The organism is Mesorhizobium sp. M0898 (assembly GCF_040319695.1).
In the GTDB taxonomy this organism is placed as follows: domain Bacteria; phylum Pseudomonadota; class Alphaproteobacteria; order Rhizobiales; family Rhizobiaceae; genus Mesorhizobium.
The window spans coordinates 111,317-225,597 of sequence record NZ_JAMYOE010000003.1 but is presented as its reverse complement, the minus strand read 5'-3'; the positions used below and the strand labels follow the sequence as shown (position 1 = coordinate 225,597).

General features: G+C 62.9%; 101 protein-coding genes, 1 tRNA gene and 1 pseudogene (2 of these 103 running past the window's edge). 54 read left to right on the top strand and 49 right to left on the bottom strand.

The features are described from left to right. The 3 genes from NKH90_RS06325 to NKH90_RS06315 all read right to left on the bottom strand — a co-directional run. Window positions 1-988, bottom strand: the 5' portion of a protein-coding gene (locus NKH90_RS06325) for an aminodeoxychorismate synthase component I (protein ID WP_352539351.1). Its footprint begins 164 nt before the window's first position; 988 of the gene's 1,152 nt are visible here — the first part of the coding sequence; its start codon is at window positions 986-988; its stop codon lies beyond the left edge, outside the window. Window positions 989-1,144: 156 nt separating this feature from the next. After that, window positions 1,145-1,933, bottom strand: coding sequence for a helix-hairpin-helix domain-containing protein (locus tag NKH90_RS06320; protein WP_352818135.1), 789 nt, complete (start codon window positions 1,931-1,933; stop codon window positions 1,145-1,147). 390 nt (window positions 1,934-2,323) lie between these two features. Further along, the gene (locus tag NKH90_RS06315) at window positions 2,324-4,159 is read right to left on the bottom strand and encodes a M3 family oligoendopeptidase (protein WP_352818132.1); all 1,836 of its coding nucleotides are present in this window, start codon (window positions 4,157-4,159) and stop codon (window positions 2,324-2,326) included. A 152-nt stretch (window positions 4,160-4,311) separates the two neighbouring features. Between NKH90_RS06315 and NKH90_RS06310 the strand changes: the two genes are divergently transcribed. From NKH90_RS06310 to NKH90_RS06300, 3 genes are all read left to right on the top strand, one after another. Continuing rightward, complete coding sequence (locus tag NKH90_RS06310; RefSeq protein WP_352818129.1) at window positions 4,312-5,889, top strand: sigma-54-dependent transcriptional regulator; 1,578 nt, start codon at window positions 4,312-4,314, stop codon at window positions 5,887-5,889. A 359-nt stretch (window positions 5,890-6,248) separates the two neighbouring features. Further along, window positions 6,249-8,105 carry a peptidoglycan L,D-endopeptidase MepK gene (mepK, locus tag NKH90_RS06305; protein ID WP_352818125.1) on the top strand — a complete coding sequence of 619 codons (1,857 nt, stop codon included), beginning with the start codon at window positions 6,249-6,251 and terminating at the stop codon, window positions 8,103-8,105. Between the two features lie 105 nt (window positions 8,106-8,210). Further along, window positions 8,211-8,284 (top strand) — tRNA-Gln (locus NKH90_RS06300). A 51-nt stretch (window positions 8,285-8,335) separates the two neighbouring features. Here NKH90_RS06300 and NKH90_RS06295 read toward each other — a convergent pair. Further along, the gene (locus NKH90_RS06295) at window positions 8,336-8,974 is read right to left on the bottom strand and encodes a 2-dehydro-3-deoxy-phosphogluconate aldolase (protein WP_352818122.1); all 639 of its coding nucleotides are present in this window, start codon (window positions 8,972-8,974) and stop codon (window positions 8,336-8,338) included. Here NKH90_RS06295 and NKH90_RS06290 point away from each other — a divergent pair. Both NKH90_RS06290 and trhO read left to right on the top strand, forming a co-directional pair. After that, the gene (locus NKH90_RS06290) at window positions 8,964-9,125 is read left to right on the top strand and encodes a hypothetical protein (protein WP_352588071.1); all 162 of its coding nucleotides are present in this window, start codon (window positions 8,964-8,966) and stop codon (window positions 9,123-9,125) included. The two genes, NKH90_RS06295 and NKH90_RS06290, sit on opposite strands and share 11 nt — an antisense overlap. An 18-nt stretch (window positions 9,126-9,143) precedes the next feature. Continuing rightward, on the top strand, window positions 9,144-10,064 hold the full coding sequence (trhO, locus tag NKH90_RS06285; protein WP_352818119.1) for an oxygen-dependent tRNA uridine(34) hydroxylase TrhO: 921 nt from the start codon (window positions 9,144-9,146) through the stop codon (window positions 10,062-10,064). A gap of 17 nt (window positions 10,065-10,081) precedes the next feature. Here trhO and NKH90_RS06280 read toward each other — a convergent pair whose 3' ends face one another. Next, window positions 10,082-10,447: a YybH family protein gene (locus tag NKH90_RS06280; RefSeq protein ID WP_352818116.1), complete on the bottom strand. Its 366-nt coding sequence runs from the start codon at window positions 10,445-10,447 to the stop codon at window positions 10,082-10,084. A gap of 277 nt (window positions 10,448-10,724) precedes the next feature. Here NKH90_RS06280 and NKH90_RS06275 point away from each other — a divergent pair, with 277 nt between their 5' ends. Together NKH90_RS06275 and NKH90_RS06270 are read left to right on the top strand one after the other, a co-directional pair. Next, entirely contained in the window at window positions 10,725-11,471 is a 747-nt protein-coding gene (locus tag NKH90_RS06275) for a tellurite resistance TerB family protein (RefSeq protein WP_352488764.1), read from the top strand. Window positions 11,472-11,692: 221 nt separating this feature from the next. Beyond that, window positions 11,693-12,448, top strand: coding sequence for an SDR family oxidoreductase (locus NKH90_RS06270; protein ID WP_352818114.1), 756 nt, complete (start codon window positions 11,693-11,695; stop codon window positions 12,446-12,448). 23 nt (window positions 12,449-12,471) lie between these two features. On the opposite strand, the gene NKH90_RS06265 is transcribed toward NKH90_RS06270, so the two are convergent. Next, window positions 12,472-12,852: a YciI family protein gene (locus tag NKH90_RS06265; RefSeq protein ID WP_254816974.1), complete on the bottom strand. Its 381-nt coding sequence runs from the start codon at window positions 12,850-12,852 to the stop codon at window positions 12,472-12,474. 22 nt (window positions 12,853-12,874) lie between these two features. Then, on the bottom strand, window positions 12,875-14,059 hold the full coding sequence (locus NKH90_RS06260; RefSeq protein ID WP_352568120.1) for a pyridoxal phosphate-dependent aminotransferase: 1,185 nt from the start codon (window positions 14,057-14,059) through the stop codon (window positions 12,875-12,877). Window positions 14,060-14,142: 83 nt separating this feature from the next. Here NKH90_RS06260 and NKH90_RS06255 point away from each other — a divergent pair, with 83 nt between their 5' ends. From NKH90_RS06255 to denD, 4 genes are all read left to right on the top strand, one after another. Further along, a complete protein-coding gene (locus tag NKH90_RS06255; RefSeq protein ID WP_352818111.1) occupies window positions 14,143-14,865 on the top strand; it encodes a GNAT family N-acetyltransferase in 723 nt (240 codons plus the stop codon). A gap of 76 nt (window positions 14,866-14,941) precedes the next feature. Beyond that, on the top strand, window positions 14,942-15,925 hold the full coding sequence (locus NKH90_RS06250) for a cation diffusion facilitator family transporter (protein ID WP_352818108.1): 984 nt from the start codon (window positions 14,942-14,944) through the stop codon (window positions 15,923-15,925). 62 nt (window positions 15,926-15,987) lie between these two features. Continuing rightward, window positions 15,988-16,194: a hypothetical protein gene (locus NKH90_RS06245; RefSeq protein WP_352448198.1), complete on the top strand. Its 207-nt coding sequence runs from the start codon at window positions 15,988-15,990 to the stop codon at window positions 16,192-16,194. A gap of 1 nt (window position 16,195) precedes the next feature. After that, window positions 16,196-17,173, top strand: a complete 978-nt coding sequence (gene denD, locus NKH90_RS06240) for a D-erythronate dehydrogenase (RefSeq protein WP_352818105.1) — start codon at window positions 16,196-16,198, stop codon at window positions 17,171-17,173. Between the two features lie 25 nt (window positions 17,174-17,198). Here the strand turns inward: denD and NKH90_RS06235 are convergent, their stop codons facing one another. The 4 genes from NKH90_RS06235 to NKH90_RS06220 all read right to left on the bottom strand — a co-directional run bounded on the left by NKH90_RS06235 (window position 17,199) and on the right by NKH90_RS06220 (window position 21,196). Next, the gene (locus NKH90_RS06235; RefSeq protein ID WP_352818445.1) at window positions 17,199-18,344 is read right to left on the bottom strand and encodes a nickel/cobalt transporter; all 1,146 of its coding nucleotides are present in this window, start codon (window positions 18,342-18,344) and stop codon (window positions 17,199-17,201) included. Next, window positions 18,341-19,009 carry a DUF1007 family protein gene (locus tag NKH90_RS06230; protein WP_352469555.1) on the bottom strand — a complete coding sequence of 223 codons (669 nt, stop codon included), beginning with the start codon at window positions 19,007-19,009 and terminating at the stop codon, window positions 18,341-18,343. The genes NKH90_RS06235 and NKH90_RS06230 overlap by 4 nt, the downstream gene beginning before the upstream one ends. Before the next feature lie 86 nt (window positions 19,010-19,095). Continuing rightward, a complete protein-coding gene (locus NKH90_RS06225; RefSeq protein WP_352469556.1) occupies window positions 19,096-19,995 on the bottom strand; it encodes a LysR family transcriptional regulator in 900 nt (299 codons plus the stop codon). A gap of 1 nt (window position 19,996) precedes the next feature. Next, window positions 19,997-21,196 (bottom strand): amidase, encoded by a 1,200-nt coding sequence (locus NKH90_RS06220; protein WP_352612859.1) that lies wholly within the window; start codon window positions 21,194-21,196, stop codon window positions 19,997-19,999. Between the two features lie 562 nt (window positions 21,197-21,758). Here NKH90_RS06220 and odc2 point away from each other — a divergent pair. After that, complete coding sequence (gene odc2, locus NKH90_RS06215) at window positions 21,759-22,892, top strand: ornithine/lysine decarboxylase (protein ID WP_352469558.1); 1,134 nt, start codon at window positions 21,759-21,761, stop codon at window positions 22,890-22,892. Window positions 22,893-23,100: 208 nt separating this feature from the next. Continuing rightward, window positions 23,101-23,703: a GNAT family N-acetyltransferase gene (locus NKH90_RS06210; protein ID WP_352767309.1), complete on the top strand. Its 603-nt coding sequence runs from the start codon at window positions 23,101-23,103 to the stop codon at window positions 23,701-23,703. A 208-nt stretch (window positions 23,704-23,911) separates the two neighbouring features. Here NKH90_RS06210 and NKH90_RS06205 read toward each other — a convergent pair whose 3' ends face one another. Further along, window positions 23,912-24,196: an SCP2 sterol-binding domain-containing protein gene (locus NKH90_RS06205; protein ID WP_352448193.1), complete on the bottom strand. Its 285-nt coding sequence runs from the start codon at window positions 24,194-24,196 to the stop codon at window positions 23,912-23,914. Between the two features lie 200 nt (window positions 24,197-24,396). Between NKH90_RS06205 and NKH90_RS06200 the strand changes: the two are divergent. Then, a pseudogene (locus tag NKH90_RS06200) lies at window positions 24,397-24,594 on the top strand (chloride channel protein); the annotation flags it as partial. A 57-nt stretch (window positions 24,595-24,651) separates the two neighbouring features. Here NKH90_RS06200 and NKH90_RS06195 read toward each other — a convergent pair. Beyond that, window positions 24,652-25,662, bottom strand: a complete 1,011-nt coding sequence (locus NKH90_RS06195; protein ID WP_352818099.1) for a nucleoside recognition domain-containing protein — start codon at window positions 25,660-25,662, stop codon at window positions 24,652-24,654. A 118-nt stretch (window positions 25,663-25,780) separates the two neighbouring features. On the opposite strand from NKH90_RS06195, the gene NKH90_RS06190 reads away from it, so the two are divergent. Then, complete coding sequence (locus tag NKH90_RS06190) at window positions 25,781-26,233, top strand: Lrp/AsnC family transcriptional regulator (RefSeq protein ID WP_352818097.1); 453 nt, start codon at window positions 25,781-25,783, stop codon at window positions 26,231-26,233. Between the two features lie 85 nt (window positions 26,234-26,318). Here the strand turns inward: NKH90_RS06190 and NKH90_RS06185 are convergent, their stop codons facing one another. The 6 genes from NKH90_RS06185 to NKH90_RS06160 form a co-directional block, all read right to left on the bottom strand. Further along, the gene (locus tag NKH90_RS06185) at window positions 26,319-26,564 is read right to left on the bottom strand and encodes a MoaD/ThiS family protein (RefSeq protein WP_023675441.1); all 246 of its coding nucleotides are present in this window, start codon (window positions 26,562-26,564) and stop codon (window positions 26,319-26,321) included. Then, window positions 26,564-28,828: a xanthine dehydrogenase family protein molybdopterin-binding subunit gene (locus NKH90_RS06180; RefSeq protein ID WP_352818442.1), complete on the bottom strand. Its 2,265-nt coding sequence runs from the start codon at window positions 28,826-28,828 to the stop codon at window positions 26,564-26,566. The genes NKH90_RS06185 and NKH90_RS06180 overlap by 1 nt, the downstream gene beginning before the upstream one ends. Window positions 28,829-28,830: 2 nt before the next feature. Beyond that, window positions 28,831-29,307 (bottom strand): (2Fe-2S)-binding protein, encoded by a 477-nt coding sequence (locus tag NKH90_RS06175; RefSeq protein ID WP_352539334.1) that lies wholly within the window; start codon window positions 29,305-29,307, stop codon window positions 28,831-28,833. Continuing rightward, a complete protein-coding gene (locus tag NKH90_RS06170) occupies window positions 29,307-30,167 on the bottom strand; it encodes an FAD binding domain-containing protein (RefSeq protein WP_352539333.1) in 861 nt (286 codons plus the stop codon). Before NKH90_RS06170 ends, NKH90_RS06175 begins: the two co-directional genes overlap by 1 nt. A gap of 137 nt (window positions 30,168-30,304) precedes the next feature. Further along, the gene (locus tag NKH90_RS06165) at window positions 30,305-31,948 is read right to left on the bottom strand and encodes an MFS transporter (RefSeq protein WP_352818094.1); all 1,644 of its coding nucleotides are present in this window, start codon (window positions 31,946-31,948) and stop codon (window positions 30,305-30,307) included. Between the two features lie 237 nt (window positions 31,949-32,185). Next, on the bottom strand, window positions 32,186-33,217 hold the full coding sequence (locus tag NKH90_RS06160; RefSeq protein ID WP_352621714.1) for a histone deacetylase family protein: 1,032 nt from the start codon (window positions 33,215-33,217) through the stop codon (window positions 32,186-32,188). A 141-nt stretch (window positions 33,218-33,358) separates the two neighbouring features. On the opposite strand from NKH90_RS06160, the gene NKH90_RS06155 reads away from it, so the two are divergent. The 15 genes from NKH90_RS06155 to amaB all read left to right on the top strand — a co-directional run bounded on the left by NKH90_RS06155 (window position 33,359) and on the right by amaB (window position 56,038). Beyond that, window positions 33,359-35,026: an amidohydrolase gene (locus NKH90_RS06155; RefSeq protein WP_352818092.1), complete on the top strand. Its 1,668-nt coding sequence runs from the start codon at window positions 33,359-33,361 to the stop codon at window positions 35,024-35,026. Window positions 35,027-35,165: 139 nt separating this feature from the next. Further along, window positions 35,166-36,260 carry an ABC transporter ATP-binding protein gene (locus NKH90_RS06150; protein WP_352469565.1) on the top strand — a complete coding sequence of 365 codons (1,095 nt, stop codon included), beginning with the start codon at window positions 35,166-35,168 and terminating at the stop codon, window positions 36,258-36,260. After that, complete coding sequence (locus NKH90_RS06145) at window positions 36,260-37,180, top strand: ABC transporter permease (protein WP_352767162.1); 921 nt, start codon at window positions 36,260-36,262, stop codon at window positions 37,178-37,180. The genes NKH90_RS06150 and NKH90_RS06145 overlap by 1 nt, the downstream gene beginning before the upstream one ends. Next, the gene (locus tag NKH90_RS06140; protein WP_352469567.1) at window positions 37,173-37,973 is read left to right on the top strand and encodes an ABC transporter permease; all 801 of its coding nucleotides are present in this window, start codon (window positions 37,173-37,175) and stop codon (window positions 37,971-37,973) included. The genes NKH90_RS06145 and NKH90_RS06140 overlap by 8 nt, the downstream gene beginning before the upstream one ends. 23 nt (window positions 37,974-37,996) lie before the next feature. Continuing rightward, entirely contained in the window at window positions 37,997-39,031 is a 1,035-nt protein-coding gene (locus NKH90_RS06135; RefSeq protein ID WP_352539328.1) for an ABC transporter substrate-binding protein, read from the top strand. Between the two features lie 150 nt (window positions 39,032-39,181). After that, entirely contained in the window at window positions 39,182-40,363 is a 1,182-nt protein-coding gene (locus tag NKH90_RS06130) for a serine hydrolase domain-containing protein (RefSeq protein WP_352818088.1), read from the top strand. A 119-nt stretch (window positions 40,364-40,482) separates the two neighbouring features. Then, window positions 40,483-42,795 carry a Tex family protein gene (locus tag NKH90_RS06125; protein ID WP_352818085.1) on the top strand — a complete coding sequence of 771 codons (2,313 nt, stop codon included), beginning with the start codon at window positions 40,483-40,485 and terminating at the stop codon, window positions 42,793-42,795. Between the two features lie 240 nt (window positions 42,796-43,035). Continuing rightward, window positions 43,036-44,241, top strand: a complete 1,206-nt coding sequence (locus NKH90_RS06120; protein ID WP_352577767.1) for an acyl-CoA dehydrogenase — start codon at window positions 43,036-43,038, stop codon at window positions 44,239-44,241. Between the two features lie 449 nt (window positions 44,242-44,690). Further along, window positions 44,691-48,062 (top strand): transglutaminase family protein, encoded by a 3,372-nt coding sequence (locus NKH90_RS06115; protein ID WP_352818082.1) that lies wholly within the window; start codon window positions 44,691-44,693, stop codon window positions 48,060-48,062. 6 nt (window positions 48,063-48,068) lie between these two features. Continuing rightward, entirely contained in the window at window positions 48,069-50,480 is a 2,412-nt protein-coding gene (locus NKH90_RS06110; protein ID WP_352818079.1) for a circularly permuted type 2 ATP-grasp protein, read from the top strand. A 7-nt stretch (window positions 50,481-50,487) separates the two neighbouring features. Then, window positions 50,488-51,372 (top strand): transglutaminase family protein, encoded by an 885-nt coding sequence (locus NKH90_RS06105; RefSeq protein WP_352448166.1) that lies wholly within the window; start codon window positions 50,488-50,490, stop codon window positions 51,370-51,372. 118 nt (window positions 51,373-51,490) lie between these two features. Further along, window positions 51,491-52,612, top strand: coding sequence for a DNA topoisomerase IB (locus NKH90_RS06100; RefSeq protein ID WP_352818076.1), 1,122 nt, complete (start codon window positions 51,491-51,493; stop codon window positions 52,610-52,612). An 82-nt stretch (window positions 52,613-52,694) separates the two neighbouring features. Next, entirely contained in the window at window positions 52,695-53,069 is a 375-nt protein-coding gene (locus NKH90_RS06095; RefSeq protein WP_254817007.1) for a YciI family protein, read from the top strand. Beyond that, complete coding sequence (locus NKH90_RS06090) at window positions 53,066-54,340, top strand: RNA polymerase sigma factor (RefSeq protein WP_352448164.1); 1,275 nt, start codon at window positions 53,066-53,068, stop codon at window positions 54,338-54,340. The genes NKH90_RS06095 and NKH90_RS06090 overlap by 4 nt, the downstream gene beginning before the upstream one ends. Before the next feature lie 183 nt (window positions 54,341-54,523). After that, window positions 54,524-56,038 (top strand): L-piperidine-6-carboxylate dehydrogenase, encoded by a 1,515-nt coding sequence (gene amaB, locus NKH90_RS06085; RefSeq protein WP_352818073.1) that lies wholly within the window; start codon window positions 54,524-54,526, stop codon window positions 56,036-56,038. A 59-nt stretch (window positions 56,039-56,097) separates the two neighbouring features. Here amaB and NKH90_RS06080 read toward each other — a convergent pair whose 3' ends face one another. After that, window positions 56,098-56,961: a hypothetical protein gene (locus tag NKH90_RS06080; protein ID WP_352818070.1), complete on the bottom strand. Its 864-nt coding sequence runs from the start codon at window positions 56,959-56,961 to the stop codon at window positions 56,098-56,100. A 718-nt stretch (window positions 56,962-57,679) separates the two neighbouring features. Between NKH90_RS06080 and NKH90_RS06075 the strand changes: the two genes are divergently transcribed. After that, entirely contained in the window at window positions 57,680-58,492 is an 813-nt protein-coding gene (locus NKH90_RS06075) for a nucleotidyltransferase family protein (RefSeq protein ID WP_352539322.1), read from the top strand. Further along, entirely contained in the window at window positions 58,485-59,237 is a 753-nt protein-coding gene (locus NKH90_RS06070) for a metallophosphoesterase family protein (protein WP_352469581.1), read from the top strand. The genes NKH90_RS06075 and NKH90_RS06070 overlap by 8 nt, the downstream gene beginning before the upstream one ends. 320 nt (window positions 59,238-59,557) lie before the next feature. On the opposite strand, the gene NKH90_RS06065 is transcribed toward NKH90_RS06070, so the two are convergent. Both NKH90_RS06065 and NKH90_RS06060 read right to left on the bottom strand, forming a co-directional pair. Continuing rightward, window positions 59,558-61,171, bottom strand: a complete 1,614-nt coding sequence (locus NKH90_RS06065) for a DHA2 family efflux MFS transporter permease subunit (RefSeq protein ID WP_352818067.1) — start codon at window positions 61,169-61,171, stop codon at window positions 59,558-59,560. Beyond that, window positions 61,168-62,301 carry an HlyD family secretion protein gene (locus NKH90_RS06060; protein WP_352767173.1) on the bottom strand — a complete coding sequence of 378 codons (1,134 nt, stop codon included), beginning with the start codon at window positions 62,299-62,301 and terminating at the stop codon, window positions 61,168-61,170. Before NKH90_RS06060 ends, NKH90_RS06065 begins: the two co-directional genes overlap by 4 nt. Before the next feature lie 310 nt (window positions 62,302-62,611). Between NKH90_RS06060 and NKH90_RS06055 the strand changes: the two genes are divergently transcribed. After that, entirely contained in the window at window positions 62,612-63,043 is a 432-nt protein-coding gene (locus NKH90_RS06055) for a hypothetical protein (RefSeq protein ID WP_023675469.1), read from the top strand. 286 nt (window positions 63,044-63,329) lie between these two features. Here NKH90_RS06055 and NKH90_RS06050 read toward each other — a convergent pair whose 3' ends face one another. From NKH90_RS06050 to NKH90_RS06040, 3 genes are all read right to left on the bottom strand, one after another. Continuing rightward, a complete protein-coding gene (locus NKH90_RS06050) occupies window positions 63,330-64,520 on the bottom strand; it encodes an NADH-quinone oxidoreductase subunit D (protein WP_352818064.1) in 1,191 nt (396 codons plus the stop codon). Between the two features lie 66 nt (window positions 64,521-64,586). Further along, a complete protein-coding gene (locus NKH90_RS06045; RefSeq protein ID WP_352818061.1) occupies window positions 64,587-65,012 on the bottom strand; it encodes a hypothetical protein in 426 nt (141 codons plus the stop codon). Window positions 65,013-65,159: 147 nt separating this feature from the next. Continuing rightward, window positions 65,160-65,834, bottom strand: a complete 675-nt coding sequence (locus NKH90_RS06040; RefSeq protein WP_352818058.1) for a DUF2161 domain-containing phosphodiesterase — start codon at window positions 65,832-65,834, stop codon at window positions 65,160-65,162. Between the two features lie 340 nt (window positions 65,835-66,174). On the opposite strand from NKH90_RS06040, the gene NKH90_RS06035 reads away from it, so the two are divergent. The 7 genes from NKH90_RS06035 to apnL all read left to right on the top strand — a co-directional run bounded on the left by NKH90_RS06035 (window position 66,175) and on the right by apnL (window position 74,518). Then, entirely contained in the window at window positions 66,175-67,002 is an 828-nt protein-coding gene (locus NKH90_RS06035; protein WP_352818055.1) for a phosphogluconate dehydrogenase C-terminal domain-containing protein, read from the top strand. Window positions 67,003-67,267: 265 nt separating this feature from the next. Next, window positions 67,268-68,209: a D-ribose ABC transporter substrate-binding protein gene (locus tag NKH90_RS06030; RefSeq protein WP_352469588.1), complete on the top strand. Its 942-nt coding sequence runs from the start codon at window positions 67,268-67,270 to the stop codon at window positions 68,207-68,209. Between the two features lie 113 nt (window positions 68,210-68,322). Continuing rightward, a complete protein-coding gene (locus NKH90_RS06025; protein WP_352539317.1) occupies window positions 68,323-68,976 on the top strand; it encodes a DUF2291 family protein in 654 nt (217 codons plus the stop codon). After that, complete coding sequence (locus NKH90_RS06020) at window positions 68,973-70,517, top strand: sugar ABC transporter ATP-binding protein (RefSeq protein WP_352469590.1); 1,545 nt, start codon at window positions 68,973-68,975, stop codon at window positions 70,515-70,517. The genes NKH90_RS06025 and NKH90_RS06020 overlap by 4 nt, the downstream gene beginning before the upstream one ends. Beyond that, window positions 70,514-71,578 (top strand): ABC transporter permease, encoded by a 1,065-nt coding sequence (locus NKH90_RS06015; RefSeq protein ID WP_023675478.1) that lies wholly within the window; start codon window positions 70,514-70,516, stop codon window positions 71,576-71,578. Before NKH90_RS06020 ends, NKH90_RS06015 begins: the two co-directional genes overlap by 4 nt. A gap of 1 nt (window position 71,579) precedes the next feature. Next, complete coding sequence (locus NKH90_RS06010) at window positions 71,580-72,614, top strand: Gfo/Idh/MocA family protein (protein WP_352682593.1); 1,035 nt, start codon at window positions 71,580-71,582, stop codon at window positions 72,612-72,614. Then, window positions 72,611-74,518 (top strand): D-apionate lactonase, encoded by a 1,908-nt coding sequence (apnL, locus tag NKH90_RS06005; protein ID WP_352818047.1) that lies wholly within the window; start codon window positions 72,611-72,613, stop codon window positions 74,516-74,518. The genes NKH90_RS06010 and apnL overlap by 4 nt, the downstream gene beginning before the upstream one ends. Before the next feature lie 76 nt (window positions 74,519-74,594). Here the strand turns inward: apnL and NKH90_RS06000 are convergent, their stop codons facing one another. Continuing rightward, a complete protein-coding gene (locus NKH90_RS06000) occupies window positions 74,595-75,563 on the bottom strand; it encodes a GlxA family transcriptional regulator (RefSeq protein ID WP_352469593.1) in 969 nt (322 codons plus the stop codon). Window positions 75,564-75,867: 304 nt separating this feature from the next. Then, on the bottom strand, window positions 75,868-76,581 hold the full coding sequence (locus NKH90_RS05995) for a transcriptional regulator NanR (RefSeq protein ID WP_292663135.1): 714 nt from the start codon (window positions 76,579-76,581) through the stop codon (window positions 75,868-75,870). Window positions 76,582-76,762: 181 nt separating this feature from the next. Here NKH90_RS05995 and oiaX point away from each other — a divergent pair, with 181 nt between their 5' ends. Continuing rightward, entirely contained in the window at window positions 76,763-78,025 is a 1,263-nt protein-coding gene (oiaX, locus tag NKH90_RS05990; RefSeq protein ID WP_352818045.1) for a 3-oxo-isoapionate-4-phosphate decarboxylase OiaX, read from the top strand. A gap of 4 nt (window positions 78,026-78,029) precedes the next feature. After that, window positions 78,030-79,364 carry a four-carbon acid sugar kinase family protein gene (locus NKH90_RS05985; RefSeq protein ID WP_352818043.1) on the top strand — a complete coding sequence of 445 codons (1,335 nt, stop codon included), beginning with the start codon at window positions 78,030-78,032 and terminating at the stop codon, window positions 79,362-79,364. A gap of 113 nt (window positions 79,365-79,477) precedes the next feature. Here the strand turns inward: NKH90_RS05985 and NKH90_RS05980 are convergent, their stop codons facing one another. Continuing rightward, entirely contained in the window at window positions 79,478-79,975 is a 498-nt protein-coding gene (locus tag NKH90_RS05980; protein ID WP_352741965.1) for a hypothetical protein, read from the bottom strand. Window positions 79,976-80,257: 282 nt separating this feature from the next. On the opposite strand from NKH90_RS05980, the gene NKH90_RS05975 reads away from it, so the two are divergent. The 3 genes from NKH90_RS05975 (at window position 80,258) to NKH90_RS05965 (ending at window position 84,037) form a co-directional block, all read left to right on the top strand. Further along, the gene (locus NKH90_RS05975; RefSeq protein WP_352818039.1) at window positions 80,258-81,775 is read left to right on the top strand and encodes a S10 family peptidase; all 1,518 of its coding nucleotides are present in this window, start codon (window positions 80,258-80,260) and stop codon (window positions 81,773-81,775) included. A 361-nt stretch (window positions 81,776-82,136) separates the two neighbouring features. After that, window positions 82,137-83,366: a sensor histidine kinase gene (locus NKH90_RS05970; protein ID WP_352448142.1), complete on the top strand. Its 1,230-nt coding sequence runs from the start codon at window positions 82,137-82,139 to the stop codon at window positions 83,364-83,366. Beyond that, window positions 83,363-84,037 (top strand): LuxR C-terminal-related transcriptional regulator, encoded by a 675-nt coding sequence (locus NKH90_RS05965; protein WP_352448141.1) that lies wholly within the window; start codon window positions 83,363-83,365, stop codon window positions 84,035-84,037. Before NKH90_RS05970 ends, NKH90_RS05965 begins: the two co-directional genes overlap by 4 nt. Before the next feature lie 39 nt (window positions 84,038-84,076). Here NKH90_RS05965 and NKH90_RS05960 read toward each other — a convergent pair whose 3' ends face one another. Further along, window positions 84,077-84,718: a hypothetical protein gene (locus NKH90_RS05960; protein ID WP_352818035.1), complete on the bottom strand. Its 642-nt coding sequence runs from the start codon at window positions 84,716-84,718 to the stop codon at window positions 84,077-84,079. A gap of 706 nt (window positions 84,719-85,424) precedes the next feature. Here NKH90_RS05960 and NKH90_RS05955 point away from each other — a divergent pair. The 5 genes from NKH90_RS05955 (at window position 85,425) to NKH90_RS05935 (ending at window position 90,862) form a co-directional block, all read left to right on the top strand. Further along, window positions 85,425-86,429 (top strand): LacI family DNA-binding transcriptional regulator, encoded by a 1,005-nt coding sequence (locus NKH90_RS05955; RefSeq protein WP_352818032.1) that lies wholly within the window; start codon window positions 85,425-85,427, stop codon window positions 86,427-86,429. A 73-nt stretch (window positions 86,430-86,502) separates the two neighbouring features. Beyond that, window positions 86,503-87,858, top strand: a complete 1,356-nt coding sequence (locus NKH90_RS05950; RefSeq protein ID WP_352818029.1) for an ABC transporter substrate-binding protein — start codon at window positions 86,503-86,505, stop codon at window positions 87,856-87,858. Between the two features lie 12 nt (window positions 87,859-87,870). Beyond that, window positions 87,871-88,806 carry a carbohydrate ABC transporter permease gene (locus NKH90_RS05945; RefSeq protein ID WP_352767192.1) on the top strand — a complete coding sequence of 312 codons (936 nt, stop codon included), beginning with the start codon at window positions 87,871-87,873 and terminating at the stop codon, window positions 88,804-88,806. Beyond that, a complete protein-coding gene (locus tag NKH90_RS05940) occupies window positions 88,799-89,641 on the top strand; it encodes a carbohydrate ABC transporter permease (protein ID WP_352682611.1) in 843 nt (280 codons plus the stop codon). Before NKH90_RS05945 ends, NKH90_RS05940 begins: the two co-directional genes overlap by 8 nt. A gap of 24 nt (window positions 89,642-89,665) precedes the next feature. Continuing rightward, complete coding sequence (locus NKH90_RS05935) at window positions 89,666-90,862, top strand: glycoside hydrolase family 172 protein (RefSeq protein ID WP_352448135.1); 1,197 nt, start codon at window positions 89,666-89,668, stop codon at window positions 90,860-90,862. 76 nt (window positions 90,863-90,938) lie between these two features. Here the strand turns inward: NKH90_RS05935 and NKH90_RS05930 are convergent, their stop codons facing one another. Beyond that, window positions 90,939-91,364, bottom strand: a complete 426-nt coding sequence (locus tag NKH90_RS05930; protein ID WP_352469607.1) for a VOC family protein — start codon at window positions 91,362-91,364, stop codon at window positions 90,939-90,941. Between the two features lie 410 nt (window positions 91,365-91,774). On the opposite strand from NKH90_RS05930, the gene NKH90_RS05925 reads away from it, so the two are divergent. Both NKH90_RS05925 and NKH90_RS05920 read left to right on the top strand, forming a co-directional pair. Further along, window positions 91,775-91,924, top strand: a complete 150-nt coding sequence (locus NKH90_RS05925; RefSeq protein WP_352818026.1) for a hypothetical protein — start codon at window positions 91,775-91,777, stop codon at window positions 91,922-91,924. Window positions 91,925-92,044: 120 nt separating this feature from the next. After that, complete coding sequence (locus NKH90_RS05920) at window positions 92,045-92,485, top strand: DUF2267 domain-containing protein (protein WP_352448133.1); 441 nt, start codon at window positions 92,045-92,047, stop codon at window positions 92,483-92,485. 12 nt (window positions 92,486-92,497) lie between these two features. On the opposite strand, the gene NKH90_RS05915 is transcribed toward NKH90_RS05920, so the two are convergent. The 12 genes from NKH90_RS05915 to NKH90_RS05860 form a co-directional block, all read right to left on the bottom strand. After that, window positions 92,498-93,493, bottom strand: coding sequence for a LacI family DNA-binding transcriptional regulator (locus tag NKH90_RS05915; RefSeq protein WP_352539305.1), 996 nt, complete (start codon window positions 93,491-93,493; stop codon window positions 92,498-92,500). A gap of 68 nt (window positions 93,494-93,561) precedes the next feature. Further along, window positions 93,562-94,896: a sulfatase family protein gene (locus tag NKH90_RS05910; RefSeq protein ID WP_352539304.1), complete on the bottom strand. Its 1,335-nt coding sequence runs from the start codon at window positions 94,894-94,896 to the stop codon at window positions 93,562-93,564. 22 nt (window positions 94,897-94,918) lie between these two features. Continuing rightward, window positions 94,919-95,734: a carbohydrate ABC transporter permease gene (locus NKH90_RS05905; RefSeq protein WP_352818022.1), complete on the bottom strand. Its 816-nt coding sequence runs from the start codon at window positions 95,732-95,734 to the stop codon at window positions 94,919-94,921. A 7-nt stretch (window positions 95,735-95,741) separates the two neighbouring features. After that, window positions 95,742-96,695 carry a carbohydrate ABC transporter permease gene (locus NKH90_RS05900; RefSeq protein WP_352818019.1) on the bottom strand — a complete coding sequence of 318 codons (954 nt, stop codon included), beginning with the start codon at window positions 96,693-96,695 and terminating at the stop codon, window positions 95,742-95,744. Window positions 96,696-96,698: 3 nt separating this feature from the next. After that, window positions 96,699-97,946 (bottom strand): ABC transporter substrate-binding protein, encoded by a 1,248-nt coding sequence (locus NKH90_RS05895; protein WP_352539302.1) that lies wholly within the window; start codon window positions 97,944-97,946, stop codon window positions 96,699-96,701. A 188-nt stretch (window positions 97,947-98,134) separates the two neighbouring features. Beyond that, complete coding sequence (locus NKH90_RS05890) at window positions 98,135-98,947, bottom strand: SDR family NAD(P)-dependent oxidoreductase (protein ID WP_352818015.1); 813 nt, start codon at window positions 98,945-98,947, stop codon at window positions 98,135-98,137. Continuing rightward, window positions 98,944-99,945 (bottom strand): sugar phosphate isomerase/epimerase family protein, encoded by a 1,002-nt coding sequence (locus NKH90_RS05885; protein ID WP_352818012.1) that lies wholly within the window; start codon window positions 99,943-99,945, stop codon window positions 98,944-98,946. Before NKH90_RS05885 ends, NKH90_RS05890 begins: the two co-directional genes overlap by 4 nt. A 37-nt stretch (window positions 99,946-99,982) precedes the next feature. Then, window positions 99,983-100,756: an SDR family NAD(P)-dependent oxidoreductase gene (locus tag NKH90_RS05880; RefSeq protein WP_352814241.1), complete on the bottom strand. Its 774-nt coding sequence runs from the start codon at window positions 100,754-100,756 to the stop codon at window positions 99,983-99,985. A 4-nt stretch (window positions 100,757-100,760) separates the two neighbouring features. Further along, on the bottom strand, window positions 100,761-101,858 hold the full coding sequence (locus NKH90_RS05875; RefSeq protein ID WP_023675506.1) for an ABC transporter ATP-binding protein: 1,098 nt from the start codon (window positions 101,856-101,858) through the stop codon (window positions 100,761-100,763). 10 nt (window positions 101,859-101,868) lie between these two features. Continuing rightward, window positions 101,869-102,771 (bottom strand): carbohydrate ABC transporter permease, encoded by a 903-nt coding sequence (locus NKH90_RS05870; RefSeq protein WP_292660005.1) that lies wholly within the window; start codon window positions 102,769-102,771, stop codon window positions 101,869-101,871. Then, window positions 102,764-103,702 (bottom strand): carbohydrate ABC transporter permease, encoded by a 939-nt coding sequence (locus NKH90_RS05865; RefSeq protein ID WP_352466746.1) that lies wholly within the window; start codon window positions 103,700-103,702, stop codon window positions 102,764-102,766. The genes NKH90_RS05870 and NKH90_RS05865 overlap by 8 nt, the downstream gene beginning before the upstream one ends. 57 nt (window positions 103,703-103,759) lie before the next feature. Beyond that, window positions 103,760-105,025 carry an ABC transporter substrate-binding protein gene (locus NKH90_RS05860; protein ID WP_352539298.1) on the bottom strand — a complete coding sequence of 422 codons (1,266 nt, stop codon included), beginning with the start codon at window positions 105,023-105,025 and terminating at the stop codon, window positions 103,760-103,762. A 143-nt stretch (window positions 105,026-105,168) separates the two neighbouring features. On the opposite strand from NKH90_RS05860, the gene NKH90_RS05855 reads away from it, so the two are divergent. Further along, a complete protein-coding gene (locus NKH90_RS05855) occupies window positions 105,169-106,365 on the top strand; it encodes an ROK family transcriptional regulator (RefSeq protein WP_352539296.1) in 1,197 nt (398 codons plus the stop codon). A gap of 68 nt (window positions 106,366-106,433) precedes the next feature. Here the strand turns inward: NKH90_RS05855 and NKH90_RS05850 are convergent, their stop codons facing one another. Beyond that, the gene (locus NKH90_RS05850) at window positions 106,434-107,393 is read right to left on the bottom strand and encodes a DMT family transporter (RefSeq protein ID WP_352818438.1); all 960 of its coding nucleotides are present in this window, start codon (window positions 107,391-107,393) and stop codon (window positions 106,434-106,436) included. A gap of 399 nt (window positions 107,394-107,792) precedes the next feature. Between NKH90_RS05850 and NKH90_RS05845 the strand changes: the two genes are divergently transcribed. Then, window positions 107,793-109,124 (top strand): PQQ-dependent sugar dehydrogenase, encoded by a 1,332-nt coding sequence (locus NKH90_RS05845; protein ID WP_352818006.1) that lies wholly within the window; start codon window positions 107,793-107,795, stop codon window positions 109,122-109,124. A gap of 104 nt (window positions 109,125-109,228) precedes the next feature. Here NKH90_RS05845 and NKH90_RS05840 read toward each other — a convergent pair whose 3' ends face one another. From NKH90_RS05840 to NKH90_RS05815, 6 genes are all read right to left on the bottom strand, one after another. After that, window positions 109,229-110,737 carry an aldehyde dehydrogenase family protein gene (locus NKH90_RS05840; RefSeq protein WP_352767556.1) on the bottom strand — a complete coding sequence of 503 codons (1,509 nt, stop codon included), beginning with the start codon at window positions 110,735-110,737 and terminating at the stop codon, window positions 109,229-109,231. 161 nt (window positions 110,738-110,898) lie between these two features. After that, the gene (locus tag NKH90_RS05835; protein WP_352767554.1) at window positions 110,899-111,243 is read right to left on the bottom strand and encodes a cupin domain-containing protein; all 345 of its coding nucleotides are present in this window, start codon (window positions 111,241-111,243) and stop codon (window positions 110,899-110,901) included. A gap of 23 nt (window positions 111,244-111,266) precedes the next feature. Next, window positions 111,267-111,614 (bottom strand): cupin domain-containing protein, encoded by a 348-nt coding sequence (locus tag NKH90_RS05830; protein WP_352767552.1) that lies wholly within the window; start codon window positions 111,612-111,614, stop codon window positions 111,267-111,269. Continuing rightward, on the bottom strand, window positions 111,611-112,885 hold the full coding sequence (locus NKH90_RS05825) for a glycosyltransferase (protein ID WP_352818003.1): 1,275 nt from the start codon (window positions 112,883-112,885) through the stop codon (window positions 111,611-111,613). Before NKH90_RS05825 ends, NKH90_RS05830 begins: the two co-directional genes overlap by 4 nt. A gap of 17 nt (window positions 112,886-112,902) precedes the next feature. Beyond that, window positions 112,903-113,976, bottom strand: coding sequence for an ABC transporter ATP-binding protein (locus tag NKH90_RS05820; RefSeq protein ID WP_352818000.1), 1,074 nt, complete (start codon window positions 113,974-113,976; stop codon window positions 112,903-112,905). Next, window positions 113,973-114,281, bottom strand: the final stretch of a protein-coding gene (locus NKH90_RS05815; protein WP_352454154.1) for an ABC transporter permease. Its footprint extends 486 nt past the window's final position; only the last 309 of its 795 coding nucleotides appear in the window; its start codon lies beyond the right edge, outside the window — the gene reads right to left on this strand; the stop codon is at window positions 113,973-113,975. The genes NKH90_RS05820 and NKH90_RS05815 overlap by 4 nt, the downstream gene beginning before the upstream one ends.

The window sequence follows — 114,281 nt, the reverse complement described above, 5'->3', positions numbered from 1 at the left end:
TCCGGCCGCCGGGCGCGATCCAGCCTATGGCGCCGCAATAGACATCGCGCGGGCCACTTTCCAGCTCGCGCAGGATCTCCATGGCGCGGATCTTCGGTGCGCCGGTAATCGAGCCGCAGGGGAACAGCGCGGCGAAAATCTGATGGATGGCGAGGCCGGGCAAGAGTTTCGCCCGCACGCGGCTCACCATCTGGTGGACGGTCGGGTAGCTCTCGATGCGGAAAAGCTCCGGCACATCGAGCGTGCCAACCTCGCTGATCAGTGAGATGTCGTTGCGCAGGAGATCGACGATCATCCGGTTCTCGGCCTGGTTCTTCTCGTCGTTGCGCAAGAACGCTTTCAGGCGATCGTCCTCGGCTTTTGTTGCGCCGCGCGGCGCGGTGCCCTTCATCGGATGCGTCTCGATCATGCCTTCCGCGTCCACCTCGAAGAACAGTTCGGGCGAACGCGACAAGACGATCGGATCGCCGAGCGCGACCAGCGCCCCATACTTCACCGGCTGGCGTTCGGTCAGCGCGTTGAAGGCGACCAGCGGGTCGCCCGACCACTGCGCATGGACCGGAAAGGTCAGATTGCCCTGGTAGCAGTCGCCCTTGCGGATGTGGTCATGCAGCCTGGCAAAGCGTTTGGCGTAGTCGTCCGAAGACCAGGCTGCCTTGGCGTCGAAGATTGGGCCGTTGCTGGCCGGCGGATCGCCTGGCGCGACCGTCTGCTCGACCGGCGCATCGAACACGCCGAGGCAAAAAAGCGGGGCGCGGCGGCCGGCCGGCAGCAGCGGAACGAGCTTGGGTTCGAGCAGGTAACCGGCCTCGTAGGAGAAATAACCGGCCAGCCATTTGCCGCCGTCATGTGCAGCCTGCGCGGCTTCCAGCGCCGGTAAAAAATCCGCCTCGCCATGCGCTGCGATTATCTCGGCCGGCCGGTCGAAAACGAGCTGCCGCGCGGTCTCGTCGTTCCTGAAAATTGCAAAGGGCAGGGGCAGGGACATAAGGCTCGGATGCTGCGGTCACCAGCGATCGATCTATATGGGGGCTCGACCGTGCGCAATCGAGGGAACGGCGTCCCAAGACGCAAAGGCGCGGCGGCAAAAACAAAAGCGGCGCCAGAGGGCGCCGCCTTGTTCCAGATGCCGCCTTGCGATGGATCAGGTGTTGCTGGCTTCTCCCGCGGTCGGGAAGCGGCGCGCAAATTCCTTTTCGTCGCCGGCGGCAAGCAGTTTCGCCTGCTCGATCCAGCGTTCACGTTCGATGCGGCCGTCGAAATTCAACGTCGCCTCGATCCGCTTGACATCGTCGGGCGTCCAGGCGGCGATCTGGGCATAGGTCGTGACCCCAAGCCCTTTGAGCAGCCGCTCGTTGGTCGGGCCGATGCCGATCAGGCGACGCAGATCGTTGGCGTTGCCTGGGGCAGTGGCTGTTGCCTTGCCGGTCGCGGCTTTCTTTGCAGATGGCGCAGCCTTGCTTGCCGCCGGCGCGGTCGTCGGCGCGGCGCTCGCTTTCGATGCAGGCGGTTTCGGCGTTGCCGTTTTCGCGGCATTTGCGCGTGGCGCGGTTGCGGCCTTCGCCGTTGCAGATTTCTTCGGCGCCGGTTTGGCCGGTGCGGATGTCGAAATCAGCGTTGACGGCGCCTGCATCGCCGCCTTGGTCGCACCGGCCTTGGCGGCTGGCGCCTTAGCTGTTGCCGCCTTCGCGGTTGGCGCCTGGGTGGTTTTCGCCTCGCCCAGCCGGCGTTCGAGATCGGCGCGGGCGCGGCCGCATGCATCCAACTCACCGGTCAGACGGTCGCTATCGGCCCGCAATCTGTCGCGTTCGCTGCGCGTGCGGTCTAGATCGCCGCGCAAACTGTCGAGTTCGCCACGCAGGCGTCCCCAAATGAACCAGCCAACCAACACACCTACCAGGAACGCCAGGAGCATGTAGAAAAAAGTGCCCATTGTCTTTCTCTCTCCAGTCCGATCCGTCCGCCCTGGCCTGTAGAGCCATGACCTCGGCGAAGGACCATTCGATGGTGGTTCCGCAATTTGCAGAACAGCCGGCTTCGATCGAGCTGTCGGCGACCGGTTTGCCCCTGGCCAACAACCGTTGTCGCATCCGCCGACACGCCATGGCCGGTCGGGATTTTCCGACCGGATCCATTCGTGCCCGGCTGAGCTTGAGGGCGGACGCTATCATACAGCTTACGGGAATCTAACGGAAAACTTCCATGGAAAGTTATTTAAGAACAAATAACCAAGACAAGAATAGACCATCGCCAATATGCGTTGCTGCTAAACTGTTCTGGAAAACCCGGTCATCCGGTGTTGCGCATCGCCCAGTGTTGCGCATCACTTGTCCAGTGTTTCCAGCTCGTCGATCAGTCCGCTGATCACGCCAAGCCCGATCTGCCAGAAGGCAGGGTCGGCCGCGTCGAGGCCGAACGGCGCTAGAAGCTCGGAATGATGCTTGGTGCCGCCGGCGCGCAGCATGGCAAAATATTTCTCCTGAAAGCCGCGCTCGGCGTTCTGGTAGACCGCGTAGAGCGAGTTCACCAGGCAATCGCCGAATGCGTAGGCATAGACGTAGAAAGGCGAGTGGATGAAGTGCGGGATATAGGTCCAGAAAACCTCGTACCCTTCGCGCAGCTTGATCGCCGGCCCGAGGCTTTCCGCCTGCACTTCCAACCAGAACTGGCCGAGCTTGTCGGAGGTCAGTTCGCCGCTCCTGCGCTCGGCATGCACCTTACGCTCGAACTCGTAGAAGGCGATCTGGCGCACGACCGTGTTGATCATGTCCTCGACCTTCTGGGCGAGCATGGCCTTGCGTTCGCGCTTGTCGGTGGTCTGCTCGAGCAGCGAGCGGAAGGTCAGCATTTCGCCAAACACCGATGCGGTTTCGGCCAGCGTCAGCGGCGTGGATGCCATCAGGGCGCCCTGGTCGCCGGCCAGCACCTGGTGCACGCCGTGGCCGAGTTCGTGCGCCAGCGTCATCACATCGCGCGGCTTGCCCATGTAGTTGAGCAGCACATAGGGATGCGCCGAAGGCACGGTCGGATGGGCGAAGGCGCCAGGCGACTTGCCGGGTCTCACCGGTGCATCGATCCAGTTGCGGTCGAAGAAAGTTCTGGCGATCTCCGCCATGTCGGGCGAAAAGCGCTGGTAGGCGGAAAGCACGGTGTTCTTGGCCTCGTCCCAGCCGATGACCGCCTGTGGGGTCTCGGGCAATGGCGCATTGCGGTCCCAGTGGTTCATCACCTCCATGCCGAGCCAGCGCGCCTTCATCGCGTAATAGCGATGCGACAGGCGTGGATAGGCGTCGCGAACCGCGGCGGCGAGCGCATCCACCACGCTGCGTTCGACGCGATTGGCGAGATGGCGGGAATCGGCACTGTCCTCGAAGCCGCGCCAGCGGTCGGAGATCTCCTTGTCCTTGGCCAGCGTGTTGGTGACCAGCGTAAAGACGCGCAAATTCTTGCGGAAGGTCGTGGCCAGCGCCTCGGACGCCCGGCGGCGCACCTCGCTGTCTGCGTCCTGGAGGCGATTGAGCGCCGGCTCCAGCGTCAGCTCCTCGCCGTCGACGTCGAAGCGCAAATCGGTCATCGTCTCGTCGAACAGGCGGTTCCAGGCCCCGCGCCCGGTGATCGATTTTTCATGGAAGAGCTGCTCTATGCGGTCTTCGAGCTGATAGGGCTTATCCTTGCGCAGATCGAGCACCCAGGGCCGGTAATGGGCGAAGGCCGGATCGGCGGCGAGTGCGATTTCGATCGCACCATCGTCGATGAGATTCAGCTCGAGCGCGAAAAACAGCAGGTGCGCGCTGGCATCGGTCATCTTTTCCTGGATGTCGCCATAGAGCTTGGCGCGCTGCGGATCCGACGTGTTGCCGGCATAGACAAGCCCGGCATAGGAGACGATGCGGCCGATCAGCTCCTCCAGCACTTCATAGACCTGAAGCGCCTCGCCAAGCCTGCCGGCGCCGCCACGCCCGGCCTCGGCGGCGAGCGTGCCTTTCCAACGGCTCTCGAAGGCGATGGCATCGGCGGCGGCCTTGGCGATGTCGCGCTTCAACTCGGGCGCCTCCATGCCCGAATAGAGATCGGCTAGATTCCATTCCGGCAGGTCGCCAAGCTCCGCCACGCCCTGACCGGGCGCCGCCGCCAGCTTTCGAGCAAAAACCATGCGCATTGCCGATCCTTCCAGACACAAAAATTCGAGGAAACGAGAAGCCGGTCAAATCCTAAGGAATTCATTCACCGGGTTTTTTGAAAGCTTATTTAGAACCCTGTGCCAAGATGATCCATAGGGCGCATTCTCGGGCGGGCACGGTCGGATCAGTCATGGCAGCTTCCATACTCATAGTCGATGACGATCCCGTGCAGCGCAGGCTGCTCGAGGCGGCGGTGACGAAATTCGGCCACACCGCGATCGTCGCCGATGGCGGCGAGGCCGGTCTCGATCTCGTCGACGGACCCAATGCGCGCGACGTGTCGGTGATCATCCTCGACCTGATGATGCCGGGCCTCGATGGCATCGGCGTGCTGAAGGCGATGCGCGAGCGCGGCATCCACATTCCCGTCATCGTGCAGACCGCGCAGGGCGGCATCGAAACCGTCGTTTCGGCAATGCGTCACGGCGCCTTCGATTTCGTCGTCAAGCCGGCCTCTCCCGACAGGCTGCAGGCGTCGATCGGCAACGCCCTCAAGGTCGAAGCGCTCGAAGGCGAAGTGAAGCGCTCGTCACGGCAGCGCGGCGGCCATCTGACGTTCAAGGACATGATCACCCACAGTCCGGCGATGGATCGGGTGATCCGGCTCGGCCGCAAGGCGGCGGCGTCCAACATTCCGATCCTGATCGAAGGTGAATCCGGCGTCGGCAAGGAACTGGTGGCGCGCGCCGTCCAGGGCAGCGGCGACCGCCGCTCGAAACCCTTCGTCACCGTCAATTGCGGCGCCATCCCAGACAATCTGGTCGAATCGATCCTGTTCGGGCACGAGAAGGGCTCGTTCACCGGCGCCACCGAAAAACATACCGGCAAGTTCGTCGAAGCGCACACCGGCACGCTGTTCCTTGACGAAATCGGCGACCTGCCGCTCGACGTGCAGGTCAAGCTGTTGCGCGCCGTACAGGACGGCGAGGTCGATCCGGTTGGCGGGCGCTCGGCCGTCAGGGTCGACATCAGGCTGATCTCGGCAACCCATCGCAACCTGCTGCAGCAGGTCAAGGACGGCAAGTTCCGCGAGGACCTGTTCTACCGGCTGAACGTCTATCCGATCTTCGTGCCGCCATTGCGCGACCGTCGCGACGACATCCCCTATCTGGTCGAGCACTTCATGGAGAAGGTGGCGCCCGCCGATCCGCGCCACCGCCTGCGAGGCATCTCGGCTGCGGCGCTTGCCATGCTGCAGGCCTATGACTGGCCGGGCAACATAAGGCAGCTCGAAAACGCCGTCTTCCGGGCCTCGGTGCTCGCCGACGGCGACATGCTGACCGAAGAAGAATTCCCGCAGATCCGGGCGCAAGTCGAGGGCACGGTCAATCTCGATTCGGGTATCGCCTTGCCAGCTCCAGGGTGGCCAGCTTCAGGGGGGCCAACTCCAGGGTGGCCAGCTTCCGGAGTGGGTTCGGGCAGCCAGCCGCGCGACAACATATCGGCCGCTGGCGGCATCGCAGCCGCCGACGCCGATGCACCAGCCAAGCCTCGTTTCGGCACGCTGCGGGCGCTCGACGAGCGCGGCAATGTGCGTGCGCTGGCCGACGTCGAACTCGAAATGATCAAGCTCGCCATCGATCACTATAACGGCCAGATGAGCGAAGTCGCCCGCCGCCTCGGCATCGGCCGGTCGACGCTCTACCGCAAGCTCAAGGAATACGGCATCGACCCGGAAACCGGCCGCGTCGAACGGCTCGCTTCCTGAGTCACAGGGCCAAGCCGGTTCTCATCCGGACATCATTCCACGCAACTGCGCCTCGAAATGATGTGTTCGCCACAGTGTTCACGTATTAAGGCGGACGGTAACAGATCGTGTTTCGAGCTGGCGCCAAAACATGATCTAAACCAGCGGTTTACCAAGATATCCTGCGCAATATTTTTGGCGGGATATCGCCACCGTGTTACCGCATTTCGGCTTCAATAAGCGATGATTAACCATTAGGATCGATATTCGGATGCACACACCACGCATCCGTTTGGTCAAATCCGGGGACAAAACGGCAGCCTGCAAGGCCTTTTGATTTGAACAGAATCGAACGACACGAAAACGGGCGGCATTATCACATGAGCGTCTGGCCGAGATGGCTGGCAGCGGTGATTGTTGCCGTCGGGTTCCTTGCAGCGGCGGCAACCGGCGCCAGCGCCGAGACACGTTCGCTGAAGCTCTATCATCTCCACACGCATGAAAAGGCGGAGATTGTCTACAAGCGCAACGGCCGCTACGACCAGGCGGGCTTGCGAAAGATCAACATCATCCTGCGCGACTGGCGTCGCAACGAGCCGACTAAGATGGATCCGCGCCTGCTGGACCTGGTCTGGGAGGCCTATCGGGAGAGCGGCGCCACCGACTACATACAGGTCGTCTGCGGCTATCGTTCGCCGGCCACGAATTCGATGCTGCGCAGCCGCAGCAGGGGCGTCGCCGAAAAAAGCCAGCACATGCTCGGCAGGGCGATGGATTTCTATATTCCCGGCGTGCCGCTGAAGAAGCTGCGCGACGTCGGCCTCAGGATGCAGGGCGGCGGCGTCGGCTACTACCCCAGCTCCGGCTCGCCCTTCGTGCATATGGATGTCGGCAATGTGCGCCACTGGCCCGGCATCAGCCGCCAGGAACTGGCGCGCGTGTTCCCCAACGGCAAGACGCTGCATGTGCCGAGCGACGGCAAGCCGCTGCCTGGTTATCAACAGGCGCTCGCCTCCTACAAGGCCCGCAAGGGCGCCGGCGCACCGGCCATCGAACTGGCCAGCGCAAGCGGCGGCGGCAAAAAATCCCGCGGGTTCCTGGCAGCCTTGTTCGGCGGTGGCGACGACGAGGCGGACGACAGCGCCGACGTGGCGATGGCCGAGCCGGCGCCAAAGCCCCGTAACGTGAAGCCGGCGCCGTCCGCCAAGAGCAGCAACCTGCCTGGCATTGCCATCGTCGCGCCTCAGGATGCCAAGCGCGCCGAGATTCCGGAAGTCGCCGATGCTCCGGCGCCTGCGCCTGAACCGGAGGATGACACGCCGGAGACGATCATCGCGGCATTGCCGGCGCGCAGCATTCCGCTGCCGGATTTTGCTCCGCGCCCGAAGACGGACGTCGGCGCCCAGCCGCCTGAGAACGTTCCGTTCGGCGTGGCGGATGCGGCTGGATCGACTGAACAGGCGGTGGCGACCGCGCAAGCGCCGGCAAGCGTGGCGCCGGCAAATGTTCCGTTCGGCATAGCAGACCCGTCTGCTGCGGCCGGCCCGGTGCAGGTCGCGGCAAACAACGTTCCCGTGCCGAGCTGGCGGCCCGATCATTCGCTGCCGGCCGATCTTTCGCCTGCTAGTCTTGCGCCGCAGGACAAGCAAGTGTTGCTGGCGCTGGCGAGTGCGGCCGAGCGGAGCAACACCGCCACCGACGCATTCTCGGTGTTGCCGTCGGCGCGGCCCGACAGTTCCCAGCCCGACGAGGTCAAGGCCGTTCTGGAAAGGGTCAGCGCGACCGACGAATACAAGGTCGCGTCGCTTTCCGAGCAAGCATCGGTGTTCGAGGAACCGGCGGCGAGCGACGACGGGGCATCGAGCGACGGGGCATCGCCGCGCGAGGCCATCGTTGCCCGCCCGGCAGGTTCCGATCCGGCGGCCGTCATCGGAGCGGGCGTGAAGACCACACGCAAGGAACCCAGGGCCACCGCCCGCGACCTGAAGCCCGGCCCCAAGCCGGTGGTGGTCGCCGCCGCGCCGCAGGCCGCCCGGTGGGCGCTGCACAGCGGTGAGTATGTCGCAACCGTTTCAGATGCGACAACGGCGCCGCGCTACGCCTACGACTTCGTCCGTACGGCACCGAGCGAGGTCTATACGATAGGCTTCCAGCCGGGCAACGAGATGGCCGACGCAAACCGGTTTACCGGCAAAGCCGTCAAGTTCATGTCGGTTGCCCGCTTCAAGACCGAGTAGGCCGCGCTGGGCAAATATCGTAAAGGCTGCGCTGGCACCCCGCGCGGCATCCACCGCCGGCACTGGCTTCCTTCATCCAGGGATGCTAACCACTGGTCGGCATTCTCCCGCTTCGTCTAATGGTAGGACAGCGCCCTTTGAAGGCGTGAATCGTGGTTCGAGCCCATGAGCGGGAACCAGCCGGCGAACCGGATCGGCCAGATCGGCGGCGGCTTTTGATGCAGAAGACGTTATCGCCCGAGCTTGCTCGCAGCGCGTGCCAAGGCTTCGATCTCGTCCCATTTGCCGGCCTTGACCAGCTCGTCCGGCGCCACCCAGGAACCGCCGACGCAGATGACGTTGGGCAGGCTGAGGTAGTCGGCGGCGTTCTTGCCGGTGATACCGCCGGTCGGGCAGAATTTCACGTCGGCAAGCGGCGAGGCGAAAGCCTTAAGCGAGGCGATGCCGCCCGACTGTTCGGCCGGGAAGAATTTCAGAAAGCGCAGGCCGGCTTCGCGGGCGGCCATGACCTCTCCCGGCGTAATGGCGCCGGGCAGCAACGGCACATCGCTGTCCTTGGCTGCCGCGAGAAGCTCGCGGGTGATGCCGGGGCTGACGATGAACTTCGAACCGGCGGCCGCCGCCTCGCCGAACTGCCGGGCGTCCAGTATGGTGCCGGCGCCGACGACGGCGTCTTCAACCTCGCCCGCCACCCGGCGGATCGCCTCCAGCGCGTCGGCGGTGCGCAGCGTGATCTCGATCGCCGCCAGGCCACCGCTGGCCAGCGCCCGGGCCAGCGGCACCGCGTCGGCGGGATTGGCGATCTTCAGCACCGGTATGACCGGCTGGCCGTTGAGGAGCGACAGGAGCTTTTCGGTCGTGCTGGGCATTCGTCGTCTCTCCTCTGTTGATCAAGTCGACCGGTTAGCAGAAGGCGGTTTTTCTGTCCACGAAACGCGGCGTGTCGCGATGTCACGCGTGGTGTTCGAAACCTTCCGCGATCAGACCGCTCCCGGCTCTGCCTTGATCCGGCTGTCGTGAGCGTTTAGTGGCTTGGTGATGACACTGTCCAGCCAAGCCTTCCGCGTTGCCGCGCTTTACCGCTTCGCCCGGCTCGACACCTTCGAGGCGCTGCGCGCGCCGCTCGCCGCCTTCTGCTGTGCGCGCGGCATCAAAGGCACGCTGCTGTTGGCGCGTGAGGGCATCAACGGCACGGTCGCCGGCAGTGAAACGGCAATCGCCGCGCTCATCGATCATCTCGAATCCATCGACGGTCTCGCCGGCCTCGAGATCAAATACAGCAGCGCCGCAACGATGCCGTTCCACCGCATGAAGGTGCGGTTGAAGCGCGAGATCGTCACCATGGGCGTGGACAATATCGATCCGGCGGCAGGTGCAGGCACCTATGTTGCGCCGGCCGACTGGAATGCACTGATCTCGGATACGGGTACCATCGTCATCGACACGCGCAACGCCTACGAGGTGTCGCTCGGCACCTTCAAGGGCGCTGTCGATCCCGCCACCAGCAGCTTCCGCGAATTCCCGGCCTGGGTCGAGCAGCATCGGCACGAGCTCGACGGGCGCAAGGTCGCCATGTTCTGCACCGGCGGCATACGCTGCGAGAAGGCGACGGCCTATGTGAAGTCGCTCGGTTTGAAGGATGTGTTCCACCTCAAGGGCGGCATTCTGAAATATCTCGAGGACGTGCCCGCCGAACAGAGCCTGTGGCAAGGCGAATGCTTCGTCTTCGACGAGCGCGTTTCGGTATCGCACGGGCTGGTCGAAGGCGAGGCCGAACTCTGCCGCGCCTGTCGGCATCCGCTAGCCGCAGAAGATCGGCTGTCGCCGAGATATGCCACCGGCGTTTCATGCCCGCATTGCTTCGATGCCCGCTCGGACGAAGATCGCGCCCGCTACGCCGAGCGCCAGCACCAGGTCGAGCTGGCGCAAGCACGCGGCGACCGCCACATCGGAAGTTAGCTTCACGTTAAGCAACTTCACGTCAAGCAACAGCAAAACGATCGATGACCCACAGCCGTGTCCCGTCGCTCTGCCGGCGCTGCGACCTCGGTGGTGATGGTGCCGTCGGGAAGCCGGGTCGAGGTGAGCGCCAGGTCGCCATTGATGATAGCCGGGCGCTGATCTCCGGACTGAAATTTTCGGCCGGTCGCGGTGATCTCCGCGAACAGCCCCCGGATGGCTTCGCGGCCGAACGTCAGCTGTCCGCCACCGATGTCGATGACTGCATGCGGCTCAAAAAGCGCGGCCATGGCGTCAATGTCTCCGACCCATTGCCGTGAAATCAACAGGCGCTCCAGTTCCTGGGGGTCGCGTGCCGGCTGGCGGTCTGTCTCATCGGTCATGCCAGGCTCCTCTCAAGCGACATGCCGAGACATTACTCGAAGTCGAAGCTGGTTTCGACACGTCCGATGTCCACAGCGCCGCGCGTTTTTTGACGCGGATGGAGGCTGCAGCACTATAATTTCCGCGTGAAATCCCAGCAGATGTCGGTGCAACGTCATGCGTGGCAGCGGGCAAAAGGATGCACCGCGTCATTGTAATGTCAAACTGCGGGACCTAGGTCTTCGACGTGCAAACCCTGCCCGCGCGCCTTTGGCCGGGCCAATTCTGGAGGCATTGATGTTCGATCCCAAGAAGCTCCTCGACGATCTGCTCGGCTCGCAAGTTCCCGGCACCGGATCAACCGTCCGCGACAAGGCCGGGCAGGCGGTGCAGATGGCCAAGGACAATCCGCTTGCCGCCGGTGCGCTGGCTGCGGTGCTGCTCGGAACCGGCCCCGGCCGCCAGGTCACCGGTGCGGCGGTGAAGCTTGGTGGGTTGGCTGCGATCGGTGGCCTCGCCTACAAGGCCTACCAGAACTACAAGAACGGCAACGCGCCGGCCGAGACGCAAGCTGCAGGCGAACCGGAATTGCTGCCGCCGCCGGCCGATACCGCCTTCCATCCGTCGCAAGCGCCGCAGGGCGAAGACGAATTCACGCTGACGCTGGTCAGGGCGATGATCTCGGCGGCGAAGGCCGACGGTCACGTCGATGACGAAGAGCGGCAGAAGATCGCCGGCAAGCTCAGCCTCGCCGGCGTCGGCGCCGAAGCGGAGAAATTCCTGATGTCGGAACTGGAGGCGCCGCTCGATCTGGATGTGCTGATCGCCGGGGCCAAGACCGATGCGCAAAAGCTGGAACTCTACACCGCCTCGCGTCTTGCCATCGATCCGGACACGCGGGCCGAACGCGGCTATCTCGACCTGCTTGCCGGCCGTCTCGGCTTGCCGGATGCGCTGGTCGACCATGTCGAGGCGACGGTGACGGCGGCGAAGGTGCCGGCAGCGGGCAGCACGGCCAAGCCGGTCGCAGGCTCGCGCTGGTAGCTCGAAGAGGAAGCCTCGGAGCTCGGCGCCGTTGGCGTTAGCTTCTCGTTAATCCGGTGAGCGCATGATTTCAGTCAGTCGGATCGGTTTTCCTCCTCCCATGCCCGGTTCGGATCAGGGGCGGTCGCCAACGGCCGCCCTTTTTGTGAGCACAGGCTTTGGGCCGGCTTGCCATGGTTCCCGTCATTTGCGATGCCTCATCCCTTTCAGGGAGTACAGCCATGACCGACTATAAAACCGCCATCGTCACCGGCGCCGGCACGGGCATCGGCAAAAGCGTCGCCACAGTGCTGCTCAAGGCCGGCTGGAATACGGTCTTCTGCGGTCGCCGCAAGCCGGTGCTGGAGGATGCGATCGCCGCGGCCGGGCGGACGCAGGCCAAGGCATTGGCCTTCGCCTGCGACATCAGCAAGGCCGATCAGGTCGACGATCTGTTCGAGACGGTGGCGGCGGCTTTCGGGCGCGTCGACCTGCTCTTCAACAATGCCGGCACGAGCTACAAATCGACGTTGATCGACGACATCCCGGTCGAAGTGTGGAACGACATCGTCGGGGTCAATCTCACCGGCTCGTTCCTGTGTGCTCGCGCCGCGTTCGGCGCCATGCGCAGGCAGCAGCCGATGGGCGGCCGCATCATCAACAACGGCTCGGTATCGGCCTATGCGCCACGGCCAGGCTCGGTGCCCTATACGGCGACCAAGCACGCCATCACCGGGCTGACCAGGACGCTGGCGCTGGACGGCAGGCCCTTCGACATTGCTTGCGGCCAGATCGACATCGGCAACGCGCTGACCGACATGGCGCAGGCGATGACGGTCGGCGTGCCGCAAGCCAACGGCACCATTGCCGCCGAAGCGGTGATGGATGTCGAGCGCGTCGCCGATGCGGTCCTCCATATGGCCAGCCTGCCGCTCGACGCCAACGTGCTGTTCATGACCGTGATGGCGACGAAGATGCCGTTTGTCGGGCGAGGCTAAATTAATCTCAACCCGGTCCTAAATCAGGGCCGGGTGACCGGAAGCGGCACGCCGGGTAAATATAGCGAAATCGGGCGGATTTCGTAGACGGCGGTCGGATTGACGCGGCGAAGGTCGCGCGCAATGTCGATGGCGGCGTCACGGTTGGCGCAGTCGACGACATAGAGCCCCAGCAATTGTTCCTTGGTCTCGGCGAAGGGGCCGTCGATAACCATTCCGGTGCCTGGCCCGCGCAAGGTGCAGGCGTCTTGTGTCGCGCCGAGCCGGGCCGCCGGCCCAAGGGTGCCTTGCCGGTAGAGCCGATCGTTGATCTGGAGAAGATCGGTCATCAGCGCCGCATCCTGCTCAGGCGTCAGTGCCGTAATCGCTTCTTCCTCGTGATAGGCAAGAATGGCATAGAACATCTGGCTTCTCCTTTCGTCGTCCTCACTTCGCCAGGAACGCCTCGATCCGCTCCAGCGCGCGCAGGATGTTCTCTTCGGAATTGGCGTAGGACAGCCTGACATAGCCTTCGCCGAGAATGCCGAAATCGGGGCCGCCGATCAGCGCCACGCCGGCATCCTCGAGCAGCGCCGAGGCGAGCTTCTTGGCCTTCCAGCCGGTCTTGGAAACATTGGGGAAGGCATAGAAGGCGCCTTTCGGCGTAATGCAGGAAACGCCGGGCAAGGCATTCAACCCTTCGACCACGACCTTCCTGCGGCGGTCGAAGGCGCGCATCATCTTGTCGACATCGTCCTGCGGGCCGTCGATGGCGGCAATGCCGGCATACTGGCTCGGCGCGTTGACGCAGGACCAGCAATTGACCGCCAGCTTGCGCACCTTGTCATAGAGATGCGCGCCCTTGTCGCCGTTCGGCCAGATCGACCAGCCCATGCGCCAGCCGGTCATCGCCCAGGTCTTCGACCAGCCGTTGAGCACGATCAGCCGATCACGGATTTCGGGGAAGGCGAGCAGCGAACAGTGCGTCTCGCCGTCATAGGTCATCACGTCGTAGATCTCGTCGGAGAGGATGGCGACGTCCGGGTGCGCTTCCAGCCCCTTGACCAGCTTCTCGATCTCGGCGCGCGGCGTGACGCCGCCGGTCGGGTTGGCGGGCGAGTTGAGGATCAGCAGCCTGGTCTTCGGCGTGATCAGCGCCAGTGTCTCCGCGGCCGAAAAGGCAAAGCCGTTCTCCTCGCGCATCGGCACCGGGATGGGGGCAGCACCGGTGAACTCGATCATCGAGCGGTAGATCGGAAAGCCGGGATCAGGATAGAGGATTTCGGCGCCCGGCTCGCCGAACATCAGGATCGCCGCGAACATGGTCGGCTTGCCGCCGGGCAGGATCATCACCGCTTCCGGCGAGACTTCGACGCCGGTGGTGGCCAGCGTGCGGCGTACCACCGCTTCGCGCGTCGCCAGCAGGCCGTTGGCCGGCGTATAGCCGTGATGGCCGTCGCGCAGCGCCTTGATCGCTGCCTCGACGATGTGCTGCGGCGTCTTGAAGTCGGGCTGGCCGATGCCGAGATTGACAATGTCGCGGCCCTGATGGGCAAGTGCCGTGGCACGCGCCAGCACTGCGAACGCATTTTCCTCGCCGAGGCGGTCGAAGGCCGAAATCGTGTGGAGCATTTTTCCTGTCCGTGTGGTTCTTTCAGCGAGCGTGCGTTTTTGTGAGCGTCCGCCCGCAAAAGTCAAACGGATTGGAGTTTTCTGTGTCGGAAAATCTCAAGAATTGGCAACCGCGCCCGCGGCCCGAACGCAAGGTGCTGGAGGGGCGAACTGTCAGGCTGGAGCCGCTCAACGCCGAAAAGCACGGCGACGGCCTGTTTGAGGCCTCGTCGGTGGCCGATGCCGGCGGCCGCTTCGCCTGGCTGCCAGACTACCCGCCGGAGAGCCGTGCCGCCTTCCAGCCGTGGCTGGACAAGGCAGAAGCCAGCGAAGACCCGCTGTTCTTCACGGTCATCGACAAGGCCAGCGGCAAGGTTGCCGGGCGCCAGACGCTGATGCGCATCGACGCCGCCTACGGCGTCATCGAGATCGGCAACATCTATTGGGGCCCGTTGATCTCGCGAAAGCCGGCGGCGACGGAAGCGCAGTTCCTGTTCATGAAGTATGTCTTCGACGAGCTTGGCTACCGCCGCTACGAATGGAAATGCAACAATCGCAACGAGCCGTCGAAGCGCGCGGCGGAACGTTTCGGCTTCAAGTTCGAGGGCATTTTCCGTCAGCATCTTGTGGTCAAGGGCGAAAACCGCGATACCGCGTGGTATTCGATCATCGACAGGGAATGGCCAGATCTGCGCAGAGCCTATGAAGCGTGGCTCGATCCGGCCAATTTCGACAGCGATGGCCAGCAGAAGCGGCGGCTCGAGGATTTCGCGCCGGGTTCGGCGCCTGACCATGCTCCCGAAAAGTGGTATCCGGTTTTCGGATAGGATTATGGTCAAACGAGAAGACAGAGCCTCCATCCCGAGTCTGCCGGGATAGATCAGGCTCTAGCAGGGGCTATAGATGGCGCATACCCACGACCACGCTGCGCAGGGCCACGACCACAGCCATGGCGCAGGTCATGTGCACGGCTCGACCGACAAGAAGCGCGTGCTGATCGCTGCCTGCCTGACCGCCGGCTTCATGGTCGCGGAGACGCTGGGCGCCATCTTCACCGGTTCACTGGCGCTGCTGGCGGATGCCGGCCACATGCTTGCCGATTGCGTCGCGCTCGGCCTTGCCTGGTATGCCTTTCACCTTGCGAGCCGGCCGGCGACCGTGCGCCTCACCTACGGCTTCGGCCGGGTCAAGACGCTGGTCGCCTACACCAACGGCATCGCCATCTTCGCCATCGCGCTGTGGATCGTCTACGAGGCTTGGGGCCGCTTGCAAGCGCCGGCTCCGGTGCTCGGCGGGCCGATGCTGGTCGTCGCGATCGCCGGCCTGCTGGTCAATCTCGGCTCGTTCTACGTGCTGCACGGCGGCGACCGCGGCAGCCTGAACATGCGCGGCGCCATCCTGCATGTGCTCGGCGACCTGCTCGGCTCGGCCGCGGCGATCGTGGCGGCGCTGGTGATCCTGGCGACGGGCTGGACGCCCATCGATCCGATCCTGTCGGTGCTTGTCGCGCTGCTGATCCTGTCCACGGCCTGGTCGCTGATGCGCGAAGCCGCCCACGTCCTGCTCGAAGGCGTGCCGGCAAGCCTCGACCGCGACCTGATCGCCAGGGACATCGAAGGCTCGATCAAGGGCGTGCGCGAGGTGCATCACATGCATGTCTGGTCGCTCGACGGCTCCAGCAACATGGCGACGTTGCATGCCTGCCTCAATGACGGCGTCGACGCGCATATGGCGGTAAGCGCGATCAAGAAGCGGCTTGCGGCGGAACATGGCATAGCCCATGCCACGGTCGAACCGGAATTCGGCCGATGTGCCGACAGCCATGAGCATGATGACGAGCACGATCACGCGCATGATGCGGCACCGCACCGCGGCCATTATCACTGACTTCGGGAGTTCTGGGCATTGGCAACGATCGACATGAACTCTCGCCACCCTGGCGCCGCGTAATGGACCGCGACACCCGCAATGCGGCGATCGGCGCCGCCTGGGTTTTGCTGCTGTTCGGCATCGCAGCCTATTATCTTCCAACAGTGATGCTGGCGGTCGGCAAGGTCTCGACGGTGCTTGCCGGTGTCGTCGCGGCGATCTTCATGGTGGCAATCTTCGTCGTGTTCTGGCTGCGTAGCCGCAGCCAGCGCAAAAAGGGAAAGTGACATGCGCATTCTGATTACCGGCGCGGCAGGCATGGTCGGCCGCAAACTCATCGCCAGGTTGGCCAAGGACGGGACGCTCGGCGGCCGCAAGATCGCCGCGCTCGACCTTCACGATATCGTGCCGCCGCAAGCGCCGGTGCTCGAAGGTGTCAGCATTACCCTCCACACCGGCGACCTTGTCGCACCGGGAGCGACCGCAAATCTGGTCGCGCCGCGCCCCGACGTGATCTTCCATCTCGCCGGCGTGGTGTCGGGTGAGGCGGAGGCTAATTTCGATCTCGGCTATCGCGTCAATCTCGACGGCACAAGGGCGCTGTTCGATGCCATCCGCTTGGCCGCCTATACGCCACGCGTCGTCTTCACCTCGTCGATCGCCGTGTTCGGCGCACCGTTTCCCGACATCATTCCGGACGAGTTCCACCCGACGCCGCTGACCTCCTACGGCACGCAGAAGCTGATCGGCGAGGCGCTGCTTGCCGACTATACGCGCCGCGGTTTCTTCGACGGCATCGGCATCAGGCTGCCGACCATCTGCGTCAGGCCGGGAAAGCCGAACAAGGCGGCCTCAGGGTTCTTCTCCGGTATCATCCGCGAGCCGCTGAGCGGCCATGAAGCGATCCTGCCGGTGCCGCGCTCAGTCGTCCACACACACGCCAGCCCGCGTTCGGCGGTGAATTTCCTGATCCATGCGGCTCAGATCGACGGCAGTGCCGTCGGCCCGCGCCGCAACCTGACGATGCCGGGCGTCGCCGTCACCGTCGGCGAACAGATCGAAGCGCTGGAACGTGTCGCCGGCGCCAAGGCGGTGAAACTGATCCGCGAGGAGCCCGACGAGACGATCTGGGCGATCGTCAAGGGCTGGCCGACGCGCTTCGAGGCGCGGCGCTCGAGGGAGCTTGGCTTTGCCGCCGAAACGAGCTTCGACGAGATCATCCGCGTCCATATCGAGGACGAGTTGGGAGGCAATATCCCTAGTTAAAGCGCCCCGATCGGACGCAACGAGGTCAGGCGCCAGTCAGGCTGGCCGAAAGCAGCAGCAGGCCGAACAGGAAGACGAAGGCGGCGCCGCCGATCTCGACGAAGGAATGGATACGGTTGCCCATGCGGCCGTCGCCGGCGAAATACACCGCCCAGTTCTTGGCGGTCACCGCAAGCGTCGCCAGGGCCGAGACGGTGATTGCGGTGCCGAGCGCCATGGCCAGCACCGAAAGGATGCCGCCGAACCACAGCCCATTCAGCAAGGCGAAGCTCAGCACGATCAGCGCGCCGGAACAGGGGCGGATGCCGACGGCGGCCACCGCCGACCAGGCCGTGCGCCAATCGAAGCGATCACCGGAAAGCAGCGCCGGGTCGGGGGCATGCGAGTGCCCGCAGGTCTCGCAGACCTCGCCCGCCGCATGGCTGTGGTGATCGTGCGCAGCATGGGGGTGGTCGTGGGCGCCGTGGTCATGCGCATGATCGTGGTGGTCATGCGCATCAAGCGCGTGGGAATGTGCCGCATGGGCATGCGCGGAATGTGAATGGCCGGCATGTGAATGGCCGGCATGGGCAGCCGAGAGGCTGTAGCCCGGATTTGCGCCGAACAGGCGAAGGATGGCCGGGCCGGCCTTGCGCCACAGCAGCCAGGCGCCGAACAGAGTGACGAAGACATAGCTCATGATTTCAAGGAACCATGCGGCGTCTGTCATCGAGACGGCAGTGCCGCGCAGCAAGAAATAGGCGACCAGCATCACCACGATCGCGGTCAGCGCCTGCAGCAGGGCCGAGACGAAGGACAGCATGATGCCGCGCCGGAGCGCCACTTCATTGGCCACCATGTAGGAAGAGATCACCGCCTTGCCGTGACCGGGGCCGGCGGCGTGGAAAATGCCATAGGCAAAGGACAGGCCGATGAGCAGCCACAACTTGCTGCCGTCCTGGCGCATCGCCTTCATCGCGCCGGCAAGCGCATGATAGAATTCCTGCTGGCGCAGATTGATCCACATCAGGATGTGGGCGAACGGGCCGGTGGCGGTTGGAGCCATGCCGTCATTGGTGCCGATGCCGAGTGAACTCTGGGCGTGGGCGGAGCCGAGAAAGTGCGTCATCACAAGGGCGGCGGCCAGAAGACCGAATGCCAAACGCAGGGACGGTTTGGTCACTGGATCTATCCTTCCGGCTGACAGGTCAGTTCAAGCTTGGTGGCGAAGATCTTGCTCATGTCGGTGCCTGTCGGATCGTTGAAGAAGGCCTCGGTCAGGGTCTTCTGGTTCTGGGCGATCGCCTCGTCCGGGTTCGGGCGGACAACCTTGCTGGTGCAGGTCGGCGGCAACCCATCGACCTGCAGATTGGCATCCTCGGTGAAATCGATCGCGGTGTAGAAGGTCGGGTCGTAGACGCCGATATCTATCTTGCCGCTCAGTTTGATCGGTACCTTCGGTTCAGATTCAAACAGGATGATCAACTGGTCATTGTCGAAATTGGCCATCAAATGCGGCGGCGGGGTCATTGCCACGTCCTTGCCGTCGACGGTGACGAGCTGGAAATAGTTGAATTCGGCAAGCGAGGCATGGACGGTGTCGGCGACATCCTTCAGCTCCTTGTCGTCGAGTTTCAGGTCGGAATTCTTGTCGAACTCCATCATCACCGTGCTCGAAAACAAATCGTCGAAGCGCCAGACATGGCGCAATGCCTTCACAGTTTGGTGATCCGGGCCGAGGACCACTTCGAGGCGGGCTTCGGCGAAGACGTGGGGATGCACCTCAGCCGGTCCGACGGCGGCAAATGTCGCGGTCAAGGCCGAAGCCAGCATGATTGCTTGCCGTTTCAGGTGCATTCTCGGTCGCGATTCAATCGGCTTCGGTGAATTGCCGACAGTTACCAGAAAGCGGGCGAAAATGGGACCGCAACGCGGCTGAAAGCTCATGCGTTGTCCAGCGTCTTGAACCACTGCACCAGGAAGTCGACGAAAACGCGAACTTTTGCAGGCAGATAGCGCCGGTGCGGATAGACGGCAAAAATGCCGCCGCCGGGCAGAATGCGGTCATCCAGCGCAGTCAGCAGCTTGCCGCTTTCGATGTCGGGCGCGGCGATGAAATCCGGCAGGACGGAAAATCCCAATCCAGCCACGGCAGCGGCCCTTGCCGCCATCGGGCTGTTGACCTCGATCGGGCCGGAAACCGAAACGCTCACCGTATCGCCGCTGTCGCCTTTGAACGGCCAGTTGGTGAGCCAGCGCCCATTGGTGTCGATGATGCAAGGCACGCGGGCAAGGTCTTGCGGCCTGACCGGCATGCCGTGCCTGGCGATCAGTTCAGGAGACGCGCAAAGCCGTACCGAAAATGGCGCCAGACGCCTGGCGATCAACGAGGAATTTTCCAGCCGCGAAATGCGCACCGCCAGATCGAAGCCCTCCTCGACCAGATCGACGAAACGGTCGTCGAGATGGATGTCGAGCACGATGTCGGGGTGCTGCTTGGCGAAGTCGATCAGCGACTGGCCGATCGGCGCGTCGGCAAAGGTGCGCGGCGCCGACAGCTTGATCCTGCCGCGCACGTCGCCGGAGGATTCGCGCACCGCATCGGCAAGGCTGTCGACCTCGCGCACGATCTCCGAGGCGCGCCGGTAATAGGTGTGGCCGGCCTCGGTCAGGGAAAACTGCCTGGTGGTGCGGTTGAGCAGCAGCGCGCCGAGCTCGTCCTCCAGCTCGCGCACATATTTCGACAATAGCGCCTTCGAGCGGCCGATCTTGCGCGCCGCCGCCGAAAATCCTTCGGCCTCGACCACGTCGATGAAGGCGCGCATGCGGGTCAGCGTATCCATGTCATGCGCCTCCTTGGTGGGCCGAAAGGATGCGGGCGGCCAGCGCAATCAACTGCCGGTCGCTGTTCTTCGGACCGAGCAGCGAAAGGCCGAACGGCGCCCCGCCGGTCTTTCCGAGCGGCAGCGTGATTTGCGGAAAGCCGGACAGGCCGGAAAGGCAGAGCAGTCTCAGCGCCCGCTCGCGATAGGTCTGCAAATCGTCGAATGACGCGGCCTTGAGCGGCGCGGCACCAGGAGCGGTCGGAAGCACAAGAACGCCGTCGTCGCCAAGCAGGCCGGCCAGTTCGAGGCGAAACGAAACGCGACGTTCCGTTTCACATTGCGCGGTTGCCGCGTCGATTGTCGCGCCGTGCTCGAAACGCTCCTTGACACCGGGTCCCAGCATGCGGTCGCCGCCGGCGATCCAGGCGCCGTGACTTTGCCAGGCTTCATAGCCTTGCAGCTTGCGGAAGCACCAATAGAGATCGTCGGTCGAATGCGACAGCGGGCCGACGCTGCGCGGTGCGCCCAGCACCGAAGCGACACTGCGGAGCATGGCGCGATATTCGTCGGCCTCGTGCGGGCCGAGCACGAGGCCGTCCAGCGCAGCGAGAGTGACGGGGCGTCTCAGTTCATGGGAATGCGGATCGTCGCCGAGCAGCACCGTGCCGACCTTTTCGTAGATGACGATGTCGCTTGCGAACCAACCGAATGTGTCCAGCGAAGGCGCCAGCGGCATGGTGCCGTCGAGCGGGATGCGGCCATGCGTCGTCCTGAGGCCGATCAGGCCGCAGAAGCTTGCCGGCGCTCGGATCGAGCCGCCGGTGTCCGATCCGGTTGCAATGTCGGCCAGCCCGCCGGCGACTGCCGCGGCAGAACCGGAGGACGAGCCGCCGGTGACGCGGTCGGGTGCTGCCGGGTTGACGGGCGACGGGAAATGCGCGTTCAGCCCGAACAGGGAAAATGCGAGTTCGTCGGTCTGCGTCTTGCCGACGAAGCGGGCGCCCGAATCAAGCAGCGCCTGGACGGCCGGCGCGGTCGCCATGGCCGGCGAGGCTTCGCGGTATTTCTGCGGATTGCCGCAACCGGTGCGGTAGCCGGCGACGTCGAAGATATCCTTGACGGCCAGCCGCAAGCCGGCAAGCGGGCCGGATTGCGCATTGGTAACAGGGACTTGATCAAGATCGAGAAAAGCGTTCAGCGGGCCGCGAGTGCCTGTCATGCGTTCGATATCCGGATGTGCTTGCCGCAGCATTTTTCTTCTGGTTGCCGCAGCATTGTTCGATGCCACAAATTTTACAACCTGCCATACGATTTTTATTGATTGTGAAATCTTTCGATCTTATATCGCGCTTGCCCAAAGTCGCACGTGCCTGTGGGTGTCCGCCGATCCTCGAATGGTGAGGGTAATCGGTAAGGTAACTGGAGCCAACCCCTCCAGTCGGTTTAGCGGCCAACCGCCAACCGAGGACACCTTGAAGCAACGACGGTGCGGGCCTTTCTGGTGTTCTGCCGGTCGTCCAAAGACCGGGGTTACTGAAGAGGCACACCTTCATTGCCGGCAGTGCGGACGGGTCTCCCATCCAAGCCAAGGCAGACAAAGCGAACCGAGGCCGGGCAAGGCCAAGGTTCACCGCCGCGAGACGGCGCTTCATGGTTCCGGGGTCTCCACCGGCTGGTTCCATGGATTTCCGTCCCGCCTTTGTCCACCGCGTGTTCGCGAGGCCGAGAGCCCGCGTCCGCAAGCCTTTGTGCGCGCCGCAAGGCGCTGATGGAGAGACCCGATGGCTACCCAGCGCATCCTTGACTTTCTCGCCACCCGACGTCCGAACGGCCCGTGCCTCGTCGTCGACCTCGATGTCGTGCGCGACAATTTCCGTGCTTTCGAGAAGGCGCTTCCCGATTCCAAGATCTACTATGCGGTGAAAGCAAATCCGGCGCCGGAAATCCTGCGCCTGCTTGCTGCGATGGGCTCGTCCTTCGACACCGCTTCCGTTGCCGAAGTCGAGATGGCGATGGACGCCGGTGCGCCGGCGGACCGCATCTCCTTCGGCAACACCATCAAGAAGGAGCGCGACATCCAGCGCGCCTACCAGCTCGGCATCAAGCTGTTTGCGGTGGACTGCGTCGAAGAGGTCGAGAAGATCGCCCGCGTCGCTCCCGGCGCCCGCGTGTTCTGCCGCGTCCTGACCGACGGCGAGGGCGCCGAATGGCCGCTGTCGCGCAAGTTCGGCTGTGTGCCGGCGATGGCGGTCGACGTGCTGCGCCATGCCAGGGCGCTCGGCCTCGACGCCCATGGCGTGTCGTTCCATGTCGGCTCGCAGCAGACCGACCTGACCGCCTGGGACCGTGCGCTCAGCGACGCCAAGAAGGTGTTCGCGACGCTCGCCGACGAAGGCATCGTGCTGAAGATGGTCAATATGGGCGGCGGCTTCCCGACCCGCTATCTCAGGGACGTGCCGGTGGCGCAGGCCTATGGCCAGGCGATCTTCTCGGCGCTCAGGAAGCATTTCGGCAACGCCATCCCCGAGACGATCATCGAGCCGGGCCGCGGCATGGTCGGCAATGCCGGGGTGATCAAATCGGAGGTCGTGCTGATCTCGAAGAAGGCCGACAACGACAATGTGCGCTGGGTGTTCCTCGACATCGGCAAGTTCGGCGGTCTCGCCGAGACGATGGACGAGGCGATCCGCTACCCGATCGTCACCGCGCATGACGGCAGCGAGACCGCGCCTTGCGTGCTCGCCGGCCCGACCTGCGATTCGGCCGACGTGATGTACGAAAAGACGCCGTACCCGCTGCCCTTGTCGCTGACCATCGGCGACGAGGTGCTGATCGAGGGCACCGGCGCCTACACGACGACCTATGCATCGGTCGCCTTCAACGGCTTCGAGCCTCTCCGATCCTACGTGATCTGAGGGCTCGCAAGAGCTGCTCAGATCATCCCCGGTGGGCGCCTGTCGCCCGCCCGGGCTCGCCTGTGGAACAATCCGCTTGTGAAGGATCGCGGAAATGAACATTGCAGATCTCATCGTTGAAGGCGTGGGAATCTCCCCTCTCGAGGGGGAGATGGCCGCGAAGCGGCCGGAGGGGGTCGGTTCGACTGGACTCGGCCTACTGCCGCAGATGGAGGCCGGCGCTTCACGCGCGACAACCCCCTCTGTCGCCTTCGGCGACATCTCCCCCTCGAGGGGGGAGATTGCGGTCGTCGCCGAAACCGCCGCCGACGTTGGCGCTCGCGAGGCTTTGCTCGATCGCGCCATGGGGCCGAAGCGCCGGAAGAAGTCGTCGGAAAAGCTGCGGCGCGGCCGCCGGCCTTCGGAGGGCCTGGCCTTTGTCGCGCGCGACGCGTCGGGCACTGTTGCCGGCACGGTGCGGCTGTGGGACGTGGTGCTGGGCGAGGGCGGCAAGGCAGCGCTGCTGCTCGGCCCGCTTGCCGTCGACCCGGCGCTGAAAAATGCCGGCATCGGCTCGGCGCTGATGCGCCATGCGGTCACTGAGGCCGAGCGGCTTGGCCATGCGGCGATCCTGCTGGTCGGCGACGCGCCCTATTACAAGCGCTTCGGTTTTTCGGCCGCAAAGACCGGCTCGCTGGCCATGCCGGGGCCTTACGAGCGGCACCGCCTGCTGGCGCGGGAACTGGTTGTCGGCGCGCTCGACGGCGCGCAAGGCACGCTGAAGGCGGCCGGGCGCAAGCTGAAGGCACAGCGGCTGCCGCTCGCTGCCTAGAGGGGGCGTGATGCTCAGAGGACCGAGCCGGAGTGGGAGGGCGGTTTCGCCTCCATTGCCCGTTCCGGACGCCGGCGCTGCCCCTCACCTGCCTGCCGGCATCGACGTTGCGGCCAGCCCCTTCTCCCCGTCACTATACGGGGAGAAGTGCCCGGCAGGGCGATGAGGGGCGGCGCCGAGGTCGACCATTGGCGCTTTGCTTGGCCGATCAGCCGATCAGCTGGCTGAGCGCCATGGCGACGCTCATGTCGCCTTCGACCTTTATCTTGCCGGACATGAAGGCCATGGTCGGGTTGAGGTCGCCTGATATCAGCGAGTCCAGATCGTCGAGCGACAGCTTTATGGTGCAATCAGCCGGCGCATCGGTAGTCGAGACATCGGCGCCGTCGATGACGATGACGCCGTCGCTGCCGGTGTCGAATTTCACCGAGCGATCGAACCCGGCACTCGCCACGCGCGACCTGATGTTGTCGGCAATCTCCTGAACGCTCATGGCGGTTCTCCTCGTCTGCTTGCGTTTGTCGCGCGCCGGCGCTTCGACCTGGCCGAAGCCGCTTGCCTGGTTTTACAGCCACGGCCGCCGGCGCATATAGCTTCGGGTTGACGTTTACGTCAACGCAGTTCCCCGAGGTGAAGATGGGCTTTATCGCCGCAGCATCACGCGGGCATGGTTGCCGGTGCTGTCCTTCGCCAAAGGATGCGGTGCTGGTGCCGAGCATGAACGTGCAATCGGCGGCCGAGACCTTCCAGCGCGCCGGCGCCGAGGAATTGGCGGTGGTCGAGGATTTCACCGATCGCAAGGTGATCGGGCTGCTGACCGAAGGCCACCTGATGCGGCGCTATGCCGAGGAACTCGACAAGGCGCGGCGGGATCTGTCGGGCGAGGGGTAGCCGCGTCCTGTCCCGATAGCGATGCGACACACATGTCGGCTGCTGCGTAAGGTGGGCTCACGTCAACGGCCCGCTAATCGCCGGCTCCGAAATCCGATTGCGCGAACTGTCTTCTTCCTTGTGGAAGAGTGTCTTGAAGAAAAAAGCGTCGGGAACCGCCTTGATTACTTTTGCGATCACGGCGGTCGCGAGCACGGCAAACGCTAGGCGACCGAGAAGCACGCTCATAACATCAGCGCCAAGCGTGACGACGACCAACGTATCCTCAATGAGGCTATGGGCAAAACCCATGAACACGCAGGCAAGGAATATCTGACGCGGCTCCGCGCTAGGCGTGCGCGCCTCGCGGATCAGCAGTCCTGCGCCATAGGAAATCCCGAGAAACAGGCCGACAGCGGCGAAAGGTACCGTCTGCTTTTCGATGCCGGCGAGCCGAAAGAGCGGTGCAAGCCCTCTGTTCATCCAATCCAAAATGCCCGACATCTTTAGAAGCTCGATCACCCAGCTCAGCGCAAGCAGAACAACGAGCATGATGCCCAGGGTTTTGAGCGTACCCAGGAAAAAGCCGCCCCAGTCGGTGCTTTCATTCGTCGGCATCCACGCCGGCTTCACCGGTCCTGACAGCCATCCGGTCACGGCGAATATCTGATGCAGAAGGACAGCAAAGACCAAACCCCCGCCAATACGAAGCGCCGTGGTGACTAGGAAGCTCGGTCCGGCCCTCTGAATGATCCGTTGCTCGATCGGAATGGCATGTGCAAACAGCAAGAGAGCCGAAAGAACCGTCATGTCGGCAGTGCTGAGCGCCGAAACCGGAACCAAGGTGAATACGATCACAAGCGCGCCCCAGATCCCGACCAGCAATCCCGTCAGCCAGGCAAAGGCGAGTTCAGGTGGCAACCCCACCTGCAACATGAGCGGGGAGAAGAACGGAGAAATCGCCTGGATGACGCCAAGGTCCTGCAGCAGCCGTGTGGCAATCGCAACCGGAACGATCACGCGAACCAGTTCCCAATAGATTTCAAGCGTCTCCAATGTCTTGCGATAGAAGGCGGCGCAAATTGCCATCATGCTGCTCCATCATTCCTGGAGCCGTCTGAGTAGCGTGAGACGCTTCGCATTTGTGGTCAAAGTTTGCGATTCCATGCAATAAAATTGCAACGCACCGACGATGAGCGCGACCAACATGGACAAGATCGACAGAAGGCTTCTCAACCTGCTCCAGGATGATGCCTCACGAACTAACGCCAAATTGGCGGGGTTAGTCGGGCTTTCCCCTTCGAGCTGCCTGCGCCGCATACGACGACTGAAGAAAAGCGGTGTCATCAGCCGCGTTGTCGCGCTTCTCGCACCGGCAAAGGCTGGCCGGGGCTTGAAGGCGATCGTCACCGTCGAACTGGAGCGTCATGGTGAGCAGTATATGCGGGACTTTCTCGAGTTGGCCGCCCAGGAACCGGCCGTCACTCAGGCCCACAGTGTAAGCGGCGAAACCGACGCCGTCCTCATGCTCCGCTTGACGGATATGGAAGAGTTCGATGCACTGTGCGAGCGACTGTTCCGAGACCGAAGCAACGTCGCGCGATACCACACGATGTTCGTGATCCGAACGGCCAAAGAAGTGACCGCAATTCCACTGTAGATGTTAGGTTGCGATAGACCTGCTAGGCCGCGAATTCATAAACGAGCATTGGCCGCACGGAGCGCGGCTTGAGCTCGAGCCCAAATCATCCCCCGGCAAGGCGCGGCAGCAGGAAAATCTCCGCACCTTCCGGCAGTTCCTTCGACCAGGTGTCGCGATAGATCGTCCCGTCGATGGCGACGGCGATGCCGCGATCGATGTAGGGCTCGAGGCCGGGATACTGCTCAGCCAGTTTCCTGAACAGCTCCCGAATATCCTTCGCCTCGATCTCGACCTTGCTCTTGCCTCCGGCGATCGCGCCGAGCGATCCCCAGAGCGTCACTTCGACCATCAGCCCTCCCGTTCCGCCTCGATCGCCGCCAGGATGCGCGGCGGCGACATCGGGATATGCGTCATGCGCACGCCCGCGGCGTTCGAGACGGCATTGGCGATCGCCGCCAGCGGCGGCACGATCGAGGTCTCGCCGACGCCACGCACCCCGTAGGGATGGTTGGGATTGGGGATCTCGAGAATCTGTGTGTCGATCATCGGCAGGTCCGAGCAGACCGGGATCCGGTAATCGAGGAAGCCAGGGTTCTGCAGCCGCCCGTCCTTGCCGTAGATATACTCCTCGTTGAGCGCCCAGCCGATGCCTTGCGCGGCACCCCCCTGGTATTGCCCCTCGACATAGGTCGGATGCACCGCCTTGCCGGCGTCCTGAACGACGGTGTAGCGCAGCACCCTGGTGGAGCCGGTCTCGGGATCCACCTCGATATCGCAGATATGGGTGGCGAAGGAGACGCCGGCGCCGTCGGCGACGAGCTCACTGTGGCCTGCGATCGGTCCCCCCGTCTTCCCTGACGCGGCTGCGATCTCCTTCAGCGACAATGCTGCAAGGTTGCCGTATTTCTCGCCCTTGGCAATCGCGTGACCTTTTTCCCAGACCACGTCGTCGACGGGTATGTCCCACATCTGTGCGGCGCGTTCTCGCAGGATCTTGATGGCGTTGCGGGCGGCCGAGATCGTCGCCATGGAGGAGGAGAAGGTGCCGCGGCTGCCGTCCGTCATGTCGTTGTAGCCGAGGCTGGAGGTATCGGCGACCACCGCCTTGACCTGCTCATAGGGGATGCCGAGCTCCTCCGCCGCGACCAGCGAAAGCGACGCGCGGGAACCACCCACATCGACCGTGCCGACGGCAAGCGAGACCGAGCCGTCCATGCCGATGTTGAGGTCGGTGCAGGTCTGGCCACCGAAATTGAACCAGAAGCCGCAGGCCATTCCGCGGCCCTGGTTCTTGCCGAGCGGCGCCTTCATGTGCGGATGGTTCTTCACCGCCTCCAGCGTCGGCCCGATGCCGATCGGGCCGTATACCGGTCCATAGGACGATCTGGTGCCTTCCTGCGCCGCGTTCCTGATCCGGAACTCGACCGGGTCCATGCCGATCTCCTTGGCCAGCTCGTCGACCGCACTTTCCACCGCAAACGCCGCCATCGGAGCCGACGGCGCGCGATAGGCCGCGGTCTTGGGCCGGTTGACCAGCACTTCGTAGCCGACCGTCCTGACGTTCTCGAGCTTGTAGCAGGCAAAGGCCGTCATGGCGCCGATCTCGGCCCACGTGCCGGCATAGGGGCCGCAGCTATAGCGCAGCGTCGCCTCGGCCGCCGTGATCGTGCCGTCCTTGCGGGCGCCGATCCGAACGTCGATCGAGGTGGCGCTGGTCGGGCCGGAGGCGCGGAACACCTCGTCGCGCGTCATGACCAGCTTGACCGGCCGCCCGGCCTTGCGTGACAGCGCCAGTGCCACCGGCTCGGCCCAGACATGGGTCTTGCCGCCGAAACCGCCGCCGATCTCCGAGGAGGTGACGCGCAGCTTCGAGGCTTCCATGCCAAGCAGTTGGGCGCAGTGTTGGCGGTAGACAAAATGGCCTTGCGTACAGACCCACAGGTCGGCGGTGCCGTCGGAGCTGACATTGGCCACGCAGGCATGCGGCTCGATATAACCCTGGTGCGTCTGCTCGGTCTTGAAGGAGCGTTCGACAACGAAGTCGGCCTGGCCGAAACCTACATGGATGTCGCCATGGCCGTACTGGGTGCGCTTGGTGACATTGGAAGGCTTGAGGGGCTTTTGCTCGAGGCCCTCGGTGAAGATGGCGTCGTTGACCAGAGGTGCGGAGTGCTTCATCGCCTCGTCGACGTCGGTGACATGCGGCAGCACCTCGTAGTCGACCTCGATCAGCTTCAGTGCCTGCCTCGCCGTGCGGGCATCGACCGCAGCCACCGCGGCCACGGCATGGCCGTCATAGAGCGCTTTCTTGCGCGCCATGCAGTTGTCGAGGATGTCGTACATGGCGGCATCGCCGTCGGTGAGGTCGGGCAGGTCGGCCGCGGTGATCACGGCCTTGACGCCGGCGAGCTTCTCCGCCTTCGACGTGTCGATCTTCCTGATCGTGGCATGCGCATGGGGGCTTCTGAGAACGCGCCCGACCAGTTGCCCGGCCATGTTGAAGTCGGCGCCATAGCGTGCGCGGCCCGTCACCTTGTCGACGCCGTCGGGACGGATGGGACGCGTGCCGACAGAGGTGAAATTGCGTCCGGAGTAACGCGGATCGAAATTCATCGTCATGCTCCCTTCATCACGCTGGCCGCGTCCTGAACGGCACGCACGATCTTGTCATAGCCGGTGCAGCGGCAGAGGTTCCCGGCGAGGCCGAAGCGGATCTCCTCCTCGGTCGGATCGGGGTTCTTGGCCAAAAGGTCCTTCGCCGCTATCAAAAAGCCCGGCGTGCAGACGCCGCATTGAAGTGCGGCGTGCTCCAGGAATTTCTGCTGCAGCGGATGCAGCCTGTCGCCATGCGCCATGCCCTCGATGGTTTCGACGTGCCGGCCCTCGGCTTCCGCGCCGAGCACCAGGCACGAGCACACCAGCCGATCGTCGAGGATGATGCTGCAGGCCCCGCAGTCGCCGGTGCCGCAGCCTTCCTTGGCGCCCGTCAGCCCCAGGCGATCGCGCAGGACATCAAGCAGCGTCTCGTCCGGCTGGCAAAGGAACTCGACATTGTCGCCGTTGATTGTCGTTGATACTGCCACACCAGCCATCATTTGCCTCCTGCGCGTGCATAGGCGGTCGTGGCGGCCCGCTTGGCCAGCACACCCGCGACTTTCCGTCTGAATTCGATGGTGCCGCGCTTGTCGTCGATCGGGCGGCAGGCACCCGAGCAGACCTTGGCGAGCCTCTCCAGCGTGGCTTCGTCCAGCTTGGAGCCGATGAGAACCTCGGCGGCCTCCTCGACCAGAATCACCGTCGGCGCCACGGCGCCCAACGCCAGACGGGCGGATTTGACGCGACCTTGCTCATCGAGCGTCAAGTTCACGCCGGCGCTTACCACCGCTATGTCCATCTCCGTGCGCGGAATGAAACGCAGATAGGCATCGCCCGAACGCGGCAGACGGCTGTCGAGCAGGATTGCCTCGATGATCTCGCCCTTGGCCAGCGACGTCTTGCCCGGCCCAGTCGGCACCGCTTGCACGGCAATCGTGCGCCTGGTTCCCGGGCCGACGACCACAGCCTTGGCGCCAGCGGCGACCAGCGCCGGCACGCTGTCGGCGGCCGGCGAGGCGTTGCACAGATTGCCGACGATGGTGCAGCGTCCCTGCACCTGCTTCGAGCCGATCAGCTTGGCCGCTTCGACGACGCCGGGCCATGCCTTCTGCAGGGCCGTGTTCTCGCCCAGCACGGCGCAGGGGACCGCCGCGCCGATGCTGAAGCCCTCGGCTGTTTCCCTGATCTCGCCAAGCCCGTCGATCGCCTTGATGTCGACGATCAGGTCGGGTTCGATAAAGCCGCCTTTCATTCGCACCAAGAGGTCGCTGCCTCCGGCGAGGATGGCGGCCGTGCCGGCTGAACCGGCCAACAGGCCGGCGGCGTCTTCAATTGAAAGCGGACGTATGTAACGCATCGTCTCCCCTTAGTGGTCATAGTCACACCAACTGATATAACCGTCTCTCCACAATGGCCATCCTGTTCGTGCATTCGCGGATTGGGCCAGGCGCCGCAATCTCATTTTGCTCGTCCAACTGGACGCACCGCCAGCCACTAATGCTCGATCGGCCCCTTCGGCATGACCAGCGCGGTGCCTGCTGTCGTCGGGCGCTCGATCATGCGGCGGACGCGCGGTGGCTCGTTGCCGCTGTGCAGCGCCCTTATGCGCTCGCCGATGACGGCGTCGGCGTAGGTGGCGCGCCGATTGTGGCGGATATATTCGACCCAGGTCGGCGTGTGGTAGTGCTCGATCCATATCGACGGATTTTCGAGATCGCGCGCCAAGGTCCAGTTGCGGGCGCCGTCACGTCGGCGGATGCGGCCGCGCTCGGCCATGGTGGCGAGGAATTCCGGTACGTCCTCGTTGCGGATGACATATTCGATCATGATGGCGATGGGACCGCTGCGCGGCTTGAGATCAAGCGCCAGATGCGGCTCCTGGAAGCGGTTGAGCGGGTCGAGGTTGAGCACCGCCTGCTGCGGCAGCGGCAGCAGCAGGCCGATGGCGCCTCCCGCCAGCATGGCGACGCTGGCCGCCATCAGGGCGGCTTCGGCGCCATGCGCGTCGGCAACGACGCCCCAGACCCAGCTGCCGAGCGCGATGCCGCCGAAGGTCGCGGTCTGGTAGACCGAAAGCACGCGGCCGACCACCCAGCGCGGCGTCGACATCTGCACCGTGACGTTGAAATGCGAAAGCGCGGTCACCCAGCAGGCGCCGCCGAGCAGCAGGCCGAGCGACGTCTGCCAGGCATGATTGCTGACGGCGGCGTTGAAGGCGCAGACGGCGAAGCCGGCGAATGCCATGCGCACCATGGTTTCGCTGGACAGCCGCTGCCGCAGCCTGACGCTGATCAGCGCGCCGCCGACGGCACCGATGCCGAAGGCGCCGAGCATGATGCCGTAGCTCAAGGCATCGCCCTTGACGACGTCGCGCGCGACCAGCGGCAGCAATGCCAGGACCGCGCCGGCGCTGAAGCCGAAAGCCGAGCTCCTGACCAGCACCTTGCCGATATTGGGCGACATGGCGACGTAGCGCAGGCCGGCGCCCATTGCGGCGCCTAGCGTCTCGCGCGGCAAGGTCGATGCCGGCAGTTCCGGCTTCCAGCGGGCCAGCACGACGATGAGGCCGACATAGCTCAGCGTGTTGACGGCGAAGGCCGCGGCGGCACCTGCCGCGGCAACGATGATACCACCGATCGCCGGGCCGACGCTGCGCGTCAGGTTGAAACCCATCGAGTTGAGCGCGATGGCCGCCGGCACCTTGGTGCGAGGCACCATGTCGCCGACCGAAGCCTGCCAGGACGGGCTGTTGAGCGCGGTGCCGCTGTCGATCAGGAAGGTGAAGGCGAGCAGCGTCCACGGCGTCATCAGGTCGAGATAGGTGAAGACGGTCAGAAGAGCCGAGACGACGAGCATGAAGATCTGCGCGATCAGCATGATTTTGCGCCGGTTGAAGCTGTCGGCGATGGCGCCGGCCAGCAGCGCGAAGAGCATGATCGGCAAGGTGGTCGAGGCCTGGACCAATGCCACCTGATAGGACGAGGTGGCGATCGTCGTCATCATCCAGGCGGCGCCAACGCCCTGGATGAGGCCGCCGAAATTGGAGACGAGGCTGGCGGACCATACCGCCCGGAAGATGCCGTGCCGGAACGGCGCCAGCGCCGAGGCGCTTTCGCTTTCCGGTGTGTCGTCGTTCATAAATGCTTTCCCGGGCTCAAATGCGTTTGTTCTTCCGATCAATCGGCCCCGCAAGCCGTGGGTTCAAAAAATAGAACATCATTTCGCAAAGGGCGAACGCATTCTGGAAAAACATCATGGTCCAACAACAGGATAGCGGGCGGGTCAGCGCGTGCCGCTGCAGGCTGAACGATCGGTCAGGCAGGCGGTACCGCGTGCCGAGCGCTGCCATGTGATTGGCAGGCACCGGCGGCACTTCTAGCGGTCTTCGAAGCCGGTCAGCACGCCGACGGCGTTGATGCCGATCTCCTCGACGGCGTAGCCGCCTTCCATGACGAACAGCGTCGGCAGGCCGAGCCTGGCGATGCGGCGGCCGATCCTGGGATAGTCGGGGGTCTTCAGCTTGAACTGGCTGATCGGGTCCTTCTCGAAAGTGTCGACGCCGAGTGAAACCACGACGACGTCAGGAGCATAAGCCGAAAGCCTCGTGCAAGCGTCCTCGAGTGAGGCGTTCCACACGTCCCAGCCGGTGCCGAAGGGCATCGGGTAATTGTCGTTGAAGCCTTCGCCGTCGCCCTCGCCGCGTTCGTCGGCATGGCCGAGGAAGAACGGATATTCGGTCATCGGATCGCCATGCAGGTTCAGCACCTGAACGTCACCGCGGCGATAGAATATCTCCTGGGTGCCGTTGCCGTGGTGATAATCGACGTCGAGGATCGAAACGCGCCCAGCGCCATGGTCGCGGAACCATTGCGCGGCGACGGCGGCGTTGTTGATGAAGCAATAGCCGCCCATGAAGGCCGCCCCTGCATGGTGCCCTGGCGGGCGGCACAGCGCGAAGGCGGAAGGCTCACCGGCCTTGACCAGCGCGGCGGCGGTCAGCGCGACGTCATAGGACGACTTGATCGCATCCCATGTGCCTTTGACGAACGTCGCGCCACCGTCGAAGGAGTAGAAGCCGAGCAGCGCATCGATGCCTTTCGGGCGCACGTCGCCGCGAAGGCCGCGCGTCGGCCAGGTGAAGGGAATGGCCGAACCGCTGCGGCCCGATGCTTCCCAGAGCGGCCACACGGTCGGCAGGAAATCGATGTAGTCGCTGGCATGCACCTTCCTGGCGGCGGCGAGGTCGTGGCTTTCCGGCGGCAGGATCGGACCGAGCTTCTCGCTCTCCACCCGCGCCCTGATGAACTCGGCGCGCGAGGGCTTCTCGAAAGCCGGCACGATGGCGCCGGCGATCAGTTCGACATTGCCGGCATGACCGGCATGGAGAGGCGAAAAAACAGTCTTCATGAAATTGTTCCGTGGTGAGACGCCGCGACCCTAACCGTCCTGCACTGCCCTTCACAAGGCGCTGGGCCAACCAGCCATGGCTTGCTGGCCCGGCAGCCGGTCGTCTAGCCTGTCGCGGCCGCAACGAAACCGCAGGTAATCATGAATTCAAATGCCGACCTGATCGTCACCAATGCCCGCGTGCTGACCATGGATGAAGGCAATCCGATGGCCGAGGCGGTGGCGATAAAGGACGGCAACATCCTGGCGGTTGGCGATCGCCGGATGATCGAGGCGCTGAAAGGGCCGGCCACGAAGATCATCGATGCGCAAGGCGGGTCGGTGGTGCCGGGCTTCATCGAAGCGCACATGCATCTTTTCGGCGGCGCGGCCGAACTCGACAATCTGCACCTTCAGGGCGTGCATGGCTTCGATGCGCTGAGCGACGCGATACGCGCCTACGCTGCGGCACGGCCGAACGCCAAATTGCTGCTTGGGGCCGGCGTCGACTATACCATCCTTTCCAAGGAAGAGCCGGTCACCCGCCATCATCTCGACCGCATCATCGCCGACCGGCCGTTCGCCATGTCGGCTTCCGATCACCACACGATGTGGGCCAACACCAAGGCGCTGAAGCTGGCCGGCATCCTGCACGGCAAGCAACTCGGCCCCGGCAACGAGATCGTCATGGGCGCCGACGGCCTCGCGGCCGGCGAATTGCGTGAGGGCGAGGCGTTTGGGCCGATCCTCGAGCTTTCCGGGCAGAACCGCGTGCGGCTCGGCCTTGCGACAGGCGGCGAGCCCGAACCGTACCCTTCCGCAGCCGAAGTCGCGGCCGATCGCGACCTGATGCATCGCGGTCTGGAATGGTGCGCCCGCCACGGCATCACCTCGATCCAGAACATGGACGGCAATCTCTACCAGCTCGAACTGCTTGCCGGTTTGGAGCAGGAAGGGCGGCTGCTCTGCCGCACCAAGATACCTTTTCATTTCAAGAACTTCATGACGCTCGACAAGCTGGAAAAGGCATCGAGCATGGCCAACTCCTATCGATCGGAATGGCTGTCGTCCGGCATGGTCAAGATGTTTTACGACGGCGTGCTTGAAGGCTGGACTGCGGTCATGGTCGACGACTATGCCGACCGGCCGGGCTGGCGCGGTGAGCCGCTGTTCACGCCAGAGCATTTCGCCGAGGTGGCAGTGGAGGCCGACCGGCGCGGCCTGCAGATCGCCGTGCATTCGATAGGCGACGGCGCTGTGCGCGCGGTCCTCGACGGTTACGAGGCGGCGCGGCGGAAGAACGGCAGGCGCGACAGCCGGCACCGGGTCGAGCACATCGAGGTCACCACTGCCGCCGACGTGCCGCGCTTTGCCGAACTCGGCGTCATCGCCTCGATGCAGCCGCCGCACCCGCCCGGCGCCATGGACTTCCCGCTGGAGCCGACGCTCTCGCGCATCGGCCGCGAAAGATGGCCGCTCAGCTATGCCTGGCGGACGCTGAAGCAGGCGGGCGCGCATGTCGTTTTCGCTTCCGACTGGCCGGTGTCGCGGGTCGACCCGATCCTGGGCATTCAGGCGGCGGTGCTGCGCAAACCTTGGGCAGAGGGCGATCCCGACCAGAGCTTCTCGCTGCTGGAAGCGCTTGCGGGCTATACGGTCGAAGGCGCCTATGCCGAATTCATGGAACACCGTAAGGGCCGGCTGAAACCAGGCTATCTGGCCGATCTGGTGGTGCTGTCGGCCGATATCGAGGCAACTGAACCGGCTTCCTTGCACAAGGTGCGTCCGGTCAGCACCATCTGCGGCGGCAAGATCACTTACCGGGGTTGATGATGGCGCTGACTATGGCATGGGGCTTGCGTTCTGAACCGAGATCCAGATGCATGGTTGCCAAGCCGACCGGCATATGCTGACAATCGAATGGGAACTGGATCCGCCATCAAGAGCGGACATGAAAATGGGGTAATGCGTGCCGGATCAACCGGGTAAGAGTGCAATCGAGGTCCGCAGCGTCCGCAAGGTGTTCGGTACCGGAGACGCACAAGTCGCCGCTCTCGACACGGTTTCGGTGTCGATCCGCGAGAACGAGTTCTTCACGCTGCTGGGGCCGTCGGGCTGCGGAAAGACGACGCTGCTCAGGCTGATCGCCGGCTTCGATTTTCCCAGCGAAGGCGAAATCCTGCTGCACGGCCACGACATCGCGCCGCTGCCGCCGTTCAAGCGGCCGGTCAACACCGTCTTCCAGTCCTATGCGCTGTTCCCGCACATGACAGTGGCCGAGAATATCGGCTTCGGCCTGGAGATGCTGGGCAAGCCGAAAGCCGAAATCAAGGCACGCGTCGCCGAGATGCTGAAGCTGGTCAAGATGGAGGCGCTGAGCGGCCGCCGCACCAGCCAGATCTCCGGCGGCCAGCAGCAGCGCGTCGCACTGGCCCGCGCGCTGGCGCCGCAGCCGAAAGTGCTGTTGCTCGACGAGCCGCTGTCGGCACTCGACTACAAGCTGCGCAAGGAAATGCAGATCGAACTGAAACGGCTGCAGCACCAGACCGGCATCACCTTCATCTTCGTCACCCATGACCAGGAAGAAGCGCTGACCATGTCCGACCGCATCGCCGTGATGTCGGCCGGCAAGATCCTGCAGGTCGGCACGCCCTGGGACATCTATGACAAGCCGGCCGAGCGCTTCGTCGCTGACTTCATCGGCGAAACCAATTTCCTGACCGCGGCCATCACCGGCATCGGCAACGGCAAGGCGCGCGCGACACTAAAATCCGGCGCGACGATCGACGCGACGGTGGCTGAGGGCTTCCAGCCGAAGGAGAATGCGACGCTGGTGGTCAGGCCGGAACACGCCAAGCTGACCGGCGGCAAGGGCGATCTTTCCGGAACCGTCGAAAACATCGTCTATTTCGGCACCGACACGCATATTCATGTCCAACTGGACAGCGGCGAAGCCTTCACCGTGCGCCAGCAGAACACGCGCAGCGCAGGCTGCGGTTTCGAGCGGGGCGACAAGGTCGGCGTCTCGATCGGCAACGACGCCGCGCAAGTGCTGAGGGATTGATGACGAGCGCGGAAGAAGTCGCCAAGGCGGCCGAACGGCGCGACATCCGCGACCGCTGGCTGCTGTCGGCGCCGGCCCTGCTGATCATCTTCCTTGCAGCAACCGGTCCCTTGCTGATCGTGCTGGTTTATTCGTTTTTGACGCCCGGCCCTTATGGCGACGTGAAGTGGCAATTCTCGCCCGAGGCCTGGACATCGGTGTTCATGGAACGCGACATCTTCGACGACACGCTTTCCATTGCTGCCGCCCATGTCACTATCTTCTGGCGCTCGATCAAGCTTGCCATCGTGACCACGATCGCTACTTTGGCGCTTGGTTTTCCTACTGCCTATTTCATGGCGACGCGCAGCGAGAAGACGCGCGATCTCTGGCTGTTCCTGATCACCATACCGTTCTGGACCAACTTGCTGATCCGCACCTTCGCCGTGCTGCAGATCATCCGCAACGAGGGGTTGATTAACACGGTGCTGCTCAAGCTCGGCATCATTTCGGCGCCGATCCAGATATTGTTCACCGATACGGCGATCCTGATCGGCATGGCCTATGTCTATCTGCCGCTGATGGTGCTGCCGATCTACGCCAGCATGGAAAAACTCGATTTCCGGCTGGTCGAAGCCGGCTACGATCTTTATGCGACACGCTTCCAGGTGCTCAGGCGTATCATTTTCCCGCTGGTCAAGCCGGGCGTCATCGCCGGCTCCATCCTGGTGTTCATTCCGGCGCTCGGCGCCTATGTCACACCGGTCCTATTGGGCGGCGGTAAGACCATGATGCTTTCCAACCTGATCGAGCTGCAGTTCGGGCAAGGCCGCAACTGGCCGCTCGGCTCGGCGCTGTCGATCGCCGTCATGGTCATCGTCATGGTGGCGCTGCTCGCCTATGTGCGTAACACCGGCCGGTCGGAGATGCGTCATGGCTAGCAGCTTCGCAATCAAGCATCAGCCGGGATTCACCGCGATCGCCGCGACCTGCTTCGTCGTGCTCTATCTGCCCATCGTCGTGCTGGTCGTCTATGCCTTCAACGCCGCGACCTCGACGTCGGAATGGGGCGGCTTCTCGCTCAAATGGTTCCAGTCGGCGTGGCAGAACACGCAAGTCATCGACGCCACCGTGCGCTCCTTCCAGATCGGCGCCATCGCGGCGATCCTGGCCACGATCTTCGCCACCATGGCGGCGCTCGCCACCACGCGCACGCCGCCCTATCCCGGCCTGACCTTCAAATATGCCGCCATCAACCAACCTCTGATGGTGCCGGAGATCGTCACCGGCGTGGCGCTGCTGATCTTTTTCTCGCGCATCAAGATATTCACCGGCTATTCCGGACTCGGCTACCTAATCGCGGCGCATACGGCCTTTTGCATTCCGTTCGCCTACCTGCCGATCCGGGCGCGGCTGGAGAACATGGACCTGACGCTGGAACGGGCCGCCGCCGATCTCTATGCGACGCCGTGGAAGACGTTCCGCCGCATCACCCTGCCGCTGCTTTGGCCCGGCATCCTGGCCGGATTGATGCTGGCCTTCGTAATCTCGCTCGACGATGTCGTCATCACCGAGTTCGTGAAATCGGGCGGCCAGGACACGCTGCCGACCTACATGCTTGGCCAGATACGTCGAGGGATAACGCCGGAGATCAACGCGATATCGACCGTGTTCCTGCTCTTGTCGGTCGCCATCGTGACGTTGTTTTTCTTCATCAGCAGGAAACGGGACTGAAAATCGAAAATGGGAGCTAAAACATGAACTGGAAGACATCAGCGACCGCCGTCGGGTTGGCGCTGCTCGCCTCGACAAGCGGCGCTTTCGCGGACGGCGTTTTGAACATCTACAATTGGGGCAACTACACCAGCCCCGACGTGATCAAGAAGTTCGAGCAGAAATACAACATCAAGGTGACCATCACCGATTACGATTCGAACGATACGGCGCTGGCCAAGGTTCGCCAGGGCGGCACCGGCTTCGACATCGCGGTGCCTTCGCAAACCTTCGTGCCGATCTGGATCAAGGAAGGCCTCGTTCAGGAGACCGATCCCGGCAAGATGGAGAACTTCAAGAACGTGGCGCCGGAATGGGCCAATCCCGATTTCGATCCGGGCCGCAAATATTCCGTGCCATGGGCCTGGGGCACGGTGGGCATCGTGGTGAACACCGATGTCTACAAGGGGCCGTCGGACAGTTGGGGCATCATCTTCAACACGCCCGACGAACTGAAGGGCAAGGTCAACGTCGTGCCGGAAATGAACGACGTCATGTTCGCGGCGACCAAATATGTCGGCGCCGCGCAATGCGCCAGCGATAAGGAAACGCTGAAGAAGGTGCGTGACACTCTGGTTGCTGCCAAGCCGAACTGGATCGCGATGGAATACAATACCATCGAGAAAATGGGCGCCGGAGATTTCAAGGCGACCAGCGACTGGAACGGCTCAGCCCTGCGCCAGCGGCTGGCGAACCCCAAGATCCACTATTTCTATCCCAAGGAAGGTTTTGGCCTCTGGAGCGACAATGTCATGGTCCTGAAGGAAGCCAAGAATGTCGAGAACGCCAAGCTGTTCCAGAACTTCATCATGGATCCGGAAAACGCCGCCGGCCTATCCGCCTTCCACCGCTACGCCAACGGCATTGCCGGTTCCGACAAGTACATGCCGGCCGATATGAAGGATGCGCCGGAAGTCATCATCCCGGAAGACGTCAAGGCGCATGGCGAGCTGCAAAAATTGTGTTCCGAGGACGTGCAGGCAATCTACAGCAAGATCTGGACCGAACTGCAGAAGTGACCGCATCGTGATGGACCCGGCGGCAGGCGCCCGCCGGGTCCGTTTTGTCCGCATTTTTTTAACGTCGCCTATCGGTGGCGACACTGAAAGCCGTGCACGCCATCGCCGCGGCGCTCGCCTAGAACGCCAAAGACCCGCAAGGAAGCGCCCATGGCCGGCAAGACCGCGTTCGAGACCAGGTATGGCTTTGCCCGCAAGGAGGTGCTGCTCGGCAATTGGCGGGAAAGCCCGTTCAGCCGGTGGTCGTTCCAGAATGTCGGCGAGCTGGTGCCGAGCGCTGCCGTGGCGGCGCAGCCGGGCAGCAGCGAGGCGCCGGCGCAGGATTTCGGCGGGCTACTTGGCGAAAAAGTCGCTCTTGCAGGCGGCGCGGAGACTGTCGCGGCGTTTCTCGCGCGCTCCGATACCGACGCGCTGACGATCATGAAACGCGGCAAATTCGTCGGCGACTGGTTCGCGCGGCATATGGAGTTTGGGGCGCGCCACATCGTCTTTTCGATCAGCAAGTCGCTGACCGCCATTGTTGCCGGCATATTGGAAGGCGAGGGGATTTTCGATCCGCAGGCACCGGTAAGCCGCTATCTGCCCGAAGCCGCCGACTCGGCCTATGGCGATGCGCGTGTGCGGCACGTGCTCGACATGAGTGTCAGCCTCGATTTCGAAGAGGCCTATCTCGATCCGGAAAGCGCCTTCGCCCGCTACCGCCGCGCCATGCTGTGGAATCCAGGCGGGGGCATCGAGAGCCTGGCCACTTTCCTCATGACGCTGCAGGGTCTGGCCGAGCCGCATGGCCGGACGTTCCGCTACCGTTCGCCCAATTCCGACCTGCTCGGCATCCTGCTCGAACGTGCGTCTGGCCGGCGTTTCGCCGATCTGATGCGCGAAAAATTATGGGAGCCTCTCGGCGCCGTCAGCGACGCCTCGGTGACAGTCGACATGGAAGGCACGGCGCGCACCGCTGGCGGCATTTCGGTGACGCCGCGCGACCTTGCACGCGTCGGCGAGATGATGCGGCAAGGCGGCGTGGCCAATGGCCGCCGCGTCGTCCCGGAAGCCTGGATGCGTGACACGACCGAAACTGGCGGTGACGCCGAGGCCTGGCGGCGCGGCACGATGGCGTTCCTGTTTCAGCGTGGCCGCTATCGCAACAAATGGTACCAGACGGGCGCGGCAAGCGGCGCCTTCTGCGGCATCGGCATCCACGGCCAGTGGCTTTACGTCAATCCGAAGGCCGAAATGGTAATCGCAAAGATGTCGTCGCAGCCGGTACCGGTCGACGATCCGCTCGATCTGGATATGATTTCTTTCTTCGAGGCGCTGAGCCGGATGGTCTGATCCATCCAGACGCCCCGACCTTTCCTGTGGACCTCTCGCCGGGTTGAAAATGGCGCAGTTGGCGCGGCAGTGCTCTGCGCCTATGGTCGCTGCTCGTTTCGACTAGCGACAGGTACGACATGGCAGCCGACATCAAGCGCATCGCAACCATCATAGCCGCCGAGATCGCCGCGCGGCCCGAACAGGCTGCGGCGGCGATCGGCTTGCTCGACGACGGCGCGACCGTGCCGTTCGTGGCGCGCTACCGCAAGGAGGTCACCGGCGGCCTCGACGACACGCAGCTGCGCGATCTCGCCGAGCGGCTGGCCTATCTGCGCGAACTCGACGCGCGCCGTGACACCATCCTTGGTTCGATCCGCGAGCAGGGCAAGCTGACCGAGGAGCTCGAGGCAAAGATCGCTGCGGCCGGCACCAAGGCCGAACTCGAAGACATCTATCTGCCTTACAAGCCGAAGCGGCGGACCAAGGCCGAGATCGCACGCGAGCGCGGGCTCGGGCCTCTGGCGGAAGCTATTCTCGCCGACCGTACGGCTGTACCCGCCGAGCTGGCGCTGGCCTACATCAGCGAAGACGTCGTCGATACCAAGGCGGCGCTCGAGGGTGCGCGCGATATCCTGTCCGAACAGTTCGCCGAGAATGCCGACCTGGTCGGCAGATTGCGGACCTACATGAAGGAACGCGCCTTTCTGCGCTCGCGCGTCGTCGACGGCAAGCAGGAGGCCGGCGCGAAATTTTCCGACTATTTCGACCATGTCGAGCGCTGGGCCAACGTGCCGAGCCATCGCGCGCTGGCCATGTTGCGCGGCCGCAACGAGGAGGTTCTGTCGCTCGACATCGAAGTCGATGCCGATGACGCCTCTCCGGTGAAACCGGTTGAGCGGATGATTGCCGACGCCTACGCCATCGGCCGCCAGTTGCCGGGAGACCGCTGGCTGATGGAGGTCGCCGGCTGGACCTGGCGCATAAAGCTGTCGCTGCACCTGACGCTCGATCTGATGCGCGATCTGCGCGAGCGGGCCGAAGAAGGAGCCATCCATGTCTTCGCCCGCAATCTCAAGGATTTGCTGCTTGCCGCCCCTGCCGGCTCACGGCCGACGATGGGGCTCGATCCGGGCATTCGCACCGGCGTCAAGGTGGCGGTGGTGGACGGCACCGGCAAGCTGCTGGCGACGACAACGGTCTATCCGTTCCCGCCGAAGAACGACGTGCGCGGCACGCAGGCCGAACTGGCCAAGCTCATCCGGCTGCACAAGGTCGAGCTGATCTCGATCGGCAACGGCACCGGCAGCCGCGAGACCGAAAGGCTGGTGGCCGACATGCTGGCTGACATGCCTGCCGGGTCCGGGCCGAAGCCGCTCAAGGTGATCGTCAGCGAGGCCGGCGCCTCGGTCTATTCCGCCTCGGCAACGGCGGCGGCGGAATTTCCCGGCCTCGACGTGTCGCTGCGCGGGGCGGTGTCCATCGCGCGGCGCCTGCAGGATCCGCTCGCCGAATTGGTCAAGATCGAGCCCAAGTCGATCGGCGTCGGCCAGTATCAGCACGACGTCGATCAGTACCGCCTCGGCCGCTCGCTGGAAGCCGTGGTCGAGGATGCGGTCAACGCCGTCGGCGTCGATCTCAACACGGTCTCAGTGCCGCTTCTGGCGCGGGTTTCGGGTCTCGGCGCATCGCTGGCCGAGGCGATCGTTGCGCATCGCGATGCCTCCGGCCCGTTCGCCAGCCGTCGCGAACTGTTGAAGGTCTCCCGCCTTGGACCCCGCGCGTTCGAGCAATGCGCCGGCTTCCTGCGCATTCCAAACGGCACCGAACCGCTCGATGCGTCAGCGGTGCATCCGGAAGCCTATGGCGTGGCCAAGAAGATCGTTGCGGCCTGCGGGCGCGACGTCCGCTCGCTGATGGGCGACAGCGCCGCACTCAAGGCGCTCGATCCGTGCGTCTTCGTCGATGAGCGCTTCGGCCTGCCGACGGTGCGCGACATCCTGGCGGAGCTGGAAAAGCCCGGCCGCGATCCGCGCCCCGGCTTCAAGACCGCGACCTTTGCCGACGGCATCGACGACATCAAGGATCTGAAGCCCGGCATGCAGCTTGAAGGCACCGTCACCAATGTCGCGGCCTTCGGCGCCTTCGTCGATATCGGCGTGCACCAGGACGGACTGGTGCACGTCTCGCAACTGGCCGATCGGTTCATCAAGGACGCGCATGAGGTGGTCAAGGCCGGCGACGTGGTCAAGGTGCGTGTCGTCGACGTCGATATCAAGCGCAAGCGCATCGGTCTGTCGATGCGCAAGGATGGTGACGGTGGCGCACCGAAGCCGCGCGACAATGGCAGCAGGCCGGTGCCGCGCGCGCCCGCGCCCCAACGCCAGCCGGAGCGGCCGGTGCAGCAGGGCGCGTTCGGCGCCGCTTTGGCCGATGCGTTGAAGCGGAAGTAATTTCGCGAGCCGGGCTGCGCCGCCAGGTCAGACGGCGGCGCTCGACATTGATGATCCATCACCAATGCTCATGGATCGGCGAAGCTATTTCGTTTGATTTTTTCAGGACGGGAGCCGATAAGCCGCGCGTTTCAAGATTTCTGTTTCGATGCATGTCGTTATCCCAAGCTGCGGAACACCCTCGGGTCAGGCCCGCGGCAAGCTTTGGGCGACATGGATGAGTTTGGGAGACCGAGAGCCATGGCCGCCGACAAGAACGCATTCGTCTGGGATGATCCTTTCCTGATCGAGGACCAGCTTTCGGAGGACGAGCGCATGGTGCGCGATGGCGCCGCGGCGTTTGCCGCCGACAAGCTCGCTCCTAAGATCGAGGAAGCCTATCTCGAGGAGAAGACCGACGCCGGGATCTTCCGCGAAATGGGCGAGGCCGGTCTGCTCGGCATCACCATCCCCGAGGAATATGGCGGGCTCGGCGCCAACTACGTCACCTACGGGCTGGTCGCGCGGGAAGTGGAGCGGATCGACTCGGGCTATCGCTCGATGATGAGCGTGCAGTCGTCGCTGGTAATGTATCCGATCCACGCCTATGGCTCGGAAGAACAGCGCAAGAAATACCTGCCGAAGCTGGCGTCGGGCGAATGGATCGGCTGCTTTGGCCTGACCGAACCTGACGCCGGTTCCGACCCGGGCGGCATGAAAACGCGGGCCGAAAAGACCGCGAGCGGCTACAGGATCTCCGGCTCGAAGATGTGGATTTCCAACGCGCCGATCGCCGACGTGTTCGTCGTCTGGGCAAAGTTGTCCGACGAAAGTGGGGGCGCGCATGACAACCAGATTCGCGGCTTTGTCCTGGAAAAGGGCATGAACGGGCTATCGGCGCCGAAGATCGGCGGCAAGCTGTCGCTGCGAGCCTCGATTACCGGCGAAGTGGTGATGGAAGGCGTCGAGGTCGGCGAGGACGCGTTGCTGCCCAATGTCTCGGGTCTCAAGGGACCGTTCGGCTGCCTCAACCGGGCGCGCTACGGAATTTCCTGGGGTGCCATGGGCGCGGCGGAAGATTGCTGGCACCGCGCCCGCCAGTATGGCCTCGACCGCAAGCAGTTCGGCAAGCCGCTGGCCGGCACGCAGCTTTTCCAGAAGAAGCTCGCCGACATGCAGACCGAGATCGCGCTCGGCCTGCAGGGCAGCCTGCGCGTCGGGCGGCTGATGGATGAAGGCAAGATGGCGCCGGAGATGATCTCGCTCGTCAAGCGCAACAATTGCGGCAAGGCGCTCGACATCGCCCGCCAGGCCCGCGACATGCATGGCGGCAATGGCATCCAGATCGGCTACCACGTCATGCGCCACGCCCAGAACCTGGAAACCGTCAACACCTATGAGGGCACGCATGACGTGCATGCGCTGATCCTCGGACGGGCGCAGACCGGGTTGCAGGCATTCTTTTAGCATTGGCAGGTGTCCTCCGCTGCCAGGGCGCCACTGCCTGGCATCTCCCCTCGGCAAGGCGGGAGATCGGCAATTTTCGCCAACGGCGCCACATTTTGTTCTTGCTTTGTGCCGGCAGCTGTGCTACTAATTTGGGTGTGGTACTAATTCGCACCGACGACCCGCTCACCGAGGCGGGTTTTTCTTTTCAGCTCTTTTCGACCAAGCATCGCGCGTGCTGCTGACATCAATGTCGGCGGGAAGCGCCCGGTGCTGACCCGCCGGACTTCGGCTCTGCAGCGTTGCAACGTGTTGCCGCCACACTGCGGAATCCCGGGGTCGGCGCTCCGTTTCGTGAGCTATGAAAGCTGCTTGATTTAGGTGCAGCGCAACATCTCTGCTTGGAGAATGGTCAGCATTCGTGTCAGGGTTCAGCGAACTCCTTTTGAAACGCCGACTTCAGGGGCACCATGGCAATTCTGGCAGCCGTCTATCACCTGACCCATTACAAATACGACCGGCCGGTCGTATTAGGCCCGCAAGTCATAAGGTTGCAGCCTGCGCCGCATTCCCGCACCAAGGTGCTCAGCCATTCGCTGAAGGTCGGGCCGGCAAATCACTTCGTCAATCTGCAGCAGGACCCCTACGGCAATTTCCTGGCCCGCTTCGTCTTTCCCGAGCCGGTGACGGAACTGAAGATCGAGGTCGATCTCGTTGCCGACATGACGGTCTACAATCCGTTCGATTTCTTCGTCGAACCGTTGGCCGAGACGTTTCCATTCGAATACCCCGAAGAGATCCGGGACGATCTGACCATCTACCGAACGCCGGAACCGGCGGGGCCGCTGTTGGAGGCATTCCTGAAAACCATCGCGCGCCACCCGACCAACACCGTCAATTTTGTCGTCGACCTCAATGCGCGGCTGCAGCGCGAGATCGCGTATATCGTGCGCATGGAAACCGGCGTCTTCTCGCCCGAGGAAACGCTGGCCGCCGGCAAGGGGTCGTGCCGGGATTCGAGCTGGCTCCTGGTGCAGATACTGAGGAACCTCGGCATCGCTGCGCGCTTCGTCTCCGGCTATCTGATCCAGCTGAAGCCCGACCTCGTCGCTCTTGACGGGCCGCCCGGCACGGCGACCGATTTCACTGACCTCCATGCCTGGTGCGAGGTGTATCTGCCGGGCGCCGGCTGGATCGGCTTCGACCCGACCTCCGGCCTGCTCACCGGCGAAAGCCATGTGCCGCTCGCGGCAACGCCGCATTTCCGCAATGCCGCGCCGATTTCCGGCATGGCGAGCTTCGCCAATGTCGAGTTCGGTTTCGACATGCGGGTCGACCGCATCGCCGAGCATCCGCGCATCACCAAGCCGTTCTCCGACGAGAGCTGGCAGGCGCTCGACGCGCTGGGCGTCGAGGTCGATGCAGCACTCCAGGCCGGCGACGTGCGGCTGACCATGGGCGGCGAGCCGACCTTTGTCTCGATCGACGATTTCGAGGCGGCCGAGTGGAACACGGCAGCCGTCGGGCCGACCAAGCGGGAAAAGGCCGATGCCCTGATCCGCCGGTTGCGCGAGCGCTTCGCGCCGGGCGGCTTCCTGCATTACGGACAGGGCAAATGGTATCCCGGCGAAAGCCTGCCGCGCTGGACCTTCTCGCTCTACTGGCGCACCGACGGCGAGCCGGTGTGGAGCGACCCGTCGCTGATCGCACATGAAAGGAGCGAGGCGGATGTCGGACCGAAGCAGGCCGAAAGCCTGCTGACGGCGATTGCCGACGAACTCGGCATCGACAAGACGATGGTCAGCGAAGCCTATGAGGATCCCGCCGAATGGCTGCTCAAGGAAGGCAAGCTGCCGGACAACGTCGATCCTTCCAATTCGAAGCTGGAGGACCCCGAGGAGCGCAGCCGCATGGCGCGGGTGTTCGAACGCGGGCTGACCAAGCCGTCGGGCTATGTGCTGCCTGTCCAGCGCTGGAACAGCCAGGCGTCCGGACCGCGCTGGCGCTCAGAGAAGTGGAAGACACGGCGCGGCCGGCTGTTCCTGGTGCCCGGCGATTCGCCGGTCGGCTACCGCCTGCCGCTTGGTACGCTGCCGTATGTGCCGCCGGCACAGTTTCCCTACATCGTGCCCGTCGATCCATCGCTGCCGCGCGGATCGTTGCCGGCGCGTGAGGCGATCTTGCCCGGTTCTGTTTCTTCGCCGGCTGCGGCCGAACTGGAAGGCGCCGACGAAATGGCGCGACGCCAGCAGGCCGTTTCCTTCACGGCCGCCACCGGCCAGCAGGACCGTGTCGAACAGGAGATCAGCGAGATCGGCGGCGCCGTGCGCACGGCGCTTTCGGTCGAGCCGCGCGACGGACGGCTTTGCGTTTTCATGCCGCCGGTTGAAGCGCTGGAGGACTATCTCGAACTAGTCGCGGCGGCGGAGAACGCTGCCAGGGCGATCGGACTGCCTGTGCATATCGAGGGCTATGGCCCGCCGCACGATCCGCGCCTCAACGTCATCCGTGTCGCACCCGATCCCGGCGTCATCGAGGTCAACATCCACCCCGCCGCGAATTGGCAGGATTGCGTGGCGACGACCACGGCGATCTACGAAGAGGCGCGGCAGACGCGGCTTGGCGCCGACAAGTTCATGATCGACGGCCGCCACACCGGCACCGGCGGCGGCAACCATGTCGTCGTCGGCGGCGCAACGCCCAATGACAGTCCGTTCCTGCGCCGCCCCGACCTGTTGAAGAGCCTGGTGCTGCAATGGCAGCGACATCCGTCGCTGTCCTACCTTTTCTCCGGCCTGTTCATCGGCCCTACCAGCCAGGCGCCGCGCTTCGACGAGGCGCGCCACGATACGCTCTACGAACTCGAAATCGCGATGGCGCAGGTGCCACATCCGAACAAGGGCGCGGCACCCCTGCCGTGGCTGGTCGACCGGCTGTTCCGCAACCTTCTGACCGACGTGACGGGCAATACCCATCGCTCGGAAATCTGCATCGACAAATTGTTTTCGCCGGACGGGCCGACCGGCCGGCTCGGGCTGGTCGAATTCCGCGGCTTCGAGATGCCGCCCAACGCGCGCATGAGCCTGGCGCAGCAATTGCTGGTGCGCGCCATCATCGCCCGGGCCTGGAAGAACCCGCTCGACGGCCGCTTCGTGCGCTGGGGCACTTCGCTGCACGACCGTTTCATGCTGCCGCATTATGTATGGGCGGATTTTCTCGATGTGCTGGACGACCTCAAGCTGAACGGCTTTGCATTCCGTCCGGAATGGTTCGATGCCCAGCTCGAATTCCGCTTCCCGTTCTGCGGCGAGGTCCAGCATGCCGGCGTCAAGCTGGAGCTCAGGCAGGCGCTCGAGCCGTGGCACGTGATGGGCGAGCAAGGCGCGATCGGCGGCACCGTACGCTTTGTCGATTCCTCCGTCGAAAGGCTGCAGGTGAAGACCGAGGGGCTCAACCCGGAGCGTCACGCCGTCGTCTGCAACGGCCGCGTCGTGCCGATGAAGGTGACCGACAACCGCGAGATCGCGGTGGCCGGCGTGCGCTTCAAGGCCTGGCAGCCGGCGTCGGGCCTGCATCCGGCGCTGCCGGTCAACACCCCGCTGGTCTTCGACATCTATGATCGCTGGTCGGGCCGCGCGGTCGGCGGCTGCGTCTACCATGTCGCGCATCCCGGCGGGCGCAGCTATGACACCTTCCCGGTCAATGGCAACGAAGCGGAGGCGCGGCGGCTCGCTCGCTTCGAGCCGCGTGGCCATACGCCGTCCAGCTATGTGCTGCGCAACGAAGAAGCCTCTGAAGATTTCCCGATGACCCTTGACCTTCGGCGGCCGCAAAGACTCTGATCAGCCATGGCGAAGGGGAATCACAAAAGGCTGCGCAGCAAGCCGCAGACCCACAGTCTGCTGGAGCACTACCAGCCGATCGACGGCGTCGTCGACGAGATGGTCGATGCGTCGGGCAATCCGCGGCCGGCCTGGCGGCACTTCATCGAGGCGCTGGAGGACCTGGGGCCGGAAAAGCTTGCCCAGCGCTTCGCCCGCGCCGACCAGTACCTGCGCGACGCCGGCGTCTACTACCGCGTCTATGACAAGGCCGGCGCCAACGAGCGGGAATGGCCGCTGGCGCATGTGCCGCTGCTGATCGAGGAGCAGGAATGGGCTGACATCAGCGCCGGCCTGGTCCAGCGCGCCGATCTGTTCGAGGAGACCATCGCCGACATTTACGGGCCGAACCGGCTGGTCGAGAAAGGCATTCTGCCGGCCGGATTGATCGCGGCCAGCCCGGAATATTTGCGGCCGGTCGTCGGCACCAGGCCGGCCAGCGGCCATTTCCTGCATTTCTGCGCCTTCGAGCTCGGTCGTGGCCCGGACGGCCGCTGGTGGGTGCTTGGCGACCGCACACAGGCGCCGTCGGGCGCCGGCTTTGCGCTGGAAAACCGCGTCGCCACCACAAGGGCGCTGTCCGACATCTACGGCGAAATGCATGTGCACCGCCTGGCCGGCTTCTTCCGTCGCTTCCGCGACGCGCTGATCGGCATGGCCAAGCAAGCCGGCGGCCGTGTCGCCATACTGACGCCGGGACCGCTGAACGAAACCTATTACGAACATGCCTATATCGCCCGCTATCTCGGCATCATGCTGCTCGAGGGCGAGGACCTGACCGTCTCCGGCGGCAGGCTGATGGTGCGCACGGTTTCGGGGCTGATGCCGGTGAGCGTCTTGTGGCGGCGGCTCGACGCCGCCTTCGCCGATCCGCTTGAATTGCGGCCGGACTCGCAGATCGGCACGCCGGGGCTGGTCGAGGCGGTTCGGCAAGGGGCGGTTTCGGCCGTCAATGCACTGGGCTCCGGCCTGATGGAGACGCGCGCGCTGCTCGCCTTCCTGCCCAAGATTTCGCGCGCCCTGCGCAACGAGGAACTGCTGCTGCCGACGGTCGCGACATGGTGGTGCGGGCAGGAGACGGAGCGTGAACATGTGCTCGCCAACATCGATAGCATGGTGATCGGCCCGGCGCTGTCGACGCGGCTTGCCTTCGAGGACGACGGCTCGACCAAGCTCGGGTCAGCGCTGTCGGTCGAGGAACGGGCCGAGCTCGTCGCCAGGATCGAACGGGACGGCGGCGACTTCGTCGGCCAGGAAGCGGTGACGCTGTCGACCACGCCTGTCTATGTCGGCGGCTGGCTGGAGCCGCGGCCGGCAAGCCTGCGCGTCTATCTGGCGCGGACGCCGGAAGGCTGGACGGTGATGCCGGGCGGCTTTGCCCGTGTCGGCTTTTCGCTCGACCCGACGGCCATCGCCATGCAGCGCGGCGGCCAGGCGGCGGATGTCTGGGTGGTCAGCGACAGGCCGGTCGAGCGCGAGACGCTGCTGCCGCAGGAGCACGACAGCTTCACCCGAACCCTGCCGGGCAGTCTGCCCAGCCGCGCGGCTGAGAACCTGACATGGCTCGGCCGCTATATCGAGCGATCGGAAGACACGGTGCGCATCCTGCGCGCCTACCATGTGCGGCTGGCCGAGACATCCGATCCCGAGATGCCGCTGCTCGCCGATATCAGCGACTATCTCGCGCCGTTCGGCATCGACGTCGAAACGGCAATCCCATTGGGGCTCATCGGCACGCTGGACAGCGCCGTTTACAGCGCCGGGCAGATCCGCGACCGCTTCTCGCCCGATGGCTGGCTGGCATTGAAGGATCTGTCGAAGACCATCCATCAATTTGCCGCGACAGTGGCGCCGGGCGACGACGCGACAAGGGCAATGACGGTCATCCTGCGCAAGCTGGCCGGGTTTTCCGGCCTGCTGCACGAGAACATGTACCGCTTTGCCGGCTGGCGTTTCCTGGAAATCGGCCGCAGGCTCGAACGCGGCATCCAGATAGCCCGCACGCTCGCCCGGCTGACCAGAGCCCAGGCGCCGGAAGGTGCGCTCGACATGATGCTGGAGATCGGCGACAGCGTCATGACCCACCGTCGGCAGTATCCGGTGCAGGCGGGGCGGCGCACGGTGGTCGACCTTTTGGCGCTCGATCCGCTCAACCCGCGCTCAATCCTTTTCCAGCTCGAACGGCTGAAAGCCGAAATCGCGCTGCTGCCCGCTGTCGGCGCTGAAGGCCATATGTCGCCGGCGGCCAAGGAAATCCTGCAGCTCAACACGTCGATCGCCATCAAGGAGCCCTCGGACATGACGGCCAAGGCCCTCGGCGATCTCGCCAATGAAATCGGCGGGCTCTACAACAGCCTCGCCAAAGCCTATTTCGGGTAGAGACAGCATGCTCTACGACATCAGGCTTCACCTGCGTTACGACTATGATGCGGCGGCCGGCGGCGGCCGCCATCAGGTGCGCGTGCTGCCGCCGACCATCCCTGGCGTGCAGCGCGTCATTGCCGCTTCACTGTCTTTTGTGCCGGCGCCCAGCGAACGTTCCGACTTTTCCGACTTTTTCGGCAACAGTGTCACCTCGATCGCCTTTCGTGACGCGCATGATGCGCTCGACATCAGGATGAGCGCGCGTGTTTCAGTGTCGCGGCCCGAACCCGGGCTCGACGTATCGCCGGACATACGCCGGCTGAGGGAAGAACTCGGCGCAGTGCACTCGCTGGCGCCGGCTTCGCCGCATCACTTTCTGGCCGCCAGCGATCATGCCGGCATCGACGCGGCAATCACTGCCTATGCGAAAGGCAGTGCCGGCAGTTCGACAGTCGGCACGGCCATGGCTCTGTGCAACCGCATTCACCGCGATTTCACCTATGACGGCGAGGCGACCACCGTGCAGACGCGGGCCAGCGACGCCTTTGGCCTGAAGCGCGGCGTCTGCCAGGATTTTTCCCACATCATGATCGCCGGCCTGCGCGGCCTCGGTATTCCCGCGGGCTATGTCAGCGGGTTCCTGCGCACCATCCCGCCGCGCGGGAAGCCGCGGCTCGAAGGTGCCGACGCCATGCACGCCTGGGTCAAGGTGTGGTGCGGGCGCGATGCCGGCTGGCAGGAATTCGATCCGACCAATGGCATGCGGGCAAGCAACGACCATATCACGGTCGGCTACGGCCGCGATTACTCCGATGTGGCGCCGATCGTCGGCGTGCTGAAAACCACCGGCGGGCAGGTCGGCGAGCAGGCGGTCGACGTCATTCCGGTCGTGCTCGAAAAGGCGTGACGACGCACGTCTTCGTTGCACGGCGACGTCGATAGGCTGTTCTGGAACCAAGAGATCAAGAGGCGTTGGAACCCGCAGCCGGCAAGCGGCTTATCTACGGAAATTCCGTGGAGAGGACATGCTGGACAAATCCGGGTCGTCGTCTGGCCAATCGGCTGTGAGGAAAGCTGCACCAAAAAACGCGGTGCCGCACAACGGAGCGCTGGAGAACGGCGCGCAAGCCTCGGCCGTTCGGGCCTCGCTCAACTATGTCACCGACACTGAACCCGGTATTCGCCGGCTGCGTTCGGGCAAGGGGTTCTCGTACAAAGGACCCGACGGGCGGATTGTCGACGGGGAGGCGCTGGCACGCATCAAGGCGCTCGCCATTCCACCGGCCTGGACGGATGTGTGGATCTCGCCGGATGCCGACGGTCACATCCAGGCGACCGGTCGGGACCAGCGCGGCCGCAAACAATACCGCTATCACCCGCACTGGGCGGAGGAGCGTGACGGCGTCAAATATTCGAGCCTGATCGCCTTCGCCGAAAGCCTGCCCGAACTGCGGCGGCAGATCGACGTCGATTTGCGCCGTCACGGCCTGCCGCTGGAACGCGTCGTTGCGGCTATCGTCTGGCTGCTCGACAACACGATGATCCGTGTCGGCAATGCCGCCTATGCCCGCGACAACAAGAGTTTTGGGCTGACCACGCTGCGTGACCGCCATGTCGACATCAAGGGCTCGAGCCTGCGTTTTGCCTTCATCGGTAAATCCGGCAAGGAATGGAGATTGAAGCTTGTCGATCGCCGGATTGCCAAGGTCGTGCGTGGAGCGCAGGACCTGCCGGGCCAAAAACTGTTCCAGTATCTCGACGAGGACGGAAACAGGCATCCGGTGCGCTCAGACGACGTCAACCGCTATATCAGGGAGAACGCCGGAGCGGAGTTCAGCTCCAAGCACTTCAGAACCTGGGGTGGCACCATCCATGCGGCGTCGCTGTTTGCGCAAACCGAACGTCCGGAAAGCCAGGCGCAGCAAAAGCGGGTGATGAACAATGTCATCGACAAGGTTGCCGAGCGGCTCGGCAATACGCGCGCGGTTTGTCGCCAATGCTACATCCATCCGGAAGTGTTCCGCGCCTGGCCCGAAGGACGGCTGCTGGACGAAATGGCGGATGCCAACCAAGGCAAGAGCTCGATCGCCGGGCTCGACGACGAGGAGGCCTTGGTCTTGAGATGGCTGAAGGCAAGAGAGGGCTGACGCCGGACGGAGCGTTTTTTTGTCGACGCCATGTCGGCATCGGTCCTAGTGTTTCGTCCTTTGACAGAGAAAAGGACGACCCATGCTCTACGCGATCCTCTGCTATGCCTCCGAAGACGTCGTCTGCTCCTGGAGCAAGGAGCAGGACGACGCCGTCATGGAAAAACTCCTGGGTGTGCAGGAAAAATATGCCCAGGCGGGCCGGCTTGGCCCGGTGGCGCGGCTCTTGCCGACGACCGCAGCGACGACGTTGAGGAAGGTCAAGGGCGAATCGATCGTCATCGACGGCCCGTTTGCCGAAACCAAGGAACAGTTCCTCGGCTTTTACACGCTCGAATGCGCCGACCTCGATGAGGCCGTCGACTTCGCGCGCGAGCTTTCCGAGGTCAACCCGAGCGGCGGCTCCTACGAAATCCGGCCGGTCTCGCTCTTCAATCCCGCCAAGGTTTCCGCATGACCGAACTCGCCTGGATCAGCACGGCAATCAGCACCGCTCGCCCGCAGGCGATGGGGGCATTGCTGCGCTACTTCCGCGACCTCGACGCGGCGGAGGAAGCATTCCAGGACGCCTGCCTGAGGGCACTGAACAACTGGCCGAAAAACGGTCCGCCGCGCGATCCGGCAGCCTGGCTGATCTTCGTCGGCCGCAACAGCGGCATCGATGCGGTGCGCAAGCGCGCCAAGCAGGCGCCGCTGCCGGAGGAGGACCAGATCTCCGATCTGGAGGATGCCGAGAGCGACGTCGCCGAGCGGCTGGACGGGGCGCATTACCGCGACGATATTTTGCGGCTGCTGTTCATCTGCTGCCATCCCGACCTGCCGGCCACACAGCAGATCGCGGTGGCGTTGCGCATCGTCTCCGGCCTGACGGTCAAGCAGATCGCCCGCGCCTTCCTCGTCGGTGAAAGCGCAATGGAGCAGCGTATCACGCGCGCCAAGGCGCGTATCGCCGACGCCGGGGTGCCGTTCGAGACGCCGGGAGCGGTCGAGCGCTCCGAACGGCTCGCCGCCGTCGCCGCCATGGTCTACCTGATCTTCAACGAAGGCTATTCCAGCAACAGCGGCGAGGCTTCGGCGCGTGCGCCGCTTTGCGAAGAGGCGATCCGGCTGGCCCGGCTGCTGCTCAGGCTGTTCCAGACCGAGCCGGAGATCATGGGGCTGACGGCGCTGTTGCTGCTGCAGCATGCACGCTCGCCGGCTCGCTTCGACGAGAACGGCGAGATCGTGCTGCTCGAAGACCAGGACCGCAGCCTGTGGAGCCGCAAGATGATTGATGAAGGCCTGGCGCTGGTCGATAAGGCGTTGCGCCATCGCAAGCCCGGTCCCTACCAGGTACAAGCGGCGATAGCCGCACTGCATGCGCGGGCGGAAAAGCCCGAGGATACGGACTGGAACGAGATCGACCTGCTCTACGGCCTGCTCGAGCAGATGCAGCCGTCGCCGGTGGTGACGCTCAACCGCGCCGTCGCGGTCTCCAAGGTGCGTGGACCGGAAGCCGCACTCGCCATGATCGAGCCGCTGGAGGGAAGGCTTTCCGGCTATTTCCATTTCTTCGGCCTCAAGGGCGGACTGCTGATGCAGCTTGGCCGCGGCGAGGAGGCGCGCGTCGCTTTCGACCGCGCCATCGCGCTTGCCAATACGGCCGCCGAGGCAGCGCATATCCGCATGCATATCGACCGGCTGATGAAAGAAAGCGCCGTGCGGGAAACCGCCAAGACGGCACACTGATTCGCTCTATCTGGCTGGTTCAACAGTCGGACGCCGGCTTGGACCATGCCGGGGTGGCGATTTCTCCCTGAAACGCGTAATGCCACGCCATGACAGCGCCTGGTGTGCCGACCGGCAGGGAGCGGGTATGGCGCAAGGCTTGGACCGACGCCATATGAGCGACGGAATCTGAAAGGGATGAAAATGACGATTGCGAAGGAAACGGCCGGGCTTCTGGCGAAACTGGGCGTTGCCGAGCGCGCGCTTACGGGCGGCGACCTCATCGTGCGCAGCCCGGCGACCGGCGAGCAGATCGCCGCGCTGAAGACCATCTCGCCGGCCGATGCGGCAACGACCATCGACAATGCCCACAAGGCTTTCCTGGCGTGGCGGCAGGTGCCAGCTCCCAAGCGTGGCGAACTGGTGCGGCTGCTCGGCGAGGAATTGCGCACACACAAGGCCGAGCTTGGCCGGTTGGTATCGATCGAAGTCGGCAAGATCCCATCCGAAGGTCTTGGCGAAGTGCAGGAGATGATCGACATCTGCGATTTCGCCGTCGGTCTTTCCCGGCAATTGTACGGCCTGACCATCGCCACCGAGCGTCCCGGCCATCGCATGATGGAGACCTGGCATCCGCTCGGCGTCGTAGGCGTCATCTCGGCCTTCAACTTTCCGGTCGCGGTGTGGTCGTGGAACGCAGCACTTGCGCTGGTCTGCGGCGACGCGGTGGTGTGGAAGCCGTCGGAGAAGACACCGCTGACGGCGCTCGCCTGTGAGGCGATTTTTGCACGCGCGGTAAAGCGTTTCGGTGCTGACGCGCCGCAGGGACTGGCGCCCGTGCTGATCGGCGATCGCGCCGTCGGCGAGATCCTGGTCGATCATCCCAGGGTGCCGCTGGTCTCGGCCACCGGCTCGACGCGCATGGGCAGGGATGTCGGCCCACGGCTGGCGAAGCGCTTTGCCCGTGCGGTGCTGGAGCTCGGCGGCAACAATGCCGGCATCGTCTGCCCGACGGCCGATCTGGACATGGCGCTCCGCGCTATCGCCTTCGGCGCCATGGGCACGGCCGGCCAGCGCTGCACGACGCTCAGGCGCCTGTTCGTGCATGAGAGCGTCTATGACCAGTTCGTTCCGCGCCTGAAGAAGGCTTATGAGAGCGTCTCGGTCGGCAATCCGCTGGAGACAAGCGCTCTGGTTGGCCCGCTGATCGACAAGGCTGCCTACGAGAATATGCAGAAGGCGCTGGAGGAGGCGGCTTCGCATGGCGGTAAGATAACCGGCGGAATGCGGGTCGAGAACGGTCACCCCGACGCCTACTATGTGCGTCCGGCGCTGGTCGAAATGCCGCGGCAGGTTTCGCCCGTGACAGAGGAAACCTTCGCGCCCATCCTCTATGTGATGAAATATTCGGACTTCGACACCGCGCTAGAAGAACACAATGCGGTGGGAGCGGGGCTGTCATCCTCGATCTTTACCCGCGACCTGCAGGAATCCGAGCGCTTTCTTAGCGTCGACGGATCGGACTGCGGTATCGCCAACGTCAATATAGGCACGTCAGGGGCCGAGATCGGCGGTGCCTTCGGTGGCGAGAAGGAAACCGGCGGCGGCCGCGAGAGCGGCTCCGATGCCTGGAAGGCCTATATGCGGCGCGCCACCAATACGGTGAATTATTCCAAGGCGCTGCCGCTTGCGCAGGGCGTGTCGTTCGACATCGATTGAAATGCCGGACCTCCGTCGCGGCGGCGCCAAGGCTGCCACGACGGCGGTCGGCTCGCGGTTCAGCTGGCTTGCGAAGTTACAACACAGTTATCGAAGGCTGCATCGATGATGGCGAGCTTGACCGCCTGGGCGGTCATGTATTCCTGATAGAACTCGCTCGACACCCACATGACCGAGTGACCGCGCTGGCCCAACCAGCCGACGCTGCCGAGTTCTTCGGCATCGCCCAATTTGCGTGACAGGTGGGTCCGGGAAAGCTTGAGCCAGTTCGCGAAATCTCCGATTGAGACGACACCGGTCGGGATTCGGCCCAGGTCGGCATGATCGGGGTCGACGCCGGACATCAGCCAATCCATGACGATGCCGCCATTGTCGAGCCAGGTGAATAAGGAAAAGGTCTGTCTCGGCTCCCGCACGGCATGCGACGAAAGCAGGCCGTCGGCCACCAGCGGCTGCAGTTTGGCGAGCATGTCCGGTTGTGCGACGAATGCAGCCAGTCGAAATCCGCTGTCCAGGCTGTCCAGCGTTCTGAGATGAGCCATGACCCAGCCGGCAACCGTCTCCAGAGTGCCCGCGGTCGGCTCAAAGGGGCGGATGCGCCCATATTTGATCGGCAGATGCCGGATGAAGCCGTAATGCAGCATCTCCTTCAGGAAGGCGTCGGCGGTGTTGCGGCTGGCCACCGAATGCCGGCAGATGTCGTCCATGAACCGTGCGGACGTAAGGCCCTTGCGATGATCGTCCGGCTCTCGATTGAAATACAAGCCAAGGCCGATATGGGCCATCAGCCAACGCTGTTGCGTGGCGAATACGGAAGCCAGCCGCGGGTTCGCTTCATAGGTCTGGAGAAGCGTCCGCGACTGAGCCTGGACATGGCGACGCAGCGCCGGATGGCGGGCAATGTCTTCAGAAACCAGCGCCATCCCCGCCGAGCCCAACCAAATTTGCAACTGGAAATACGATCACAATTTCAGCCTTCGCGGGTCGTGTCCAGAGCCGGCGCATCAGGATACGAGCCGAATCCCGCCGGCTGGTAGCTGAATTCCGCCACTTGATCGCCGAGGCTGATCTCGCGAGGCGCTGATCTCCCTGCAGAAGGCTAGCCCGCTCGAACCCGCCAATGATGGCCTCGCCCCGTCCAGCCCGTGCTCCCGCCGATGGCGACGCGGAACCAACACAAGCTTTGCTCGTTGAAGAACGCTGATTTGGACTGAGACTGTGAGGAACTACAAAATGGAGAATGGCCTTTTCGCCACGCCGCCTGCACCGTTACGGAAAACAGAGTCGGTTTGGCTACGGGCGCTCAAATGGCTGTTGCGCCGGGTGCGCAGCGCCTCCGACAGCTCCGGAACCATGTTGAAGCCAATCCTTTCCGGACCTGAGGATGATAGCGGGCCTACTCCGCCTCGACGCGCTTGAGGCTGATTGCACTGCGATCCTGACGCCAAAATAACCGGTCGCATGTCTTTTCATCACTGCCGCGACGGCGACAGCCATGACCGCTTCGAAGGCCTGCGACGGCGATGTGTTCGCCTGATGCAGCGGCGGGAGCGGCAGTGCCGCGTAACGGCGGGAACCATCGGGCGTGCTTGGCTATTAGATACAGGCGGCTGCTGGTCTGCCGGGCCAGGAGCCATAGCTATGATCATTAATCCCCCACCGGAAAGCGCCATCCCGGCATCCGTTCCGTCGGTCGATCCAAAAGCCGCCCCGACGCCTCGCAATGCCGAAGCGGAGGTCTTTTATATCGAGGCGATCCGCGAGCTTGTCACGACCGGCATCCCCTTTCTCGTCGCCGGCACCTATGCCGTAAGCGCCTATACCGGGATCACCCGCCTGACCAAGGATCTCGATATTTTCTGCAAGGCCGGCGACTGCCCGCGCATCCTCGCCCATTTCAAGCGGATCGGTTACGCCGTCGTGGTCGAGGACGACCGGTGGCTCGGCAAAGTGTTCAAGGGCACGCATTTTTTCGACGTCATTTTCGCCTCGATGAACGGCACAATGCCCGTCGACGACCTGTGGCTGGAGCACGCCCGTCAGGGCGAATTGCTGGGCAGCCAGGTGCGGATCATCGGCCCAACCGAGCTTATCTGGTCCAAAAGCTTCATCCAGGACCGCCGCCGCCACGATGGCGCCGACGTCGCGCACACCATCCTCAAGGCGCACGACCAGATCGATTGGCAAAGGCTGCTTTCCTACATGGAAGTCCATTGGGAAGTCTTGCTGATGCATCTCTTGAACTTCCGATGGATCTATCCGACGGAGCGAGACCGTGTGCCGGCGTGGCTGCTCGACGAATTGCTCGACCGGCTGGCCAAACAGCGCGAACTGCCGCCTTCCCGGATGCGGATCTGCCGCGGGCGCATGCTTTCACGAACCGACTATGAGATCGACGTCAAGGAATGGGGCTTTGCCGACGTCGGCGGTGAAGGAGAATATAGCGATGGCTGACGAACTCAAACCTGCTTCGGCAAAGGCGGAAAACGGCGGCACACTCAAGATCGCCGCCATCGGCGATCTGCATGTCGGCAAGGAGGACCAGGCGTCGTACCGCGATCTTTTCGGCGAGATGTCGCGCGAAGCCCAGGTTCTCGTGCTGACCGGCGACCTTACCAATCTCGGCAAGCCTCGGGAGGCCGAAATCCTTGCCGAGGAACTGCGTGCCTGCACGATCCCGGTCGTCGCCGTACTTGGCAACCACGACTATGAGTCAGGCGCCGTCGAGCAGGTCACCGACATTCTGCGCCAGGCGGGCGTTCATCTGCTCGATGGCGAGGCGACGGAGATTCACGAGGTCGGGTTCGTCGGGGTCAAGGGTTTCGTTGGCGGTTTTGGATCGCGCATGCTCGGCTCCTTCGGCGAACCGGCCATCAAGTCGATGGTGGCGGAAAGCGTGAACGAAGCGATGCGGCTTGAAAACGCGATGCGGCAGGTCCGCGCCAAACGCACGCTTGTCGTTCTGCACTACGCGCCTGTCGTCGAGACGGTCGAAGGCGAGCCGCTGGAGATCTTCCCATTTCTCGGTTCGTCACGCCTGGCCGAAACAATAGACCGGTTCCAGGTCAGTGCGGTGGTGCATGGTCATGCGCATCGCGGCGCCTACGAGGGCCGTACGCCGGGCGGGGCGTCGGTCTATAACGTTGCCATGCATGTCGCCAAGCCGACGGGCCGCCCCTACGCCATGCTCGAAATCTGACAGGCAGCGCCACTGGCGCAAGCAATCGCCCGTGCACGCTGCAGAACGATCATGGCACTTGCCGGGTAACAGCCATCCGCTTCGGTGGAATGTCGTTTTCATCCGGGTTGGGAACGGGATCTTCGTCGGGGAGCCTGTCGGGGTCCGGCTCACGCACGGGCTTGGGATCGGGGATGGGAGGCGGTGGCACCGGGGTCGGTGTTGGCTCGGGTGTGGGAATAGTGGCCATCGTAATCATCTCCTCTTGGCGCAGAACAACGCAACGGGTCGGCTGGTTCCCGGCTTGCCCGTTTTTGGAACTACACCGTCGCGCCTGCGGGTCAGCCCATCTCCGGATTCGGCTGGCTGCCGCCTGACTTGCTTGACCGCAGCAGCAGCGCCAGCGGAACGAGCAGGGCGGTTGCCACCGCGCAGTAGCGGAAGACATCGACATAGGCGAGCAGCGTGGCCTGGCGAGCGATCAACTGACCAAGCCAGGCGATCGCCTGCTGCTTCGCCTCGACCATTGGCGAACCCTGGGCGACGAAATGCTCGGTCGCCTTCCGAAGCGCCTGCTGATAGGCGGGCGACGACTGCACGGTGTGGCCGACCAGATTCGATTGATGGATCTGGGAGCTTTGCGCAATGACGGTGTTGGACAGCGAGACGCCGATGCTGCCGCCGATATTGCGTGCAACGTTGATCAGCGCAGATGCCTGGTTGGTCTTCTGCGGGGGCAGGCCGACATAGGCCGCGGTCGAGATGGGAATGAACAGGAACGGCAGCCCGACCATCAGGAAAACACGGGCAAAGGCAAAGAAGCGGAAGCTGGCGTCCGGAGTAAGCGAGGTCATATGCCAAAGGGCCACTGCGACCACCGACATGCCCATCATGATCAGATATTTGGGCTGCACGATGCTGCCTACAAATCCGGACACCGGCATCAAGATCAACATGGCGATGCCGCCCGGCATCATCGAAAGGCCCGAGAGCGTCGCGGTGTAGGCAAATGTCGTCTGCTGCAGCTGAGGCACGATCTGGGTGGTGCTGAACAGGATAGCACCGACCGCCATCATGACCAGGAACGCCGTGCCGAACTGGCGCGTGAATAATAGGCGCATGTCGACGACCGGATCGCTGCGACTGAGTTCCCATGGGATAAGCAGCAGGAACGCGATCGCGGAAATCACTGCGAAAGTGGTGATGAAATCCGAGGCGAACCAATCGTAGCGCTGGCCCCGGTCGAGAAAAATCTCCAGGCACCCCAATGCCGTCGCTACCAGGACGAACCCGATCCCGTCGATCTTCAGGCCGCCTTTCAGCCGTTCCTTGCGTTCGCGTTCGAGTACGTCCGGTTCGACCAACAGCCATTGCACCAGGGCCAGCGACAGGATGCCGAACGGCACGTTGATGAAGAAGATCCAGTGCCAGGAGAAATGGTCGGTCAGCCAGCCGCCGATCGTCGGCCCGACCGTCGGTGCCACGATGACGGCAATGCCGTAAAGCGCGAAGGCCTGCGAGCGCTTTTCTGGCGGAAAGGTATCGGCAAGGATCGATTGCTCGCTTGGCGCCATGCCGCCGCCGCCGAGTCCCTGAAGGACCCTGAACAGGATGAGCAGTTCCAGGTTGGGCGCCAGTCCGCACAGCAGCGACGCGACGGTAAAGGTCGCAACGCAGAGCATGTAGTAGCGCTTGCGGCCGATGACGCTTGCCAGCCAGCCGCTGACCGGGATGATCACCGAGTTGGCAACGAGATAGGTGGTAATCACCCAGGTGCTTTCGTCCATTCCGGCCGCCAGGCTGCCGGCGATGTTGCGCAGGGCGACATTGGCGATCGAGGTGTCGAGCACCAGCATGAAAGTGGCGATGGAGACGACGACGGCGATAAGCCAGGGATTGTGCGTCCCGGCGGCGGATCGGCTTTCACCCTGATTTCTGGCGGTTTCGCCGCTCATCGCACCTTGACCGTCGGCACCACCGACAGGCCTGGCCCGAGAAGCACATCCGGCGGCTTGTCGAAGACGATCTTGACCGGCACGCGCTGCACCACCTTGACGTAATTGCCGGTGGCATTTTCGGCCGGCAGGAGGCTGAAGGCGGTGCCGCTGCCGGCCTGAATACTGTCGACGCGACCATGGAAGGACTTGTCCGGGTAGGCGTCGATATCGATGTCGACCGGCTGTCCCTGCCGCATCAGATCGAGCTGCGTCTCCTTGAAATTGGCCTTCACCCAGACCTCGTCGGGAACGAACATCATCAATACCTGGCCAGGTTGGGCGTAGGTGCCGTTAGCCGCAGAAATGCTCGTTGCCCGCCCGGCTGCGGGTGCTGTGATAGTTGTGCGTGACAGCGTCGTGCGGGCTTGCTCCTGGCTGGCCTTGGCCTGCTCGAGCTGCGCCTCGGCACTCCTGGCCTGTGCCTGCAAGACCGAAACCTGGCTTTTTGCCGAGGCGACATTGGCCTCGGCGCTGTCCAGCGCAGCCTGGTCCTGACGCAACGTCGATGCCGCCTGCTGCGCCTGCTGCTGCGTTGCCGTGCCCCTGGCCAGGAGTTCGCGATTGCGTTGATCCTCGGCCTTGGCGAAATCCAGCGCTGCCTTGGCCTGTGCAACCTGCCTCTGGGCAGCGTTTACCTTTGCTTTTTGAGCCTCGATCTGCGCGGCGACATTGACGATTTCGGCCTCGGCCGCGGCGACGCCGGCGTCGGCCTGCTTCAGGTTTGCCTGATAGTCGCTGTCGTCGATACGCAGGAGGACATCGCCCGCCTGTACGTGCTGATTGTCGGTAACCGCCAGCTCGGTAATGCGGCCGGCTATTTGCGCACCGATCGTCACTATGCGCGCATCTATGAAGGCGTCGTCGGTCGATTCGTACTGGCGAGCGTTCAGCCACCAGATCGCGATGCCTGCCGCGACGAGCAACAGCGCAAGCGCGATGGCTGCGGCCGCATAGGGATGGCGCCTGGGAAACCCGAGCAGACCGGCCTTTCGTTGCGAGGCATTCCCGTCGGGTTTTTCCTGCCGGGGCTCTGCCGATCGCTCACGAGATTCTCGAACCGGGGCCGGTTGCTCCCGGGTTTCATTCACAGGCTCGACGTCTTGCTCGACGCGTTGAGGCTTCGTGTCCAACGGAATTGCTTTCAAGATTGATATTGCAGCCGCCGAAGCGGACGCAAAGCCAAACGGCAAGCTTCCGCAAAAGTTCCTGTCCGGAAACGGGTTCGGTTAACGGGTCGACATCGAACACAGGCGGGGGCGCGTCGGAATTCGAGCGCCGCTTCACCGGGCAGGTGATCCGTACGCCTCATGTTGCGGCGGTCCGGTCTTGTCAGCGCTCCATGGCGCGATAATTGCTCATGTAGGCGTGGGCGAATTCACCTGTCGACAGGAGCCGACCATGAAACATCAAACACTCGACCAACTGCAGGCCGTCGCGGAAGTTGAGTCCTTCGCGGCGTATCCGGCGATGACTCGAACCCAGCGGATTGAACGTTGGGCGGAACTTCTCGAACAAAACCCGACGCGATGCCTTGGGGCGCTTCCAGGCACCGAATATATGAACAGGGAAGCGCGCGACAGATCGCGTGGCGCTGGGACGCCGCTCACTGTCGCCTTCGAGGATCCGGTTCTGCGTGCCATGGGCCTCAGCGATGATACCTATGGTGAGGCAAAGCGCTTCTTCGAACTGAGCGACCGGCAGTTGCACCAAATCGTCTGCCATTGCCATGTCGGCGCTACGATGCAAGCGAGATGGGCCGCTGCCAGGGTGCGCGGGATAGTTCGCGGCAACAGATTTGTTGCCTGGATGAAGGGCTTGATCGTGCATTGAGGCGGTACGAGGAACGGCGGAACACGCGTTCTTTCCGCGCCGTGGAGAGCGCTTCCGAACTTGGAAGGGCTCGTGCGCCGTCGGGCCGCGCAGATTGTGAAACTCCTTGACGCTTGGCTGCGCCTTGTCGCGGCCATGCGTCCGTCTTTGATGTGAGAATTTGAGCTGGCCCGCCACAGGTGAGAGCCTTCGTCTGACCGGCGGTCGAGCGCCGTCCAGGCCTGCCTGCGCGGCTACTAACGACGAATGATCCTGCGATCGGGGAAGATCCTGCGACCTGGCTAAACTAGCGATCGATTTCTCCGAACACGATGTCGAGCGAGCCGATGATCGCGGCAACATCGGCGATCATATGGCCTCGGGACAGGAAATCCATCGCTTGCAGGTGGGCGAAGGAAGGTGCGCGGATCTTGCATCGGTAGGGAACGTTGCCCCCGTCCGACACGAGGTAGACGCCGAATTCACCCTTCGGCGCCTCGACGGCGGCATAGACTTCACCGCTCGGCACGCGAATGCCTTCGGTATAAAGTTTGAAGTGGTGGATCGTCGCTTCCATCGAGCGCTTCATCGTGGCACGCGGCGGCGGCGTGATCTTGTGGCTCGGAATCGCGACCTGTCCCTGGCCTTCTGGTGAGCGCAACTTTTCCAGACATTGCCGCATGATCCGGACCGACTGGCGCATTTCCTCCATGCGGACGAGATAGCGGTCGTAGCAGTCGCCATGCTTGCCGACTGGGATATCGAAATCCATCTCCGAATAGCATTCGTATGGCTGCGCCTTGCGCAGGTCCCAGGACGCGCCCGATCCGCGCACCATCACGCCGGAAAAGCCCCAGGCCCAGGCATCATCGAGGCCGATCACCCCGACATCGACATTGCGCTGCTTGAAGATGCGGTTCTCGGTCAACAGCTCTTCGAGATTGTCGCAGACCTTGAGGAACGGATCACAGAACTTCCAGATGTCGTCTAGGAGTTCCGGCGGCAGATCCTGATGCACGCCGCCGACCCTGAAATAATTCGCGTGCATGCGGGCGCCGGACGCGCGCTCATAAAAGACCATCAGCTTCTCGCGCTCGGCGAAACCCCAGAGCGGCGGCGTCAGCGCGCCGATGTCCATGGCTTGCGTGGTGACGTTGAGGAGGTGCGATAACAGCCGGCCTATTTCGCAGAAAAGCACGCGGATGAGCTGTCCGCGTTTCGGAACCGATATTTCGAGGAGCTTCTCGGCGGCGAGACAGAATGCATGCTCCTGGTTCATCGGCGCGACGTAGTCGAGCCGGTCGAAATAGGGCAAGGCCTGCAGGTAGTTCTTGTACTCGATGAGCTTTTCGGTGCCGCGATGCAGCAGGCCGATATGGGGATCGGCGCGTTCCACGATCTCGCCGTCGAGTTCGAGCACCAGCCGCAGGACGCCGTGAGCGGAGGGATGTTGTGGCCCGAAATTGATGGTGAAGTTGCGAACTGCAGCCTCGGCCATGACAGTCCTCCGCGATCAAGCGGGCTTTGGTTCCGTGCCGGAGCCGGCTTGTCCGCTTTCAGCCGCTCACGTCGTCGTCTGGATGATCAGCGTCAGGGTGCCGTCGCCATCGATATTGGCTGCGACGACCTGCGTGGAATTAAGCCCGTTCGCCGCCAGCGCCGATGCCGCCTGCGGCGATGCGTCGATCGAACTTTGCAGGATGCGCAAATCCTCGGCGCTGGTCTGGGTGACGACGGCCTCCGCCTGTGCCTTGATGTCAGGAGGCAGATCCTCCATCGCCACGATTGTCACAGCGGTGAAATTCTGGGCGGAGAAGGCTTGGTCAGGTGTAGCCTGATCGGGAGTGGTCCCTTCGGGCGTGGCTTGCTCTGGCAGGGTTTGCGGGGCCGTCGGCGGGACAGGGGCAAGTCCTGGTCCCACGGATTGCGCATAGACCGGCGAGGCAAGGGCCAGTGCCGAAAGTGTGGCAATTGTCGTCGATAGGCGCATGGCCGTTCCTTCCGTTTGCTTAGCGGACGATCAATTCGGTGACGACAAAACCATCGTGTCGAAATATGGTTCCGTGAGCGAGGTGATGTCTTGCCGGAAGCCGTGATTGTCGCGGAAAGCAGGGCGCGAAATCCGGCGTTGCCTGTTTCAGGCAGCGGTGTGGCTGCGATCGGGCTGCGGCCAGCGCTGCAACGCCTCATGGCCCTGAGCGGTCAGTTCGTAGATCCCGCGATCGGTGCGTGCGAACCAGCGATACACATTGTGCAGCAGAATCTTGGGCGCGTTCGGCAGGTTGGGCTTCAAGTCACGCGGCCGCTTTGGGCCGTCGGCGAGGGCTGCGGCGCATGCCAGTGCCTGCTGGCGATAGGCGGTCATGATCGGCGCACGCGAGCCGCCGCCGGCGACAGGATCTCCCTGCCGACGCCGATGTTCGTCAATTAGCTTCGAGCGGCGCCGGGGATCCCGACGCGGAGCCAATGCCGTCGGGCTGAGCAGCACCTGAACCTCGCCGTTCGGTCGCACGCCAAGCAGGCCAAAGCCGAGCCGACGGCAGAGATTGCGGTATCTCACATCGCTCTCACGGCCCTTGCCACGGGCCGACATGCATGCCGCTAGCCAGACCTCGTCGCTCGCCGCCATACGGTCGACGCCCTGGAGCACCAGTTCGAGGTTGAACTTCAGCTTCAGCTCGCAGATGACGACGATCGGCGGAGAGTCGGCACTCAGCGCCAGCAGATCGCAGCCGCCGATCTCGCCCTTGACCATAAATCCCAGGCCTTCCAGGAAGGTCTTGACCGGGCTGTAGAGTGAAGTTTCGAGCATGGGCCTTTGTCGGCTGCGAATCATTCCGCCGATCGGCGGTTCAGCGCGATGATCGCTCCTTGCCGTTGAACAGGAGGTAAACGACGGCCAAACAAGTGGTCAGAGCCGTGCCATGGCCGCTTGCCAATTTGGTATGCTGGTATAATGTGTACCTAAGATAGCATGCTCCGCGTAGCTGCGCTGTGCTGGACATCCGGGGCCCGAGACACCGTCCATGGCATCGTCATTTGAGCGGCGGCTCCCCTGCGTTCTCTAATCCGCCGACCGGCGGCAATGTGCATACAAGTCAATGGGATGACGATCGGCAGGGCCGTCGTTGGAATTCAGGAGTAACGGACACATGACAACGATTGCGCTGTTTGGTGCGGGCGGCAAAATGGGTTACCGTCTGTCGACCAATTTTCGCGGATCTCCCTATACGATACGCCATGTCGAGGTCAGCGACGCCGGCCGCGAGCGGCTTAAGTCGGGCCTCGGCATCGATGCCGTCAGCGCCGATGAGGCGCTTGATGGCGCCGATGTGGTGATCCTGGCGGTGCCGGACACACATATCGGCAAGGTCGCGGCGAACATCGAGAGCAAGCTTGCATCAGGCACGATGGTCGTCGTGCTCGACGCCGCGGCACCTTTCGCCGGGCATTTGCCGAAGCGGCCGGACCTGACGTATTTCGTCACTCACCCGTGCCATCCGCCGATCTTCAACGACGAGACCGACATGGCGGCGAAGAAGGACTATTTCGGCGGCGTCAAGGCCAAGCAACACATGGTCAGCGCCTTGATGCAGGGACCGGAGGAGGATTTCACCAAGGGTGAGGCGATCGCCAAGATCATCTGGGCCCCGGTCATGCGCTCGCATCGCGTCACCGTCGATCAGATGGCGCTGCTCGAGCCCGGCCTTTCGGAAACGGTATGCGCCTCGCTGCTCGTCGTCATGAAGGAGGCCGTTGACGAGGTGGTGGCGCGCGGGGTCGACAAGCAGGCGGCGCTCGACTTCCTGCTTGGTCATATGAACGTGCTTGGCGCCGTCATCTTCGGCGAGACCAAAGGCGTGTTCTCCGACGCCTGCAACAAGGCGATAGAGTTCGGCAAGCCGGTGCTGATGCGCGACGACTGGAAGCGGGTGTTCGAGCCGGAGGAGATTGCCGCGAGCATTCAGCGCATCACTTGAGGGCAGCAACGCGTTCTCCGGAACATGTCACCTGAAATTGTCATTGACTCATTATACCAGTTGGCTTAGCTGTTCGATGGATCGGACCGTCAAGCTTCGCAGCAGGATCAGGCGCTGGATGAGTGGAGGATAGGGGGAGCGATCCGTCGAGGTGAAGCCGGCCAAGGGCTTGTGAATCTGACGCGACCCGCCGCCTACGGCCGGCTAACGAAATCGAATGCATATAGCCTTGGGATAAGGCACGGATTTTCAACGGGAGGAATACATGAAACTGACACGCAGAATGACGCTTGCGGCTTTTGCCGGCATGCTGGCGCTTGGCACCGCCGCACCCGCCTATGCGGCGGATTTGATCGCCATCATCACGCCCTCGCATGACAATCCGTTCTTCAAGGCGGAAGCTGTCGGCGCGGAGGCGAAGGCCAAGGAACTCGGGTACGAGGCGTTGGTGCTCGTCCATGACGACGACGCCAACAAGCAGTCCGAATTGATCGACACGGCGATTGGCCGCGGCGCCAAGGCGATCATCCTCGACAATGCCGGCGCCGACGCCACCGTCGCCGCGGTGCAGAAGGCCAAGGACGCAGGCGTTCCTTCCTTCCTGATCGATCGCGAGATCAATGCCACCGGCGTTGCCGTCGCGCAGATCGTCTCCAACAATTATCAGGGCGCCCAGCTCGGCGCGCAGGAATTCGTCAAGCTGATGGGCGAGAAGGGTAATTTCGTCGAGCTCGTCGGCAAGGAATCCGACACCAATGCCGGCATCCGCTCCAAGGGTTACCACGACGTCATCGACGACTATCCGGACCTGAAGATGGTGGCGCAGCAGTCGGCCAATTGGAGCCAGACCGAGGCCTATTCAAAGATGGAATCGATCCTCCAGGCCAATCCCGATATCAAGGGCGTGATCTCCGGCAACGACACGATGGCGATGGGCGCTCATGCGGCACTTGCCGCTGCCGGCCGCAAGGACGTCATCGTCGTCGGCTTCGACGGGTCGAACGACGTGCGCGACTCGATCACCTCCGGCGGCATCAAGGCGACAGTCCTGCAGCCGGCCTTCGCGCAGGCGCAGATGGCGGTCGAGCAGGCCAACGACTTCATCAAGAACAAGAAGTCCCCGGCTGAGGAAAAGCAGCTGATGGACTGCGTCCTGGTCAATGGCGACAATGCCGCCAAGCTGGAGACGTTCGCGCTCACCAACTGAGCCGGCGTAACATCAAGCAGCAAGGGACGAGCCTCCGGTTCGTCCCTTGCTTCCATTTCGCCCTTGCCTCCATTTCTCTGGGTGCTCCTGACCGCCATGCCGAACGAGCCGACATGTTCAACACGCTGACCCGGCCGATCTTTGTCGCGTTGTTCCTCGCAGCAATAGGCAGCCTGACCGCCTGCAAGATCCTGCCGACGCCGTCGGCGGAAAACGGCGGCACTGGCTCCGCATTCGATCCCGACAAGATGGTCGCGGACATCTGGGCGGCGAAAGTCATACCCTATCTGCAGCAGAAGGCCGGGCCGTTTGCCGAGGTTCACACCTTGGCCAAGACCGATCCCGCCGCTGCCGGCGCCAAATACGGCAACCCGAAGAAGCAGGCGAATTCGCCATGGACCTTCGCCGTTCGGCTCGAGGGCAAGGTCGTGGCAGCCAACACACAGTCACGCGCGGCGACGATGGACGTCGATGCCGACGGCGACGGCAAGGCGGACGCGCGGGTGCAGATCGGACCCGCCATGCGCGGAACCGCGCTGCGCGACAGCCTCGACTTCATCCAGTTCAACGATTTCACCAACCAGATCGACTTCGCCCAGTTCGGCAAGGCTTTCAACGCCTATGCCGACAAGACCGTGCTTTCCAAGCTGCCGCGCGAGGCACTCGAGGGCCGCAGCGTCGAGGTACTTGGCGCCTATACGCCGGGCAGTGGCCAGGACCTGCCGCTGGTGACGCCGGCGGAGGCAAAGATCGGGCCGAAGTCATGAGCGGCGATCAAGATGTCATCCTGAAGCTGGAGGACGTCTCGAAAGTCTATTCCGGCACCGTCGCGGTCAAGCGGGCGAATTTCGAAGTGCGCAAAGGCGCGGTCAACGTGCTGGTCGGCGAAAACGGAGCCGGCAAATCGACGCTGATGAAGATCATCGCCGGCGTCGAGCAACCGACGCTCGGGCGCATCCTGCTGGACGGCGAGGAGGTTTCATTCTCGTCTTCCGGTGATGCCGTGAGCCGCGGCATCGGCATGGTTTTCCAGGAGCTGAATCTGTTCGGCAATCTGACTGTCGCCGAAAATATTTTCGCCACCCGCGAGATCACCAACCGCTTCCGCAAGATCGACCGCAAGGAGCAGGAGCGCCGCGCGGCGGAGTTCCTTGAACGCCTGGAAGCCGGCATCCGGCCCGACATGCTGGTCGAGGATCTGCGCATCGGCCAGCAGCAGTTGGTCGAGATCGCCAAGGCGGTTTCGCTCGATGCGCGCATCCTGATCATGGATGAACCGACCTCGGCGCTCAGCGCGGCGGAAGTCGAGATCCTGTTCAAGGTGATTGCCGACCTCAAGGCACGCGGCGTGGCAATCGTCTACATCTCGCACCGGCTCGAGGAGCTGATCCGCATCGGCGACACCATCACGGTGCTGCGCGACGGGCGCATCACCGGCCAGGCGGAGATGAAAGACGTCGACACCCAGTGGATCGTGCGGCAGATGATCGGCTCGGACGCCAAGGACTTCGCCAAGGCCGACGGCCATGTGCCGGGCGAGGAAATATTCCGCGCCGAGGACATCTGCCTGCCGCGCGTCACCGGCGGGCTTGCGGTCGATCACGTCTCGCTATCGCTGCGCGCCGGCGAAATTCTCGGCATCTATGGCCTGATGGGCGCCGGACGCAGCGAGCTGTTCGACTGCATCATGGGCCGCCACGGCCATTCGACGGGCACGATATTCATTGCCGGCAAGAAAGTGCACGAGCGCGACACGACGCGGCGCATCCGGCGCGGCCTGGCGCTGATCCCCGAAGACCGCCAGCGCGAAGGGCTGGTGTCAATCCTCTCCGTCGCCAGCAATCTGACGCTGGCCAGCCTGTCGCGGTTCGTGCGCCTGTTCCACATTCGCGGTGCCGCCGAAAGACAGGCGGTGGCCCGGACGGTGCGCGAACTGGCGATCAAGGTCGCCGATCCGGCGCAGGAAGTCTCGTCGCTGTCAGGCGGCAACCAGCAGAAGGTGGTGATCGGCAAGGCGCTGCTCACCGGGCCGAAGGTGCTGTTGATGGACGAGCCCAGCCGCGGCATCGACGTCGGCGCCAAGGCCGACGTGTTCCGCACCATGCGCAAGCTGTCGCGCGACGGCCTGGGGATTCTGTTTGCCACCTCCGATCTCGACGAAGTGATGGCGTTGTCCGACCGCATCGCGGTGATGAGCAATGGAAAACTGACCGGCATGTTCGACCGCGCCGAGGCGACGGAGGCCGCACTCGTCGCTGCCTCCGCCTTCGGCCACGGACCGGTCCCGCACGGAGAGCAAGACGCATGACTGACATCCCAGCCAAGGCGGCGGTCAACTCCATGTCGGGCGGCTCGGTCCTGCTGACGCTGATGAAGGCGAGGACGTTCATCGCGCTGATCGCCGTGCTGTTATTCTTCTCGATAGCCGCCCCCAATTTCCTATCGGCCGCCAATCTTATCCTGATGTCGAAGCATGTGGCGCTGAACGCATTCCTCGCAATGGGCATGACCTTCGTCATCATCACCGGCGGCATCGACCTGTCGGTCGGCTCGATCGTCGGCCTGTGCGGCATGGTGGCCGGCTATCTCGTGCTCAACGGCATCGACCTGCAGGTCGGCTATACCATCTATTTCAACGTCTTCGAGATCGCGCTGATCACGCTTGCCGTCGGCATATTGATCGGCGCCGTCAACGGCTTGCTGATCACCAGGCTCAACGTTGCGCCGTTCATCGCCACGCTCGGCGTGCTCTATGTCGCGCGCGGCCTGGCGCTGCTGTCGTCCGACGGCCGTACTTTCCCCAATCTCGTCGGCAAGCCGGAGCTCGGCACCACCGGATTCGGCTTTCTCGGCGCCGGCCGGTTGCTCGGCCTGCCGGTCGCGCTCTGGATTTTGCTCGTCGTTGCGCTAGGGGCGGCCTATCTCGCCAAATACACCCCGCTCGGCCGCCACATCTTCGCGGTTGGTGGCAATGAACGGGCGGCGCGGATTTCGGGCGTCCGCGTCAATATGGTGAAGATGTTCGTCTACATGTTCTCCGGCTTCTGCGCGGCGATCGTCGGGCTGATCATCTCGTCCGAACTAATGGCCTCGCATCCGGCGACCGGAGAGAGCTTCGAGCTCAACGCCATTGCCGCGGCGGTGCTCGGCGGCACCTCGATGTCGGGCGGTCGCGGCACGATCGGCGGCACCATTGTCGGCGCCTTCGTAATCGGCATCCTTTCGGACGGGCTGGTGATGATGGGAGTGAGTTCGTTCTGGCAGATGGTGATCAAGGGCCTCGTCATCATCGTCGCCGTCGTCGTCGACCAGGCACAGCGCCGGCTGCAGAGCCGTGTCACGCTGATGCAGATGGCAAAGGCCGGCTGACATGGCGGAACTGCGTGGAGCGCTGATCGGCTGCGGCTTCTTTGCCATCAACCAGATGCATGCCTGGCGCGACATAGAGGGCGCCTCGATCACCGCCATCTGCGACCGCGATCCGGACCGGCTACGGATCATTGGCGACCAGTTCGGGGTCGCACGGCGCTATACCGACGCGGCGGCGCTGTTTGCCGGCGAAAGGCTGGATTTCGTCGACATCGCCACCACCGCACCAAGCCACAGAATGCTCGTGGAGATGGCGGCGCAGCACGGCGTTTCGGCAATCTGCCAAAAACCGTTTGCGCCGACGCTTGCCGACGCCAAGGCGATGGTAAAGGCCTGTGCTGACGCCGGCGTGCCGCTGATGGTGCATGAGAATTTTCGCTGGCAGTCTCCGATCCAGGCGGTGCGTACCGTGCTCGACAGCGGCGAAATCGGCACCCCCTTTTTCGGACGGATCTCGTTCCGCTCTGCCTATGACGTGTTTTCCGGCCAGCCTTATCTGGCGACGGGAAAGCGCTTCATCATCGAGGATCTGGGTATCCACATCCTCGACATCGCCCGCTTCCTGCTGGGCGACGTCTCGACCGTCACTGCGCGAACGGCGCGCATCAATCCCGGCATTGCCGGCGAGGACGTTGCGACGATGCTGATGGACCACACGGGCGGCGCCACTTCCGTGGTCGACTGCAGCTACGCGAGCAAGCTCGCTACCGAGCCGTTTCCGGAGACGCTGATCGAGATCGACGGCAGCGACGGCACGATCCGGCTAGCGCAGGGCTACCGCCTCACCGTCACCGGCAGGAGCGGGACAGCCGTGAGCGACGTCTCGCCACCGCTGCTGGCCTGGGCATCACGGCCGTGGCACAACATCCAGGAAAGCGTCGTCGCCATTCAAAAGCATTGGGTCGATTGCCTGACCAAGGGAACCGAGCCCGCGACCTCGGGCGCGGACAACCTCAAGACATTAGCGCTGGTCGAGGCTGCGTACGCTGGGGCCGCAAGCCGGGAGCCGGTGCAACTCGACGCCTTGCTGAAATGACAGCCGACGCCTTCCTCCTCTACGGCACACGTGCCGTTGAAGCCGAACCGGTCAGGCTGCGCGCCGGCGCGCTGACGGCGGACTTCGCCAACGGCAATCTGCGCACTATCCGGCATGGCGGCACCGAGGTTCTGCGCGCCGTCGCCTTCATCGTCAGGGATCGCGACTGGGGCACCTACGAGCCGGCGCTCACCGATTTAATCATCGACCAGGGCGATGACGCTTTCTTCGTCAGCTATTCGGCAGGTTGTTTCGGACCAGAGGGAAGCCGGCTCGACTTCCGTGCGACCATCAAGGGCTCGGCCGATGGCCAGCTGATCTTCGACGTGAGCGCTCTTCCCGACAACGATTTCGAGACCAATCGCTGCGGCTTCTGCATCCTGCATCCAATTGCCCGGCTGGCCGGCAGCCCGGTCACGGTCGAGCATACCGATGGCAGCGTGGTCACGACGCGGCTTCCAGAGCTGATCGATGCCTGGCAGCCTTTCAAGGATCTGCGGGCGATCACCCATGAGATCCGGCCGGGCGTCACCGCCGAATGCCGGATGCAAGGCGACACGTTCGAGATGGAGGACCAGCGCAACTGGTCGGATGCCTCCTACAAGACCTATGTCCGGCCGCTCGCGCTGCCATGGCCCTATGTGCTGCCTGCCGGCAAGACCTTCCGCCAGACCACTAGTTTGCGGATAGAGGGTTGCGGGAAAGTGCCGGCTGCTGCGGCAATCGCGGAACCAATTCGCGTCACGCTCGGCCAAGCCGGACCGGCGCTGCCGGATGTTGGCGTGATCATCTACCCGGATGAGGTCGAGGCGGCGCTGGGCAAGTTGTCGGTGCTGTGCGAGCTTGGTCCGCAGCAATTGATGTTCCACTACGACCCGACGCGTGGCCATGGGCTCGACGCCTTGCGATCCTACGCCCGGCTCGCCGCCGCCTATCCGGTCCGGACAACGCTCGAATGTGTCATTGCCGGCGACGGCGATCTCGACGCCGAGCTTTCAGGCGTCGCCGACAGGGTGCGCCAGGCCGGGCTCAAGCTTTCGGCCATTGCCGTCTCGCCCTCGGTCGACCGGCAGTCGACGCCACCGGGCAGCGCGTGGCCGCACTGCCCGCCGCTCGAAGACGTCTACGCCGCGGCGCGGCGCTCCTTTCCCGACAGCCGCCTCGGCGGCGGCATGTTCAGCTATTTCACCGAACTCAATCGCAAGCGTGTGCCGGCCGACCCGCTCGATTTCGTCACGCATTGCACCTGCCCGATCGTGCACGCCTCCGACGATCTCAGCGTCATGCAATCGCTGGAGGCGTTGCCTTTCATCACGGCGTCAGTACGAACGATCTTCGGAACAATACCTTATCGGATCGGGCCGTCGACCATTGCCATGCGCCAGAACCCTTATGGCGGCGCGACCAAGGCTAATCCCGACGGTCAGCGCATTGCCATGGCCAACCGCGACCCTCGCCATGCCGGGCTGTTCGGGGCCGCATGGACGATCGGCTATGCCGCGCGCGTTGCGCCGGCCGGGCTCGAAATGCTGACGCTCTGCAGCTTCACCGGACCATTCGGCGTGCTGGCCTCGTCGGGCGAACCTGTCAAAGAAGGTACACCCCGGCCGATTTTCCACGCGGTGAAAGGACTTTGCGATCTGGCCGGCCATGCGCATGTGGCGGCGACAACGACCGATGAGACGCGGGTGCTGGCACTGGCCGGCCACTCCCAGACAGGCAAGATCATCGTCTGGCTGGCGAACCTTACTCCGGACGACCTTCCAGTCGATGTTTCCGGGCTCGGTTCCGATCAGGGTTTTCTGAATATCTGGGATGGACGAACGTCACGCCAGATTCAGCGCGACGCGTCGGGCCGAGACCGTCTTGTCATGACGCCCTACGCAATCGTCCGGATTGGCTGAAGTCACGCCGGGGTTCATGAATCGCCGCAGTTCCGTAGCGGTTGCCCGTAGCCGCAGCACTTCCGCTGCCGACTTGTCACCGGACTTGCTTTCGAAACTCGCCTGGTGCCATTCCAGTTGTCTTGGAAAAAAGACGGCTGAACGAAGCGACGTCCTGATATCCCACCCGATAGCAGATTTCTGAGACACTCAGTTTCGTTTCCTCAAGCATGGACCTTGCCAACTCCAGCCGCCTTTCCTGGATCCATTTTCCCGGCGTTGTCTGGAGCTCGTCGAAAAACCTGCGAGACAGGGTTCGCGAAGACATTGCCAATTCGGTTGCAAGAAATTTCAAATCGATTTCTGACATCTTGTCTTTCGAGAGCTCGCGCAGCTTGTTCTCGAATGGGCTGGCGTCGTTCGAAATTTTGTCGAGAGGAAATTCGTAGGGACTCTGGAATTTGCGCGGCGGAGGAAGAACCAGAAGTTTTCGAATGATCCGCTCTTCCTTCTCGAAGCCCAGATCGATCAGCAAAGCCCTGGCGAGTTCGAGTCCGGAAAACCCGCCTCCACATGTGTAAAGGCGGTCCTGGCGAATGAGCAGGCGGGAAGCGTCCCATCGCACTTGCGGAAACCGGCGGCTTGCCTCGTTCTTCAGCCACCAGGATATCGTTGCGCGCTTGCCGTCCAACAATCCCGAAGTGGCGAGCAGATAACACGCGCCGCAATGTGCTGCGATGATTGCGTCCTGCTGCTGCGCGAGGGCGATCAGCGGTTTTGAATGCTCACTCTCCTCGTCGAGCGAGCGCAGAAGCTCCGGAATCTCGACACCCGGCATGGCAATGAGAATCAGGACATCCATTTTCCGGGATGGTTGAGCCTTTGTCGGGAAGGAAATTCCGGTGCTCGATGCCGACGGCGCGCTCCTTGAAACGAACTCACAGGAGAGAACCTGCGAACGGCAGACGTCATTCACAAGCTGAAACATTTCCACGAGCGTCGAGACGACGGCCGAATAGAAATTCGACGGCAGCCAGATCACAACGTGGAGGCCCCTGTCAGCCATTGCGGTACTCCAGTATCGTTCTCGGATGGCAAGCCTAGCATAGTCTTTGCAAGAATTGCCAATCCCAGAACAAGCGCGGCGCCTCCAGGAGGGCCTATGCGGGCTTGCTGACGAAAGCGGGCCGCGGAAATCCATGGCTGGGAAGATGCAAATGCTGAAATCGTTGAATGAAAACACGCGGCACATACATCGGTTTCAGACGCAACAGAAAACTGCGTCGGTCCGGGCTCAGGCTGATCGGTGGTCAGTCAGTAGGCCGAGAGCAAGGTGCCGGCCGCTGCGGTCGGGACCTTGCTCTTGATTTTCAGCTGCCGGAGTTCATCACGTAAAGCGCACGCGAGCGTTCGAGGTGCTTGATCATCGCCTTCTCGGCGCCATCCGCATCCTTGGCCTCGATGCGTCCGATGATCTCTTCGTGCTCGGTCAGCGTGAACTTTTCCTTGCCGGTCCAGATCAGCATTTCGGTGTGGTATTCCTTTAGCCAGCCAAGCATTGCCTCGCTGACGGCGACATAGATCGGGTTGCCGGATATTGCCGCGATCTGGGTGTGGAATTTCATGTCGGCGGATATAAAGGCTTCCGAGTCGCCACGATGGCTGCGTTGCTCGGCAACCGTTGCCCGCAACCGCTGCACGTCCTCGGCGGTTGCCTTCTCCGCGGCTTCCCTGACCATGCCGCGCTCGAAGAAGATACGCGCGTTCTTGAGGTGCTCCAGCGTGTCCTTCGACGACGACAGGATGATCTTGGCGGCGCCGTCGACCTGTTTGATGATCGACTTGGCGGTCAGCTGCAGCACTTTCGCCCGCTCGCCATGCGAGATCGCGACGAGGCCCATATTGCTCAACGCCTGCATTGCCTCGCGGATCGCCGGCCTGCCGACCTCGAAGCGCTCCATCAATTCGCGCTCCGACGGCATGTCGTCACCCGGCAACAATTCGCCGCTGGTGATCAGACGCTTCAGTCTCAAGAATACTTCGTCGGAAAGCTTGCGCCGGACGATCGGCTCCGAACGGTTCATCGTCGCGAATCACTCCTTTGACCGCCCCTATCTAGCATTTCCGCCGTGAATTCCGGAACGCCTGCTGCCGGCTCGCCGTTACCGCCAAGCCGGATAGGGCTTGCAAAGCTTATGTACTCATTATACCAGATTTCAAGGGCCAAGGAACCTTTTTCGAACCACCCCGGCAGGCCGCGCGAATATGATTGTTCTCACCTATCGCATCGAAACGCCGGGCAATATCGAGGCGCTTGCGGCCAAGATCGCAAGCGACCAGTCGACCGGAACCTTCGTCGCGCTGGCCGGCGAGACCGAAGAGCTCAAGGCCAGGGTCGCAGCGCGAGTCCTGGCGATACGGAATCTGCCGGATGCGGAGCGGCCGTCTCTTCCCGAAACCGGTCCCGAAGCGCGCAACGGCCCGGTCAAGCGCGCCGACGTCGACATCGCCTTTCCGCTGGATGCCATCGGTACCGACTTGTCGGCGTTGATGACCATCGCCATCGGCGGCACCTTTTCGATCAGGGGCCTGTCCGGCATCCGTGTCGTCGACATGAAGCTGCCTGAGGAGTACCGGGGCGCGCATCCGGGCCCGCAATTCGGCGTCACGGGCAGCCGCAGGCTGACCGGTGTCGCGGATCGTCCGATCATCGGGACCATCGTCAAGCCGGCGCTGGGGCTCCGCCCGCCCGAGACGGCCGCAATGGTGCAAGAGCTGATTGCGGCCGGCGTCGACTTCATCAAGGACGACGAGAAGCTGATGAGCCCGGCCTATTCGCCGCTGTCGGAGCGGGTGAGGGCAATCATGCCGCTGATCCTCGACCACGAGCAGAAGACCGGCAAGAAGGTCATGTATGCGTTCGGCATTTCACATGCCGATCCCGACGAGATGATGCGAAACCACGATCTGGTGGCAAAGGCCGGCGGCAATTGCGCGGTGGTCAGCATCAATTCGATCGGCTTTGGTGGCATGGCTTACCTTCGAAAACGCTCCAGCCTTGTGCTCCATGCCCACCGCAATGGCTGGGACATTCTCACCCGTCATCCCGGCCTTGGCATGGATTTCAGGGTCTGGCAGCAGTTCTGGCGCCTGCTTGGCGTCGACCAGTTCCAGATCAACGGCATCGCCTCAAAATACTGGGAACCCGACTGGTCCTTCGTCGAATCCTTCAAGGCGGTGACCACGCCGATCTTTTCGCCAGCCGATTGCGCATTGCCGGTCGCCGGCTCCGGCCAATGGGGCGGGCAGGCGCCTGAAACCTTCCAGCGAACCGGCCGGACGGTCGATCTTCTCTATCTCTGCGGTGGTGGCATCGTCAGCCACCCGGACGGGCCGGGCGCCGGCGTGCGCGCCGTGCAGCAGGCCTGGCAGGCGGCGGTCCAGGACATTCCGTTGGCGGATTATGCCTTGAGCCATGTCGAGCTGGCGCGGTCGATCGAGAAGTTCGGCGGCGGCGAGGCGGCCTGACGCCATGCAAAACCTGCTTCTGAGTTACTATGGCGACGACCTGACCGGCTCGACCGACGTTATGGAGGCGCTCGAGCTCGGCGGCGTGCCGACCGTCCTGTTCATGCGCCAGCCGGACGAGGCGCTGCTTTCGCAATTTGCGCATTGCCGCGCCCTCGGGCTGGCCGGCACCAGCCGCAGCGAGACGCCGCAGTGGATGGACACGCATCTGCGAGATGCCTTCGCCTGGCTGAAGACCGTCAACGCCGAGATCTGCCACTACAAGGTCTGCTCGACCTTCGATTCCAGCCCGGCAATCGGCAGCATCGGCCGGGCGATCGAAATCGGCCGCTCGGTTTTCCGGCAAGACGGCGTGCCGCTGGTGGTCGGCGCGCCGCAGCTGAAGCGCTACACCGCCTTCGGTCATCTGTTCGCGGCCTATCGCGAAAAATATTTCCGCATCGACCGCCATCCCGTGATGAGCCGCCATCCGACCACGCCGATGGACGAATCAGACCTGCTGATCCATCTGTCGCGCCAGACCAGCCTCGCCTCGGGCCTGGTCGACCTGGCGACGCTGCAGTCCGCGTCGCGGTCGAAAGCATTCGACCGGCTTGTGGAGAATGGCTCAGGTATCGTGCTTGTCGATGTCGATAGCCTGGAAACCCAGGCAATTGCCGGCAAGGAGATTTGGCGCGCTCGCAAGCCGGGCGGTTATTTCGTCGTCGGCTCTTCAGGCATCGAATATGCCTTGCTGGTCGAATGGGCATCGAACCGGATCGTGGATACCAAATCCGCCTTTTCGCCGCCGGGCGCTGCCGACAGGATTGCCGTGGTCTCGGGGAGCTGCTCGCCGACGACGGAACGACAGATCCGTCATGCTCTGGCCGACGGCTTCGACGGGATCGAGCTCGACCCGGTCGAACTGGTTTCTGAGGCTTCGAACGACGCGATTGCGCGCGCGGTGGCAACCGGCCGCTCCAGCCTACGGGCCGGGCGCAGCGTCATCCTCTACACCGCGCTCGGACCTGCGGCCGACCGCGGTGCAGAAATCGATCTCCGGGAAGGCGCCCGCCATAAGCTCGGCCGCGGCCTTGGCGAGGTTCTCCGCGAACTGACGCTTCAAGAGAAGCTACTGCGCGTGGTCATCGCCGGCGGCGACACGTCGAGCCATGCACTTGGCCAGATGGGCGTCGACGCGCTGACTGTGCGAATGCCGCTGCCGGCATCGCCGGGCTCGCCACTTTGTGTGGCGCATTCAAGCATTAAGGCGATCGATGGGCTGGAAATTGCCCTCAAGGGCGGGCAGGTCGGAACCGACCGCTATTTCTCCACTATTCGCGATGGGGTCGGCGGTTGAGAGCGGGGAATGTCAGGTCAAATCGGTGATGCTCGATCGGGATCGAGGATAGTCAATAGCCGGCAAACCAGAAATCTCAGGCGTTCAGATCAGCGGCAATGCCACTCATCCCGCTATCTGCCCATTGTCCTGCCTGGATGATACTGACGGGCGTAGGCGACACAGGCGTCTACCGTGCTGACACAGAGCGCATCGCGGTTGTTCGGCAGGTTGTTGTCGCCGGCGTAGGCAACCTCGGCAACATGACCGTCAACCATTCGAATTTGCGTGTTGCAATAGCCGCCGGGGGCGACGTTGACGGAACCTCCCAGCGCCGGGACCGGGCCAATGGCCACGGTCGGAACGACAATGTTGAGATTGCCGCGTTGAACGACGCGCTGATAGGTCCAGATCTGGCCGGATTTGCCGACATCGGCAGTGGCGGTCGGAAAGCCGGCGCACATTCGAACGTCCGCCTCGCTAAGGCCGACCATCTCCCTGCGGGCTGCCGCCGCCGTGGCGTCTTCCTTCGCAGTGCTCGACGTGTCGTCGGGCATGACGCAGGAAGACAGGATGGCGGCGCTTGCCGATAGAAGGAGAAAGGCAAGCTTTCGGGTGTGGAAAGATGTCATACCAACTTCGGATTGCACGGGAGCCCCGAATGCCAACCTAGGAAGTGGGCCAATCGAGTCAACCGGCAGAAAATTCACGAAGTCGTTTGGTCCGCCAATCCGCCGCACGCATCTGCTGGAAGAGGTTGAGGCTGCTGCCGTGACCCTCGCGCCCTATCTTCCGCCTGGGCATCGGATTTCCAAATCCGACCCCTCTTCTTGTCAGATGTACTGGCGCACGGTGCTGTGACTTTGGTTCGGCCGACGGTGTGCTAGTTTCCAGCCAATTGCTCCGGAGACGTCATGCCTATCAAGCTGCAAGAAATCGCCCTCGCTCTTCTGCTGTTGGTTGCCGGAGTTGGGGTGGGTCACGCGGAGACGGCCCAGCGGCCGCCGCCCACAGGCGGGGTTCTCTCGCTCCTGCCACCGCCGCAGACTTCCGATCATTCGATCGTCATAGCCGGACGCACGCTCGATTACGAGGCCAAGGCCGGCACGCTGTCATTGCCGTCCGGCAAAGGCGATATCACCGCCGAGATTTTCTACGTCGCCTATGCACTGCATTCCGGGAAAGAAACGGGACCGGATCCGCGGCGCCCGATCACCTTCGTGTTCAATGGCGGTCCGGGAGCAGCTTCCGCTTATCTTCATCTCGGCGCGCTCGGTCCGCGGGTCCTGGCGACGGCGGCCGATGGAAGTTTCCTGCCGCCGCCGCAGAGGCTGTTCGACAACCCCGACACTTGGCTCGACATGACCGACCTGGTCTTTGTGGACCCTGTTGGAACCGGTTACAGCCGTGAAGCGCCCGGCACAGAAGCACACAGCTTCTGGGGCGTCAGCCAGGACGTCGCGTCGATAGGCGCGTTTATCCGGCTCTATCTGGCGCAGACGAACCGTACGGCATCGCCTGTCTTCCTGGCTGGCGAAAGCTATGGCGGCTTTCGAGCAGCATTGCTCGCCAGGAAGCTTCAGGAAGACATCGGCATCAGCCCGAGTGGCGTCGTGCTGATTTCGCCGGCGCTCGAATTCACGCTGGTGCGCCCAGACGAGTTCCAGCCGCTCCACTGGGCGCTGGAACTGCCGTCGCTGGCGGCAGTGCGCCTACACAGCGAAGGCGTTTCCGGCCCGGCCCTGCAGGAGCGGCTGGCAGAAGTCGAACGCTATGCGCTCGGCGATTATCTGGCCGCACTGGCAGGTGGGCTGGAGCAGGGTGGACGCCTGGCGAGCCAGCGTGTCGCCGCAATCACCGGTCTGCCGCTCGATCTCGTCCAGCGGCACTTTGCACGCATTCCCATAGGGCTGTTCGCCAAGGAGTTTGCACGGGCAAAGGGCAATGTTCTCAGCGCCTATGACGGCAACATCGCGACAGCGGACGTGGCGCCAGAGAGCCTGGGAGTCGAGGGTCCCGATCCGGTGCTCGACCGAAGCGTGCCGGCGCTCACCTCCGCTTTCGTCGGCTATGTGCGTGATGAATTGAACTTCCGCACGGATATCAGCTATCGGCTTCTCAACCGTGAAGTCAGCGGCAATTGGGACTATGGGACGAGCGCGACGCGTCAGGGCTATGCGGGTGTCATGGACGACCTTCAACAGGCGCGCGTGCTAAACCCCAGCCTCGGCGTGCTGATCGTCAACGGCTACAGCGACCTGGTGACGCCGTACATGGGCTCGCGCTACCTGCTTGGTCAAATTCCTTCGCTTGCCGGCGCAAAGCCCATTCGCACCGAGGTGCTGGAGGGCGGGCACATGATGTATCTGAGGCCGGATGGACGGGCGGCACTGAAGCAGGCCGCGTCCGAGCTTTACCGAACGACGCAATGAGACGGTTTGCCCAAAAAAGCGCCGGATACGCTGTTCGCCCTCTCATCAGGCCCTAGTTCCATCGCGATTGATCGGTTACACACCTAGGATGGCGTCTTTCAGCGACGTTCGACAACGGATTAGCCGGCTCTCCAGAATCGCGCCACTGGTGCGGCGTGCTGCCGAGCGGGCCATTCGGAACACCAAGCCACACAGGCTGACAAGCCTTGTTGACCGTTGGAATGCGCTGTCGCTGGCAACGCAGTTCCTGCTCGCGGGCGGCCTATTTTCCCTGTCAGCCATGGTGGTGGTGGGGATTTCCGTCACGAACCATATAGAAACCGTGGTCACGCAGAATTCGGCATCCGCAACGGCTCTTTACGTGGACAGCGTTATCGCGCCGCTGCTTCCGGATATGCGCAAGAGCGAAGTGCTCGACGAGAGCGTCGCCCATGCGCTCGATGAAACGCTGGGACAAGGGGCACTCGGCACAAGGCTCGAATCCTTCAAGCTCTGGCGTCGCGACGGAACCATCCTGTATTCGACCGACAAGACATTGATCGGCAAGCGCTTCGAACCCAGCGACAATCTCCGGGCGGCATTCGCAGGCCAAATGGTCTCGGAGTTCGACAAGCTCGACGATCCGGACAGCGAGGCCGAAAGAGCCAGCGGCTTGCATCTCCTCGAGATCTATAATCCGGTGCTGCAGCCATGGTCGGGGGAAGTGGTGGCCGTTTCGGAATTCTACGAGGTCGCCACTGATTTTGAAAGAAACCTGCATCAGGCGCTCATTCGAACCTGGCTGGACGTTGCCGTCGTCACAGCGGCCTTCTTTCTCGGGCTGTCGGCAATCGTGTTCCGTGGCAGCCGCATGATCAGTTCGCAGAGCCGCTCGTTGAAGCAGCGCATTGCCGAGCTTTCCGATCTGCTTGCGCAAAACAGACTGTTGAGGCTGCGGGTGCAGCGTGCCTCGCAGCGTGCCACCGCACTTAACGAACGCTATCTCAGGCGCATCGGTGCGGACTTGCACGATGGCCCCGCGCAATTGGTTGCTCTCGCGGCGCTGGGGATCGACAGCCCCGTCATTGCCGATCCCGCTACGCCGCAATCGAAGCGTGCACAGGAATTGCTGGCCATCAAAGCACATCTGGACGATGCCATGCGCGAGATCAGGAGCATCAGCAAGGGCCTTGTCCTGCCGCATATCGAGCATGCCGAACTGGGTGAAATTCTCCAGCTAGCCGTACGGGCGCACGAAGAACGAACCGGCGTCAAAGTGAGATTATCGATGACCGGCGGCCATGCGCCGTTGTCGCCGGCGGCCAAGATCTGCATCTTCCGCTTCGTCCAGGAGGCGCTGAACAATGGATTCCGTCATGCCGGAGGTGAAGGTCAGTCGGTCGAGAAACATTTCGACGGCGAGCGCGTTTGTATCGAAGTGGCCGACGCCGGCGCTGGCTTTGACCCGCAAATCGTGCGTCCCGAGAGGCTGGGACTCATTGGGCTGCGCGAGCGGGTGGAAAGCCTCGGGGGCCAGTTTACCGTGACTTCCTCACAGAGTGGCACAGTCGTAAGAATGGCCCTCAACATCGTTGAAATGGGGCAGACATGACAGTAGCCATCAAGCTCGCCATCGTCGACGACCACCCGCTGTTCAGGGAAGGCGTTGTGCGCACGCTCGATCAGATCGGCGGGTTCGAGATCGTCGGTGAAGGAAGCAGCAGAGACGATGCCCTGCGGATAATCGAAGACCAGCGGCCCGACATTCTGCTGATGGACATCTCGGTTCCTGGAGGTGGCCTTGGCGTGATCGGACCGGCCCTTGAGCGGCATCCGGCACTGAAAATTGTGATGCTGACCGTTTCGGAAGAAAACCAGCACGTGATGACCGCGTTGCAGAGCGGGGCAAGGGGCTATGTTCTGAAGGGGGTCGGGTCGAGGACGTTGGCTGCGATCCTGCGCACGGTAGCGTCGGGCGAACGATATGTCTGTCCACAATTGTCGGCGCGCCTGTTGGCCGATCTCTCGGCTCAATCAAAAGAGCCGGCGAAAGCTGACGGACTTGCCGACCTCACCAGCCGCGAAAGGGAGATCCTGACGCTGGTTGCCGCGGGACTGAGCAACAAGCGGATCGGGCTTCGGCTGAACCTCCATGAAAAGACGATAAAGCACCACATGACGCGAATCCTGGCCAAGCTCAACGTCAGCAACAGGACCGAAGCCGCCATGACCTTGCGCGATGCGACTGAGCGCCGGCATCCGCCTGTTCGCGATCATGCTTGAGCCGAAATTGCCGCACAGCGCGGCTATGTGAACTGGCCCTCAGTTGATCATTCCAAGCAACCTGTCCCGATCGGAACGCGTCGCCAGGCGCCGAATGATGGTGCGGCCCTCGGCATCCCGCATTTCATATTGGTCGCTGTCGATGCGCTCGCTGAGGCCGTTCGAATGCACCACGCCAATGCTCGGGCCGCTCACCTCGACCCGGTCTCCTGTGGATGCGTTGACAAAGAGTTTTGGCTTGCTATCGAGGTTTACCGCAGGGGCGGGATCAGGGAGATTGTCGTCCTGCGACTTTGCTTTGCCCTTGCCGGCACCAGCGTTCGAGTTCGAATTGCCGGAGTTTCCACCCGAATTGCCCGAATTGCCGTTCCCGTTCCCGCCATTGCCGTTGCCGTTCCCGCCATCTTTGGCCCAGGCAGCCTGCGGGCCGAGCGGCTGCGATGATCCATCGAACACGACGCGATAGGGGCTTACGACGAGAATGAAGGTCAAGACGACTACAGAAATGCCGACACGACGTCCTCGTGAAGATCCGGTCCTTCGTTTCCGGGTCGTCATCAATGAACTTGTCAGTCGCATGTCGGAACTCCCCTTAATCATACGGCTCTGTCGTACTGCCTCCTGTTCGAAATTCGTGTGATGCTTAAAACAATGGTTTGCGTCCGGAACGTCAAGACCCACCAGTCCCACGATGGTAACTGGTGGGTCTCGCTAGCGCAGGAAGGGACTATTTACTGCGCAAGTCTTTTGCCTTCCTTTGGTTGCGTCTCTCCGCGGTAGCGCCGACTTCCACCGTCAGCCAACAATAAATCCAATGGCCGCGACCCCGAAACACAGGCCAAATAACGGAAAAAGCAGCCAACGTGCCTGGTGAATGCTCGGGTCCATGGCGGCCTCCTGTAACAGTCGGCATCGCAACGGGGCTCCTCGGAACTCAGTTCCTGAAACTCTCGCATTTCGGGCTTTTGCGATAGCAGCCTCGGACCAAAGTTTGGCTGTGCGGGTCCTTGGTCGATAGGCTTACAGACTGAAGTCCCTATGCCAGGAGCCCGCCCTGCATTCGGCGACCTTTGTGTCCAACTGGCAGCTGCGATCCACCGCCCCTTCGAATGCTTTGCGTTTCTGGCTCTATGGCAGCAACGCCGTTGGTCTACTGCCGCATCGTTGAAACGCCACCAATGCAGACCCATATGCGAATTGCGTCGGATGTCTCCTCCCATTGCGTCCGGCGCGTTCCCCTCTGGAGGTTATAGACCTTCACACTTGGCCGGGCTTAACAACCCGGCCTTTTCTTTTGGCATTTTGTATAATCGCCTGATGGCCCTAATTTGCGAGACATCGGTAAAATCGATTTGCAAATGCATTCAAGTGCCCATAGCCTGTCACCATGAGCACGATTTCCAAAGTTGCCACGCGAGCGGGCGTGTCGCGCACGACCGTGTCGCATGTCATCAACCATGCGGACCGGGTATCGAAATCGCTGCGTGAGCGCGTACAAGCGGCGATCGACGAACTCGGCTACACCCCGAACCCGCAGGCGCAGAGCCTGCGCACCGGCCGTACCAACATTATCGCGATGCTGATCCCGGACATCCGCAACCCGTTCTATCCGGAGCTGGTGAAAACGGCGCAGTCGACGCTCGAAGTGGTCGGCCTCGACATGCTGATCTTCAACACCGACGTGCCGGGCGGACATTCACAGGATCACGGCCGCGAGTATTTGCGCCAGATCGGGCGCAAGCGGGTCGACGGCGTCATCGTTGCCGACTTCGCGCTGCACGGCATGCACAGCGAACTGCTCAGCCTCGATCTGCCCGCCGTCTTCATCGGCCATCTGCCGAACCATGCTGTCGACAGCGTCCAGCTGGACGATTTCGGCGGCGGCTATCTGATGGGCGAGTATCTGGCGAAGAGGGGCCATCGCCGCATCGCCCATGTCACCGGGCCATCCTTTTTCAAGGAGGCGATGGCGCGTGCCGCCGGTTTCGAAAAAGGGCTCGCCGACAATGGCGTGCCAACCTCCGCCGATCTGCGGTTTGAGGGAAGCTATCTTGCCCCGTCAGGGCGGGAAGCGGTCACCTGGCTCAGGGAGAAGCACGGCGGACACCTGCCGTCGGCGATGTTCTTCGCCAATTATCTGATGGCCTCCGGTGCGCTGACCGAATTCTACGACCATGGGATCAATATCCCTCAGGATATCGCCATCGCAGTCTTCGATGACCTGCCTCAACTGGAATATGTCAGGCCGAAGCTGACCTGTGTCGGCAACAGTCCGACAATGCTTGCCAAGCGCGCCACGGAAATGCTGCTCGAACGGCTGGGTGGCAAAGTCGAGGGCGCGCCGCGCACCGAAGTGATCCCATGCGCGTTGAGCCCATTCGACAGCGCGTGACGCCAGATGCCGGCAAAGGGAACGGAGGTCCCTTCGCCAACGTTCGACCGAACAACATCCAAGGGAGGAATTGATGACTGACAAAACGACCCGCGACCGGCCATTGGCCAGCCTGAATCGCCGTCGGCTGATCCAGGGCGGCGCCACTTTCGCTGCCGCCGGCCTCACAGGCTTCCCGTTCATCAACAGGATGGCCGTGCGCGCTCAGGAAGCGCCGCTGAAATTCTGGCAGTTCTATGCGCCTGGCGGAGACGTGAAGCCGCAGGTCCAGTGGTTCGAAAAGCTGGTGGCCGACTGGAACGACGGCCACGACCAGAAAGTCGAGCTCGAATATGTCGTCAATAGCGAATACATCTCCGGTTCCAAGCTGGCAACGGCCTTCGCGTCGGGCGAGGGTCCTGACATCTTCCTCATCAGCCCCGGCGATTTCCTGCGTTATTACAATGGCGGCGTGCTTGCCGACCTGACGCCGCATATCGAGGATGGCGCCAAAGCCGATTTCCCGGAAAGCGTCATCGCCAACCGCATGGTGGACGGCAAGATCTACGGTGTGCCGATGGAAGTCGAGCCGATGGCCTTCTACTATTCGGTCAAAGCGTTCGAGGATGCAAAGCTCAACGAGAACGACGTGCCGAAGACCTGGGACGAGCTGTTGGCGGTCGCCAGAAAGCTGACGACGCCCAGCCGCTACGGCGTGCTGTTCGAAACGACTCCCGGCTATTACCAGAACTTCACCTGGTATCCGTTCCTGTGGCAGGGCGGCGGCGAATTCCAGGGCAAGGACGGCAAGAGCGCCTTCGATTCGCCGGCCACCGTCCAGGCGCTGAAACTCTGGCAGGATGCCATCAATACCGGCGTGGCGCCGCGTCAGGTGGTCGGCGGCGGCTTCGACATAGTCGCCAATCTCGGGGCAGGGCTGTGCGCCATGCAGAACTGCGGCATCTGGGGCATTTCGGCGATGGACAACAACGCCAAGGATGTGCCCTACGGCATCTTCAAATTGCCGACGCCGGCCAATGGCAAATACGTCACTGTCGGCGGCGGCTGGGCCTTCGTCGCCAATGCCGGGGGCAAGAACCCAGATGCCTCCGCCCAGTTCTGCGCCTGGGCGCTGGCCTCGATGGACCAGGCCTCGATCGACCGTGTCGTCAACTGGTGCACGGTCGCCAAGAGCGACATGCCGCCGCGCAACAGCGCGCTGAAGGCCGGCGCCGATGTCTTCAGCACGGGCAAGTTCGGCACCTTCGCCAAGGAGATCCACCCGGGAACGCGTGCCGAGCCGCGGGTTCCGCCGGAGGCGTACAAGATCATCTCCGACGCCATCCAGTCGGCACAGCTTGGCGGGGTTGATGCCCAGCAGGCGGCGACGACGGCCAGTCAGCAACTCGATGCGTTCCTCGCTTCCTATTCCGGCGCGCCGATCCTTTAGGCCCTTTCCAGCATGGATCAGTTGAAACCGCCAGCCGCGGGCGCGAATTCCGCCCGCGGCCTCACCGCCAAGCAAAGGGAGCGCTGCGCCGCATGGCTGTTCGTCCTGCCCGATGCGGTTGGCCTACTGGTGTTCGTCGGCGTGCCGATGCTGCTGTCGCTCGCCGTCGGGTTCTTCGAGGTCAACGGCTTCGGCGGCTACAGGTTCGTCGGGTTCGGCAATTACAGGCGCATGTGGGGCGACCCGCTGTTCTGGTCGTCCGTGAAGGTGACGGTAGCCTATGCCGTCATGCTGGTGCCGGCGCTCTACGTCGCCGGACTGGGACTGGCGCTTCTGGTGCAGAAGACCAACCGCTTCAACGCGGTCATGCGCTCGATGTTCTTTGCGCCGCAGATGGTCAGCCTGGTCGTGGTGGCGCTCGTGTGGCAGCTCATGCTGGTCGAAAAGGTCGGCATCGTCAGCCGGCTGGCGCCGCTCGTCGGTCTCGGCGGAATTTCGCTGCTCGGCGATCCAAATCTGGCGCTGTTCACGCTGGTGCTGGTCAGCGTCTGGTTCCTGATGGGTTTCTACATGCTGATCTTCCTCGGCGGGCTCCAGGACATCCCGGCAGAGTACTACGAAGCCGCAAAGATCGACGGTGCCGGGCCGGTGACAAGCTTCTGGTACATTACTTTGCCCTTGCTTAAGCCGACCAGCTTCTTCGTCCTCCTGGTCTCGCTCGTCGCGGCTGTCGCCGGCGGCCAGGTCTTCGACCTGATCTATGTGATGACCAAAGGCGGGCCGGTCAATTCGACCTCGGTGCTGATCATCTACATCTACAAGCAGGCGTTCCAGTTCGGCGCCTTCGGCTATGCATCGGCAATGGCATCGCTGCTGGTGCTGGCGCTGATGCTGGTCACGGTCTTCTTCTTCGTGCTGACGCGCGGCGGACGTTTCGAGCATGACTGACGGCCGAACTCATTCCGGCCGTTCGCAGATACGAGCGGCGAGGCTTGCCTGGATGCTGGCGACCGCAGCGCTTGGCCTGATGACGGTGTTCCCGCTTGTCTGGATGCTGGTCATCTCGCTCAAGCCGGCGAGCGACGTCTTCACGCCGAGCCTCATTCCGGAACGGCCGACGCTCGGCAATTTCCTCTATGTGCTGACCGAGGTGCCGTTCCTGCGCTATCTCTTCAATTCGTTCTTTGTGTCGGCCACAGTAACCGTCGCTGCGCTGTTCTTCCATTCGATGGCCGGCTATTCGCTCGCACGGCTGCGTTTTCCGGGCCGCGACATTCTGTTCCTCGCCATGTTCTCGACCTTCCTGGTGTCGCTGCCAGTAATCATCGTGCCGCTGTTCATTTTGACGCGGACGCTGCACATGTTGGACAGCTATGCCGGGCTGATCATTCCGGCGATCTTCAACGCGTTCGGCATCTTTCTGCTCAGGCAATACTACCTGTCGCTGCCCAGGGAACTGGAAGAAGCCGCGATCATGGACGGCGCCGGCTACTGGCGCATCTATTGGAGCATCATCCTGCCGCTCAGCCGGCCGATCCTGTCGGCACTGGCGATCCTGTTCTTCCTCGCCAACTGGAACGCTTTCCTGTGGCCGTTGACGATCACATCGGACCTCAACCTCTGGGTGGTGCAGGTAGCCATTGCGAACTTCAAGAGCCAGTACGCCGCCGCCTGGAATTATGTCATGGCCGCCTCGACCATCGTCGCCGTGCCGATGCTGGTCCTCTTCGTGATCTTCCAGCGCCAGATCATGGAATCCATCAAGACAAGCGGCCTGAAATAACCGCTGAAGCAAGAGGAGAAACACATGGATAATGCCGGCCTGTCGCCGCTTCGCGGGCTCGCCAAATTGCGCGACGCCAAAACCCGCCGGTTCTCAAGCTACGACCGCACCGGCGGCAATGACGACCGGCTGCACATTGAACCCGGCCAGACGGTGGTGATTGCCGAGCATGACGGTGCCGGCATCGTCACGCATATCTGGGCGACGCTCGCCTGCGAGAGCGAGGCGTTCCTGCGCAAGATCGTATTGCGCGCCTATTGGGATGGTGAGGCACATCCGAGCATCGAAACGCCGATCGGCGATTTCTTCGGCATGGGCCATGCCCGCACCCGCAATTTTGCCAGCCTGCCGGTGCAGGCAAGTCCAGAGGATGGCAAGGCCTTCAACTGCTACTTTCCGATGCCGTTTGCCAGCCACATGCGCTTCACCGTCACCAATGAGGCTGAGGACGACCTGCTTTTCTATTACTATGTCGATCTCGAACTGCATGAGGAACTCGAGGAAGGCCTGGGCCGCTTCCACGCCCAATACAGGCAGCAGCGACCTGACGGCATAGACGAGACGGGGCTGGCCAACGAGCAGGTCCTGTTTGGCGGGGAAAACACCGACGGGAACGGCAACTACACCATCCTGGAGGCGGAAGGTCACGGCCACTATGTCGGCGTGCTCTATTCCGTCTATTCGCGGCGGCGTTCCGCACTATGGGACTGGTATGGCGAGGGCGACGACATGATCTTCGTCGACGGCGAGCCGGGCATTTCCGTGCCGGATACAGTGCGCAAGCCCGATCCGCGCATCGGACCGAAGGCCGAACTGATCGACGATCGCGGCGAGACCGGCCCCGGCGTCAACGATGCCTGGCCGCCGACGCTGCACGGCACCGGCACGGAAGATTATTTCAATACGGCATGGTGCCCGACACAGGACTACAGCGCGCCCTATCACGGCATCATCGCCGCCGGCGGGCCGAACTGGACCGAGCCGGTTACGCTCTATCGCTGGCACATAGAGGACCCGGTCATCTTCCACAAACGCATCCGGGTGACCATCGAGCACGGTCACGCCAATCGCCGCTCGGACGACATTTCGTCGGTCGCCTTCTGGTATCAGGCCGAACCGCACAAACCGTTCGAAGCGCTTGTCGATGTCGAGGACCGCATCCCCACCTATCGCGCGCCTTATCACAATTGGAATGCCGCCTTCGACGAGAAGAGGCGTTAGGCCGGGATGCGTTCGAATTGAACCGTGCATCCCGCGCTATCTGTGTCGGGGCACGACCGTGCCGCAGCGTGCCGCCTCAGCTGCGAGGTGGAAGTTGCTGGACAGACCAGGTGTTGCCGTCGGGATCCTCAAAGAAGACAAATCTGCCCCAGGGAAAATCCTTGATATCGCTGACCTCGATACCTTGAGCGGCCAGGTACCGGTGAGCCTCATCGATATCGGGCACGACGAGTTGCAGGCCCCTTATGGATCCCGGGGGGCTGTCGACGAGGCCCTTGCCCATGGCAATCGAACAGGCCGAACCGGGCGGCGTCAATTGCACGAAACGTATCTCGTCGCTTACGGTGTGGTCGTGATCGAGATGAAAGCCGACCTTCCCAACATAAAAGGCAATTGCTCTATCGACGTCCGATACGGGGACCGGGACCAGCTCCAGCTTCCAATCCATGACAGCCCTTTCGCAGCTTGATCGCCAAGTGGTGCCGAACACCGTGGGCGCCATCCCGCCATCTTCCCAATGCCATTGTCGGCGCGGGCCGCTCAGTCAGTCAAGAGATACCCGGGCTCGGGCAACGTGAGGACTGGTCTCATTGCTGAGACGGCGTTCGGAACCGATGAGCACAAGCTCAGTTAGGCGGAGGACAACCACCTTTCGGATCAGCAAGGCCGACTTTAATGATCGGAACGCAGGCGCCGAATACAACTGTGGGAAGGTTGAACGGGCGTCGTTGACGCGCGAAGGGATTGCTTGGAAGCGACGCTCGCCGAAGCCGGCGAGATCGTCGGACGGCGAAGCCGAAGCGCAATTATGCCGCGAACGCCTACGATTCGGCCTGCCTTCTCCTTGCCGCGATCAAAGACGCCAGCACTGTATCCAAGGGACATCCGAGCCGGCGCGACGTTCTGGCGGCGGTGCACAAGGGAATCGCTTATCGCGAGCCCGTTCGGTGGGATGAAAAGGGTGACAATCTGGCCGCTGTGACTGCACTCAACGGGGTGGAAAACGGCCGCTTCCGACAGATCGCCGAAATCCAGCAGATGCAGAGTGTCGAGCAGATCTGACGCCGACAGGCTCTCCGACCGAACCGGTTTCCGCCGCTTTGCCAGGACGATTTTCACAGGACCACGAAACAATAATCTCCGGTCGCCGTTTCGCCCGCAGAACCTTTCGAGGAGGCGACGATGAGCGCAACCGGCTTGGACGTTTTCGACAAAACGCTGCAAATAACAAACATCTGGCTTGACGAGATCATGGCGGATCTTGGTCCGGATCGACACGTCGCCTGGCATACATTGGGCGCCGTTCTGCGAACCCTTCGCGACAGGCTGCAGATCGGACTGGCGGCCAAATTGGGAGCGGAACTGCCGCTGCTCGTGCGCGGCGCCTACTATGATCGCTATCGGCCCGCCGACATGCCCGACAAGACACGCTCGCTCGAGAAATTCCTGCAACACATCGCCGATGAATTGAAATCGACCCGTCCTGTCGATCCCGAGGATGCGGCACGCTCTGTGCTGCGTGTGCTTGCACGGCATATCGACCTTGGCCAGTCGGCAAAGGTGCGGGATGCGCTGCCAAAGGAAATCCAGGTCCTCTGGCCTGAAAGCGTGGGCGTCAAATAGCGGCGATCCTGCTCATGCGGACGCGCGACGGACCAACTGCCACGAAACGCTGAAAAGGGTAGGTATTGCGCCCGGTGTTGCCGAGATCAATGAGATCAGATGATCGGCAAGATGGTCGTAGTGGGCAGTTTCGGGGCCGATTGTCGTCAATGCCGGATGACTGAATTCGCCCTCGTCGATATTGCCGCAGCCGATGACTGCAATGTCGCCGGGCACGGAGAGGCCGGCCTCCTCGAATGCGTGCAGGGCGGTCACGGCGGCAAGATCGGATTCGACGAAAAGCGCGGTCGGCCGATCCGCGCGGGCGGCCAGCGCCGTAGCATTGGCAAACGCAGCCTTGCGCGCCTCTGCACCGCCGATCACCAGGTCGTCTCGCAGCGGAAGGCCGCGTGCTTGCAGGAAGCTGCGATAGGCGGCGAGACGGCTCCCGTCCACCGCTTGCTCATGCACCATATAGGCGATGCAGCGATGGCCGGCTCGGTAGAGGTAGTCGAGTGCCTCGAAGACGGCCCTGCCGGTATGCTGGCGCACAACCGAGAAGCCTGCCGGCTCGATGGTCGGATGGAAGATCACCGCTGGCCGGCCCGCGGCCGCCAGGCGCGCGGCCAAAAGCATCACCTCGGGCTCGGAGAGATGCTGCCAGTCGGCGATAATGCCGTCTGCCAGCCCGCTCTCGATTTCCCTCACGATCCGGTCGGTTCGTTCGAACGTGTCTCCCGCGGTGATAATTGTCGAAAATCCCCTCAGCGCCGCTCCAGATTGGATATCCTGCGCGATCCGGTCGCTGAACGGCACGCCGAGACGAGGCAGTACAAGGCAGATTCGCTCGGCCTGCTGGCGGCGCAGCTGCCGCGCGGTGCGGTTTTGCACATAGTTGAGCTCAGCGACGGCCTCGAGGATGCGCTGCCGCGCCTCCTTGCCGACGAACTTCAGGCGCGTGCTGTCGCCGCTGAGCAGGTAGGACACGGCAGCGGTCGATACATTGGCGCGCCGGGCGACATCGGCCATGGTCGGCGCCTTTCTGCGATCGGAACTTCTCTCGTGCATTGTTGGATCCGCTGCGCGACGTGACATGATCAGCTGTCGCTCAGCCGGATTTCATTCCAGCTTCCATGCCCGGCGGCAAGGATCTCGGGCCTTGCCTCGCCGGCCTCCTCCATCAGGGCAACGATGCGGCCTCGCAGCCATGCACGCGTCGCTGCGTGATCGGGCGAAGCTATGAGATTGATTAGTTCGTTTGGATCGGCGTCGAGGTCGTAGAGTCTCGCCTCGACATAGAAATCGCTGCCGGAATCCCGCCAGCCGTCTTTTCCCGGTGCCTCGACCTCATATTTCCACCGTCTGGTGCGCAAGGCGCGGCCGACATGGTGCTCGCTGATTTGAATGAATATCTCGTCGCGCGGCGGCCGTTCGCCCTGCAGTGCGTCGAGCAGCGAGACGCCCTGCATCGAATTGGGCACTTTCAGGCCGGCCGCGGCGAGCAGGGTCGGCGCGAGATCGACGAGGCTGACCAGGCCTTCATATGTGCCGATGCGCTGGAAGCCGGGGCCGTGGAATAGCGTCGGCACGCGGATCGACGCCTCATGACAGGAACGCTTGTATTCGTTGTTGCGAGTCTTGAAGTGACATCCGTGGTCGGAGGTGAAGAGGATGATCGTGTCGTCAAGCCGGCCAAGGCTGTAGAGCGCCTCGATCAGCCGTCCAAACGCCTCGTCGAGGCGTGCGACCATGCCCAGATAGCCGGGGAAATGTTCCGCTGTCGTGCCGCCAAGTGCGGCGAGATCGCCGGGAATGGCGAGCTTCTTGCGGATCCTGTCCTCGTATCCGAGCGGGGCAGGGTAGTTGTCCGTCTGGTTCTGGTGATGCGGCTCGAGGAAGGACAGGAATAGAAAGAACGGCTCGTCTTCCCTCGATGCGACATAGCGGATTGCAGCGTCGGTTAGGGCATCGACGCGGTATCCCGGCAGCTTCACCGCCTTGCCGTCATTGTCGTGGACGACGGTGTCGAAGGGGCCGGAAGTGAACTCCAGGATGTTGGAGGCCAGCCAGTAGCGATAGCCGCCGCGTTGTTCCTGGGTGACCGGCTCGGCGGACCCCAGGTGCCACTTGCCGATGTAGGCGGTGTCATAACCTGCCGCGGTGAAATGATGCGCGAGCGTGCGCTCGCTCTTCGGCAGTGGGATGTCGTTGCGGTAGCAGCCGGTGATGGTCGGGTACCGCCCCGTCTGGAATACGGAGCGGGCGGGTCCGCAAACGGGCTGGCAGGTAAACGAATTTGCCACGAACGTGCCGGTCCCGGCGAGGCGGTCGAAATTTGGCGTAAGCTCGAGCGGATTGCCATGGACGCCAACGGTGTCCCAACGCTGCTGGTCGGTGAAGAAGACGATTACATTCGGTCGGCGGGACGTCATAGGGTGCAATGCCTTCGAATGGTCATTTCATGCCTGCCAGCATCACGCTGCGGACGAAGTAGCGCTGCGTGAAGAGGAACAGCAGCAGGCTCGGGATGAAGAGAATGATCCCGCCCGTCGCCGTCAGGTTCCACTGGGTGAAGAATTCCTGGTTGAAAAGCGTCAGTCCCGTCGTGATCGGCCGCATTTCGGTGGTGTTGACGGCGACCAGCGGCCAGAGGAATTCGTTCCACTGGAACACGAAGGTGAGGAGGGCCAGCGTCGCCAGTGCCGGACGGACCTGCGGCAGCACGATGCGCCAGTAAAGGCAGAGTTCCGAGCAGCCGTCCATCCGTGCAGCGTCAAGCAACTCGTCGGGAATTGGACGGATGAACTGCCGCATCAGGAAGATTCCGTAGGCGCTCATGGCGAATGGAAGGATAAGGCCCTGATAGGTGTTGAGCCATCCCATCCGCGCGGTGAGCACATAGAGCGGGATCATGCGGATGAAGAATGGGATCATCAGCGTCGACAGCACCGCGACAAACATGACGCGCTTACCGGCGAATTCCATCTTGGCGAAGACGTAGCCGATCAACGGATCGAAGATCAGATGGAGGAAGGTAATCCCGCCGGCGATGATGAAGCTGTTGAGCGTGAAACGCGCGAACGGCGCCTTCTGCCAGATGTCGATGTAATTCGTGAATTGCCACGTCTCGGGGATCAGAATCGGAATGCCGCTGAAGACGTCGGCATCGCTCTGCAGCGACAGCGAAAGCATGTAGAGGAACGGAAAGATCGACAGCGCCACGCAGAAGAGCAGCAGTAGGTAGGACGGGAGCGTTTTTGCCAATGTCATGCCAACCTCAATAGGTGGTTTCGCGGTTGAGCAGGCGGAACTGAACGAAGGTGATGGCCAGGATCAGCAGGAACATCAGGAAAGACAGCGCCGAGGCGTAGCCGATGTTGAGCTCGAAGAAGGCTGCCTCGAACACGTGCAGGCTGAAGAACCGCGTCGCGTCGGCCGGTCCGCCCTTGGTTATCAGGTAGGCCGGCGCCAGCTCCTGCAGTTGGCTGATCGTGCTGACGACCGCGATGAACAGCGTGGTCGGCGTCAACAACGGCCAGGTCAGATAGCGGAATTGCTGCGTCGGCGTGGCGCCGTCGATGGATGCGGCATCATAGAAGTCGGACGGGATCGACTGCAACGCGGAGAGGTAGATCAGCATGGCATAGCCGACATCCTTCCAGACCGTGATGGCGATGAGGGTCGGCAGCGCGGTCGAGGTGTTGCCGAGCCAATTCTGGGTCGGCAGCCCAAGCTCGGCAAGAAAGCTGTTCAAGATGCCAGTGTAGGGATCGAGAATTGCCTGCCACATCAACGCGACGATCACGAAGGAGGTGATGTAGGGAAAGAAGATGATTGCGCGGATCAGAGTGCGCCCCGGGATCGGCCGGTTGAGCACGACCGCCAGTCCGAGGCCAATGGCGATGCTGGCCGCGGTGACGCCTATCGCGAAGGCCAGCGTCACGAAGAGCGACTGCCGAACGCGCGCGTCGCCGAGCGCAGCAACGTAGTTGTCCAATCCGGCGAATCGGCTCTCGCCGATCAGCGGCTGGCCGCTGTACAGGCTCGCCCAAAACTCTAGTCCGATCGGATAGAAGAAATAGACCGAGAAATAGAGGATTGCTGGCGACAGCAGCAGGTAAGCGAGAAGCGTTTGCCGGGTGCGCCGGCTGAAGCGGCCAGTTCGCCGGGTCGGCATCGCGCCGACGCGAATGTCCGTATCGGCCGTATTGGTGCTGCCGCTGACGATCATCGGCTAGTTGTTGGCCAGGATGACGTTGGCCTCGGCCGCGAATTTCGGCATGATCTCGGCTGCTGGCTTCTGATTGTAGATGATATCCTCGAGCGCACTTTGCAGAAGCTTCTCGATTCGCGCGTGCTTGCCGGTGAGGCGCAGCTCGGCGGTGACGTCTTGCGCGTAAGGCAGGCATTTGCTGAAGCTGCCGATGACCGGATCGGCCTGAACCTCGGCGTTTTCGGCCCAGGATTTGCGCGGCATCGTCATGCCCGCTTCCTTGGTAGCCGCTAGTTCCGTGTCGAGCGCGACGAGCCGCTTCAACAACTCCCAGGCCTCCTTCGGGTGCTTGGCGTCCTTAGGGATCATCACGCTGACGCCGCCCGCGAACGTCGCCTGCACCTTGTGCTTGAGTGATGGCGCAACCGCCCAGTTGAGCTTCGGGTTGCCCGAGCGGATCGGCTTCACGTCCCACGGACCGGTTATGATCATTGCGACCCGGTTGGCCGTGAACAGCTTTTGCGGACCCTCATAGTCAGCACCCGCCGCCGGCTTGGTCGCTGCTTTTTCCTTGTGGATCAGGTCGGCGAGGAACTGGATCGCTTCGATCGCCTCAGGACTGTCGAGATTGACCTTGTTTGTCTTGGGATCGTAATAGCTTACGCCGTTCTGCAGCAGCCACGACGAATAATATCCGATGCTCGGGTTGGGAGCGAAGCCGAAGCGGGCGCCGGTCGTCGTCGCCTTGGCAACCTTCAGGAACTCCTCCCAGGTCGCAGGCGGCGCGTCGAAGCCCGCCTGCTTCAGCATATCGACGTTGTAGACGAGGGTGGCGCAGGTGAGGTGGATCTGGATGCCATAGTACTGGCCGCCGAGTTTGTTGCGCTCCACGGAATAGGCTTGCCAGTCGTCGGGATAGCCGATCGCCTTGCCGTCTTGTTCGATGAAGTCGTTCAGCGGCCGCAGCAGATTCCGCTGGCCGAATTCCTGCACCCAGCCGCCGGGTTCGGCGACGAGATCGGGCGGGCTCTTCGCAGCAAAATCCGCCACCAGCTTGGTGCGCATATCCGGCCACTGGAATTTCTCCCACTGCACCGACCATCCGGGATGATCGGCCTCGAACTTTGCTATTGCGTCGGCATAAGCTTGATACGCGTGGCCGGCGTTCCAATAGAGCGTCAGGGTCTCGGCATGGGCTGCACTCGCGGTCGTCAGGGCCACGCCTAAAACCACACCGTGCAGGAACCCGACTGACTTGTAGCGGCGCATCTTGGTCTCCTCCAGGTTTGCCACCGCCTTCCTCACAATGGATGGCGACATATTATTCGATTAATATACCCGCTATACCGCCGTTTTTGTCAAGCTCCGACTGTAATGCAGTGCATAGTTCTGGCCGAACTCGGGCGGAGCTATCTACAGCGCGCGATGCCGAAGTTGCTGGTCTGGACGATCGCGGCCTAACCTGGAAAGATCGTGAAACCGCCATCGACGCGGATTACCTGCCCGTTGATGAAGCGCGCGCGCGGACCGGCGAGGATGGCAACCGCTTCGGCGATCTCTTCAGGCTCCGCATACCGGTTCAGCGATTTCTTGCTCGAATCCATGCGCTGTGGATCGACCACGCGGCTCGCCTGGAACCGTGCGGTCTTGGTGGCGCCGGGGCTCACCGCATTGACGCGTACGCCATCGTCGATCAGTTCCTTGGCGAGGCAGCGCGTATAATGGACGACAGCCGCCTTGAGCGTCGAGTAGACCACCTCGGGCGAGCAGCCGATATGCGCTGCCGCCGAGGCGATGTTGATCACCGAGCCCGAGCCACGCTTGACCATCGGCGGAACGAACGCCTGGCAGACCAGCATCGTGCCGATGAGGTTGTTCTCGGTTAGAACCTTGATGTCTTCGTAGTCGATGTCCAGTGCGTTGTTGGGATTGGGCTTTACGCCCTTGGCGCCGATGTCGCCGCCGGCGCAGTTTACCAAGACGTGCACGTCGCCGAGCTCCGCCTCGATCTTCCTCTTCATTTCCGCGACAGCTTGCTTGTCGCCGATGTTGCCGGTGACCGCGGTGATGCGCGTCCCGTGCTTCTCCAAGCCCCTGGCAGAGTCGCCGAGGTCCGCGAATTCGCCATATTGAGATGGCCGGGCCCAATCGAGGTCGTGGACCGCGACGTTTGCGCCAAGTTCGGCCAAGCGGTCGGCCATCACGCGGCCGAGGCCGCGTCCCGAGCCGGTGACGAAGGCGGTCAGGCCGCTGAGTTCTCGGGCAGTCATGCTGATTTCTCCATTGCAATGAAATCGAATTTCATCATGTTGGCGGCGCTGCGCCGGATCATGTCGAGCTCGTACGAAACGAGCGCACCGTCATCATTGCGCTCCCATGGCGTGCGGTAGTCGGCGTCGTCCGCAAGGCGGTTCAGGCGCGCGGCACTCAGGCAGGCCGCGAATTCGCGGGCGGTCTTCGGCGCATATCCGTTCCACCAGTCGTCGGTGAGACAGCGAACGTGACGAGCCTCCAGCGCGCCGGGCTCAAGCACCGCCGTCAGCGTGTCGTGGTGCCCGCCAAGGATGGCTGCCAGTTCGGCGAAAGGCACGGCGCCGTCGCCGATCGCGCAGCGGACCAGGCGATAGCCCTCATCCGTGAACTGGACGCGATAGTCCTTGAGGTGAACGTGGTGGACATGGGGCGCGATCCGGCGCGTGAAGGCAAGCGGCGCCTCGCCGACAGGAAAGGTGTTGCCGGTGTCGTAGGTGATGCCGACACCCGGCCCGCCAAGTTCGCAGAACGCAGCCAGTTCGTCGCTGCCGAAGTCCTGATGGTTCTCGATGCCGAGCACGCGTCCCTCGGCCGCCGCACGCGGCCCCCATTCCGTCAAGGCAGCGCGAATCGTTGCGTTGAACTCGCTCCATTTCGGACCCCACGCATTGCGGTCGCCGCACAGGACAGGCGTCAGTGCGATACGGATCGTCGTCGCCTCGAGCAGGCGCGCAGCCCGGAAGGCGTTGTCCAGCGGACCTGCCACCAGCAGTCCGCCGCTCACCACCGGGACGATGTCTAGCGCGGCAAGACGCCTGCGCAGGGCGACGATTTCGGCGTCAGTCAAGTCGGTCAACCAGGGTTCGTAGATCTCGAGCGTGCGTGCGCCCAGTTCCTGCGCCAGCGTGATGAAGCCTTCCAGCCCCACGCCGTCCGGATTGTGCCGCGGCGTGCCGCGGCCCTGCAGGCCGAGATAGTAGGTCAGTCCGTAGGGGTTGAGGCCGAGACGAAGCATCAGCTTGGCGATTCCAATGGAGAGCGGAGAGGCGTCACTAGCGCAGACCGGCATCGACGGTTATGGACTGTTTGGTGATCATGCGGCTGTCGTCGGCCGCCAGGAAGAGCACGGTGCGTGCAATCTCCTCGCCCAGCAGGACGCGGCGGATCAATTGCCGCTGCACCGTCTGGTCGACTGCCTCCTGCGTCTTGAACCACAGCTCGCGCTGCCGCTCGGTCATGACGGCGCCGGGTTCGATCGCATTGACGCGGATGTTATCCGGTCCGAACGACCGCGCCAACGCACGCGTCAGCGCCACCACGGCCCCCTTGGCGGTGGCATAGGCCACCATCTGGTCCGCTCCGAACCGCCAGGCAATGGAGGAGAAGTTTATGATCGAGCCGAAGCCGAGTTCCTTCATATGCGGATGCACTGCCTGCGCGGCGAAGAAGTGATGCCTCAGATTGACATCGAAGCTGCGGTCCCAATAGTCGGCCGTTACCGCGTCGATGGGATGGCGCTGATCATTGGCTGCGTTATTCACCAGGACGGCGACCGGACCAAGCCGCGCGCGCACGCCTGCTACCGACGCCTTTAGCGCATCGACGTCGGTCACATCGCAATGGAGATATAACGGAGCCTGCCCGGCGGCACCAGCGAGCTCGCGCACCAACGCCTCCGCTGGTTCGTCCTGCACATCGAGAAAGGCTATCCGGGCGCCGTTCGCCACGAAGGCGCGGACCATATCGGCGCCAATGCCGGAGGCGCCGCCGGAGATCAGCACGACCCGACCGGTCAAGCTCGGATAAGTCGCGAATTGTACGGACATCAAACTACAGAAGCGCCTTGGTTGTTGGATCGAACAGACAGGCGCGCGACATGTCGATGCCGAGCGTTATCGTCTCGCCCATGACGGGAGCGTCATCCGGCTCGAAACGGCCGGTGATCTCCAGGTCACCCAGCCTGAGCACGGCAAGCGTCTCGGCCCCGGTAGGCTCGACCAATTCGACCGGCGCCTGCATGGACGCCACAGCAGGTTTGCGCGACTTCAGATCGGTCGTGAAACGGTAGATGTGTTCCGGCCGGATACCGAGCACGACGTCCTTTGGCGCACCGGCGGGCATCGGCGCGGCAAGGGCGAGGCTGGCGTCGCTGCCGTCAGCGGCGCGTACCGAGATGCTGGTCGAGCCCGTAAGCCGGGCGGGAATGAAATTCATCGCCGGCGATCCCATGAAACCGGCAACGAACATGTTGGTCGGCCGGTCGTAGATCCGTTTCGGCGTGTCGAACTGCTGTACCGAGCCCTGGTTCATCACCGCAATGCGGGATGCAAGCGTCATCGCCTCGACCTGATCGTGGGTGACATACACTGTGGTCTTGCCGACGCGATGGTGAAGCTTCTTGATTTCGGTACGCATGTCGACGCGCAGCTTGGCGTCGAGGTTGGACAAGGGCTCGTCGAACAGAAACAGCTTCGGGTCGCGCACGAGGGCACGCCCCATCGCAACGCGCTGCCGCTGGCCTCCCGAGAGCTGGCCGGGCTTGCGTTTAAGCAGTTGTTCGATCTGCAGGAGTGCGGCAACCCGCTGGACAGCTTCCGCCTGCGCTGCTTTTGGCACGCCGCGGCTCTCCATGCCGAAGGTGATGTTCTGGCGCACCGTCATGGTGGGATAGAGGGCGTATGACTGGAACACCATCGCAATATCGCGGTCCTTGGGTTGCACCGAGTTCACCAGCCGGTCGCCGATCCATATCTCGCCCGACGTGACGGTTTCCAGTCCGGCGATCATGGCGAGCAAGGTTGACTTGCCGCAACCCGACGGGCCGACAAGGGCGACGAATTCTCCGGTCTTAGCCTCGAGATCGATGCCGGCAAGAATCTCGAGCGAGCCGTAGCTCTTGTGAAGGTTGCGGATCATCAACGCGGACATGGGCGACGCCTCATTTGATGGCGCCCTGGGTGAGGCCGCGCACGAAGTATTTTCCACCGAACAGATAGATGAGCAGCGGAGGCAACGCGCCGATCAGCACGGCTGCGCTCATCACATCGTAAGCACGCGCGGTCGTGCCGCCGGCCGTGAGCGCGACCAGTGCCGCTGTGATCGGCTGCTGCTGGCCCGATGTGAAGACGACGCCGAACAGATACTCGTTCCAGATGCCGGTGAACTGCCAGATGACGGTGACGATCAGGATGGGCGGCGACAGGGGCAGGATGATCTTGCGGAAGATCCGCCAGAACCCGGCGCCGTCGATGCGTGCCGCCTTGATCAGGTCGTCCGGTATGCTGACGTAGAAATTGCGGCAGAACAGGGTGGTGAACGAGATGCCCTGGACGACGTGGATCAGCACCAGCCCATATGTGGAATTGGTCAGGCCGAGCTTGCCGAGCAGGAACGCCCACGGCATCAGCGAAATCTGGCCGGGCATGAATACGCCGAGCAGCATCAGATTGAAAATCAGTTCAGAGCCCCTGAAGCGCCATTTGGAGAGGATGTAGCCGTTCATGGCGCCGAGAATGGTCGAGATGATGGTGGCGGGGATCGTCATCGCCAGGGAGTTGAAGAAATTGCGCTTCATTCCCTCGCAGGTACCGCTGACGCAGTAGGATCCCCAGGCCTGCGCCCACGCATCGAACCGGAAGCTGCGCGGTACGGAGATGAGGCCGTTGCGGGCAATCTCCGACTGCTCGCGCAATGAGTTGAAGATCACCACCAGCAGCGGCACGAGATAGACGACCGCGAAAAGCGTCAGCACGGCATAGACAAGGAAGCGGCTCCAGAAATGCCGGCGCGTGGCAGCGGCTTCTTCCGGATCAAAACGGGCATTAGGGGCAATTTCAGCCATTGCGGCCCTCCGCTCGCCGGCGCCAGACGATCCACAAGGAATACGGCACCAGCACAACCGCGACCGCAGCGAGCATCATCATCGCCGCGGCGGCACCTTCGCCGATTTGGCCGCGCTGGAACATCAGGTCGTAGACATAGATGGCGGGGAAGGTGGTGGACACACCTGGGCCGCCTCGCGTCAACGCCGCCACCAGGTCGAAGGTCTTGATGGCGAATTGTATCTGAATGACCGCCACCGCCAGGAATATCGGGGCGATGGTTGGCAGGATGACCCTCCGATAGGTCCGGAAAACCGACGCGCCGTCGATTTGCGCGGCCTTGACGAGATCCGGATCGACCGACCGCAGACCGGCCAGGAAAAGTGCCATTGCGAAGCCGGACGACTGCCAGATACCGGTTATGATCACCGCATAGATCGCAGTGTTGCGGTTGGCCGTCAGGGCGAAGCTGAAGTCGGTCCAGCCAAGCCCGCGAACGAAGGCCTGGATACCGTCGACAGGATTATAGAGCCAACTCCACACCGTACCGGTGACGATGAAGGACACCGCCAACGGATAGAGGAAGATGGTGCGCCAAACCGCCTCGCCGCGGACGCGCTGGTCGATCGCGATCGCGAGCAGCAGGCCAACGGCCATCGAGCCAACGATATAGAAGCCGCTGAACAGGAAGAGATTGGTATAGGCGATGTTCCAGCGCCGGTTTGCCCAGAGCGAAGCGTAATTGTCCAGGCCGACGAACCCATAGGTCGGCAACAGCGACGAATTGGACAGCGAGATGTAGAGCGTCCAGAGCGTGAAGACGAAAACATAGATGAAACTCGCCGCTATCGACGGCGCCAGCACCAGAATGGGCACCATCGTGCCCAGGCGCTCGCGCCACGGACGGGCCGCGGCAGCTGCGGCTGGTACAATCAGATCATGGGTGGACATCGGGCTGCTCCGGCGAGGTCTGGCCGGGAGCTTCGCCCCCGGCCATCATCGGCAGCGTCACTTCTGCGCTTCGGCCGCATCCGCCATCGCATTGGCCGCGTCCTGCGCACTCATATCCGGCGTTGCTACAAACTCCGTGATGCTATCCATTATTGCGCCGCGGACCTTTTGCGGAACCGTCATGTTGTGCGCCATCGAACGCACGAGCGTGCCGGCGGCGATCGAGGCTTGCAAATCCTTTTGCGAGAGTTGCTGGCAGGGATTGAAGCCGTTCGAAAGATCGACATCGAGGCGCGCCGGAATGGACCCTTTGGTCTGATTGAAAATGGTCTGGAATTCGGGCGACAGGATGATGCTGGCAAGCAGCTTCTGTCCCTCGATATAGTCCGGGTCCTTCTGCTTGAAGAACACGACCGAATCTGAATTCAGGATGAAGCCCGGCTTGCCCCAATCGGTCGGCGCCTGGGCGCAGACATAGTCGGTGCCCTCCTTGAAGCCGCCGGCCGTCAGCAGGCCGATCGTCCAGTCGCCCATGATGTGAAAGGCGGCCTCGCCGCGGCCGACCAGATGCGACATGGTATCCCAGTCACGCCCGTTCATGCCGGGATCCATGTACTTCGAGGTCATGGTGCGGAACTGCTCGAAGGCCTTGACCATGCCGTCACTGCGCATGGCGTCGACGTCGCCCTCGACGAAGGCTTTCTTGTAGAGATCGAGGTCCTGACCGTACACGACCACTTCGAAGACGGTCGAGTCGGTCCAGTCGGCGGTCGAGTGCGAAATGCAGATCTTGCCGCTGGCCACGATCTTGTCGCAGGCGGCATTGAATTCCGCCCATGTCTTCGGCATCTCGGTGACGCCCGCGTCCTTCATGACCTTCGGCGATGCCCACAGCCAGTTGATGCGGTGGATGTTCATCGGCGCGGCCACCCAATTCCCGGTCGGCTTCATCACCGGCAGCAATTCGGGAGCGACGACCTTCTCCCAATTTTCCGCTTTCGCCAGGTCGTCGAGATTGGCTGTCATGCCCGTCTCGTTCCATTCGGCGATCTCGGGGCCCTTTAGCTGCACAGCGGGAGGGGCGTTGCCGGCGATCACATCGGCACGCAGTTTGGCCAGGGTATTGGCCGTATGGCCCGCGATGGAGGTCTGCTGCCAGGTGCCACCCTTGGCGGTAAACATCTCGCCGAGCTTGGCGATAGCCTGGGCGTCCGATCCGGTGGCCCATTGATGCAAGAGGTTGGTCTTCGGCTCCGCGAGGGCTGTTCCGGTAATCAAGGTGAGGGCGGTAGCGGCCGCAAAGGCCGTCCTCAGGTATTTCATCGTTTCACTCCCATATATGATGCACGGTTCGTATCGACCGCTTGTGGCCCGCGATTTGAGGTCGTGGCCGGCGAGATGCAGTAATCTCCGTTCTTTCCAAGATGACATATCTGGGCTATCAGTCAACGTGCTTTGTGCCCATCATGAACAAACCTTCGCTTAGAAATTGGCTAATCGACAGGCCGTCCGCGTCGCCGGAGAGCCTGATCGTCCGATGCCTGCGCGAGCGCGGCGTGCTTTCTGCGTCGCAAATTACCCGCATTACCGGTTTGGCGCGGTCGACGGTTTCAACCGCGCTCAATGGCTTGAGAAAGTCGGGGATGGTAATCGAATCCCCGGCCCATCATGACGCGGCGAGGGGTATTGGCAGGCCTGCCACGACATTGACGCTCAATCCCGCTGCGGGCACCTGCGTCGGCATCCATCTGGGCCTCGACGAGATGCGGTGTGTCGTCGCTGACGTCTCGCATTCTTTCGTTGCCGAACAAACCATCCCCATGGGTCTGGACTACCAGCCGCAACAAGCGGCCCAGCTCGCCAAGTCAGTAATTGCCCGATGCTATGAAGAGAACGGTCTGCCGATGGCGGGGCTCCTGGGGGTTGGGGTCTCCGTCTCGGGCCCAGTCAGCCGCGAAGGAGTGGTGCTGCGCGCGAGTATCGTTCCGACCTGGGCCGGGGTCAACATCCGCGATGTGTTCGGGCCGGTCCTCGAACAGCCGATCTTCGCCGACAATGAGAGCAACTGCTCGGCCATTGCGGAGCTGATGTGGGGTGCGGCCGTCGGCCAGGACGACTTCGTGCTGTTCAAGGTCGATCTGGGCGTCGGCGGGGCCATTGTCCAGCACGGTCGGCTGGTGAGCGGCATCGCCGGCGGCGCCGGCGAATTCGGGCACATCAGCATCGATCCCGGCGGCGACCTTTGCCGGTGCGGTAATCGAGGATGCCTGGAGCTCTATGCCAGCTTTGCCCGACCGCTCGAGCAGATTTCGCGCATCGTGCGGCGGCCGGTCACGATGGACGACGTGATCATGATGGCCGAGCAGGGCGACGTGAGGGCGCTGCGGATGATCGAGGACACCGCCGAGTTCGCCGGCCGTGGCCTTGGCCTGATCGGTTCGGTTCTCAATCCGCCGCTCATCATCATCGGCGGCCGCATGGCCTTGGCGGGCGACATTCTCCTGGCGCCACTGATCGCATCATATGAACGCCACACGCTCATCAAGTCCCGCGATGTGGCGCCTGCGCTGCGCACGCGGATAATCGTTGGCAAGCACACGGAGAACGACGCATTGCTCGGCGCGGTCGGCCTCGTGCTGCGTCACAACAGCCGACTTCAGTGACCCGGCTTGCTTCGGGTGGCGCTCTGATTTTGCGAGCTGCTCGCCGAAGCAGCGGAACTGATGTTTGCCTACGCGACACGCACCGTGCGCTGTCTCGGCTTGATCGCGGTGGCGAGCAGCAGGCCGGCGATGATGAAGGCGGCGCCGGCGAGATCGTAGTCGTGCAAGCTTTCGCCAAGGACCAGATAAGCGAGAACGGCGACGAAGGCGGTCTGGAGATAGAGCAGCATGCTGGCGCGCCCCGCACCAAGCGTCTCGACGCTACGGTTGTAGAGATAGTACATCAGAGCACCGCCGGGGCCGGCAACATAGGCGAGAGCCAGAAGGCCGTTCGCATGCAGCGCCGAACGATCCCCGGAAAACAGTTCCCAGAGATAGAAGGGCAGTGCGGCCAGCGCGCCGGCTCCCAGCAGCAGGACCACCATCGGCAGAAGCTCGATAGCGAATTTGGCGCGACGCAGCAGCACGGTGTAGAGGCCCCAACAAAACGCGCTGCCGACGATCCACAACTCGCCGGAATTGAACTGCAGCTGCATCAGCGCGGCAAGGTCGCCGCGCGCCACGATCACCACCATCCCAGCCAGAGCGACCAGCGCTCCAAGCGCTTTCCAGACACCAAGGGGCTCGCCGAGCGCGAAGCGGGCAAGCACCATGGTCATGATCGGCGACAGCGCCATGATGATGCCGGCGGTCGTCGCGTTGGTGTAGTTGAGGCCCGTGTAGATCATGCCCTGACACAAGGTTAGCCCGATAGTGCCGATGACCAGCACCTCGATCACCCGGGATTGGATCAGCACGAGCATCGCCCCGTGATGACGATGGACGATCGGCAGCAGGATCGCGCACGCGAGCGTCAGCCGCCAGAAGCAGAGCGCCCAAGGCGGCATCTCGGGGGCAACCCACTTGGCGGCGATATAGACGCCGGCCGACAGGAGCCAGCAGAGCGTCGCGAGGGAATAGGCGAGCGAAAGTGATGCTCCGGGTGTCGCCTTCGCTACACTTGGATGTGCTATCGGCAGCGATTGGATATCCGTCTCCTCCCACCGCAGACTTTAGCAGATTGGCAGCGTCTTGCTAAGCAGCAACAACAGCTGTTTCACCAGATGGCGCAATCGGTGGGTCATTGTGGGTCCCGCCGTTCACGGTCTCCTTCCATTCGAACGCATGTTGGCCCATGAGCAACTCGATACCGAACAGCGCAAGCCGTATCGATTTCGCGCGACACGAATGTGAGATTCATATCGCGCGACAGATATTCGCGCGGTTGCCACAATCTTCTCGCGCCATATTTCTACCGAGAGCAGATCTGTCGCGAATTCCTGGTTCCTAGGATCACGAGCGCCGCTGTTTCGAAGCAATTGGAAGAATAAGCCACTGACTTCCGTTTACACAAAGAGCGCGACACAGATCCATGCGGAGGACGTCCGATGCATGCCGGCTTCCGAGGAAGCGTACTCGTAGCGGTGTTGGGCACCGTCATGGCAAGCTGCGCTGGCATTCCGGCGCAAAAAACCAGGGCAATAACCGGCTATGGCCCCAACCCCACTTTACCGAAACCAAGACCGACGCTGATCCCGACTGTTAACATCGCCGAGGCGAAAGGCTGGCAGAAAGAAGGTATGCCGACCCCGGCGAAGGGGCTGACGGTGAACGCCTTCGCCATCGGCCTCGACCATCCGCGCTGGCTACATGTGCTTCCGAACGGCGACGTGCTGGTTGCTGAAACCAATGCCCCTGCCAAGCATGATGAAGGCTTCAGTCTTAGAAAGGTCTTCATGGACCTGGCTATGAAGCGGGCTGGCGCCGCGACCAAAAGCGCCAACCGCATCACGCTCCTGCGCGACACCGATGGCGACGGCATTGCGGATGTGCGCACGACGTTCGCGGAAGGCCTCAATTCGCCCTTCGGCATGACGCTGTCCAAAGGCAAACTCTTTGTCGCGAATACCGACGCGCTCGTCGCTTTCCCCTACTCCAATGGCCAGACCCGAGTCAGCACGTCGCCGGAAAAGATCATCGACTTGCCGGCCGGGGACCTCAACCATCATTGGACCAAGGACGTGATCGCAACTCCGGATGGACGCAAGCTCTATGTCACCGTTGGTTCCAACAGCAACGTTGGAGAAAACGGCATAGCCGCCGAGAAGAACCGCGCCGCTGTCCTTGAAGTGGATCGGTCTACCCGCCGCACTCGGGTCTTCGCCTCGGGCCTGCGCAACCCGAACGGGCTCTCCTGGAATCCTGAGACTGGCCAGCTTTGGGTCGCCGTGAACGAGCGTGACGAGATCGGCGACGACCTTGTGCCGGATTACATGACCTCGGTTCGTGACGGCGCTTTCTACGGTTGGCCCTACAGCTACTACGGACAGAACGTCGACGAACGCGTCAAGCCGCAGCCCCCCGATCTCGTGGCGGCAGCGATCAAGCCCGATTACGCCCTGGGCTCTCATACCGCCTCGCTGGGACTGACCTTCTCCAAAGGCGCGCGGCTCGGTCCGGCCTACGGCAACGGCGCCTTCGTCGGCCAGCACGGCTCGTGGAATAGAAGCGTGCATAGCGGCTACAAGGTCATCTTCGTGCCGTTCCATGGTGGCAAACCGAGCGGTCCTCCGGAAGATGTGCTCACTGGCTTCATCGGGCGTAATGACGAGGCGATGGGCAGGCCGGTCGGCGTCGCTATCGATCAGACTGGCGCACTGCTCGTCGCCGACGACGTCGGTAATGTCATCTGGCGGGTCCGCCGGGCGAATGGCCGTTGAGCGCAGGTGGCCTTTCTGATTCCGATCTCACCAGCCTTCGGCTACATTCGGCGGAGGCGGATATCCTAAACAATTAGCTAGCAGCACGCCCGAAGATAGTCGTGTCAAACATGCTTGCGCCCGCCTGCCTCGCGGAACCAGCTGTCAGGATAGGGATACCACCAGCCCTGAATCTCCGGTCTGTGGTCGATGATGACCATCTTCGAGCGGCGGAATGCATCCAGACCCTGGCGGCCGAGCTCGCGGCCGAGGCCCGAAGCCTTCCAGCCCCCGAACGGCAACGCGTCATTGTCTATCAGCGGATTGTTGACCCAGACCATGCCGGCCTCGAGCCGCTCCGCGGCCTCATGCGCTTCGGCTAGATCGGTGGTGAAGACCGAGGCGCCGAGACCGAAGGGGCTGTCGTTGGCAAGCTCTATCGCCTGGTTGAAATCCTTGACCCGGCAGATTGCGGCGACCGGCCCGAAACACTCTTCGCGCACGATTGCCATATCGGCGGTGATGCCGGTCAGGATGGTCGGCTCGTAGAACCAGCCTACATTATGTGCCGGCGGAATGCGTCCGCCGGTGATCGCTTTGGCACCGCTGCGGATTGCATCGTCGACCAGCCGGATGACCTTCGCACGCGCGGCCTCGCTGACCAGCGGTCCGATCTCGGTTTTGTCGAGGCCGTTGCCGATACGCAGCGCGCGCGTTTTCTCGGCAAACAGATCGACGAAGCGGTCGTGAACGGCATCAACCACGAAGAACCGTTCGGCCGAAGTGCAGACCTGGCCAGTGAGATGGAAGGCAGCCGTGACGCTGCCGGCAGCCGCCACGTCCAGTGGGGCGTGTTGGCTGATGATCAGGGGATCGCTGCCGCCGGCCTCGATAACGCAAGGCTTCATGCGCTCTGCACATGCGACGGCGACAGCCTTGCCGGCGGCGACCGAACCGGTGAAAGCAACCGCATGCGTGCGGTCCGAGGCGATCAGCGCCTGCGCCGTTGCTGCTCCGCCTGGCATGCAGGAAACCAGGCCCTTCGGCAGGGAGCGGAACACGGTCATGTAATCCAGCGTCGACAATGTTGTCGCTTCGGCGGGCTTGATCACGCAGGCATTGCCGGCGGCAAGCGAGGCGGCGACGGTCCAGCACATCAACAGGATCGGAAAATTGTAAGGCATGATGTGCACCGACGTGCCGTAGGGCTCGTAGCGGGCATACTGGAACGAACCGGCCTGCGTCGTGCCGGCGATCTTGCCGGCGTCGTCACGCGCCATTTCGGCGTAATAGCGGAAGATCGGCGCGCAATTGGCGATCTCGCCGATCGCCTCCGGATAGGGTTTGCCCATCTCGCGCACCATCAGCTCGGCGCAGTGCGTGAAGTCGGCCGCCTCGATGGCGTTGGCGACGGCGTGCAGATGCCGGGCACGGCTCTTGGCGTCGAGCTTTTTCCAGGCCGTTTGCGCCTTGGTCGCTGCGGTGAGCACGGCGTCGATCTCGCCGTCGCTGGCTGCGGTGATCGCGCCGACGGTTTCGAGCGTCGCCGGATCGATCACCGGTTTTGCCGCACCGGTCATTGGCCGATAATCCGGATTGACGAAGAAGGTCGGCCGGTCAGGTGAAAAGTCCATTCTGTCCTCCCGTGTGCACGGAACCTTTTTGAGAATTCACCCTGCCGAGACAGGCGGCGTGGTTTTCGAGAACCGAAGCGGAGCGGAGATTAAAGTCCATGAGCATCGGAAGCGGAGAAAACGGCGTCACGTGTCCGGTAGGGTAGAATTATCGTGAAGGTTCAGCGGATCATGTAGACTTTCTTGATGGTCTCGTGGACGGTGCAGACGCCTTTCCAGTCCTGCGGAAAGAACGCTGCGGTGTCCGGTTCGATCTCGATCACCTCGCCGGATTCGTGGACATAGGTGCAGCGTCCCTCGAGGAAATGGCAGAACTCATCGCGGGTGACGTGGCAGTGCCATTTGCCCGGCGTGCAGACCCACAGTCCGCATTCGGAGCGGCCCTCCGGCCCCTTGTGCAGCAGCTTGCCGGAACTGCGGGATTCGCCGTCGATCAGGGTGGGGATGACGCCCCAGTCGACCAGGTCGGTGAGGGCGAGCGGCGATTTCATGATCGGTGTCGGCATGTCGGGAGCTCCAGTGGCCGGCTTTAGGCCAGCATGTAAACGTTGCGGATGGTCTCGTGGACGGTGCATTCGCCGGTCCAACCGGCCGGGAACATGACAACCGTGGCGGCGGATACCTCGATCACCTCGCCGTCGACCGATCTGTAGGTCGCACGGCCGGCAACGAAATGGCACAATTCGTCGCGCGGAATCGCCAGCCGCCAGCGACCGGGCGTGCAGACCCAGATGCCGGATTCCGGCTGGTTGTTCGGCCCTTTGTGCACCAGCCTGCCGGTGGAGTGCGAAGCGCCTTCCAGCGCGTCGGGCTGGGTGCCCCAGTCGACGAGGTCGGTGCGGGTCGAGGCTTGGTGGAGGTGTGGGGCAGAGATCACAGCAATTTCTCCAGCAAAGCAGCCGCTTTCTCCGGGCCGTTCTGCGACTGCATCTGGGCCGACGTCTTGGCCAGCTTGGCCCTGATTGCCGGGTCGGTCAGGCAGGTTTCGATCCTGGCGATGAGCTCGGCGTCGCTCCAGTCGTAGCGCGGCATGCCGAAGCCGTGGCCGGTCTCCTCGACCCGCGTCGCATTGTCGTGGCCGTCCCAGACGTAGGGCATGATGATCGCCGGCTTGCCGAAATACAGGCACTCGGTGAACGAATTGTTGCCGCCATGATGGATCATCGCATCGACCTGCGGGATGACCGATGGCTGCGGGAACCAGCTCTCGACGATGACGTTTTCGGGCACTTGCGCGTACTGCTCCTTGTAGCCGCCGACATTGACCAGCGCCCGGTAGCGCGTCTTGCCCAACGTTGCGACGATGCGCTTCAGCAGATCGACATCGCCGGCGCCAAGGCTGCCGAAGGAAACATAGAGCAGCGGCCCGTCATTATTCTTCGCAAAAACCGGCACGATGTAGGGCTTCTCCTGCCGCACGCAGCCTTCCAGATATTGGAATTTTGCCGGGTCGAGCGGATAGCGGCGCTTGAACTTCGCCGCCTCGGGATAGAGCAGCAGATTGAGGTACGGCGAGGCCTCGAAGAACTGGCCGATCGGATACGGCGCTTCGTTGTTCGCTTTCAAAAACGCATTGAAGTCGTCATGGATCGGCTTGATGACGGCGTTGAAATGGTCGCGGTAACGCCGATGGCAGGCGTGGTCGTTCTCGCCGCAGCCGGACAGATGTGGCGGGATGTCCTCGTCCTCGATCTCGTTTTCCGAGCAGGAGATGACGCGCACCCAGGGCTTGCCATACTGCTTGATTGCCGGGAACAGGATGACGTTGTCGACGCAGATGACATCAGGCTTGATCGTCGCAAGCACGCCAGGCAGATCCTTCTCAGCCCATTTGGCGCTGTCGACGATCGCCGTCCAGCAATCCTTCACGTAATTGTCGACCTGGTCGTAGGGCGATTTGCGGAAGTTCGGGATGTGGCCGTTGATGAAGTCTTCCCAGAACTTGGCCATCTGTTCCGGCGGCATCGGCTCGGACAGGTTCACCGGATGAGCCTCGAAGCCGTAGCCCTTGTAGACGTCGACGAAACCGGGGTCCGACAGGAACACCGCTCTGTGGCCGCGCGCCTCGATCGCCTGGGCTATGCCGACGGAATTGAGCGCGGGGCCATAGGCGGCCTCCGGAAAGAACGCGATCGTCTTCTGCGCCATGAGAGGTTCTCCTTCGATCAATCCGCGAAAATTCTGACGTCAGCCGCATCCCAGCCGAGCTCGACTGTATCGCCCGACGAGACCGGGCGGCGGTCGGCGGCGTCGGCGGTGACGCGCACCAGGAACGGCTTTGGCGACAGGGCGGTGCGGACGTGCAGCTGCAGATCGAGTCCCTGATAGGCCAGCGCCTCGACCGCGCCGAAGATACGGTTGGCCGTTTCTGCCGACGGGAACAGCCGGATGCGTTCGGGCCGCACTGAAGCTACCGCCGCAGCGCCGGGCGAAATTGTTGCGGGAACATCGCCGGCGATCCGCACGCCGTTGCTTGCCAGCACGCCGTCGCCGGCGGCTTTGCCCGGTACGAAATTCATGACGCCGATGAAGTCGGCGACGAAACGGTCCCCCGGGTGCTCGTAGACCGCATGGGGTGTATCGCATTGCAGCAGCTTGCCGTCCCTGAGCACTGCCATACGGTCGGCCATGACGAGCGATTCCTCCTGATCGTGGGTGACGATGACGAAGGTGATGCCGACCTCGTGCTGCAGCCGCTTCAGCTCCAGTTGCATGGCCCCGCGCAATTTCTTGTCGAGCGCGCCAAGAGGTTCGTCGAGCAGAAGCAGCCGTGGTCGCTTGACCAGCGCTCGGGCAAGCGCGACGCGCTGCTTCTGCCCGCCGGACAATTGCTCCGGCTTGCGGTCGGCGAAGGCAACGAGTTCGGTCGTCGCCAAAATGGCGTCGACACGGGAGCGGATTTCCTTTGCAGGCAAGCGTTCCATTTCGAGGCCGTAGGAAACATTGGCCCTGACGCTCATATGCGGAAACAGCGCATAGGACTGGAACATCAGATTGACCGGCCGCTTATTGGGCGGGGTCCTGCCGATGTCGCGGCCGTCGAGCAGGATGCGCCCGTCATTGGGCGTCTCAAAGCCGGCCAGCATGCGCAGCAGCGTTGTCTTGCCGCAGCCCGAAGGTCCAAGCAAGGCGAAGAATTCGTTCTCGCGGATATCCAGCGAAATGCCGTCGACCGCCGTCACCCGGCCGAACTTCTTCGACACGTTGTCGATCGCCAGCAGCGTGCGGGGCTCGTTCATTGGCCGATCACCCCACGGTTGAGCCGCTGCGACAGGGTCAGCGCGGTGATTGAGACCGCCATGACGATAGTCGCCAAGGCATTGATCTCCGGCGTGATGCCGAAGCGAATCATCGAATAGATCTGCATCGGCAGCGTGGTCGAGGCGCGGCCGGCGCCGGCGGTGAAGAAGGCGATGATGAATTCGTCGACCGAAAGGGTGAAGGCGAGCAGCGCGCCGGCGACGACGGCAGGCAGGATCACCGGCAACGTCACCCGCCGAAATGTCGTGAGCGCGGAAGCACCGAGATCGGCAGAGGCCTCGAC

Excerpts from the sequence above, each read along its gene's own strand:
- NKH90_RS06165 (WP_352818094.1), bottom strand. The coding sequence starts at position 31,948 with ATGAACGACGACACACCGGAAAGCGAAAGCGCCTCGGCGCTGGCGCCG.
- NKH90_RS05915 (WP_352539305.1), bottom strand. The coding sequence starts at position 93,493 with ATGGCCGATGTCGCCCGGCGCGCCAATGTATCGACCGCTGCCGTGTCC.
- NKH90_RS05980 (WP_352741965.1), bottom strand. The coding sequence starts at position 79,975 with ATGACATCTTTCCACACCCGAAAGCTTGCCTTTCTCCTTCTATCGGCA.
- NKH90_RS05975 (WP_352818039.1), top strand. The coding sequence starts at position 80,258 with ATGCCTATCAAGCTGCAAGAAATCGCCCTCGCTCTTCTGCTGTTGGTT.
- NKH90_RS05945 (WP_352767192.1), top strand. The coding sequence starts at position 87,871 with ATGGATCAGTTGAAACCGCCAGCCGCGGGCGCGAATTCCGCCCGCGGC.
- NKH90_RS05940 (WP_352682611.1), top strand. The coding sequence starts at position 88,799 with ATGACTGACGGCCGAACTCATTCCGGCCGTTCGCAGATACGAGCGGCG.
- NKH90_RS05955 (WP_352818032.1), top strand. The coding sequence starts at position 85,425 with ATGAGCACGATTTCCAAAGTTGCCACGCGAGCGGGCGTGTCGCGCACG.
- amaB (WP_352818073.1), top strand. The coding sequence starts at position 54,524 with ATGACGATTGCGAAGGAAACGGCCGGGCTTCTGGCGAAACTGGGCGTT.
- NKH90_RS06270 (WP_352818114.1), top strand. The coding sequence starts at position 11,693 with ATGACCGACTATAAAACCGCCATCGTCACCGGCGCCGGCACGGGCATC.
- NKH90_RS05820 (WP_352818000.1), bottom strand. The coding sequence starts at position 113,976 with ATGAACGAGCCCCGCACGCTGCTGGCGATCGACAACGTGTCGAAGAAG.
- NKH90_RS06075 (WP_352539322.1), top strand. The coding sequence starts at position 57,680 with ATGATCATTAATCCCCCACCGGAAAGCGCCATCCCGGCATCCGTTCCG.
- NKH90_RS06040 (WP_352818058.1), bottom strand. The coding sequence starts at position 65,834 with ATGCTCGAAACTTCACTCTACAGCCCGGTCAAGACCTTCCTGGAAGGC.
- NKH90_RS06030 (WP_352469588.1), top strand. The coding sequence starts at position 67,268 with ATGAAACTGACACGCAGAATGACGCTTGCGGCTTTTGCCGGCATGCTG.
- NKH90_RS06190 (WP_352818097.1), top strand. The coding sequence starts at position 25,781 with ATGGACAAGATCGACAGAAGGCTTCTCAACCTGCTCCAGGATGATGCC.
- trhO (WP_352818119.1), top strand. The coding sequence starts at position 9,144 with ATGACACTGTCCAGCCAAGCCTTCCGCGTTGCCGCGCTTTACCGCTTC.
- NKH90_RS06050 (WP_352818064.1), bottom strand. The coding sequence starts at position 64,520 with ATGGCCGAGGCTGCAGTTCGCAACTTCACCATCAATTTCGGGCCACAA.
- NKH90_RS06125 (WP_352818085.1), top strand. The coding sequence starts at position 40,483 with ATGGCAGCCGACATCAAGCGCATCGCAACCATCATAGCCGCCGAGATC.
- NKH90_RS06130 (WP_352818088.1), top strand. The coding sequence starts at position 39,182 with ATGGCCGGCAAGACCGCGTTCGAGACCAGGTATGGCTTTGCCCGCAAG.
- NKH90_RS06105 (WP_352448166.1), top strand. The coding sequence starts at position 50,488 with ATGCTCTACGACATCAGGCTTCACCTGCGTTACGACTATGATGCGGCG.
- NKH90_RS06065 (WP_352818067.1), bottom strand. The coding sequence starts at position 61,171 with ATGAGCGGCGAAACCGCCAGAAATCAGGGTGAAAGCCGATCCGCCGCC.
- NKH90_RS05895 (WP_352539302.1), bottom strand. The coding sequence starts at position 97,946 with ATGCGCCGCTACAAGTCAGTCGGGTTCCTGCACGGTGTGGTTTTAGGC.
- NKH90_RS06080 (WP_352818070.1), bottom strand. The coding sequence starts at position 56,961 with ATGGCGCTGGTTTCTGAAGACATTGCCCGCCATCCGGCGCTGCGTCGC.
- NKH90_RS06205 (WP_352448193.1), bottom strand. The coding sequence starts at position 24,196 with ATGAGCGTTCAGGAGATTGCCGACAACATCAGGTCGCGCGTGGCGAGT.
- NKH90_RS06195 (WP_352818099.1), bottom strand. The coding sequence starts at position 25,662 with ATGGCAATTTGCGCCGCCTTCTATCGCAAGACATTGGAGACGCTTGAA.
- NKH90_RS06250 (WP_352818108.1), top strand. The coding sequence starts at position 14,942 with ATGGCGCATACCCACGACCACGCTGCGCAGGGCCACGACCACAGCCAT.
- NKH90_RS06210 (WP_352767309.1), top strand. The coding sequence starts at position 23,101 with ATGGAGGCCGGCGCTTCACGCGCGACAACCCCCTCTGTCGCCTTCGGC.
- NKH90_RS05835 (WP_352767554.1), bottom strand. The coding sequence starts at position 111,243 with ATGCCGACACCGATCATGAAATCGCCGCTCGCCCTCACCGACCTGGTC.
- NKH90_RS06230 (WP_352469555.1), bottom strand. The coding sequence starts at position 19,009 with ATGCACCTGAAACGGCAAGCAATCATGCTGGCTTCGGCCTTGACCGCG.
- NKH90_RS06225 (WP_352469556.1), bottom strand. The coding sequence starts at position 19,995 with ATGGATACGCTGACCCGCATGCGCGCCTTCATCGACGTGGTCGAGGCC.
- NKH90_RS06160 (WP_352621714.1), bottom strand. The coding sequence starts at position 33,217 with ATGAAGACTGTTTTTTCGCCTCTCCATGCCGGTCATGCCGGCAATGTC.
- NKH90_RS06275 (WP_352488764.1), top strand. The coding sequence starts at position 10,725 with ATGTTCGATCCCAAGAAGCTCCTCGACGATCTGCTCGGCTCGCAAGTT.
- NKH90_RS05880 (WP_352814241.1), bottom strand. The coding sequence starts at position 100,756 with ATGTCCGTACAATTCGCGACTTATCCGAGCTTGACCGGTCGGGTCGTG.
- NKH90_RS06070 (WP_352469581.1), top strand. The coding sequence starts at position 58,485 with ATGGCTGACGAACTCAAACCTGCTTCGGCAAAGGCGGAAAACGGCGGC.
- oiaX (WP_352818045.1), top strand. The coding sequence starts at position 76,763 with ATGATTGTTCTCACCTATCGCATCGAAACGCCGGGCAATATCGAGGCG.
- NKH90_RS06310 (WP_352818129.1), top strand. The coding sequence starts at position 4,312 with ATGGCAGCTTCCATACTCATAGTCGATGACGATCCCGTGCAGCGCAGG.
- NKH90_RS05825 (WP_352818003.1), bottom strand. The coding sequence starts at position 112,885 with ATGGCGCAGAAGACGATCGCGTTCTTTCCGGAGGCCGCCTATGGCCCC.
- NKH90_RS05920 (WP_352448133.1), top strand. The coding sequence starts at position 92,045 with ATGAGCGCAACCGGCTTGGACGTTTTCGACAAAACGCTGCAAATAACA.
- NKH90_RS06260 (WP_352568120.1), bottom strand. The coding sequence starts at position 14,059 with ATGCTCCACACGATTTCGGCCTTCGACCGCCTCGGCGAGGAAAATGCG.
- NKH90_RS06000 (WP_352469593.1), bottom strand. The coding sequence starts at position 75,563 with ATGGCTGACAGGGGCCTCCACGTTGTGATCTGGCTGCCGTCGAATTTC.
- NKH90_RS05935 (WP_352448135.1), top strand. The coding sequence starts at position 89,666 with ATGGATAATGCCGGCCTGTCGCCGCTTCGCGGGCTCGCCAAATTGCGC.
- NKH90_RS06180 (WP_352818442.1), bottom strand. The coding sequence starts at position 28,828 with ATGAATTTCGATCCGCGTTACTCCGGACGCAATTTCACCTCTGTCGGC.
- apnL (WP_352818047.1), top strand. The coding sequence starts at position 72,611 with ATGACAGCCGACGCCTTCCTCCTCTACGGCACACGTGCCGTTGAAGCC.
- NKH90_RS06115 (WP_352818082.1), top strand. The coding sequence starts at position 44,691 with ATGGCAATTCTGGCAGCCGTCTATCACCTGACCCATTACAAATACGAC.
- NKH90_RS05965 (WP_352448141.1), top strand. The coding sequence starts at position 83,363 with ATGACAGTAGCCATCAAGCTCGCCATCGTCGACGACCACCCGCTGTTC.
- NKH90_RS06135 (WP_352539328.1), top strand. The coding sequence starts at position 37,997 with ATGAACTGGAAGACATCAGCGACCGCCGTCGGGTTGGCGCTGCTCGCC.
- NKH90_RS05870 (WP_292660005.1), bottom strand. The coding sequence starts at position 102,771 with ATGGCTGAAATTGCCCCTAATGCCCGTTTTGATCCGGAAGAAGCCGCT.
- NKH90_RS05890 (WP_352818015.1), bottom strand. The coding sequence starts at position 98,947 with ATGACTGCCCGAGAACTCAGCGGCCTGACCGCCTTCGTCACCGGCTCG.
- NKH90_RS06175 (WP_352539334.1), bottom strand. The coding sequence starts at position 29,307 with ATGGCTGGTGTGGCAGTATCAACGACAATCAACGGCGACAATGTCGAG.
- NKH90_RS05900 (WP_352818019.1), bottom strand. The coding sequence starts at position 96,695 with ATGATCGTCAGCGGCAGCACCAATACGGCCGATACGGACATTCGCGTC.
- NKH90_RS05840 (WP_352767556.1), bottom strand. The coding sequence starts at position 110,737 with ATGGACTTTTCACCTGACCGGCCGACCTTCTTCGTCAATCCGGATTAT.
- NKH90_RS05845 (WP_352818006.1), top strand. The coding sequence starts at position 107,793 with ATGCATGCCGGCTTCCGAGGAAGCGTACTCGTAGCGGTGTTGGGCACC.
- NKH90_RS06090 (WP_352448164.1), top strand. The coding sequence starts at position 53,066 with ATGACCGAACTCGCCTGGATCAGCACGGCAATCAGCACCGCTCGCCCG.
- denD (WP_352818105.1), top strand. The coding sequence starts at position 16,196 with ATGCGCATTCTGATTACCGGCGCGGCAGGCATGGTCGGCCGCAAACTC.
- NKH90_RS06055 (WP_023675469.1), top strand. The coding sequence starts at position 62,612 with ATGAAACATCAAACACTCGACCAACTGCAGGCCGTCGCGGAAGTTGAG.
- NKH90_RS06315 (WP_352818132.1), bottom strand. The coding sequence starts at position 4,159 with ATGCGCATGGTTTTTGCTCGAAAGCTGGCGGCGGCGCCCGGTCAGGGC.
- NKH90_RS06100 (WP_352818076.1), top strand. The coding sequence starts at position 51,491 with ATGCTGGACAAATCCGGGTCGTCGTCTGGCCAATCGGCTGTGAGGAAA.
- NKH90_RS06155 (WP_352818092.1), top strand. The coding sequence starts at position 33,359 with ATGAATTCAAATGCCGACCTGATCGTCACCAATGCCCGCGTGCTGACC.
- NKH90_RS05995 (WP_292663135.1), bottom strand. The coding sequence starts at position 76,581 with ATGAACCGTTCGGAGCCGATCGTCCGGCGCAAGCTTTCCGACGAAGTA.
- NKH90_RS05930 (WP_352469607.1), bottom strand. The coding sequence starts at position 91,364 with ATGGCGCCCACGGTGTTCGGCACCACTTGGCGATCAAGCTGCGAAAGG.
- NKH90_RS05875 (WP_023675506.1), bottom strand. The coding sequence starts at position 101,858 with ATGTCCGCGTTGATGATCCGCAACCTTCACAAGAGCTACGGCTCGCTC.
- NKH90_RS05855 (WP_352539296.1), top strand. The coding sequence starts at position 105,169 with ATGAACAAACCTTCGCTTAGAAATTGGCTAATCGACAGGCCGTCCGCG.
- NKH90_RS06145 (WP_352767162.1), top strand. The coding sequence starts at position 36,260 with ATGACGAGCGCGGAAGAAGTCGCCAAGGCGGCCGAACGGCGCGACATC.
- NKH90_RS06265 (WP_254816974.1), bottom strand. The coding sequence starts at position 12,852 with ATGTTCTATGCCATTCTTGCCTATCACGAGGAAGAAGCGATTACGGCA.
- NKH90_RS06185 (WP_023675441.1), bottom strand. The coding sequence starts at position 26,564 with ATGGTCGAAGTGACGCTCTGGGGATCGCTCGGCGCGATCGCCGGAGGC.
- NKH90_RS06320 (WP_352818135.1), bottom strand. The coding sequence starts at position 1,933 with ATGGGCACTTTTTTCTACATGCTCCTGGCGTTCCTGGTAGGTGTGTTG.
- NKH90_RS06120 (WP_352577767.1), top strand. The coding sequence starts at position 43,036 with ATGGCCGCCGACAAGAACGCATTCGTCTGGGATGATCCTTTCCTGATC.
- NKH90_RS06295 (WP_352818122.1), bottom strand. The coding sequence starts at position 8,974 with ATGCCCAGCACGACCGAAAAGCTCCTGTCGCTCCTCAACGGCCAGCCG.
- odc2 (WP_352469558.1), top strand. The coding sequence starts at position 21,759 with ATGGCTACCCAGCGCATCCTTGACTTTCTCGCCACCCGACGTCCGAAC.
- NKH90_RS06140 (WP_352469567.1), top strand. The coding sequence starts at position 37,173 with ATGGCTAGCAGCTTCGCAATCAAGCATCAGCCGGGATTCACCGCGATC.
- NKH90_RS05905 (WP_352818022.1), bottom strand. The coding sequence starts at position 95,734 with ATGACATTGGCAAAAACGCTCCCGTCCTACCTACTGCTGCTCTTCTGC.
- NKH90_RS06245 (WP_352448198.1), top strand. The coding sequence starts at position 15,988 with ATGGACCGCGACACCCGCAATGCGGCGATCGGCGCCGCCTGGGTTTTG.
- mepK (WP_352818125.1), top strand. The coding sequence starts at position 6,249 with ATGAGCGTCTGGCCGAGATGGCTGGCAGCGGTGATTGTTGCCGTCGGG.
- NKH90_RS05985 (WP_352818043.1), top strand. The coding sequence starts at position 78,030 with ATGCAAAACCTGCTTCTGAGTTACTATGGCGACGACCTGACCGGCTCG.
- NKH90_RS06095 (WP_254817007.1), top strand. The coding sequence starts at position 52,695 with ATGCTCTACGCGATCCTCTGCTATGCCTCCGAAGACGTCGTCTGCTCC.
- NKH90_RS06280 (WP_352818116.1), bottom strand. The coding sequence starts at position 10,447 with ATGACCGATGAGACAGACCGCCAGCCGGCACGCGACCCCCAGGAACTG.
- NKH90_RS06020 (WP_352469590.1), top strand. The coding sequence starts at position 68,973 with ATGAGCGGCGATCAAGATGTCATCCTGAAGCTGGAGGACGTCTCGAAA.
- NKH90_RS06025 (WP_352539317.1), top strand. The coding sequence starts at position 68,323 with ATGTTCAACACGCTGACCCGGCCGATCTTTGTCGCGTTGTTCCTCGCA.
- NKH90_RS06045 (WP_352818061.1), bottom strand. The coding sequence starts at position 65,012 with ATGCGCCTATCGACGACAATTGCCACACTTTCGGCACTGGCCCTTGCC.
- NKH90_RS06035 (WP_352818055.1), top strand. The coding sequence starts at position 66,175 with ATGACAACGATTGCGCTGTTTGGTGCGGGCGGCAAAATGGGTTACCGT.
- NKH90_RS06010 (WP_352682593.1), top strand. The coding sequence starts at position 71,580 with ATGGCGGAACTGCGTGGAGCGCTGATCGGCTGCGGCTTCTTTGCCATC.
- NKH90_RS06170 (WP_352539333.1), bottom strand. The coding sequence starts at position 30,167 with ATGCGTTACATACGTCCGCTTTCAATTGAAGACGCCGCCGGCCTGTTG.
- NKH90_RS06220 (WP_352612859.1), bottom strand. The coding sequence starts at position 21,196 with ATGACAGGCACTCGCGGCCCGCTGAACGCTTTTCTCGATCTTGATCAA.
- NKH90_RS06110 (WP_352818079.1), top strand. The coding sequence starts at position 48,069 with ATGGCGAAGGGGAATCACAAAAGGCTGCGCAGCAAGCCGCAGACCCAC.
- NKH90_RS05865 (WP_352466746.1), bottom strand. The coding sequence starts at position 103,702 with ATGTCCACCCATGATCTGATTGTACCAGCCGCAGCTGCCGCGGCCCGT.
- NKH90_RS05950 (WP_352818029.1), top strand. The coding sequence starts at position 86,503 with ATGACTGACAAAACGACCCGCGACCGGCCATTGGCCAGCCTGAATCGC.
- NKH90_RS05885 (WP_352818012.1), bottom strand. The coding sequence starts at position 99,945 with ATGCTTCGTCTCGGCCTCAACCCCTACGGACTGACCTACTATCTCGGC.
- NKH90_RS06015 (WP_023675478.1), top strand. The coding sequence starts at position 70,514 with ATGACTGACATCCCAGCCAAGGCGGCGGTCAACTCCATGTCGGGCGGC.
- NKH90_RS05910 (WP_352539304.1), bottom strand. The coding sequence starts at position 94,896 with ATGACGTCCCGCCGACCGAATGTAATCGTCTTCTTCACCGACCAGCAG.
- NKH90_RS05860 (WP_352539298.1), bottom strand. The coding sequence starts at position 105,025 with ATGAAATACCTGAGGACGGCCTTTGCGGCCGCTACCGCCCTCACCTTG.